Genomic DNA, 112,898 nt, shown 5'->3' on the forward strand with positions numbered 1-112,898 from the left:
ACGTCACCTCACGCGTACCCCCATGGCCTACAAACCCTCCCCCGCCCAGCCACCTTCCGCCCTGCTGCGCCAGGTGCGCCCGCTGCGCCTGCTGCTGAACCAGGCCGAGCGCCTGGAGCACTTGCAGCGCCTGCTGGAAAGCCAGTTGCAACCGGCTGCCCGCGAGCACTGCCATGTGGCGTCCTGGCGCGATGGTACTTTGTTGCTGGTGGTTACCGACGGCCATTGGGCAACCCGCCTGCGCTACCAGCAGAAGCGCTTGTTGGCGGCCCTGCAGGCCATGGAAGCATTCGGCAACCTCAGGCGCATCCTGTACAAGGTACAGCCGCCGCTGGTACCGGCCAAGCGTGGCGGGCATGCGGCCGAGCTTTCGAACAGCGCGGCCGAGAGCCTGCGCGACACCGCCGAGGGCATTACCGACCCCAAACTGCGCGCCGCACTGGAACGGTTGGCTGCCCACGCTCAGGGCAAGCCATAAAAAAGGCCACCCGAAGGTGGCCTTAATGAACTAGAGAGTGTTCGAACTTACACGGCCGCAACAGGGCGCATGTACGAGATCGGTGCCGTGCTGGCATCTTCGAAAGTGACCACTTCCCAGGCATCGGTTTCAGCAATCAGCTTGCGCAACAGCTGGTTGTTCAGCGCGTGGCCGGACTTGAAGCCCTTGAACTCGCCGATCAGGCTGTTGCCCAGCAGGTACAGATCGCCGATGGCGTCGAGGATCTTGTGCTTGACGAATTCGTCTTCGTAACGAAGGCCGTCTTCGTTGAGCACGCCGTCCTCATCGACCACGATGGCGTTCTCGACACTGCCACCCAACGCAAGGTTGTGCTTGCGCAGGTACTCGATGTCACGCATGAAGCCAAAAGTACGCGCGCGGCTGACTTCCTTCACGAACGACGTGCTGGAAAAGTCGACGCTGGCGCTCTGGGTCCGGTTGCGAAGCACCGGGTGATCGAAATCGATCTCGAAGCTCACCTTGAAACCTTCGAAAGGCAGGAACGTGGCGCGCTTGTCGCCCTCTTCCACGGTTACCTCACGCAGGATGCGGATGAACTTCTTGGCTGCGTCCTGTTCTTCCAGGCCGGCAGACTGAATCAGGAATACAAAAGGACCGGCGCTGCCATCCATGATCGGCACTTCCGAGGCGGAGAGCTCGACGTAGGCGTTATCGATGCCCAAGCCCGCCATGGCGGAGAGCAGGTGCTCGACCGTATCGACCTTGACGTCACCGTTGACCAACGTCGTCGACATGGTTGTCTCGCCGACGTTGGCCGCACGCGCAGGGATCTCGACCACAGGGTCGAGGTCGGCGCGGCGGAAGACGATGCCGGTGTCAACAGGTGCAGGCTTGAGGGTCAGGTAAACCTTCTCCCCGGAGTGCAGACCGACACCTGTGGCACGGATGGTATTCTTCAGGGTGCGTTGTTTAATCATGGCATTGGCCGCTTCAGCGCAAATTGCGAACAGGTATCAACAAAGGCTGGGGATGATAACAGACCCAACCTTTGATGAATACCAATCACCTTTATACCCCTGATAAATTCCATTAATCAGCCTGACGACGCAGGAATGCCGGGATATCGAGGTAGTCCAGGTCATCCTGAGGGTTCAGTTTAGCGGCTGCGGCAGCACCTGCATGCGCCTGGTTGCGCATGACGGTCGGGCGCTCCAGGTCACGGTAGTTGACCGCTGGCTGCTCCTGGCGCACCGGCGCAGGATTGGACGCTTCGTACGCCTGCTGGGCAGTCTGCAGGGTATTGTCGACCACCTTCACAGGCTTCTCGATGCGTGCGCCCAGACCAGTGGCCACCACGGTCACGTGCAGTTCGTCACGCATGTCCGGGTCAATCACGGTGCCGACCTTGACCATCGCGTGGTCGGAGGCGAAGGCTTCGATGATGCTACCCACGTCGGAGTACTCACCCAGCGACAGGTCCGGGCCTGCGGTGATGTTCACCAGGATACCGCGGGCGCCCTGCAGGTTGACGTCTTCCAGCAGCGGGTTACGGATAGCTGCCTCGGTGGCTTCACGTGCACGGTTCGGGCCGCTGGCGCAGCCAGTACCCATCATGGCCATGCCCATTTCACCCATCACGGTGCGCACGTCGGCGAAGTCGACGTTGATCATGCCTGGGCGCTTGATGATGTCGGAGATACCGCGTACGGCACCGGCCAGTACATCGTCAGCCTTGGCGAAGGCAGACAGCAGGCTGGCATCCTTGCCCAGGATGGTCAGCAGCTTCTCGTTGGGGATGGTGATCAACGAGTCGACGCTTTCAGCCAGCATGCGGATGCCTTCATCGGCGATCTGCATGCGCTTGCGGCCTTCGAACGGGAACGGACGGGTCACCACTGCAACGGTGAGGATACCCATTTCCTTGGCCACTTCGGCAATGATTGGCGCTGCACCGGTACCGGTACCGCCACCCATGCCGGTGGTGATGAACACCATGTTGGTGCCCTGCAGCACTTCAGCGATGCGCTCACGGTCTTCCAGCGCGGCCTGACGGCCGACTTCCGGATTGGCACCGGCACCCAGGCCCTTGGTCACACCCGTGCCCAATTGCAGGATGGTGCGCGCGCCAATGTTTTTCAGCGCCTGGGCATCGGTGTTGGCGCAGATGAATTCCACGCCTTCGATGCTGCTCTTGACCATGTGATTGACGGCGTTGCCGCCACCACCACCTACGCCGATCACTTTGATGACCGGACTTTGCGGGACGTTGTCTACGAGCTCGAACATTTTCCCTCTCCTTACAGTTCTCTAGTTGTTGCGCCTACCACTACTGCTTTGAAACTTAGAAGTTGCCCTGGACCCACTTCTTGAAGCGTTCAAGCACTGGGGCCTTCGGTTCATCGCCATAGCTGTTGCTGCTGCTGTTGCTGTTACCGGTCAGGGCCAAATCCTCGGACTGCTTCAGCAGACCGTAGGTGAGCAAGCCCACACCGGTGGAATAGATCGGGTTGCGCACCACGTCGCTCAGCCCCCGAACGCTGTGCGGCACGCCCAGGCGTACCGGCATGTGGAAGATTTCCTCGGCCAGTTCCACGGCGCCTTCCATCTTCGCGGTGCCGCCAGTGAGGACGATGCCGGCGGGCACCAGGTCTTCGTAGCCGCTGCGGCGCAGTTCGGCCTGGATCAGGGTAAAGAGCTCGTCGTAACGTGGCTCCACCACCTCGGCCAGGGCCTGGCGCGACAGCTCGCGCGGTGGGCGATCGCCCACGCTCGGCACCTTGATGGTCTCGCCAGCGCCAGCCAGTTTGGCCAAGGCACAGGCGTAGCGGATCTTGATTTCTTCGGCGTACTGGGTCGGGGTCCGCAGGGCCATGGCGATGTCGTTGGTCACTTGGTCGCCAGCAATCGGGATGACCGCCGTGTGGCGGATGGCGCCCTCGGTGAAGATGGCGATGTCGGTGGTGCCGCCACCGATGTCCACCAGGCACACGCCCAGTTCTTTTTCATCATCGGTCAGCACCGAGTAGGCCGAAGCCAGCTGTTCGAGGATGATGTCGTCGATTTCCAGGCCGCAGCGGCGCACACACTTCTCGATGTTCTGGGCGGCGTTGACGGCGCAAGTGACCACGTGAACCTTGGCTTCCAGACGCACGCCAGACATGCCCAGCGGCTCGCGCACGCCTTCCTGGTTGTCGATCACATAGTCCTGCGGCAAGGTGTGCAGCACGCGCTGGTCGGCCGGAATCGCCACGGCCTGGGCGGCGTCGAGTACGCGCTCCAGGTCGGCCAGGCTGACCTCGCGGTCACGGATGGCAACGATGCCGTGGGAGTTCAGGCTGCGGATGTGATTACCGGCCACACCGACGAACGCCGAGTGGATACGGCAGCCGGCCATCAGCTGCGCCTCTTCCACGGCGCGCTGGATCGACTGCACGGTGGACTCGATGTTCACCACCACGCCTTTTTTCAGGCCACGGGACGGATGGGTGCCGATCCCGACGATTTCCAGGGTGCCGTCTTCGCCCACTTCGCCCACCAGCGCCACCACCTTGGAGGTGCCAATGTCCAGCCCGACGATCATTTTGCCGCTATGCGCGTTTGCCATGGTCCTGCCTCTCTCTAATTCTTCGCAACGGCGGGTTGGGCCGTCGTCGGTGCAATCGGTTCCCGCCAACCAACGGCAAGTCCGTTGGAATAACGCAGATCAATGCGGGCGATAGTGGTGATCTGGTCTTTGAGTGTCTTGTCGTAAATGGCAATGAAACGGCGCATCTTCTCCACCAGATGATCGCGCCCCAGCAGCAACTCGATGCCTGGCCCGGCACTGCTCGCACCAGTGGTCAGGAACCAGCTGCCTCGCTCGCGCAGCTCCAGGCGAGCGATGGAAAAGCCCAAGGGGCGCAGCATCTGGCTCAATACCTGATACTGCTGCATGACTTGTTGCTGAGCACGCTGCGGCCCGGCCAGCTGCGGCAGGTGCTCATAGTTGGCCAGCTCGCGCGGGGTGAAAGCCTGACCCTGGTTGTTGAGCAGGGCTGCGTCCCCCCAGCGTGCCACCGGCAGCTGCTCTTCAAGGCGGATCACCACCTCGTCGGGCCACACCCGGCGCACTTCGGCGTGGGCGATCCACGGCATCTGCTCGAGCTCGGCCCGCATCGCTGGCAGGTCGACGCTGAAGAAGCTCGCCGCCACGTAGGGCGCGATACGCTGCTGCACCGACTGCTGACTGATGTAGCTGAGGTCGCCCTGCACATCGATCTTGGTGATCGGGCGGTCTGCGTACGGCATCAGGCGAATGGCGCCCTCGTAGGCACCAAAGCCGGCCGCCACCAGCAACACCGGCCACAGCAAGCGCTTGAGGCCGCCCAGGCTTGGCCGGGGCAGGCGCGCCGATACGGGCTCGTCGGCCACCAGCCGGCTGGCACCACGCGGCACCGGCTTGCTACGGCCGGTAACGGGTTGCTGCTGACGTATCATCGCGCCTTGCATGGTTATTAACCTCGCGTCGCCACGCTTTCGGCCAGGATTGCCAGCACCAGTTGCTGGAAGTCCAGGCCAGCCGCGCGGGCCGCCATGGGCACCAGGCTATGATCTGTCATGCCTGGTGCGGTGTTGACTTCGAGCAGCCAGAACTGGCCCTGCTCGTCCTGCATCACGTCCAACCGCCCCCAGCCTTCGATGCCAATGGCATCGCAGGCGCGCGCGGTCAGGTCGATCAGTTCCTGTTCCTTGACGCTATCCAGCCCGCACGGGATGCGGTACTGGGTATCGTTGGCGATGTACTTGGCGTCGTAGTCGTAGAACACGTGCGGCGTACCCAGGGCGATCGGCGGCAGCACCTGGCCGCGCAGTACCGCGATGGTGAACTCCGGACCGTGGATCCACTGCTCCACCAGTACCTGGGAATCGTATTTGGCGGCGTCCTGCCAGGCGGCGACCAGTTCCTGGGCGCTGTTCACCTTGGCCATGCCGATGCTAGAGCCTTCATGGGCGGGTTTGACGATAAGCGGGAAGCCCAGTTCCGTACTGGCCTGCAAACAATCGCTTTCGCTCGCCAGCACCGCGTGGCGTGGCGTGGGAATGCCCAGGCTCTGCCACACCTGCTTGGTGCGCAGCTTGTCCATCGCCAGCGCCGAAGCCAGGATGCCGCTGCCGGTGTAGGGGATGCCCAGGCACTCCAGCAAACCTTGCATGCTCCCGTCTTCACCGCCACGGCCGTGGAGGATGATGAAGGCGCGGTCAATCTTCTCGCTCTGCAGGCGTGCGAGCAGGTCGTCACCGACGTCGATGCCAACCACGTCGACGCCGGCAGTGCTCAGCGCATCGATCACTGCGGCGCCAGATTTCAGCGACACCTCACGCTCGGCGCTCTTGCCACCGTACAGCACGGCGACGCGGCCGAACGCCTTGACGTCCAGGGTCGACTGCAGCTTGTCGTAGGCGCTGGTCATTTCGACTTCTCCTGCTTGGCGCCTGCGAACAGCGGGCTTTTCATCAACTGCGGGGCCAGGCCGCCGACATCACCGGCACCCTGACAGATCAAAATGTCGCCAGCGCGCAGCAGTGGCTTGACCAGCGGTGCCAGCTCGACGCCGCGCTCGATGTAGATCGGGTCCAGCTTGCCGCGCTGGCGGATGCTGTGGCACAGCTGACGGCTGTCGGCACCGGGGATCGGCTCTTCGCCGGCCGGGTAGACCTCCATCAGCAGCAGCACGTTGGCATCGCCCAGCACCTGGACGAAATCGTCGTACAGGTCGCGGGTGCGGCTGTAGCGGTGCGGCTGGTAGACGATCACCAGGCGGCGGCTTGGCCAGCCACCGCGCACAGCCTTGATCACCGCCGCCACTTCGGTGGGGTGATGACCGTAGTCGTCGACCAGCATCACACTGCCGCCTTCGACCGGCAGCTCGCCGTATACCTGGAAGCGACGACCGACACCCTGGAAGCCGGACAGGCCCTGGACGATGGCCTCGTCAGTAATGCCTTCGTCAGTGGCGATGGCGATGGTCGCCAGGGCGTTGAGCACGTTGTGGTTGCCGGGCATGTTCACCGAAACCTCCAACGGCTCGCGATCACGGCGCAGCACGGTGAAGTGGGTCTGCATGCCCTGCTGACGCACATTGATGGCGCGGATGTCGGCCTCTTCGCTGAAGCCGTAGGTCACGGTAGGACGCTTGACCTGCGGCAGGATCTCGCGAACCACCGGGTCGTCCAGGCACATCACCGCCAGCCCATAGAACGGCAGGTTGTGCAGGAACTCGACGAAGGTTTTCTTCAGCTTGTTGAAGTCACCTTCGTAGGTCGCCATGTGGTCGGCGTCGATGTTGGTGACAACCGCGACCATCGGCTGCAGGTGCAGGAAGCTGGCATCGCTTTCGTCTGCTTCAGCGATCAGGTAGCGGCTGGTGCCCAGCTGCGCATTGGTCCCGGCAGCGGTAAGACGGCCACCGATAACGAAGGTTGGGTCCAGGCCACCGGCGGCGAACACTGAAGCCAGCAGGCTGGTCGTGGTGGTCTTGCCGTGAGTACCGGCAACGGCCACGCCATGGCGGTAACGCATCAGCTCGGCGAGCATCTCGGCACGCGGCACCACCGGAATGCGCCGCTCCAGTGCGGTGGCAACTTCCGGGTTGGCCGGGTTGATGGCGCTGGACACCACCAACACATCGGCGGTGGCAGCGTTCTCGGCGCGGTGGCCGACGAAGATCTCAGCGCCAAAGGACTCCAGGCGCTCGGTCACCGGCGAGGCTTTAAGGTCCGAACCGGACACTTCATAGCCCAGGTTCAGCAACACTTCGGCAATACCGCACATGCCCACGCCGCCGATGCCGACGAAGTGAATGCGGCGAATACGGCCCATCTTCGGCTGGGGCATGGCTTTCTGGCTCTCAACCATGGGCCACCTCCAGGCAGATATCGACCACGGTGCTGGTTGCAGCAGGTTTGGCCAGGCGCCGTGCGGTGCCAGCCATGACGTTGAGTTTCTCGGGTTGCATCAGCACCTCGTTCAGGCGTTCAGCGAGTTGCGCTGCGCCAGTTGTCGCTTGTGGCATCAGGAAGGCAGCGCCTTCGCGGGCCAGATATTGGGCGTTGTGGGTCTGGTGATCGTCGATCGCGTGGGGCAAAGGCACCAGCATCGAAGGCAGGCCTGCTGCCGCCAGTTCGCTGACAGTCAGGGCACCGGCCCGGCACACCACCAGGTCGGCCCAGCCATAAGCCTGGGCCATGTCGTTGATGAAGGGCTCTACCTGAGCCTCGACGCCCACCTCGTGATAACGCTCGGCGGTGATCGGTGCGTGCTGCTTGCCTGCCTGGTGGAACACCTCTGGCCGCAGCGCCGCGGGCACTTCAGACAGGGCCTTAGGCAACAATTTGTTCAATGGTTCCGCACCCAGGCTGCCACCGAGCACCAACAGGCGTGCGCGGCGCTCGCCCAAGGGCACGCGTTGCGCGTCCATGAAGAGTTCCGGGCGCACCGGGTTGCCGGTGGTGCGACGCTTGTCGCTGGCCTCGAAGGTGTTCGGGAAAGCTTCGCAGACCCGCGCCGAGAGTGGCACCAGCAACCGATTGGCGGTACCGGCCCTGGCGTTCTGCTCATGGATCACCAGTGGCACGCCGCACAGCCGCGCGGCCACGCCGCCGGGGCCGGTCACATAGCCGCCAAAGCCCAAGACACATACGGGCTTGAGCTGGCGAATGATGCGCCGTGCCTGCAGCACGGCCTTGACCAACGTGAAAGGCGCCTTGAGCAACGACAGCTTGCCCTTGCCGCGCAAGCCGCTGACCTGAATCAGATGCAATGGCAAACCCGCCTGTGGCACCAACTCGTTCTCGATGCCACGCGGGGTGCCCAACCAGTGCACGCTGTAACCGCGCTTCTGGAACTCACGGGCGCAGGCCAGCGCCGGGAATACGTGCCCCCCGGTGCCGCCGGCCATGATCAATACATTTTTGCCTTCAGCGGCCATGACTGGTCTCCTCGGCAAAATCGCTTTCGCTGAATTCGTGCTCCTCACTGCCCAGATGCGTGCGGCTCTCCCACTCGATGCGCAGCAACAGGCCTACGCAGGCGCAGCAGATCACCAGCGAGCTCCCCCCGTAACTGAGAAACGGCAGGGTCAGGCCCTTGGTCGGCAGCAGGCCGACGTTCACACCGATGTTGATCAGGAACTGGCCAATCCACAGGAAAGCCAAGCCGAACGCCATGTAGGCGGCAAAGAACTGTTTGGCCTTCTCGGCCCACAGGCCGATGTACAGGGCGCGCACGGTGACGAACACGAACAGCGCGACGGTCAGCAGCGAGCCGACCACGCCCAGTTCTTCCGCCAGGACCGAGAACACGAAGTCGGTGTGCGCTTCAGGCAGGTAGAACTGCTTCTGCACGCTGTTGCCCAGGCCAACGCCCAGCCACTCGCCACGGCCGAAGGCGATCAGTGCCTGGGTCAGCTGGTAGCCGGAGCCGAACTGATCGGCCCAGGGGTCGGTGAACGTAATAAGGCGCGCCATCCGGTAGGGCTGCGCCTGGACCAGGACAAATACCGCCAGCACCGCCAGCACCACCATCAGGCTGAAGCGGAACAGCCCCACCCCACCCAGAAACAACATGGCCGCCGCCGCGCCCATCATGACCACGGTGGCGCCAAAGTCCGGTTCCATCAGCAGCAAGGCGGCCATGGGCAGCAGTACGATGAACGGCTTGAAGAAGCCCATCCAGGTTTCGCGCACCTCGGTCTGTCGGCGTACCAGGTAGCCAGCCAGGTAGATGACCACGAACACCTTGGCGATTTCCGAAGGCTGCACGTTGAAGAAGCTGAAACCGATCCAGCGCATGGAGCCGTTAACCTCACGGCCGATACCCGGCACCAGGACCAGGACCAGCAGGCCGAAGGCGCCAAGCAGCATCATGAAGCCCATGCGCTGCCAGGTGGCGATCGGCACCAGCATGGTTGCACCGCAGGCCACCAGGCCGAGGAACACGTACACCAGGTGGCGGAACATGTGATACAGCGGGTTGCCGGACTGTACAGCAGCCACTTCCGAGGAGGCAGAAGTGATCATCACCAGGCCCAGGCCCAGCAAGGCCAGGCAACCGGCGAGCATCGGGAAGTCCAGGTCGACGCCACGGCCGCTGATCAGCGGCGACGGGTAGGGTTTGAAGATGCCGAAGATCATGCGAGACCTCCCGCTGCCTGGGCGAACAGACGCCCCCGTTCCTCGAAGTTCTTGAACATGTCGAGGCTGGCGCATGCTGGCGACAGCAGCACGGCATCGCCGGCCTGGGCCAGTTCGGCACACTGCTGTACGGCATCGTCAAGCGTCTTGACCCGAACCAGTGGCACGGCATCGCCCAAGGCCTCGGCCAGGCGCTCGGCATCACGGCCGAGCAATACCACGGCGCGGCAGAAACGCTTGACCGGCTCGCGCAGCGCAGTGAATTCAGCACCTTTGCCGTCACCACCGGCGATCAGCACCAACTTGCCTTCGATATCGGCGCCCAGGCCTTCGATGGCGGCCAGGGCAGCACCGACGTTGGTGGCCTTGGAATCGTCGTACCAGTTCACGCCATTACGCTCGCGTACCCACTGGCACCGGTGGGCCAGGCCACCGAACTCGCGCAGGGCCGCGAGCATGGGCTCGAACGGCAGGCCGGCAGCATGCCCCAGGGCCAGCGCCGCCAGGGCGTTGCTCTGGTTGTGAGCACCGCGAACCTTCAGTTCACGCGCCGGCATCAGCGTCTGGAACTCGAACGCGAGGTATTTTTCACCGTCCACTTCACGCAGGCCAAACGCTTTGAAGTCGGGCGAGTTGAGGCCGAAGGTCCAGCATGGTCGGCCTTCCACCGGCAGCGGCCGGCTCAGGGCGTCCTGGCGGTTGACCACCACCTGGCGGGCACCGCGGAAAATCCGGTGCTTGGCCAGGTGGTAGGCCGGAAGGCCGCTATAGCGGTCCATGTGGTCTTCGCTGATGTTCAGAACAGTCGCCACTTCGGCGTTGAGCTGGTCAGTGGTTTCCAGCTGGAAGCTGGAAAGCTCCAGCACGTACAGCTCGATGTCATCGGCCAGCAGGTCGAGCGCCGGGGTACCGAGGTTACCGCCCACGGCCACGCGTTTGCCGGCCTTGGCGGCCATTTCACCGACCAGCGTCGTGACGGTGCTCTTGGCGTTGGAACCGCTGATGGCAATGATCGGCGCCTTGGCATGGCGAGCAAACAGCTCTATGTCGCCAGACAGCTTCACGCCACGCGCGGCCGCCTGCTGCAAGGCCGGCGTGGCCAAGGCCAGACCGGGGCTCACGTACAACTCGTTGGCGCGGCACAGGAAGTCCACGTCCAGTTCACCACAGCGCACTTCCACCTGCGGGTAATCACGGCGCAGGGTTTCCAGTTCCGGCGGTTGCTCGCGGGTATCGGCGACCGCAAAGGCAATGCCCCGGCTCGCCAGGAAGCGAACCAGGGACATGCCGCTCTTGCCGAGGCCGACAACGATGCGGAATTGGTCGGAAGCGATCAAAGACACGCTCATCTACCTCAGTTTCAGGGTTGCAAGGCCAATCAGTACCAGGATCACGGTGATGATCCAGAATCGGACGATCACCCGGGGCTCTGGCCAGCCCTTGAGTTCAAAGTGGTGGTGGATCGGCGCCATGCGGAACACGCGCTTGCCGGTCAGCTTGAAGGAAGCGACCTGGATGACCACCGACAGGGTTTCCACCACGAAGATGCCGCCCATGATGAACAGCACGATTTCCTGGCGCACGATGACGGCGATGGTGCCCAGCGCGGCGCCCAGCGCCAGCGCGCCGACGTCACCCATGAACACTTGCGCCGGGTATGTGTTGAACCACAGGAAGCCCAGGCCGGCACCGATCAGCGCGCCGCAGAACACGATCAGCTCGCCCGAGCCCGGCACGTAGGGGATCAACAGGTACTCGGCAAACTTCACGTTACCCGACAGGTAGCAGAAGATGCCCAGCGCGCCGCCGACCATCACCGTCGGCATGATTGCCAGGCCGTCAAGGCCATCGGTGAGGTTGACCGCGTTGCTCGAGCCGACAATGACGAAGTAGGTCAGTACGACGAAGCCGACGCCCAGTGGAATGGTGACATCCTTGATGAACGGCAGGATCAGCGTGGTCTCGACGCTGGTTGGCGCCGTCTTGTACAGGAACACTGCCGCCGCCAGGCCGAACACCGACTGCCAGAAGTACTTCCAGCGGCTTGGAAGGCCACGGGAGTTCTTTTCGATCACCTTGCGGTAGTCATCGACCCAGCCAATGGCACCGAACGCCAGGGTGACGATCAGCACAACCCAAACATAGCGGTTGCTCAGGTCGGCCCACAGCAAGGTGCTGACGGCGATGGCCGACAGGATCAGCGCACCACCCATGGTCGGGGTGCCGGACTTGGACAGGTGCGATTGCGGGCCGTCGTTACGCACGGCCTGGCCGATCTGGCGAATTTGCAGGGTACGGATCATCCAGGGGCCCAGCCACAGCGCCAGGGACAATGCGGTCAGTACGCCAAGAATCCCGCGCAGGGACAGGTACTGAAAGACCGCAAAGCCTTTGTGGAACTGTTGCAGATACTCGGCCAACAGCAGCAGCATTAATGTTTCTCCCCGCTGGCACCGCACAATGCCGCTACGACGTTTTCCATCGCAGCGCTGCGCGAGCCCTTGATCAAGATAGTGGTGTCACTGGCATTCTCGGCGCTAACCGCATCGATCAGCTCAGCTTGAGTAGCGAAATGGCGGCCATTGGCGCCGAACGCCTTGACCGCATGTGTCATGTTGGAACCCACTGCGTACAGGGCGTCGACCTTGCCACGCGCGTAGTCACCCACCTGACGGTGGCCTTCTTCCGCCCATTGCCCCAATTCGCCGATATCCCCAAGCACCAGAACGGTGCGTCCGGAAAAGCCGGCGAGTATATCAATGGCTGCGCACATAGAGGTGGGATTTGCGTTGTAACTGTCGTCGATTACCCGTACCCCGTTCGGCGCGATCTGCGCCACGGTACGCCCCTTGACCGGTTGCACCGCAGCCAGGCCGGCGGCGATGCCGCTCAGGCTCAGACCAACGGCATGTGCAGCGGCGGCGGCGGCCAAGGCATTGCTGACGTTGTGCTCACCCAGCACATTGAGTTGCACGGCTACCGTTTCACCGGCGCCATGCAGGGTGAAGGACGGGCAGCCACGGGCATCGCGACCAATGTCTGAAGCGTGGAAATCGGCCTTCGGGTTGCTGCGTGCGAAACTGACAACCTTGTGCGCACCGGCACGCACCTTCCAGATATCAAAGGCTTTGTCGTCCAGGTTGAGAATGGCAATACCGCCTTCGCCCAGGCCTTCGAGAATCTCGCCCTTGGCTTCGACGATCTTGTCCGGGCCGCCGAATTCGCCAACGTGGGCAGTACCGGCATTGTTGATGATGACCACCTGCGGTTGCGTCAGGCCCACGGTGTAGCGGATTTCGCCAATGCGCGAGGCGCCCAGTTCGATCACTGCTGCGCTGTGCTCCGATGCGATCTCCAGCAGTGTCAGCGGTGCACCGAGGTCATTGTTCAAGTTGCCGCGGGTAGCGTGCACCAGGCCACGGGTACGCAGGATGCTGGCGAGCATTTCCTTGACCGTGGTCTTGCCGCTGGAACCGGTAATGGCCACTACAGGCTTGTCGAAAGCCGCGCGGTTCAGGGCGCCGAGCTGACCCAGTGCTACCCGGCAATCCTTGACCAGCAACTGCGGCAGGTCGACACCGACCACTTCACGCTCGACCAGGGCAGCCACTGCGCCTTTGGCTTTCACATCCGCCAGGTAGTCATGGCCATCGAAACGCGGGCCGGCCAGGGCGACGAACAGTTGCCCGGCGCTGACACTGCGGCTATCGATGCTGACGCCGGTGAACGTGGCGTCGCCACCGATGTGTTGACCCTTCAGTGCTGTGGTCAGCTGGCTGAGTGACAACGGCTTAAGCATGTGGAGCCTCCCAGGCTGCAAGTGCCTTTTCGGCTTCGGTCAAATCGGAGAAATCATGGCGCTCGCCATTGATCTCCTGGTAATCCTCGTGCCCCTTGCCGGCCAGCACGATCACATCGTTGGCAGCGGCGGTGGCAATCAGGTGCGCAATGGCTTCGCCACGCCCGGCGACGAACTCGACGTCGCCAGGCCTGGTGAAACCGGGGCGAATGTCATCGAAGATGCGCGACGGATCTTCAGTGCGCGGGTTGTCGTCGGTGACCAGTACGCGGTCGGCCAGGCGCTCGGCCACTTCGGCCATCAGCGGGCGCTTGCCGCGATCACGGTCACCGCCGCAGCCGAACAGGCACAACAGTTTGCCATGAGCGTGCGGGCGCAGGGCCTCGAGTACTTTTTCAAGTGCATCCGGCGTGTGCGCATAGTCGACCACCACCAGCGGCTTGTCGCCGCCACCCAGGCGCTGCATGCGGCCTACCGGCCCCTGCAGTTGCGGCGTGACCTTGAGGATCTCGTCCAGCGCATAGTCCAGCGCCAGCAGGGTCGCGACAGCGGCCAGCATGTTGCTCAGGTTGAAGCGACCCAGCAGTTGGCTGCGCAAGATACGCTCACCTTGGGCGGTGACGAGGGTGGCGCGCACGCCATCGTCACTGAATACGGCTTCGCGGCAGAACAGCGAGGCTTCAGGGTTTTCCAGGCTGTAGCTCAGCAGCCGGGTTTCGATATGGTCGACACTCGGGCGACGCGCAAAGTCGGCCGCCAGACGACGACCAAAGTCGTCATCCAGGTTGACCACCTGGCAACGCAGGCTCGGCCAGGCGAACAGCTTGGCCTTGGCGGACTCATAGGCTTCCATGCTGCCGTGATAGTCGAGGTGGTCGCGGGACAGGTTGGTCATCACCGCGATGTCGAATTCCAGTGCGGCAACCCGGCCTTGCTCCAGGGCATGGGAAGACACTTCCATGGCCACGGCCTTGGCGCCGCCTTTCTTGAGGTCGTTGAGGGTCGATTGCACGGCAATCGGGTCGGGCGTGGTCAGGCGGCCGCTCTGCAACTCGCCGTAGAAACCGGTCCCCAGGGTGCCAATCAGGCCGCAGCGCTGGCCAAGCAGGTCGAGCGCCTGGGCTACCAGTTGGGTCACGCTTGTCTTGCCGTTGGTGCCGGTCACGCCGACCAGATTCAACTGGCGACTCGGTTCACCGTAGAAGCGCCCGGCGATATCTGACAGCTGAGCGATCAGGCCTTTGACCGGAATCAGCGGCGCATCGGTCAGCGGCAGCACGTTGGCACCCTGCTCTTCGTAGGCCACGGCGGCAGCGCCACGGGCCAGGGCATCGGCGATATGCTCGCGGCCATCGACCTTGGCACCCGGCACCGCCAGGAACAAGTCACCCGGGCGCACATTACGGCTGTCCAGGGTCAGCTCACGAATCAATGGATCACGGCTGGCGTGGGCGAAAAGTTTGCTTAGTGGCATTGTCATCATCCACGCCCTCCCTTGGCGGCTGCTGCATTGACTTGCGATTGCACGGCGGGTGCAGGTGCAGGTGGCGGCAGGTTGTCTGGCGGCACGTTCATCAGGCGCAGGGTGCCGGACATGACCTTGCTGAATACAGGCGCCGATACCAGACCACCGAAGTAGCCGCCCTTGCCCGGCTCGTCGATGACCACAACGATGGCGTAGCGCGGGTCGCTCATTGGCCCGAAGCCGGCGAACAGCGAGCGGTAGGCGTTTTCGGTGTATCCCTTGGCACCCACGGTGGCCTTACGCGCGGTGCCGGACTTGCCGGCCACGTGATAGAACGGCACCTGGGCACGGAAGACGCCGCGCGGCGCTTCGATCACCTGCTGCAGCATGCCTTGAACGGTTTCGGCGACATCCTTCGGAATGGCCTGCACGGCTTCCGGCGCCTTGTCGACCTTGATGATCGACAGCGGCACCATCTTGCCGTCGTTGGCCAGCGCCGCGTAGGCATGCACCAGCTGCAGGGCAGTCACCGATACGCCGTAGCCATAGGACAGGGTTGCGGTCTCGGCCTTGCGCCACTCACGGTGGTTGGGCAGGTTGCCGACACGCTCACCCGGGAAGCCAAGACCGGTGTACTGGCCCAGGCCGACCTGGGACATGACGCGGTAGATGGCCTCGCCGCCGATGTCGAAGGCGATCTTGCTCATGCCAACGTTACTGGAGTTGATCAGGATGCCGGTCAAATCAAGAATCGGGCCCTCGCTGCGCGACACGTCCTTGATGGTGTAACGACCGATCTGCAGGCTGCCAGGGTACACCTCGACCTTGTCGGTAGTCTTCCAGCGGCCGCTCTGCAACGCCGCACTCATGGAGATCGGCTTGACCGTGGAGCCCGGCTCGAACACGTCGATGATCGCCCGGTTGCGCATGGCCGCCGGGAACATGCTACGGCGGTTGTTGGGGTTGTAGGTCGGCTGGTTGACCATGGCCAGGACCTCACCGGTCTTGACGTCCATGATCACCAGGCTGCCGGCCTTGGCGTCCTGTTCGGCAATGGCATTGCGCAGCTCGCGGGTAGCCAGGTACTGCAGGCGCAGGTCTATCGACAACGCCAAGGTCTTCCCGGCCTTGGCGTTCTTGGTTACCTGAATGTCCTTGATCAGCCGGCCGCGCCGGTCCTTGATCACCTGGCGCTTGCCGGGCACACCGGCCAGCCACTCGTCATAGGCCAGCTCCACCCCTTCACGACCGTGGTCGTCGAGGTCGGTAAAGCCAACCATGTGTGCAGTCACATCACCAGCCGGATAGAAGCGGCGGAATTCTTCCAGGCCGTACACACCAGGCACTTTAAGGTCGAGCACGTGCTGGCCCTGCTCGGGGGTCAGCCCCCGGACCAGGTAGATGAACTCTTTGTTGGCCTGCTGGGTCAGGCGCTCGATCAACTGCTGCGGGTTTTGCCCCAGCGCAGCGGCCAATTGCGGCCAGCGCTCCCTGGAGGCCTGCATCTCTTTGGGGTTGGCCCACAAGGTGGTGACCGGGGTACTCACGGCCAACGGCTCACCGTTGCGGTCGGTAATCAAGCCGCGGTGCGCCGGGATGGGGATGTGACGCAGGCTGCGTGCATCGCCCTGGCCCTTGAGGAAGTCACGGTCAACCACCTGGAGGTCGATGATGCGCCAGCAAATGGCGCCGACCATGATCGCCAGCAAGCCGATCACTACGCGGAAGCGCCACGGGTAGAGTGCGCCTTCGAGCTTCATCATGGCGCCACCATCCGGACTTCGTCAGCTGATGGCACGCGCATCTTCAACTGCTCGGAGGCCAGGCTCTCGATGCGGCTGGCAGCAGTCCAGGTACTCTGCTCAAGAATCAGCCGGCCCCACTCGGCCTGAGCCTTGTCGCGCTCGTTCAATTCACCGTACAGGGTGTTGAGCAGTTGACGGTTCCAGTGCGCACTGTAGGACACGGCAATGGCCGAAACCAGCACGCCGACAAACAGCAGAAGCATCAGGAAGCTTCCGCCTGGCAAGGGTTTGGCAAGTAGCCTGCTCACCGCAGCTTCTCCGCCACGCGCATCACGGCGCTACGCGACCGCGGGTTGGCCTTGAGCTCGGCCTCGGAGGCGAACTGAGCCTTGCCGATGAGTTTGATTTTCGGCTCGAAGACCTTGTGCTGAACCGGCAGGTTGCGCGGCAGGTTGTCGGCCTCACCCTTCACCAGCTTGCGCATGAACAGTTTGACGATACGATCTTCCAGCGAGTGGAAACTGATGACCGCCAGGCGACCACCGACTTCGAGCGCATCGAGCGCAGCCTCAAGGCCGGCCTCCAGGTCACCCAGCTCGTTGTTGACGTGAATGCGAAGGCCCTGGAAGGCACGGGTAGCCGGGTTCTTGCCCTTTTCCCATGCCGGGTTGGCCACTTTGAGCACCTCCGCCAGGTCGGCGGTACGGGTGAAGGGCTGTTTTTCACGGCGCTCGACCACGGCACGCGCCATGCGCCCGGCAAAACGTTCTTCGCCGTACTCCTTGAAGACGCGGGCGATTTCTTCCACGGGCGCAGTGGCGATGAACTCGGCGGCACTGATGCCCTGGTCCGGGTTCATGCGCATGTCCAGCGGGCCATCATTGAGGAAGCTGAAGCCACGCTCTGGGTCATCCAGCTGCGGCGAGGACACGCCCAGGTCCAGCAACACACCACTGACCTTGCCGTGCAGGCCGCGCGCTGCGACTTCCGCACCCAGCTCGGCAAAACTGCGCTGCACAATGACAAAGCGGCCGTCTTCGGCCGCCAGCGCTTGCCCCGTGGCAATCGCCTGTGGATCTTTGTCGAAGCCCAAGAGCCGCCCTTGCGGCCCGAGCTTGCTGAGAATCAGACGGCTGTGTCCGCCACGGCCGAAAGTGCCGTCCAGATAGCAACCGTCGGCGCGCAGGGCCAATGCCTCGACAGCTTCGTCGAGCAGGACGGTAATGTGGTTGAAGCCGCTATCTATGGTCACAGGATCAGGTCACGCAATTCGTCGGGCATGGCGCCCGGTTGTTGAATAGCTGCAAGGTCAGCTGCCGAAACCGCGTTCCAGGCATCTTCATCCCACAGCTGGAATTTGTTCAGTTGCCCCACCAGCATCGCCTTCTTGTCGAGCTTGGCGTACTCACGCAGGCGGGGCGGCACCAGGAAACGCCCGCTGCCATCGAGCTCCAGGTCAACCGCATTACCGATCAGCAAACGCTGCAGGCGGCGGTTTTCCTCACGCAACGATGGCAAGGCACGCAACTTGGCTTCTATCTGTTCCCACTCATCGAGGGGATAAACACACAAGCAGGGGTCTACGGCGTCAATGGTCACGATCAGTTGACCATTGCAACGTGAGTCGAGCTCGTCACGGTACCGGCTCGGCATGGCGAGACGGCCCTTTGCATCGAGGCTGACGGCGTTGGCTCCGCGGAACACGGCTGTGATTCCCCACAATGTTAGCTTTTTTGTGTCAGAAAACCCACTTCATCCCACTTTCTGCCACTTGCGCACACTATAGGAATCCGCCCGCAGCACCGTCAAGGCACGTTCATAAGGAAAAGCCTTACAGGACCGAGATTTAGCGCAACAACGGAATGTGGAAGGACTGCCAGAGAGAGAAAAACACGAGAAAAATCAAACCCACGCAAACGAATGGAGTTCGAAGTTAAAGTAATTTATTAAGAGTAAGATTTTTTCGGTATTACCAGAGAGGATCTGCTATCGATTCAAGCAGGGAAAGAAAGGTGGAGAGTCGATCTGTAAGCCGGGTTTTGTCGAGGACAGTCATTCCTCTACGACGGCCATCACTGGACGCCTCTAGCAACCTACCCGGTTCCGACGCGGGCCACGCCTGATGGAACCCTATTTGGTCTTGCTCCGAGTGGGGTTTACCTAGCCACGAACTGTTGCCAGCCGTGCGGTGCGCTCTTACCGCACCTTTTCACCCTTACCGGCACCGAAGTGCTTAGGCGGTTATTTTCTGTGGCACTTTCCGTAGGCTCACGCCTCCCAGGCGTTACCTGGCACTCTGCCCTATGGAGCCCGGACTTTCCTCCCCCTGCTGCTCACACAACAAAAAGTTGCGGAACAAAAACAGGCAGCGACTGTCCGATCGACTCTCCGCCGCCAAGGTTACCGGCACGCGCGCGCAAGAACAAGCGCCACCGACATTTATATCAAAATGCCACTACTCGGCTTTCTGCTTTTCCAGGGCAAGTTGATACAAGAGGTTCTTGCGCACCCCGGTAATTTCCGCTGCAAGCGCCGCCGCCCGCTTCAGTGGCAACTCAGCCAACAGCAGGTCGAGCACGCGCTGTGCTTCGGCACTGATGGCCTGCTCGCCCTCCGGCGCACTCCATCCGCCGACCAGCACCACGCACTCACCGCGCTGCTGATTGCTGTCGCCGGCTACGAACGCACGCAACTCAGCCAGCGGCAAACCCTTGAGGGTCTCGAAGGTCTTGGTCAGTTCGCGCGCCAGCAACGCCGGACGATCGCCACCAAATACCGCCTCCATGTCTTCAAGACACTCCAGGATGCGATGCGGGGCTTCATAGAAGATCAACGTGCGCGGTTCTTCCCTCACCTGCTCCAGGCGCGCCCGGCGCCCTGCCTGCTTGGCCGGCAGGAAGCCTTCGAAGATGAAGCGGTCCGATGGCAGGCCTGCCGCCGATAGCGCGGCGATCAAGGCACAGGCGCCCGGCACCGGCACCACGCTCACCCCCGCGGCCCGCGCCTGACGCACCAAGTGGTAGCCCGGGTCGGAAATCAGAGGCGTGCCGGCATCAGAGACGAGCGCCACATTTTCACCCGCCAGCAGCTTGGAGAGAAAACGCCCGCCCTCGTCACGCTCGTTGTGCTCATGACAAGCGGCCAACGGCGTATCAATGCCAAAGTGTTGCAGCAGGCGGATCGAATGACGGGTGTCTTCGGCGGCGATCAGCGCCACATCCGCCAGCACCTTCAGCGCCCGGGCGCTCATGTCGTCGAGGTTGCCGATGGGGGTTGCCACCACATACAGCGTCCCCACCGCGGATTTCGAAGCCCCTGCCACATCAGTCACTGCGCACACCTGTCATTCGGATCAAAGGCGCCATTGTAGCCCGAGCGCCTGCAACAGGGCGCAAAGAAACTCGCCGGCGATCAGGAACACGCCGCCTATAGTGAAGGATCGACACAGCAACATCGCGCCCCGGCCAGTGCTTGGGTACAATTGCCGGCCAACTTGATCGAGTAACAGGACCTTTACATGATCGCTTGCCTGCGGCTGCTCACAGCCCTCTGCCTCGCCGCCCTGCTGGCAGCCTGCGCCAGCTCGCCCTCATCCAGCCTGGGCGAACTGCCACGCACCCCGGATGCCAGCATCGAGCAACTGCTCGAAAAGGCCGCTTCCAGCAAGTCTGCAGAAGACGCCGCCCTGCTGCGCCTGAGCGCGGCCGACCTGGCCTACAAGCAGAAGGACTTCCCACGCGCCGCACGCATTCTCGAGCAGGTCCCGCTGGACACGCTCAAGCCGGCCCAGCAAGTGTTCGCCAGCACCCTCGCGGCGGAACTGGCCATGAGCCGCAACCAGCCCAAAGCAGCGCTGACCGCCCTGGCCCACCCCAGCCTGCAGCGCCTCGCAGAACTGCCGGCAGAACTGCAAGCGCGCACCTACAGTGTGCACGCCGCCGCGCTCGAAGCCGATGGCCAGGCCCTGGCTGCCGCACAGCAGCGCATTCTGCTGGCCCCGCTGCTTGGCGGCCAGGCCGCCAGCACCAACAATGACGCCATCTGGGCCTTGGTCGCCTCGCTGCCTGCAGAGCAACTGCAGCAGCCAACCAACGATCAGACCCTGGCTGGCTGGACCAGCCTGGCCTTCGCCGTGAAAAGCGCTGGCACCCTGGAGCAGCAGCAAGCGGCCATCGAAGCCTGGGTCAAACAGCACCCGGACCACCCTGCCGCCCAGCAACTGCCGCTGGCCCTGACCAAGCTCAAGGAGCTGGCCAGCCAGCCGCTGACCAAGATCGCCCTGCTGCTGCCTCAGGAAGGCCCGCTGGCCGGCGTAGCCCGCGCCCTGCGCGATGGCTTCATGGCCGCCCACTTCCAGGCCCAGCAAAGCGGCCAGCCAGCGCCTGCGGTGCAGGTGTTCGACAGCTCGCGTATCGGCTCGCTGGACGACTTCTATCGCCAGGCGCAAGCCGCCGGCGTGCAACTGGTCATCGGCCCGCTTGAAAAACCATTGGTCAAACAACTGGCCGCCAAACCACAGCTGCCGATCACCACGCTGGCCCTGAACTACGCCGACGCTGGCCAGAAGGCGCCGCCACAACTGTTCCAGTTCGGTCTGGCGGCCGAAGACGAAGCCCGTGAAGTGGCCCGCCGCGCCCGCGCCGATGGCATGGTCCGCGCCGTAGCCCTGGTGCCGAGCGGCGAATGGGGTGACCGTGTCCTGGCCGCCTTCCGCCAGGACTGGGAAGGCAATGGCGGAACCCTGCTCGCCGCCCAGCGCATCGCCCAGCCGGTCGCCCTGGCCCAGCAGATTGCCGACCTGTTCCAGCTGCGCCAGAGCGAAGGCCGCGCCAAGAGCCTGCAAAGCACGGTGGGCGGCAGCATCGCTGCACAACCTTCGCGCCGCCAGGACATCGACTTCATCTTCCTCGCCTCGACCCCACAACAGGCGCAGCAGATCAAGCCGACCCTGAACTTCCAGTACGCCGGTGATGTGCCGGTCTATGCCACCTCGAACCTGTACAGCGCCAGCGGTGACATCAACCAGTACAATGACATGAACGGCATCCGCTTCTGTGAAACACCGTGGCTGCTCGACACCAGCAACAGCCTGCGTCAACAGGTTGTACAGCAGTGGCCGCAAGCCGCTGGCAGCCTCGGTCGCCTGTATGCCATGGGCGTTGACGCCTACAGCCTGGCGCCGCGCCTGGGCCAACTGAAAGCGCTACCGGACAACCGCGTCCTTGGCCTTTCGGGCAGCCTGAGCATCAATGCCAACCAGCGCGTCGAACGCCAGCTGCCTTGGGCCGAGTTTAGCGGCGGCCAGGTCAAGCGCCTGCCTGATACCGCGCGCTGATGGCCGCAGCATCGCCTACCCGTGCCGGGCAAGCGGCAGAAACCCAAGCCCTTGAGTACCTTCAGGGGCAAGGGCTGCAGTTGCTGGCGCGCAACTGGCGATGCAAAGGCGGCGAGCTTGATCTGGTCATGCTCGACGCCGATACAGTAGTATTCGTCGAAGTCCGCTACCGGTTGCACGCGGGCTTCGGAGGCGCCCTCGACAGTATCGACGGGCGCAAGCAGAAACGGTTGGTGCTTGCCGCCAGCCTGTTCCTGCAGAAGGAGGCCCACTGGGGCAACCACCCCTGCCGCTTCGACGTAGTCGCCCTGCAGGGTAGCCACCATGCAGGCAGACCGCTTCAATGGCTGAAAAACGCCTTCGAATGCTGAACCCACTTCGTTTTTTTTGCTCTATGTATCGCGGGCTGGTCGTTGTTGCGCCTAGCAAAGGCCACCGCCCCATTTAAGGTCACCAGATGGACATGCAATCCCGAATTCGCCGGCTGTTCGAGGCCAGCATCGAAACCAAGCAACAGGCAATGGACATCCTGGCACCGCACATCGAGCAGGCCAGCCTGGTCATGGTCAATGCGTTGCTCAACGAGGGCAAGATGCTCGCCTGCGGCAACGGCGGCTCGGCCGGCGATGCCCAGCACTTTTCATCGGAGCTGCTCAACCGCTTCGAGCGCGAGCGTCCCAGCCTGCCAGCCATCGCGCTGACCACCGACAGCTCGACCCTGACCTCGATCGCCAACGACTACAGCTACAACGAAGTCTTTTCCAAGCAGATCCGCGCCCTGGGCCAGCCCGGTGACGTTCTGCTGGCGATCTCCACCAGCGGCAATTCGGCCAACGTAATCCAGGCAATCCAGGCCGCACATGACCGTGAAATGATTGTCGTAGCATTGACGGGTCGCGATGGCGGCGGCATGGCTTCGCTGCTGCTGCCCGAAGACGTGGAAATCCGCGTGCCTTCGACAGTTACCGCGCGTATCCAGGAAGTCCACCTGCTGGCGATCCACTGCCTGTGCGATCTGATCGACAGCCAACTGTTCGGGAGTGAAGAATGACCCCTATGCGCCTGGGCCTGATGGCCCTGACCCTGTGCCTGAGCGTCACTGGTTGCAGCTCGGTACTCACCTCTACCCGCAATTCGCCGATCGAGGACGATCGCGGCACGCGCACCATCGGTAGCAAGATCGACGACTCGCTGATCGAGACCAAGGCTGCCGTGAACATTTCCAAAGCCAACCCAGACCTGGACAAGGGCTCGCACATCGTTGTCAGCAGCTACAACGGTATCGTCCTGCTGGCCGGGCAGACCCCACGCGCCGAGCTCAAGAGCCTCGCGGAGCAAACGGCCAGCCAGGTCCAACGGGTCAAGAAAGTACACAATGAGCTGCAAGTGATGCAGCCCTCCTCCATTCTGGCGCGCAACAACGACGCCTGGCTGACCACCAAGATCAAGACCCAGATGCTGACCGACAACGCCGTGCCCAGCTCGCGCATCAAGGTGATTACCGAAAACGGCATCGTCTACCTGCTGGGTCTGGTCACCCGCCAAGAAGCCAACTCGGCCACTGCCGTGGTGCAGGGCGTGTCGGGCGTGCAGAAGATCGTCAAGCTGTTCGAGTACATCGATTGACTCAGTGATTGCCTGGACAGGCCAAACAAAAAAGGCGATCCATCTGGATCGCCTTTTTTGTTACTTGACCACTTTCAGGCTTGGCCGGCCAGTCGGACGCGGCGGCTGCCCTCCATCGTCTGGCGGGCCATCGTCATCCGGCTGCACATCATCGTCTTCCAGCTCGTCGCCATCCATCGAAGACGGCTCCAGCTCGAAGACCATACCCTGGCCATTTTCGCGGGCGTAGATACCCAGGATTGCACCAACCGGCACGAACAGCGAGTGAGCCACACCACTGAAGCGGCCCTCGAAGCTGACTGCGTCATTGTCCATGTGCAGGCTACGCACGGCACTTGGCGAGATATTCAAGACGATCTGGCCATCACTGGCGAAACCATCCGGCACCTGAACTTTCGGGAATTCGGCATTGACCAGCATATGGGGCGTGCAATCGTTGTCGACGATCCACTCGTACAGTGCTCGAACCAGATAGGGGCGACTGGAGTTCATCAACGGCTCCTTAAAGCTTGCGCATTTCACGTTCTACGGAGGACAGGCTCGCCTGAAAAGGCTCGCGGGCGAACTGGCGCTCCATGTAATCCAGCAGCGGCTTGGCTTGCCGCGGCAATTCGATACCCAACACCGGCAAACGCCAGAGTATGGGCAATAGACAGCAATCGACCAGGCTTTGCTCATCACTCATGAAGCAGGCGAACTCGCCAAACAACGGCGAGACCCCGGTCAGGCTTTCGCGCAAGGCCTTGCGCGCTTCGGTTCGGGCAGCTTCACTGCTACGCGGGTCAAGCACGGTATCGGCCAAGGCACACCAGTCGCGCTGGATGCGGTGCATCAGCAGACGGCTGTTGCCACGCGCAACCGGGTATACCGGCATCAGCGGCGGGTGCGGGTAACGCTCCTCGAGGTATTCCATCACCACGGTCGATTCATACAACGCCAGGTCACGGTCGACCAAGGTCGGCACGCTGCCATAAGGGTTGACCTCGGCCAGCTTCGGCGGCAGGCGGGCGGGATCGACATCGATCAACTGCACGCTGACGCCCTTCTCGGCCAGAACCAGGCGCACCCGATGAGAATAGTGATCAGCGGGATCGGAATAGCAGGCTAACCTGTTGGTTGCGCCCATGTAGCGGCTCCTCGCACGGATGCTTGTGCAACTTTAAATGAAAACGCGCCCGGGGTGGCCTGGCAATACTGCTAGGCCACCCCGGGCGCGTTCAACAACCAGAAACTACTGCGTGATCAGTGCACGTCCTTCCAGTATTCACGCTTGAGCAAGTAGGCGAATACGAAGAAGAAAGCCAGGTACAGCAACACATAGGTGCCGATGCGCTGGCTTTCCAGTTTGACTGGGTTGGCCGAATAGGCCAGGAAGGTCACAAGGTTCTTGACCTTCTCGTCGAACTGCTCGGTCGTCAGGGTACCGGAATTCGGCGTAATGGTCAGCTGATCGCAAGCTTCATGGGTCAACGGGCTGCCGGTCAACGGGTCGAATTGCTTCTTGCCCTCGACCACCGTCTGCACCTGCTTGCAACCCACCACCTGGTTACCTTGCAGACCCACCAGCACGTTAGGCATGCCGACGTTCGGGAACACCTTGTTGTTCACCCCGTAAGGGCGCGATGGGTCCTCATAGAAGCTGCGCAGGTAGGTGTAAAGCCAATCGGTACCGCGCACGCGGGCGACCAAGGTCAGGTCGGGCGGCGCGGCACCAAACCAGGTCTTGGCGTCGCTGGGCTTCATGCCGATCTGCATGTGGTCACCAATCTTGGCGCCCGTGAACACCAGCTTCTCGAGCATCAATTCATGCGGGATACCCAGGTCATCAGCCACCCGCTCGTAACGCTGGAACTTGGCACTGTGACACCCCATGCAATAGTTGGCGAAGGTACGCGCACCGTCCTGCATGGCGGCCTTGTCAGTCAGATCGATATCGACCTTGTCCAGCTCCAGGCCAGTTTCGGCAGCGAAGGAAAAGGCAGGCATCACTGCCAGCAAAAATACTGCAATCAACTTTTTCATCAGCCAGTCACCCTTTCCGGAACCGGTTTGGTCTTCTCAAGCCTTGTGTAGAACGGCATCAGCAGGAAGTAGGCGAAGTACAGCACCGTGCATACCTGCGACAACAAGGTACGCCCAGGTGTCGGTGCCAGTACGCCCAGCACGCCGAGGATGACGAAGGCCACGCAGAACACCAGCAGGAAGACCTTGCTGATCCAGCCCTTGTAACGCATGGAACGCACTGGGCTGCGGTCGAGCCAGGGCAGTACGAACAGCACGGCGATGGCCGCCCCCATGGCAATGACGCCCATCAGCTTGTCAGGCACCGCACGCAGGATTGCGTAGAACGGTGTGAAGTACCACACCGGCGCGATGTGCTCTGGGGTCTTGAAGGCGTTGGCCTGCTCGAAGTTAGGTTTCTCGAGGAAGTAACCGCCCATTTCAGGGAAGAAGAACACCACAGCGCAGAACACGAACAGGAACACCACCACGCCGACAATGTCTTTGACGGTGTAGTACGGGTGGAACGGAATACCATCCAGCGGAATACCGTTTTCGTCCTTTTTCTTCTTGATGTCGACGCCATCAGGGTTGTTCGAACCCACTTCGTGCAAGGCGAGGATGTGCAGTACCACCAGGCCAAGAATCACGATTGGCAGGGCAACCACATGCAGGGCGAAGAAGCGGTTCAGGGTGATGCCCGAGATCAGGTAGTCACCACGGATCCACTGGGTAAGGTCATCACCGATCACCGGGATGGCACCGAACAGCGAGATGATCACCTGGGCGCCCCAGTACGACATCTGCCCCCATGGCAGCAGGTAGCCCATGAACGCTTCAGCCATCAGCGCCAGATAGATCAGCATGCCGAACAGCCAGACCAGCTCGCGTGGCTTCTGATAGGAGCCATAGAGCAGGCCGCGGAACATGTGCAGGTAGACCACGATGAAGAACGCTGACGCCCCCGTGGAGTGCAGGTAGCGCAGAATCCAGCCGTATTCCACGTCGCGCATGATGTACTCGACCGAGGCAAACGCCTCTTCCGCCGAGGGCGTGAAGCTCATGGTCAGCCACACGCCGGTCACGATCTGGTTGACCAGCACCAGCAATGCCAGGGAGCCGAAGAAGTACAGGAAGTTGAAGTTCTTGGGTGCGTAATACTTGCTGAGGTGGTCTTCCCACATCTTGGTGGCGGGGAAGCGAGCATCAATCCAGTCCATGAACTTGCTCATCATGCGTTCTCCTGGTCGACGCCAATGACGATGATCTCGTCCGACTCATAAGAGTGCGGTGGCACGGGCAGGTTGAGAGGCGCTGGCTGGGACTTGTAGACACGGCCAGCCAGGTCATAGTGAGAGCCGTGGCATGGGCAGAAGTAACCACCTACCCACTTCGGCCCAAGGTCGGCGGGCGCCACCTCTGGTCGGAAGGTGGGCGAGCAGCCCAGGTGCGTGCACAGGCCGACGAGAATAAGAATTTCCGGCTTGATCGAGCGAACCTCAGGGTCGACGTACGCTGGCTGTACCGAGGCCTTGGACTCGGGGTCGGACAGGTCACCCGTGATTTTTTTCAGATTGCCAAGGATTTCCTCCGTTCGCCGCACAATGAATACGGGCTGGCCACGCCACTCGGCCACCATCTGCTGCCCCGCCTCGACCTTGGCGATGTTGACCTTCACCGGTGCACCCGCGGCTTTCGCCTTGGCACTGGGAAACCATGACCCCACGAACGGTACCGCAGCCCCCACTGCCCCCGCCGCCCCGACCACGGATGTCGCGGCTACGAGGAAGCGGCGCCGGCCTGCGTTGACGCCGTCATTGCTCATTCAGTCCTCTCCCATCAGCTTGCTTGGCCAGTTGGACCTGGCCTGTACTTAGGTTGTGTCAATGGCACTAAAAATTGGCCGCCATGGTAAGAAACAAATCCACACACTGACAAGGTGATTACCCCGGCAAGGGCGACAACCCACGCTTTGCTTGATCTACGTCTATGCGACAAGCGGCCACTGACTGCTGACAGGTTAGTTCAAGGCTAAAAAAAAAGCCCGGTTCCAAGGAACCGGGCTTTTTTCGACTGCCGAAGCGGTATTAACGCTTGGAGTACTGAGGACGCTTACGCGCTTTACGCAGACCCACTTTCTTACGCTCAACTTCACGAGCGTCGCGGGTGACGTAGCCAGCACGACGCAGAGCGCCACGCAGGGTTTCGTCGTATTCCATCAGAGCGCGGGTGATACCGTGACGGATCGCACCGGCCTGACCGCTGACACCACCACCGGAAACGGTGACGTAGATGTCGAATTTCTCAACGGATTCAGTCAGCTCGAGCGGCTGGCGAACAACCATGCGAGCGGTTTCGCGACCGAAGAACACGTCCAGAGAACGGTTGTTGATGGAAATGTTACCAGTACCCGGACGCAGGAATACGCGAGCGGTTGCGGTCTTGCGACGGCCAGTGCCGTAATTTTGAGTCGCCGACATAATGAACTATCCCGTTAGATCTTCAGTTCTTGAGGCTGCTGAGCAGTGTGTGGGTGAGCAGCACCCGCGTACACTTTCAGCTTGCGGTACATGTCGCGACCCAGCGGGTTCTTAGGCAGCATGCCTTTGACCGCAGTTTCGATAACACGCTCAGGGGCCTTGGCGATCAACTTCTCGAAGTTGATTTCCTTGATACCGCCTGGGAAACCGGAGTGGGAGTAGTACATTTTGTCGGAAGACTTGGCACCAGTCACACGAACCTGCTCGGCGTTGATAACGACGATGTAGTCGCCGGTGTCAACGTGAGGGGTGTATTCTGGTTTGTGTTTGCCACGCAGACGGGTAGCGATTTCGGTAGCCAGACGACCCAGGGTCTGGCCAGCGGCGTCGACTACGAACCACTCGCGCTTTACTGTTTCCGGTTTAGCAGTAAAAGTTTTCATTCTCTAAAGCCTCAGAGGCCGCCCAGCGAAAAATAGACGGCGAATCTTACTGGATAGTGCACAGCTTGCCAAGGGCAAGCGCGCAGCCGAACACAGACGCTTTTGGGGGCTCGGGTCGGGCACGCCAATGTTCGACGGGGTTCTTCCTGCGTGATGGTGCATCACTTCCGCCACGCGGAGAGGGGCTGAATTATCCAGATTGCGCGAAAAATTTCAACCTGCTTTGATTGGCTTCTATTGCCAAGGAGTGACTAACCGATGGAATACCGCCAGCTTGGCCGTACCGACCTCAACGTCAGCGCCCTGTGCCTGGGCACCATGACCTGGGGCGAGCAGAACATCCAGGCCGAGGCCTACGAACAGATTGCCCGGGCCAAGGCCGCCGGGGTCAACTTCATCGACACCGCCGAGATGTACCCGGTCCCTCCCCGCCCGGAGACCTACGCTGCCACCGAGCGCATCATCGGCAACTGGTTCCGTGACCATGGCGACCGCGACGCGTGGATCCTGGCCAGCAAGGTTGCAGGCCCGGGCAACGGCATCAGCCATATCCGCGACGGGCAGCTCAAGCACAACCGTCAGCACATCGTCGCGGCACTGGACGAAAGCCTCAAGCGCCTGCAGACCGACCGCATCGACCTGTACCAGTTGCACTGGCCAGAGCGCAGCACCAACTTCTTCGGCAAGCTGGGCTACCAGCACCTGCCGCAGGATCACTTCACCCCACTGGAAGAAACCCTCGAAGTGCTCGACGAGCAGGTGCGTGCGGGCAAGATCCGCCACATCGGCCTGTCCAACGAAACGCCGTGGGGCACCATGAAGTTCCTGCAGCTGGCCGAGAGCCGGGGCTGGCCACGGGCGGTATCGATTCAGAACCCGTACAACCTGCTCAACCGCAGCTTCGAGGTGGGCCTGGCAGAAGTGGCCATACGCGAGCAGTGTGGCCTGCTGGCCTATTCGCCGCTTGCCTTCGGCATGCTCTCGGGCAAGTACGAGAACGGCGCACGGCCGGACAATGCACGCCTGACCCTGTTCAGCCGCTTTGCCCGTTACTCCAACCCACAGACCGTGGCGGCCTGCAGCCGCTACGTGCAGCTGGCCCGCGAGCACGGCCTGGACCCGGCGCAAATGGCCCTGGCGTTCGTCACCCGACAGCCGTTCGTGACCAGCAACATCATAGGTGCCACCAGCCTGCAGCAGCTGGACAGCAACCTGGCCAGCCTTGAACTGAACCTGAGCGCCGATCTGCTGACAGCGATCGAAGCCATTCATCAGGAGCAGCCCAACCCGGCGCCTTGAGCCAAACACTGCGCCCCGCTTCGCGCCGCTGTTACATGGGGTAGACACAATCGCCAAAAAATAAGACGATCCAGCCGGTGATTGACCACTCTACCCTATAAGAACAATGACAATGATGTTTACCCAACCCTCAGCGTCGCTGCGGCGCGTCAGCATCCTGGCCATTGACAAGGTGTTCGCTTCGACCTTGATGCAGGCCAAGGACTTCTTCCACCTCGCCAGCCTGCGCTATAGCAAGCAGCTGGGCCTGGGCTTGCAGCCCATGTTCGACATCCGCCTGGTGAGCCCCGACAGCCAGCCCGTGGACAGCTTCAGCAATGTGCAGTTACCGGTTGACGGCGGCCTGGACGATGCCGATGTGATCATCCTCCCGGCCTACTGGGATGATTTCGACAACTTGCTGCAGCGTTACCCACAGGTGCTGCCGTGGCTGCGTGAACAGCACGCGCGTGGCGCGGTGCTGTGCGCCGAGGCCAGTGGTGTGTTCTGGCTGGCCGAATCCGGCCTGCTCGATGGCAAGGAAGCGACCACCTACTGGCGCTTCTTCAACAGCTTTGCCGAACGCTTCCCGAAGATTCGCCTGAACCAGGACAAGCACCTGACCGATGCCGACAATATCTATTGCGCCGGCGGTGCAACCTCAGCCTGCGACCTGTACATCTACCTGATCGAACGCTTCTGCGGTGCCAACGTGGCCCGTGCAGTGTCCCGCGATATCCTCTACGAAGTGCAACGCAACTACACCCCGGGGCGCATGGGCTTTGGCGGGCAGAAACTGCACCAGGACCTGATCATCCTGCAGATCCAGCACTGGCTGGAGGAACACTTCGCCGACAAGTTCCGCTTCGAGGATGTGGCCCGCAACCACGGCATGAGCATCCGCAACTTCATGCGTCGCTTCCAGGGCGCAACGGGTGACAAGCCGCTGCATTACCTGCAACGGTTACGCATCGAGACAGCCAAGGGGTTGTTGTCGAGTACGCGCAAGAGCATCAAGACCATCAGTTACGAGGTGGGGTATGACGATGCCAGTTTCTTTGCGCGGCTGTTCCGCCAACACACCGAGTTGTCGCCGAACCAGTATCGGCAGCAGTTCATGCAGGAAGCCTGAAAGGCTTCCAGAGCGGCAGGTTTCGAGCTTGAAGCGACAAGGAAAAACCAGAGCGGATCGCGCATTGCCCTGAACTTTCCTTGTCGCCTGACGCTTGCCGCTGCCGTCAGGGCTTGTGTGCGCGCGCCAGGAATTCGTGCGATTGCATCTCCAGCAACCGGCTCAGGGTACGCTGGAACTCGAAGCTCAGACGCCCACCGGTATACAGGTCCTTCAACTCCACCTCGGCCGAGATGATCAGCTTGACGTTGCGATCGTAGAACTCGTCCACCATGTTGATGAAACGACGGGCGATGTCGTCGGTGGTGACGCCCATCTGCTCCACGTTGCTCAGCAATACGGCGTGGAAGATCTTGCCCAGCTCAATGTAGTCGTTCTGGCTACGCGGCCCGTCGCACAGGGCGCGGAAGTCAAACCAGGCGACGTCGTCGCAAGTACGCAGGGCATTGATCGGGCGGTTCTCGATCATCAGCACGTCGTTTTCGATCGCCTGGGTGCACTCAGGGGTGAGCGCCTTGAAGCTGGCGCGCATGCTCTGGTGCGCCGCGTCATCGAGTGGGAAGTGGAACAGTTCAGCCTGCTCCAGGTGACGCAGACGGTAGTCGACCCCGCTATCGACGTTCACCACGTCGGTGTACTGCTTGATCATGGCGATAGCCGGCAGGAAGCGTGCACGCTGCAGGCCGTCCTTGTAGAGGCCGTCCGGCACGATGTTGGAGGTGGCCACCAGCGACACGCCATTCTTGAACAGCTCTTCCATCAAGGTGCCGAGGATCATGGCGTCGGTAATGTCCGACACGAAGAATTCGTCGAAGCAGATCACCTTGGCTTCTTCGCTGAAGCGCTTGGCAATGAGGGTCAGCGGGTTCTTCTCGCCCTTGAGGGTTTTCATCTCCTCGTGCACACGCTTCATGAAGCGGTGGAAGTGCGTACGCATCTTCTGCTTGAACGGCAGCGCTTCGTAGAAGGTATCAACCAGGTAGGTCTTGCCTCGCCCCACCCCACCCCAGAAGTACAGGCCCTTGACCGGGGTCTGCTCCTTCTTGCCGAACAGCTTGCCGAACACGCCCGGCTTGTTGTTCTGCGCGTGCACCAGGTCGTCGTACAGGCGCTGGAGGTGACGCACCGCAGTTTCCTGCGCCGCGTCATGGAAGAAGTCGGGACGTTTCAGATCTGCTTGATAGCGTTCTAAGGGAGTCATGATTCGTTAGCGAGGCAACAAAAAACGGGCCGTCACTGTAGCGACAGGCCCGCTTAATGGCAATCAGACTTGCGTCAATATGCCTCATCCAGCATAGCTTATGCGCTGGATGGCACCGGCCTTGCCGGTGTTCGCGAGTAAACTCGCTCCTACAATGGCTGAAGCGCTACACGCAGACCTTCGATGGCAGCATCACGGGCTTCGGCGCTGTCGAACTGCGGCCCGTCGGCAACCTGCTCGCCATTGAGCCACAGGCCGAAGCTCAGGCCTTCGATGCGGACATCGGCCTCGCCACCCTGCTGCAACTGCTTGCTCACGGCGCCCGCACTCTTGCCGTCGGCGAAGCTGCGCGACAGCAGCAGTTGCTCACCGTCGGCGGCCAGCAGGCGGAAACGGAAGCTGCCGTCTTCGTCACGGAAGCTGACGAAGCGTGCGCTCTTGGCAGCCTTCTTCTTCACCTCGGTGCTGGCCTGCACGCTGCTGCGGAACGAACGCAGGCCAACGGCCTCGCGCAGCTGCTCGAGGAACGGCGTGGCGATCTTGCGGGCCTTGGCAGCGCCGGCCAGCAGGATGTCTTCCAGGTCCGCCGGCCGGGCGATCAGCTGGTGATAGTACTCGCGCTTCTCGGCCAGTTGGCCGTCCAGCAGCTGGAACAGGCGCTGTTTGGCATCGCCCCAGCCCAGGCCCTGCAGCAGCTCTTCGCGGAAACCGGCGCACTGCTCAGGCGTCGAGAAGGCCTGGTACAGGGTGAACAGGTGCGCGTTGTCCGGGTCTTTCGCCTCACCCGGCGCGCGCGAATCGGTGACGATGCGCGAGATGGCGTCTTTCATGTCCTTGGCGCTGGTGAACAACGGGATGGTGTTGTCATAGCTCTTGGACATCTTGCGCCCGTCCAGGCCCGGCAGGGTCGCCACGCTTTCTTCGATCACAGCCTCCGGCAAGGCGAAGAAGTCCTTGCCTTGACCGAACAGATGGTTGAAGCGCTGACCGATATCGCGGGCCATTTCCACGTGCTGGATCTGGTCACGACCGACCGGCACCTTGTTGGCGTTGAACATCAGGATATCGGCAGCCATCAGCACCGGGTAGCTGAACAGGCCCATGGTCACGCCGGCGTCCGGGTCTTCGCCGTTCTCGACGTTCTTGTCCACCGAGGCCTTGTAGGCATGCGCACGGTTCAGCAGGCCTTTGGCAGCAACGCAGGTCAGCAGCCAGGTCAGCTCGGGGATTTCCGGGATGTCGGACTGGCGATAGAAGGTCACCTTGTCCGGGTCCAGGCCACCGGCCAGCCAGGTGGCGGCGATTTCCAGGCGCGAGCGCTGGATGCGCAGCGGGTCGTCGCACTTGATCAGGGCGTGGTAGTCGGCCAGGAAGTAGAACGAGTCGACACCGGGCTGCTGGCTGGCACGGATCGCCGGGCGGATGGCGCCGGCGTAGTTGCCCAGGTGCGGAGTGCCGGTGGTGGTGATACCGGTAAGAATGCGCGTGGTCATGGGTGTTCGCTTATTCAGGCTTGGCTCAGTTCGAAAGGCGCGGCAGCAGCAGATCCTTCAGATCGGTCAGCTTGCCATGGAAGAAGTGTCCGCATTCTGCCACTTTCAGCAGCTCATGGGGACGCGACAGGCTGTCGGACCATTCGTAAACCAGCTGCGGCGCGACGACTTCATCGGCGTCCGGCTGCACCACGGTGAGCGGACAGCGCTGCGGCAGCGGGAATTCGGCGGTCAGGCGCATGACCGCCGGGGCGATCATGAACAGGTGCTGCAACTCGACGCCTGCCGTTTCAAGGCGCCCGGCCAGGCTGGTGGCAACGAAACCACCGAACGAAAAGCCCATCAGCACCAGCGGTAGCCCGGGGTGCCTGGCACGCAGCCATGCTGCAGCGGCCTCGGCATCGGCCACTTCGCCAGCGCCCATGTCGTGGCTGCCGGCGCTCTGGCCGACGCCACGGTAGTTGAAACGCAGGGTCACATAACCGGCATCACGTGCAGTGCGCTGCAGGGTCGAGACCACCTTGTTGAGCATGGTGCCGCCCTGGACCGGGTTAGGGTGGCAGATCAGCACCGCGCCACGGGCTTGCGCCACGTCCAGGTACAACGCTTCCAGCTGGCCGCTGGGGCCATCGATGAACAAGGGGGTTTCGCGGACAAGCAAGGCACTACTCCGTGACCTCGAGAAGGGTCGATTCGTCTAGGTGTGAAATTCTGTTCTGATTTGCGATCGCTCGCGGTATACAGCGCAGGTCTGAGCCGTTAACGTAAAGCAAAGCCGTTTATAGAGGAAGGACTCGTGGAACTCTCGCTCCTTGTTTGGTTGTTGCCAACCCTGGCCCTGGTCATCGGTGTGGCAGTCGGTTTCATTGTTGCCCGCCTGCTGCCCAATGCGGCCCCGAGCAACACCCAGCGTCAACTGGATGACATCCAGAAGCGCTTCGACAGCTACCAGAACGAAGTGGTCACCCACTTCAACAGCACCGCCATGCTGGTCAAGAAACTGACCCAGAGCTATCAGGACGTACAGGATCACCTGGCTGAAGGCGCCAACAGCCTGGCCCTCGATGACGTCACCCGCCAACGCCTGCTGGCTGCGCTGCACTCCGATGCACCGCAAGGCCCGCGTGACCGCCTGACCCCACCTAAAGACACCGCCGAGGTGCCGCGCGACTATGCGCCGAAAGTGCCTAACTCGCCGGGCATGCTGGATGAGAGCTACGGGCTCAAGCGTTGATCTGCTGAACATGCAAAAGGCCTCGCAAGAGGCCTTTTTTGTGGATGCTGCCTATGCCGGCCTCTTCGCGGGTGAACCCGCGCCTACAGGGGCCGCGCGGGCTTCAGAGCGTGCGCTGAACCTGTGCGGGCGTGCCCGCGAAGGGGCCAGTGCAGGCAACCTAACAGCAGGCCTGCAATGCCTGTTCGACATCTGCCAGCAGGTCCTCCACATCCTCCAGCCCCACCGACAGACGCACCAACCCCTCCGATATCCCGTGATGCGCCCGCTCCTGCGGCGTATAGCTGGAATGCGTCATGCTCGCCGGATGCTGCGCCAGCGACTCGGCATCCCCCAGGCTCACCGCCCGGGCAAAGAGCTGCAGCGCATTCATGAAGCGCCGCCCCGCCTCAATGCCACCCTTGAGCTCAAACGCAATCATCCCCCCAGGCAAACGCATCTGTCGCTGGGCCAACGCGTACTGGGCAAAAGACGGTAGCCCCGGGTAATGAATCAATTCCACCTGCGGCTGCCGAGCGAGAAACTCGGCCACCTGCTGGGCATTGGCGCAATGCCGGTCCATGCGCAGGGCCAGGGTCTTGATACCGCGCATCAGCAACGCCGCGTCATGCGGTGACAGCACCGCGCCGGTCATATCCTTCAGCCCTTCCAGGCGGATACGGTCTACCAACGCCTTGCACCCCACCACCAACCCGGCAGTGATATCGCCATGCCCACTGAGGTACTTGGTTGCCGAGTGCACCACCAGGTCCGCCCCCAGCTCCAGTGGCCGCTGCAGGTACGGCGTACAGTAGGTGTTATCGACCACCACATGCACATCATACCCCCGCACTGCCTCCACAACCGCCGCAATATCCACAAGCTGCATGTTGGGGTTGGCCGGTGTTTCGAAGTAGATCATCCGTGTTTTGCTGCTGATCGCCGCTTTCAGGGCCTTGGCATCGTTGAGATCGACATGGCGAACTTTCACCCCGAACTCACCAATACCGTGGTGCAGAAAAGCGAAGGTACAGCCATACAAGGTGCGTCCGACAATCAGCTCATCCCCAGGCCTTAGCAGGGTCCAGAGGGTTGAGGTAATGGCGCCCATCCCCGAGGCCAACGCCAACCCCGCTTCACCGCCCTCCAGCGAAGCCATGCGCTGCTCCAGCAAGGCCAGCGTGGGGTTGGAAATGCGGCTGTAGAAATGCCCAGGCTCCTCCCCGGCGAAGCAGGCAGCACCGTACTCGACAGTGGGAAAGGCATAGGTAGCCGTCTGGTACACCGGTGGCACCAGGGCGCCACCATGGGAAAGCGGGTCATAGCCATGATGAATGGCCCGCGTGGAAAAACCGGTGTTGTGGTGGGAGTCGCGCATGGCAACAGCCTCTTGTGGTTTGCTATAAGCTTATGCCACCGAGCTGCCCGATTTTTTCCAAAATAGCCTACGCATACACGTGCTTGCTGGAACAAAAACAATAATCAACGGACCAGGAGGGCAAAAAATGCCTTCAAGCCTCGACCGCACCGACCGCGCCCTGCTCGCCGCCTTGCAGGACAATGCCCGTCTCACCGTTGCCGAACTCGCCGACCAGGTGGCACTGACCACCTCGCCCTGCTGGCGACGGGTCAAGTTACTGGAGGAAAACGGCTACATCACCGGCTACCAGGCCATCCTCTCGCCCAAGTCGCTGGGGTTTGGCGTGACCGCGTTCGTCAGCATCATGATGGACTCGCACACCAAGGACATGGCGCTGGCGTTCGAACAGCGCCTGATGGAAATCCCCGAGATCGTCGCCTGCCACAACATCTCCGGCCGCTATGACTTTCTGCTGGAGATCCTGGCACGGGACCTGGAGTCGTTTGGCGAATTTACCCGGGAAGTGCTGCAGCGGTTGCCGGGGGTGAAGGAGATCTATTCGAGCTTTTCGTACAAAGCGGTGAAGGAAAGACGGGTGATACCGGTGTCGGAGAAACATATCTGAGACGGATCTTTCCGAGTATTGAGAAGGATCCTGAACGCGAGACAAAAAACCCCGCCGAAGCGGGGTTTTCCTTGCAGGCTAGCGCTTAGATCGCGCCACGCTGACGCAGCACGTCCAGCACCTGTTTCACGCCCTCGTCCACGCTGGTGGCCTGGGTGTCGATCACAAGATCAGCATCCAATGGCACATCGAACGGGAAGCTCTCACCCGGGATGTTGTCGCCACCGGCAGCGTACAGGCCTTGCGGGTCACGCTCGCGGCAAACCAGCGGCGAGGCCTGGACGTAAACGGTCACCAGGCGTTCCTTGCCGATCAGCGCCTTGGCCTGTTCGCGGCCTTCGGCATCCGGGGCCACAAACGCAGCCAGGGTGAGCATGCCGGCCTCGTTGAACTGGCGCGCCACGTGGGCGGCGCGGCGCCAGTTCTCGGTACGACCAGCGCGGTCCTGTGGCAGGCCCTTGTTCAGGTCGTGACGCAGGTTCTGGCCATCGAGCACGTACACCGCACGGCCCATGTCGAACAGCTTGCGCTCCACGGCATAGGCCAAGGTGCTCTTGCCAGCACCCGACAGGCCGCTGAACAGCACGGTGGCTGGCTGCTGGCCGAAGCGAAGGGCGCGCTCTTCGGTGGACACGTGGGCCTGCTTGCCATGATGGCCGGTGCTGCCGTGTGGCAACACGGGCGGGGCGATGATCATGCCGGCGCCAACGGTGCCGTTGGTCAGGCGGTCGATGACGATGAACGCACCGGTGGTGCGGTTGCTGTCGTAACCGTCGAGGGCGATCGAGGTGTCCAGGGCTACCTTGACGCGGCCGATCTCGTTCAGCTGCAGCGCGCTGGCAGCGCCCTGCTCCAGGGTGTTCACATCGACCTTGTGGGTGATGCTGGCAATCGAACCTGGCACGTAGCTGGTGGCACGCTTGATGTCGTATTTCTTGCCCGGGAGCATCGGCTCCTCGGCCATCCACACCAGCATGGCGTCGAACTGGTCGGTGACCGGCGGGACGTTGTCGGCATGTACCAGCAGGTCACCACGGGAGATGTCGATCTCGTCTTCCATGGTCAGGGTCACGGCCTGGCCTGGGCCAGCGTTTTCCAGTTCACCTTCGTAGGTGACGATGGACTTGACCCGGCTGCTCTTGCCCGACGGCAGCACGACAATCTCGTCACCTTTGTGCACCACGCCACTGGCGATGGTGCCCGCGAAGCCGCGGAAGTTCAGGTTGGGACGGTTGACGTACTGCACCGGGAAACGCAGGTCGGTGAAGTTGCGGTCGGCCGAAACCTCGACGGTTTCGAGGATTTCCATCAGCGTCGGGCCGGCGTACCACGGCGATTGCTCGCTGTGGTTGACCACGTTGTCACCCTTGAGCGCCGACATCGGCACGAAGTGCAGGCTGCTCGGGGTCAGGTTGATGGCTTCGGCAAACTTCAGGTAGTCGGCCTTGATCGACTCGAAGACGCCTTCATCGAAGCCCTTCAGGTCCATCTTGTTGACCGCGACCACGATGTGCTTGATACCCAGCAACGACGCGATGTAGCTGTGGCGGCGGGTCTGGGTCTGCACGCCGTAGCGGGCATCGACCAGGATGATCGCCAGGTCGCAGGTGGACGCACCGGTGGCCATGTTGCGGGTGTACTGCTCATGGCCCGGGGTGTCGGCGATGATGAACTTGCGCTTGGCGGTGGAGAAGTAGCGGTAGGCGACATCGATGGTGATGCCCTGCTCGCGCTCGGCCTGCAGGCCATCTACCAGCAGCGCCAGGTCGACTTCTTCGCCGGTGGTGCCGACTTTCTTCGAATCACGGGTGATGGCCTCGAGGTGGTCCTCGTAGATCATCTTGGAGTCGTGCAGCAGGCGCCCGATCAGGGTGCTCTTGCCGTCATCCACGTTGCCGCAGGTGAGGAAACGCAGCAGTTCTTTACGCTCGTGCTGAGCCAGATAAGCGAGGATATCTTCGCTGATCAAATCGGATTGGTGCGACATGGAGTAACCCTGAAAATTAGAAGTAGCCCTGACGTTTTTTGTCTTCCATGGAACCGGCGCCATCGTGGTCGATGACCCGGCCCTGGCGCTCGGAAGTGCGCGTCAGGAGCATTTCCTGAATGATGTCGGTGAGCGTCTCGGCTTCCGACTCGACAGCGCCCGTCAGCGGGTAGCAGCCGAGGGTACGGAAACGCACCTTCTTCTTGACGATGCGGGCTTTCTCTTCCTCGGAGAGGTGCTCGAGGATGCGCTCGTCGTCGATCATGATCAGGGTGCCGTTCTTCTCGATGACTTCACGCTCGGCGGCGAAGTACAGCGGCACGATCGGGATGCCTTCAAGGTAGATGTACTGCCAGATGTCCAGTTCGGTCCAGTTCGACAGCGGGAAGACGCGGATCGACTCGCCCTTGTTGACCTTGCCGTTGTACACGTTCCACAGCTCGGGGCGCTGGTTCTTCGGGTCCCAGCGGTGCTTGCTGTCACGGAACGAGTACACACGTTCCTTGGCCCGCGACTTCTCTTCGTCGCGGCGCGCACCACCGAAGGCAGCGTCGAAACCATGCTTGTCCAGCGCCTGCTTCAGGCCCTGGGTCTTCATGATGTCGGTGTGCTTGGAACTGCCATGGGTGAACGGGTTGATGCCTTGCGCCACACCCTCAGGGTTGACGTGGGTGATCAGCTCCAGGCCCATTTCCTCGACCATCTTGTCGCGGAAGCTGTACATCTCCTGGAATTTCCACTGGGTGTCGACGTGCATCACCGGGAACGGCAGCTTGCCCGGGAAGAAGGCCTTGCGCGCCAGGTGCAGCATCACGGCGGAGTCCTTGCCGATCGAGTACAGCATCACCGGGTTGTCGAACTCGGCGGCCACCTCGCGGATGATGTGGATGCTCTCCGCCTCCAGCTGTTTCAAGTGCGTCAGTTTGTCGACCATGGCTACTCACGAAAAACGATCTTATGGACGGCCTGCGGGCCGTGTTCGAGCGAGCCACTTTATCACAGCGGCTGCTTCTATTTAGGAGGCTGGCTAGATCGAAAAAGTCTAACGATATGACTGGGGGTTTGGGCTGGCAGGACCGGCCTCTTCGCAGGTGAACCCGCTCCTACGAGACCCGCGCGTAAGAGCGGGTTCACCCGCGAAGAGGCCGACACCGCCTTCAGATGGGATTCGGGCAATCGATGAACAAGTGCTCCACGGCAAACCGTCGTGCCAGGTAATCGCCCAACGCCTGCACCCCGTAGCGTTCAGTGGCATGGTGCCCGGCCGCAATGAAGCTGACGCCATTCTCGCGAGCACTGTGGTAGGTCTGCTCGGACGCCTCGCCAGTCAGGTACAGGTCGACCCCGGCGGCAATCGCCGTGTCGATATAGCCCTGCCCGCCGCCGGTGCACCAGCCCACCCGGCGGATCACTTCGTTGCCTTCGACCAGCAACGGCTCACGCCCCAGCACCTCTTGCACCCTCCGGGCAAAATCGCGCGCAGTCATGGATTCGGCCAGCGAACCGACCAAGCCGACCACCTTGGGGTTTTCTGGATCAAGCGGCCCTTCGACAGTGATCTCCAGTTGCCGCGCCAGCTGCACGTTGTTGCCCACTTCCGGGTGCACGTCCAAGGGCAGGTGGAACGCCAACAGGCTGATGTCGTTATTCAGCAGGGTCTTCAGGCGACGCTGGCGAATGCCTGTGATGCACGGGTTCTCGCCCTTCCAGAAATAACCATGGTGCACCAGCACCAGATCGGCCTCGGCCTCGACCGCGGCATCCAGCAATTCCTGGCTGGCGGTAACACCACTGACAATACGGCTGACCTGCGGCCGGCCTTCGACCTGCAGGCCATTTGGGCAATAATCCTGGATCTTCGCGCTGCCCAGGTAACGCTCGGCTTCCTCGACCAGGGTGGTTAGAGCGACGGCCATGAAAATCTCCTCGAAAACTGCGCTTTTCTCGGGCGCAACGCCTGATGAACGCCCGTATAATGCCGGCCATTATGGGCCGTCGCTGTCACTGGGGGAACCGGTGTATGATCGCGCGCGCTCATGCCCTACTGCCAGGCCGCTGGCCCCTGCTCTTTTCAGGATTCGTTCATGTTCAAGGCTTTGCGTTACTTCGGCTGGCCCCTGCTTACCGGCATATTGATCGCCATGCTGATCATCCAGCGTTTTCCGCAATGGGTCGGGCTGCCCAGCCAGGACGTCAACCTGCAGCAAGCGCCACAGACCACGCGGATCATGCAAGGCCCGGTGTCGTACGCCGACGCCGTGACCCTGGCCGCCCCGGCGGTGGCCAACCTGTACACCACCAAGGTGGTGAACAAAAGCGCCCACCCGCTGTTCGAAGACCCGCAGTTCCGCCGCTTCTTCGGCGATAACCTGCCCAAACAGCGCCGCTGGGAATCAAGCCTGGGTTCGGCGGTAATCATGAGCCCAGAGGGCTACCTGCTGACCAACAACCATGTCACCAGCGGCGCCGACCAGATCGTCGTAGCCCTGAAGGATGGCCGCGAAACCCTGGCCCGCGTGATCGGCAGCGACCCGGAAACCGACCTGGCGGTGCTGAAGATCGACTTGAAGAACCTGCCGGCGATCACCATCGGCCGTTCCGACACCATTCACATCGGCGACGTGTCGCTGGCCATCGGCAACCCGTTCGGCGTCGGCCAGACGGTGACCATGGGCATCATCAGCGCCACTGGCCGCAACCAGCTGGGGCTGAACAACTACGAAGACTTCATCCAGACCGACGCGGCGATCAACCCGGGCAACTCCGGTGGCGCGCTGGTGGATGCCAATGGCAACCTGATCGGCATCAATACCGCGATCTTCTCCAAGTCCGGTGGCTCGCAGGGCATCGGCTTCGCCATCCCGGTAAAACTGGCACTGGAGGTGATGAAGTCGATCGTCGAACACGGCCAGGTGATCCGTGGATGGCTGGGTATCGAAGTACAGCCACTGAGCCAGGAGCTGGCAGAGTCGTTCGGCATGAAGGACCGCCCAGGCATCGTGGTGGCGGGTATCTTCCGCGAAGGGCCAGCGGCCAAGGCCGGGCTGCAACTGGGTGACGTGATCCTGAGCATCAATGGCGAGCCGGCCGGCGACGGGCGCAAGTCGATGAACCAGGTAGCGCGGATCAAGCCCAACGAGAAGATCACCATCGAGGTGATGCGCAACGGTCAGCAATTGAAGCTGATCGCCGAGGTGGGGCTGCGGCCGCCGCCGGCGCCGGCTGTAACGCAAGAAGAAAAGTAAGGTGAGGCCTTAAGCCGTTCCGCAACCCTGTGGGAGCGGCCTTGCGTCGCGATGGGCCGCCTAGCGGCCCCAAAATTTCAGCTTCGCAGGGCATATGCCCGGGGCCGCTTTGCGGCCCATCGCGACACAAGGCCGCTCCACAGTTGGCCGAGTCTGCTGCCGCTACTGCATCAATGCAGGATCTGGCTGAGGAACAACTTGGTCCGGTCACTGCGCGGCCGGTCGAAGAAGTCATCCGGCGCGGCCTGCTCCACAATCTCGCCCTTGTCCATGAAGATAACCCGGTTCGCCACGGTACGGGCAAAGCCCATTTCGTGGGTCACGCAGAGCATGGTCATGCCATCCTCGGCCAGGCCCACCATGGTATCGAGCACTTCCTTGACCATTTCCGGGTCCAGTGCCGAGGTCGGTTCGTCGAACAGCATGATCTTGGGCTTCATGCACAACGCGCGGGCAATGGCCACACGCTGCTGCTGGCCGCCAGACAACTGACCAGGGTACTTGTGTGCCTGCTCCGGAATCCGCACACGCTCCAGGTAGTGCATGGCAATTTCCTCGGCCTTGCGCCGTGGCATCTTGCGCACCCACATCGGCGCCAGGGTGCAGTTCTCCAGGATGCTCAGGTGCGGGAACAGGTTGAAGTGCTGGAACACCATGCCCACCTCGCGACGGATGGCCTCGATCTGCTTGAGGTCGTTGGTCAGCTCCACGCCATCGACCACGATGCGCCCTTGTTGATGCTCTTCCAGGCGGTTAAGGCAGCGGATGGTGGTGGACTTGCCCGAGCCGGACGGCCCGCACAGCACGATACGCTCGCCCTGGCGCACGTTCAGGTTGATGTCCTTGAGCACATGAAACTGGCCGTACCACTTGTTCACACCCTGCATCTGGATGATGCCTTCGGGGCCAGCAGGCTGCTTGATCGCTTCACTCATTTCGAAACTCCTAACGCTTGTGGCCAGTGTCCAGCTTGCGCTCCAGATGCATGGAGTAGCGGGACATACCGAAACAGAAAATCCAGAACACCAGGGCGGCGAACACGTAGCCCTCGGTGGCCATGCCCAACCAGGCGGGGTCTGCGGCTGCTTGCTTGACGCTGTTGAGCAGGTCGAACAGGCCGATGATGATCACCAGGCTGGTGTCCTTGAACAGGGCAATGAAGGTGTTGACGATGCCGGGGATCACAAGCTTCAGCGCCTGCGGCAAGATCACCAGCCCCATCGAGCGCCAGTAGCCAAGGCCCATGGCCGCGGCGGCTTCGTACTGGCCCTTGGGGATGGCCTGCAGGCCGCCGCGCACCACCTCGGCGATGTACGCCGACTGGAACAGGATCACACCAATCATCGCCCGCAGCAGCTTGTCGAAGCTCATGCCTTCTGGCAGGAACAACGGCAGCATCACCGACGACATGAACAGCACGGTGATCAGCGGTACGCCCCGCCAGAACTCGATGAAGGTCACGCACACCACCTTCACGGCCGGCATCCTCGAACGCCGGCCCAGTGCCAGCAGGATGCCCAGCGGCAAGGCGCCGACGATGCCCACGGTGGCGATCACCAGGGTCAGCATCAACCCGCCCCACTGGCTGGTCGGTACGCTTTCCAGGCCCAGGTACCCACCGTGCAGCAGGGTATAGGCCAGTACCGGGTACAGCACCAGGAAGCCCAGGCCATAGAAGGCTTTGCGCGGGAAACGCTTGATGAACAACGGCGCGGCGCCGAGCACGGCAAGCCACACGGTCAGGTCCACACGCCAGCGCAGCTCAGTCGGGTAATAGCCGTACATGAACTGGCCAAAGCGCTGCTGCACGAACACCCAGCAGGCGCCGTCCTTGGTGCAATCGGCGCGCGTGGTGCCGACCCAGTTGGCATCGATCAACGCCCACTGCAGCAACGGCGGTACGATCAGCCACACCAGGTAGAGGGCGAACAGGGTCAACAGCGTGTTGAGCCAGCTGGAGAACAGATTGGCACGCATCCATGCGAGCACGCCGACGGTTTTCACCGGTGGCGGCATATCGGGTTTGAAAACATGGGCATTCACGGGCGTATCCTCACCGCTCGATCAGCGCAATGCGCTTGTTGTACCAGTTCATCAGCAGCGAAATGCTGATGCTGATGGCGAGATAGACACTCATGGTGATGGCGATCACCTCGATGGCCTGGCCGGTCTGATTGAGCACGGTGCCGGCGAACAGCGAGACCATCTCCGGGTAGCCGATACCGGCCGCCAGCGAAGAGTTCTTCGCCAGGTTGAGGTATTGGCTGGTCAGCGGCGGAATGATCACCCGCAGTGCCTGGGGAATGATCACCTTGCGCAGGGTCGGGCCCTCGCGCAGGCCCAGCGAGCGCGCCGCTTCGGTCTGGCCATGGCTGACCGAACGGATACCGGAGCGCACGATCTCGGCGATGAAGGCTGCCGTATAGATAGTCAGCGCCAGGGTCAGCGCCAGCAACTCGGGGATCAGCACCCAGCCACCGACAAAGTTGAAGCCTTTGAGCTGCGGCACTTCCCAGCTGACCGGGCTGCCGAACAGCAACACGCTCAGCCCTGGGATGGCGATGAACAGCGCCAGGCCCACCCAGAATTTGTGGAACGGCACGCCGGTCTCGTCGAAGCGCTTGTTGGCAAAGCGCACCATCAGCACGATCGCGACAATCGCTACTGCCAGGGCCACCACGAATGGCCAGAAACCGTCGGCCATCGACGCACCCGGCATGTTCAGGCCGCGGTTGCTGATGAAGAACATGTCGTCGATGTTGATGCTGCCCCGCGGTCCCGGCAGGGTCAGGAACACGGCGAAGTACCAGAACAGAATCTGCAGCAACGGCGGAATGTTGCGGAAGGTTTCCACATACACGGTTGCCAGTTTGCTGATCATCCAGTTCGGTGACAGGCGCGCTACACCGATGATGAAGCCCAGTATCGTCGCCAGGATGACGCCGATGAAGGTCACCAACAGGGTATTGAGCAGGCCGATGACGAACACCCGCGCATAACTGTCGGATTCCACATAGGGGATCAGGTGCTGGGCGATACCGAAGCCGGCACTGCGGTCGAGGAAGTCGAAGCCCGAGGTGATGCCCCGGTGTTGCAGGTTGGTTTGCGTGTTGTGGAACAGGTACCAGCCCAGGCCGACCACGAAGACGATCGTGAGGATCTGGAACAGCCACGCGCGCACACGCGGATCGTTAAGGGACAAGCCCTTGGGTGCGCCGATTTGATTTTGCATGAAGTGCCCCGGACAGTAGGGATTCGAACAGCCTGCGGCGGCGGAATGCCGCCGCAGGGTGCAGCCATCAGCGCACTGGAGGCGCGTACTGGATGCCGCCGTTGTTCCACAGGGCGTTCATGCCACGGTCGATCTTCAAGTCAGTGCTCTGGCCCAGGTTCTTCTCGAACACTTCGCCATAGTTACCCACTTGCTTGACGATCTGCACTACCCAGTCTTTGGGCAGCTTGAGGTCCTTGCCATACTCGCCATCCGCACCCAGCAGTCGGGCGACATCCGGGTTCTTGGTGGCCTTGGCCTCGGCCTCGACGTTCTTGGAAGTGATGCCCGCTTCTTCGGCATTGAGCATGGCGAACAGGGTCCACTTGACGATGCTGAACCACTCCTCGTCGCCTTTACGCACTACCGGGCCCAGTGGCTCCTTGGAGATGGTTTCTGGCAACACCACGTAGTCGGTCGGCGCAGCCAGCTTGGAGCGCTGGGCGAACAGCTGCGATTTGTCCGAAGTCAGCACGTCGCAACGGCCAGACTCCAGCGATTTGGCGCTCTCGTCAGAGGTGTCGAAGGTAATCGGGGTGTACTTCAGGCCATTGGCACGGAAGAAGTCCGACACGTTCAGCTCGGTGGTGGTACCGGCCTGGATGCAGATGGTCGCGCCATCGAGCTCTTTGGCGCTGGAAACGCCAAGCTTCTTGTTGACCAGGAAGCCGACGCCGTCATAGTAGGTGACACCCGCGAACACCAGGCCCATGCCGGCATCGCGCGAGCTGGTCCAGGTGGTGTTACGCGACAGTACGTCGACCTCGCCCGACTGCAGGGCAGTGAAGCGTTCCTTGGCGTTGAGCTGGCTGAACTTGACCTTGGTGGCATCACCGAACACGGCGGCGGCCACGGCGCGGCAGACATCGGCATCGATGCCGACGATCTTGCCCTGCGCATCAGGTACCGAGAAGCCTGGAAGACCGTCGCTCACGCCACACTGGACGAAGCCCTTCTTCTTGACCGCATCATAGGTGGCGCCGGCCTGGGCAGTGCTCACTGCGCCCAGCGCGGCGGCAGCGGTCAGGACTGCCAGGGTGGTTTTCAACATCTTCATTCACAACCTCCAAATCGCTCTTGTTGTATCGAGCCGGAATTGCACCGCACCCTTTTGAGGCGTATCCGACCCGTATTGGCTTGTTATTGGGTCAATTGGCGCAATGGACTGTTCTGTGACAGCCTTCGCGTGCAGAGGGTGTTACCGTCACGGCCTGCCCTTTGCATCACAGGTTGAGTTGCAAACCGCGTACCAAATTTTCTGGCTGTAGCGTTTAAGCGCTCGTCAAGTAGGAAAAGTTGTATCGTTGCGACATTCTTTTTCCGACAATCATTTCCGGTGCTTTCTTTTCACGCACGCCATAACAAGACCCGCACACTTTCGGAGCAGTCATGACCAACCCGCTGATTCTCGAACCACAGAAAACCGCTGACGCCTGTGTGATCTGGTTGCACGGTCTGGGGGCCGACCGTTACGACTTCCTACCTGTGGCCGAATTCATGCAGGAGCGCTTGCTCAGCACTCGCTTCATCATGCCCCAGGCACCGACCCGCCCCGTGACCATCAACGGCGGCTATGCCATGCCCAGCTGGTATGACATCAAGGCCATGACCCCGGCCCGTGCCATCGACGAAGCGCAGCTGGAAGCGTCTGCCGAGCAGGTGGTTGCGCTGATCAAGGCCGAGCAGGCCAAAGGCATCAACCTGTCGCGGATCTTCCTGGCCGGCTTCTCCCAGGGCGGCGCGGTGGTGCTGCACACTGCCTATATAAAGTGGCAGGAAGCACTGGGCGGGGTGATCGCCCTGTCCACCTATGCCCCCACCTTCAATGACCAGCACCAGTTGAGTGCCTGCCAGCAACGCACCCCGGCCCTGTGCCTGCATGGCGTGCATGACTCGGTGGTCATCCCGTCCATGGGCCGTACCGCCTTCGAGTACCTGAACACCTGGGGCGTCGCTGCCCGCTGGTACGAATACCCGATGGAACACGAAGTGGTGGTCGAAGAACTGAACGATATCCACGACTGGCTGAGCAAGCAGCTGCAATAGGCAGCCTCACTTGTAGTTGTGGGCGTATTCCGCTACGCCGCGCCCGGATCTTGCATTACACTGCCCGGCGTACATTCCTTAATCAGTTGATGAGACGACCGTGCTCAAAGCACTCAGAAAAATATTCGGCAAGGGAGAGGCCGCGCCACAAGCCGCCGCTCCTGCTGCCAGCGTGACGCCGGAAGCCCGGCCCGCGGCAAAACCGGCCGCACCCCATGCCAACCCCGCCCCCAAGGCTGAGCAACCTGCCGCCGCGACGCCACCTGCCGAACAACCGGCCAAGGAAAAACCGCGCCGCGAACGCAAGCCCAAGCCGCAGGCCAGCCTGTGGAAGCCCGAAGACTTCGTGGTCGAGCCGCAGGAAGGCAAAACCCGCTTCCACGACTTCAAGCTGTCCAACGAGCTGATGCACGCCATCCACGACCTGGGCTTCCCGTACTGCACGCCAATCCAGGCGCAGGTCCTGGGTTACACCCTGCGTGGCCAGGACGCTATCGGCCGGGCCCAGACGGGCACCGGCAAGACGGCCGCCTTCCTGATCTCGATCATTTCCCAGTTGCAGCAGACGCCACCGCCTAAAGAGCGCTACATGGGCGAGCCGCGCGCGCTGATCATCGCCCCCACCCGCGAGCTGGTGGTGCAGATCGCCAAGGACGCCGCTGCCCTGACCAAGTACACCGGCCTGAACGTGATGAGCTTCGTCGGTGGCATGGACTTCGACAAGCAGCTCAAAGCCCTGGAAGCGCGCCACTGCGATATCTTGGTGGCCACCCCGGGCCGCCTGCTGGACTTCAACCAGCGTGGCGAAGTGCACCTGGACATGGTCGAGGTGATGGTGCTTGACGAAGCCGACCGCATGCTCGACATGGGCTTCATCCCCCAGGTCCGCCAAATCATTCGTCAGACACCGCCGAAAAGCGAGCGCCAGACCCTGCTGTTCTCCGCCACCTTCACCGACGATGTGATGAACCTGGCCAAGCAGTGGACCACCAACCCGGCCATTGTCGAGATCGAGCCGGAGAACGTGGCCAGCGAAACGGTGGAGCAGCACGTGTATGCGGTGGCCGGCAGCGACAAGTACAAGCTGCTGTACAACCTGGTAACCCAGAACAAGTGGGAACGGGTGATGGTGTTCGCCAACCGCAAGGACGAAGTGCGGCGCATCGAGGAAAAGCTGGTACGCGACGGTATCAATGCCGCCCAGCTGTCGGGCGACGTGCCGCAGCACAAGCGCATCCGAACCCTGGAGAGCTTCCGCGAAGGGCGCATCACCGTGCTGGTGGCCACCGACGTGGCCGGGCGCGGGATCCATATCGATGGCATCAGCCACGTGATCAACTTCACCCTGCCGGAAGACCCTGACGACTACGTGCACCGCATTGGCCGTACCGGCCGTGCCGGCACCAGTGGTGTGTCGATCAGCTTTGCCGGTGAGGATGACTCGTATCAGCTGCCGGCGATCGAAGCGCTGCTGGGGCGCAAGATCAAGTGCGAGATGCCGCCGGATGAACTGCTCAAGCCGGTGCCGCGCAAGCATCACTGACCTTCAGCGGGCTACACGCGCCCTGTGGGAGCGGCCTTGTGTCGCGATTGGGCCGCACAGCGGCCCCGGGATTTCGGCTTTGATGCGGAGATTGTCGGGGGCCGCTCCGCGGCCCTTTCGCGACACAGGGTGCCCCCTGTAGGAGCGGGTTTACCCGCGAATACGGTAGTGGCGGCAACGGTGAACGGCGGGTGGAGATTGGCCAGCAGGGCCGGCCCTTTCGCGGGTAAACCCGCTCCTACAGGCGACCGGCGGCGCCTTGATTACCAGCGCCCCGCCGCATCCTGGTCACTCTGCTTCCCCTCCACCCACTTTGGCCCTTCCTGGGTATTCTCCTTCTTCCAGAACGGCGCCCGGGTCTTCAGGTAGTCCATGATGAAGTTGCAGGCATCGAACGCCGCCTGCCGATGGGCACTGGCCACCCCCACGAACACAATCGGTTCGCCCGGTTCCAGCGCACCGATGCGGTGCAGCACCTCCACTTTCAAGAGCGGCCAACGCTGCTCGGCCTCGACCACGATCTTGGCCAGGGCCTTTTCGGTCATGCCCGGATAGTGTTCGAGGAACATCCCCGCCACTTCGCGGCCATCGTTGAAATCCCGCACATAGCCGACAAAACCGACCACCGCGCCCACGCCCACATTGGCTGCATGCATGGCATTGGTCTCAGCCCCCGGGTCGAACGCGCCTTCCTGCACTCGTACAGCCATGTTCAGCCTCCGGTCACCGGTGGGAAGAACGCCACTTCATCGCCCTCTTCCAGCGGTTCATCGAGCTTGCACAGCTCTTCGTTGCGCGCGCACATCAGGTTCTGCTCGGCCAGCACTTCATACTGCCCGCCCTTGGCAACCAAGGCCTGGCGCACATCATCGAGCACCTTGAACGCACCCTCCACCCGCTCGGCATCCACGCCCAACAGTTCGCGGTAACGGGCGAAGTACATCACCTTGACCTTCATCACGCCTCCACCTTGTAATGGCCACTCTTGCCACCGAGTTTTTCCAGCAGGCGCACCTGCTCGATGACCATACCTTTATCCACAGCCTTGCACATGTCATAGATCGTCAGCGCGGCCACGCTAGCGGCGGTCAGCGCCTCCATCTCCACACCGGTCTGCCCGGCCAGCTTGCAGCGGGCGACGATGCGCACGGCATCCTGCCCCTCGGCGCTGAGCTCGACCTTGACGCTGGTGAGCATCAGCGGGTGGCACAACGGGATCAGGTCGCTGGTTTTTTTCGCCGCCTGTATCCCGGCAATACGCGCCACGGCGAACACGTCACCCTTGGGGTGTTCACCGTCGACGATCATCTGCAAGGTCTGCGGCAACATGCGCACCCGCGCCTCGGCGGTAGCCTCGCGCTCGGTCACGGCCTTTTCAGTGACGTCGACCATGTTGGCCCGCCCCTGGGAATCAAGATGTGTCAGCACTGCTCTGCTCCTGTGAAGGGATTTCGCAGTGTAAACCTGTGGGTCAGGTTTGAGCAGAGGTATGTGTCGGCAGGTTTGGCCTCTTCGCGGGCACGCCCGCTCCCACAGGAGCTCCATGGCCTCGAATCAAGTGGAGATCCTGTGAACGGGCGTGTCCACGAAGAGGCCGGGCAGTAATCTGCCCGGCTACAGGCTTTACAAATGAGACTCGGCGTACTCGGCCAGCACCGAGCGAGGCACGCCCTGCAGGGTGATGTGCACGCCGTGGGGGAAGTCCTTGAAGCGCTCGGTCAGGTAGGTCAGGCCCGAGCTGGTCGCGGACAGGTAGGGGGTGTCGATCTGCGCCAGGTTACCCAGGCAGACCACCTTGGACCCGGAGCCGGCACGGGTGATGATGGTTTTCATCTGGTGCGGCGTCAGGTTCTGGCACTCGTCAATCAGGATCAGGCTCTGCTGGAAGCTGCGGCCACGGATGTAGTTCAGCGACTTGAACTGCAGCGGCACGCGCTCAAGGATGTATTCGACGCTGCCATGGGTGCTTTCGTCATCCATGTGCAAAGCTTCGAGGTTGTCAGTGATGGCGCCCAGCCACGGCTCCATCTTCTCTGCTTCGGTACCCGGCAGGAAGCCAATCTCCTGGTCCAGCCCCTGCACGCTGCGGGTGGCGATGATGCGCCGGTAGCGCTTGCTGACCATGGTTTGCTCGATGGCCGCAGCCAGCGCCAGGATGGTTTTACCGGAGCCGGCGGCGCCGGTCAGGTTCACCAGGTGGATATCCGGGTCCAGCAGGGCAAACAGCGCCAGGCTTTGGTGAATGTCGCGTGGTTTCAGGCCCCAGGCTTCTTGGTGCAGCAACGGCTCCTGGTGCAGGTCGAGCAGCAGCAGTTCGTCGTCACGAATGCCCTTGATCCACCCGACGAAGCCCTGCTCATCGATGATGAACTCATTGACGTGCACAGCTGGCAGGTTGTCGATCATCTGCACCCGATGCCAGGTGCGGCCGCGCTCCTGGCGGGTATCGACCTTGCTCACGCGGTCCCAGAACGAGCCGGTGACCGAATGGTAGCCCTTGGACAGCAACGACACGTCATCGACCAGTTGGTCGGTGCTGTAGTCCTCAGCCGCTATACCGCAAGCGCGCGCCTTCAGGCGCATGTTGATGTCTTTGGTGACCAGCACGACGTCCAGGTCGGTGCGCCGGGCCCGGACTTCGAGCAACTGATTGATGATGATGTTGTCGTTGAGGTTTTCCGGCAGCAGCTTGTTCGGCTCGTTGCGCGGGGTCATCAGGATGGACAGGAACCCCTTGGGGCCGCTCTTGTTGCGCTGGATCGGTACGCCCTGCTCGACATCGCTGGGCGAAGCGTCACCGAGGGTCTGGTCTATCAGGCGGATGGCTTGGCGGCATTCGGCGGCGATGCTTTGTTTGCCGGTCTTGAGCTTGTCGAGTTCCTCCAGCACCGTCATCGGGATGGCGACATGGTGCTCCTCGAAGTTCAGTAACGCGTTAGGGTCGTGAATCAGGACGTTGGTATCGAGCACATACAGGATTGGCTTGCTGGAGGAAGGGTTGCGTCCTTGGTCATCCATACTCGGTCACCTTATGTCGAAGCCACACGGCGTGGTCTGTTACGCCGCAGAGTGACTGCCGCTGTTCCCGTATCCGCGTTGTTACGGGCGGGAAGCGAACCTGGCTAGGTGGGCCTGGATGACGCCACCTGTGCTGCAGGAATCGGCTGTCTGGTTTCTTCATACCGCAAAAACCATGACCGAAAAAAGCATTTTTACGCATTTTTGAAGTTTATTTTTCCGATTGACGAAGAGGCCTTGGCGCCAGCGTCAGAGGGGACTACGCTCAAAAGTCATACCCTCTATTCGCGGTATCCATATTCCCGGCAATCCTCCCAGCCGATGCCGCTTTGCGCGGTATTGCGCAGCAACCATTCCACCGCCGGCTGCGCCTTGGGAAGGCTGTCATGAAACTGGATCACGCCCTTGCGCCACAACAGCATCAGGGTCAATACGCGCTGTGCGGACGCCTCTGCGCTCAATGCACCGTCATCCTGGGCATCGATGTCCCACAACGATACCCGCAACTGCTGGCGGGCCATGAACGCTTCGCCGTCAGCCCGGCGCTGGCCATAAGGAGGGCGGAACAGCGGCACATACTGCTCGGGCAGATCAGCCTGCACCCGCGCCTGGCTGCGCCGCAGCGAATCCTGCCAGCCGGTCCACTGCGCATGGGAGCGGTATTCCCACCCCTGGATACCCACGCACTGCCCGCCATAGAGCTGGCGCAAGGCATTTGCCGCCGCGCCATCACGGCGTTGCTGCAAACGGTTACCGAGCGTGAAAAACGTGCCTTCGAGCTTTTGCCGGCGCAGGTAATCGGTGAGTAGATCCGTACTGCCCCCCTCGGGCCCAGGCCCGCCGACAAAGGTCAGCAGGAACATGCGGTCGTTCAGTTCGTCACCCTTGCGCTCACGCGAAGACAACCGCTCGATTTCGCTGCTGGTCTGCGGCAGCAACGCCGCCTTGCGCAGTTGCTCGTCCAGGTAGCGGACATGGAACTGGTGGCTCGGTTCGATCCAGCCGGTATAGAACGCACCGACATCGGCAGCGAACGTCGCCGCTTGTGTACGCAACTCCGCCATGGACGTAACCGGGTAGCAGAATGATGCATCCTGCTCACAACTGCGCTGCGCCTGTTGATAACCCTCCCACAACCGCTGCCACATGCGCGCCCGAACCTGGCGCACCTTCTGCAGGTTGATCTGCCGCAGCCCCAGCCGGGCCGCCAGGCTTGCGTCATCCAGCAACTCGCTTTCGTGCAGCACTTGGGCGAACGATAGGATTTCTGCCCGAGAAGCCACATCGAACAGCGCCGGGCTGTCCAGCTGTTCGGGCCACAGGCTGCGGTCCAGGCTGACCTGAGGTGAAGGGGCGGCTTGCACGGCCAGGCTCAGCAGGCCGGCCAGCAAGGCAGAAGCAATGCGCACAGTGGAAGGCTCCGCAACGGCAAAACGCGAACTATAGCGCCTGCACCGACCATGGGCTGTGACTATCGTCGCCATAGTTTGGACTTGTACCGCCCACCCCGTAGAATCCTCGGCCAACGATGCCAGGAGCCGACCCGATGCTGACGGTGATTTCCCCCGCCAAGACCCTCGACTACGACACCCCGCCAGTGACCGAGCGTTTCACCCTGCCCCAGTACCTGGATGAATCCCAGGCCCTGATCCAGCAACTGCGCGAACTGTCGCCGGCGCAGATCAGCGAGCTGATGCACCTGTCCGACAAGCTCGCCGGCCTGAATGCGGCGCGCTTTGGCAGCTGGACCCCAGACTTCACCCCGGCCAATGCCAAGCAGGCGTTGCTGGCGTTCAAGGGTGACGTGTACACCGGCCTCAATGCCGAGAGCCTGAGTGACGACGACTTCAGCTACGCTCAGGACCACCTGCGCATGCTCTCGGGCCTATATGGCCTGCTGCGCCCGCTCGACCTGATGCAGCCCTACCGCCTGGAGATGGGCACCAAGCTGGCCAACGCCCGCGGCAAGGACCTGTACGCCTTCTGGGGCACGCGCATCAGCGAATGGCTGAACCAGGCCCTGGCCGACCAAGGCGATGACGTGCTGTTGAACCTGGCCAGTAACGAGTATTTCAGTGCAGTGAAACGCAGTGCACTGAAGGCCCGGGTGATCAACGTCGACTTCAAGGACCAGAAAAACGGCCAGTACAAGATCATCAGCTTCTACGCCAAGAAAGCCCGCGGCATGATGAGCCGCTTCGTCATCCAGCAGCGCATCAGCACCCCGGAACAGCTCAAGCAGTTCGATGCTCAGGGGTACTACTACAGTGCCGAGCAGTCCAAGCCGGACCATTTGGTGTTCCTGCGCGATCACCCCTCGGAGTGACCCTGTAACGCCCCTTCACGGCCAAACCCGCTCTTACAGGTAATGCGCTACCCGTAGGAGCGGGTTCACCCGCGAAGGGGCCAGCAGCCCACACCCCCTCTCCGCCCTGCAACAGGGCACGCTGCAAACCGCCATAACGCCATTAATCCGACGCCAAAAATCCAGCACACCCACCTTTATCGCCAAACGACATAAGACCGTTCATACCTTTTTTGACGAATTCTGAAAAAATTTTTCAGATGCTGGCATAAAAATATCTCGCAACAGTTACGTCCTTCATACACGGGGGTGAAACACCCACGTGCTATCAATTTGAAACTGTCCGCAACTGAATAAATATTTAGAAATCTTTCATTCGAGCGAAACCGGCTCCGGAACTTCTACCAAAGGCAATCGCTCATAGTGCCGTAACGATTGTCCTGCCTACGGGCTGTGAGAGATGACTTACAGATGACAGCGGCGGGTATCCACTGCCCGCCATAAGAAATTCGACAGGTATCACGGAACCCCCCGAAGACCTTGTCCATGCAGGAGAGACGCGTCCCTTACAAATCGTCCTAGTGGTTGATTTCAAAGGATTTATTCACTTGAAAAAACAAGCACAGCAACGCGCCAAGTAGCGCATTGCAATAAAGACGGCTGCATTTCAGGGCACGTTTTTTAATGAATGGCTATTGAGTGCCAACTTTGAGCGCATAACTTTTTGCGTTCCGGATTTATTTTGCCTGCGCTCGGCGAAGTGTGCATTCGCCATGGATCCGTGCGCCCGAAAACTGTTGTTAATCAACCCAGCCCGGCTCTCTGCGGAGGCGTCGGCGTGATAAACACATGAGGTGATAGCGATGCGTATCAGCATCTTTGGTTTGGGTTATGTGGGTGCAGTCTGTGCAGGCTGCCTGACGGCGCGTGGCCATGAAGTGATCGGTGTGGACGTGTCCAGCACCAAGATCGACCTGATCAACCAGGGCAAGTCGCCCATCGTCGAACCTGGCCTGGAAGCACTGCTGCAACAGGGCATCGCCAATGGCCGCCTGCGCGGCACTACCGACTTCGCCGAAGCCATCCGTGCCAGCGATGTGTCGATGATCTGCGTGGGCACCCCCAGCAAGAAAAACGGCGACCTGGGCCTGGAGTACATCGAGTCCGTGTGCCGCGAAATCGGCTACGTGCTGCGTGACACCACCCGCCGTCACACCATCGTGGTGCGCAGCACCGTGCTGCCTGGCACCGTCAAGAACGTGGTCATCCCGATCCTGGAAGATTGCTCGGGCAAGAAGGCCGGTGTCGACTTCGGTGTGGCGGTCAACCCGGAATTCCTGCGTGAAAGCACCGCCATCAAGGACTACGACCAGCCACCGATGACGGTCATCGGCGAACTGGACAGCGCCAGCGGTGACATCCTCCAGGCCCTGTACGAAGAACTCGACGCCCCGGTCATCCGCAAGCCGATCGAAGTGGCCGAGATGATCAAGTACACCTGCAACGTATGGCACGCCACCAAGGTCACCTTCGCCAACGAAATCGGCAACATCGCCAAGGCGGTGGGCGTCGATGGCCGCGAGGTGATGGACGTGGTCTGCCAGGACAAGGTCCTCAACCTGTCCCAGTACTACATGCGCCCGGGCTTCGCCTTCGGCGGCTCTTGCCTGCCCAAGGACGTACGCGCCCTCACCTACCGTGCCGCCAGCCTCGACGTGCGGGCACCGCTGCTCGACTCGCTGATGCGCAGCAACGAATCGCAGGTGCAGAACGCCTTCGAGCTGATCGAAGCCCACGACAAGCGCAAGGTCGCCCTGCTGGGCCTGAGCTTCAAGGCCGGCACCGACGACCTGCGCGAAAGCCCGCTGGTGGAACTGGCCGAGCGCCTAATCGGCAAGGGCTACCAGCTGGACATCTACGACGAGAACGTCCAGTACGCCCGTGTTCACGGCGCCAACAAGGACTACATCGAGTCGAAGATCCCGCACGTGTCGTCGCTGCTCAACGCCAACTTGCAGCAGGTGATCGACAACGCCGACATCATCGTCCTCGGCAACCGTGACGAGCAGTTCCGTGCGCTGGCCCTGCAAGCGCCAGCCGGCAAGCAGGTGATCGACCTGGTCGGTTTCATGAACAAACCGACCAGCACTACCGCCCGTACCGAAGGCATCTGCTGGTAAGTGCCCGGCCGGGCAGCGATGAGGCACTCGACAAGAGCCGCCTCCTCGCTGCCCACCCTTTCCCGAATTCTCGACGGATGCTGAACATGCAAAGGCTCCAGACAGTGCTGTTGCAGTGCGCCGGGTGGCTGCTCTACATGAGCCTGCTCATGCTGATCGCCCTGGCCCTGCCAGCTGATATCTTCGACTCGCAGTCGAAGCACTTCATCTTCCTGGTCGGCGCAGTCGGCATCTGGCGCTACTCCATGGGCGCCACCCATTTCATCCGCGGCATGATCTTCCTCTACGGCGTGTACCCGTACCTGCGCCGCAAGGTGCAGAAAATGGGTAACGCCACCGACCCGTCGCATGTCTACCTGATGGTCACCAGCTTCCGTATCGAAGCGCTGACCACCGCCCAGGTATACAGCTCGGTGATCCGCGAGGCGATCAACTGCGGCTTCCCCACCACCGTGGTCTGCTCGCTGGTGGAAATGTCCGATGAACTGCTGGTGAAGAGCCTGTGGGCCAAGTACAACCCGCCGGCCCACGTGAAGCTGGACATCGTGCGTATCGCCGGTACCGGCAAGCGCGATGGCCTGGCCTACGGCTTCCGCGCCATCTCGCGCATGCTGCCGGACGAGAACGCCGTGGTGGCGGTAATCGACGGTGACACCGTGCTGGCCGACGGCGTGGTGCGCAAGACCGTGCCGTGGTTCAAGCTGTTCTCCAATGTGGGCGGCCTGACCACCAATGAATTCTGCGAAGTGCGTGGCGGCTACATCATGAGCGAGTGGCACAAGCTGCGCTTCGCCCAGCGCCACATCAACATGTGCTCGATGGCCCTGTCCAAGCGCGTGCTTACCATGACCGGGCGCATGTCGATGTTCCGCGCCAGTGTGGTGACCAACCCCGAGTTCATCGCCGACGTCGAAAGCGACTCGCTGATGCACTGGCGTCTGGGCCGCTTCAAGTTCCTTACCGGGGACGACAAGTCCAGCTGGTTCAGCCTGATGCGCCTGGGCTACGACACCTTCTACGTGCCGGACGCCGCCATCAACACGGTCGAGCATCCGCCGGAAAAAAGCTTCCTCAAGGCCAGCCGCAAGCTGATGTACCGCTGGTACGGCAACAACCTGCGGCAAAACTCACGGGCACTGGGCCTTGGCCTGCGCCGCCTGGGGCTGTTCACCAGCATCGTGTTGTTCGACCAGCGCGTGTCGATGTGGACCAGCCTGCTGGGCCTGACCGTGGCGGTGATCGCCAGCCTCAAGTTCGGCATGGCCTTCTTGCTGGTGTACCTGCTGTGGATCGGCATCACGCGCCTGATCCTCACCATCATGCTGCTGTGCTCCGGCCACAACGTAGGCCCGGCCTACCCGCTGATTCTCTATTACAACCAGATCATCGGCGCGCTGATGAAGATCTACGTGTTCTTCCGCCTCGACAAGCAGTCGTGGACGCGTCAGCCCACTGCCCTCAAGCGTGACCTCGCCAGCTTTCAACAATGGTTCAACACCTGGTCCTCGCGGACCATGACCTTCTCGGCTGCCAGCATCTTCGTTGCTGTGCTGTTCATGGTCGTGTGAGCCCAACCCGGATCGGATCTAACAGGAACAAACCACCATGAATACCGCCGTGAACGTCAATGTCGTGCATGAGTCCGAAGCCCAGCGCCAACACGCCCGGGTGCGCATTCCCGCCAAGCTGCGGTTCCTGGACGCCCAGCGCCAGGTCCACGAAGTCAAGGTCGAAGACCTTTCTGCCGGCGGCCTGAGCTTCCACGCCAAGCAACCGCAGTCGGTGGGCGATGTGCTGCGCGGGCGCCTGCAGTTCGTGGTCGACAACCTGGGCCTGTCGATCGACATCGAGTTCCAGGTGCGCTCGTACAACCCGGACAATGGCCGTATCGGTGCGCAGTTCCAGAACCTTGAACCTCGCGACATCGCCACGTTGCGGCACATCATCACCAGCCACCTGTCGGGTGAGCTGATCAGCATCGGCGACGTCCTCAGCACCCTGCAGCGTGACAACTTCACCAAGGCGCGCAAGCAGAAGGACGGTGGGTCGGGCCTGAGCGCCTTCGGCCGCTTCAAGGCAGTCACCGTCACACTGGGCGTGTTCGTGGTCGGCGTTGCGGCCTTCGGCTTCGTCGCCAAATCGTTGTATGGCATGTATTTCGTCAGCCACGCCGAAGCCGGTGTGGTCGCAGTGCCAACCACCAACGTCACCATGCCGCGCGACGGTACCGTAAGCAGCCTGGTCGAAAGCGGTGGGCAGATCGCCAAGGGCGCGCCACTGGCCAGCTTCACCACCAGCATGCTGGACATGCTCAAGGGCAACCTTGAAGACGCACAGCTGGAGCCGGCGAAGATCGAGGAGCTGTTCGGCAAGCAGCTGTCCGGCACCCTCACCAGCCCCTGCGATTGCGTGGTCGCGCGCCAGTTGGTGGACGACGGCCAGTACGCCGCCAAGGGCCAGCCAATCTTCCAGCTGATCCCACGCACCACCAACCCGATGGTCGAGGCGCGCTTCAGCTACCGCCAGTTCGACGAGGTCAAGCCGGGTACCCGGGTCAACTTCCAGGTGGCCGGCGAAGACGAAGTGCGCACCGGCCAGATCGTCAGCAGCGCCAGCCTCAACAGCGAAGACCTGTCCTCCGACATCCGCGTGCAGATCAAGCCAGACAGCGGCCTGCCCGCCGAACTGGCCGGCCGCCCGGCCTCGGTCAACAGCGACCGTGGCCCCTCGCTGAACTGGCTGATCGACAAAGCCGTGGCCCGTGGCCTGTGAGGGACGGACAATGATCTCTGATACCTACAAGGTCCGCGTGAACCTGGGATTGTGTGCACTCGCCGCCGCCATCACCCTGGCCGGCTGTGCCGGCCTGCCCGACCAGCGTCTGGCCAACGAGGCCATGAAGCGCGGTGACACGGCATTGGCCGAGCGCAACTACAAGGCGCTGGCCGACCTGGGCTACAGCGAAGCGCAAGTTGGCCTTGCGGACATCAAGGTGGCCACCCGCGACCCCTCGCAAATCAAGGAAGCCGAAGCCACCTATCGCGCTGCAGCCGCCACGTCGCCACGCGCCCAGGCGCGCCTTGGCCGCCTGCTGGTGGCCAAGCCGGACAGCACCCAGGCCGAGCGCGAAGAAGCAGAGACCCTGCTCAAGCAAGCGGCCAGTCAAGGCGAAAGCAACACCCTGATCCCACTGGCGATGCTCTACCTCAGCTACCCGCAGAGCTTCCCCAAGGTCAACGCGCAGCAGCAGATCGACCAGTGGCGCGCCGCCGGCAACCCGGAAGCGGGCCTGGCCCAGGTGCTGCTGTACCGCACCCAGGGCACCTATGACCAGCACCTGGGCGAAGTGGAAAAGATCTGCAAGGCGGCGCTCAACAGCACCGACATCTGCTACGTCGAACTGGCCACCGTGTACCAGAAACGCGGCCAGGCCGACCAGCAAGCCGCCCTGCTCGGCCAGCTGAAGGCCGCCTACGCCCGTGGCGCAGTGCCGGCCACCCGTGTTGACAGCGTGGCCCGCGTGCTGGCCGACCGTAGCCTTGGCCAGACCGACGAAAAAACCGCCAAGGACCTGCTCGAGCAAGTAGCCCCGGCCAACCCGGCGTCCTGGGTCAGCCTGGCACAGCTGGTATACGACTTCCCCGAACTAGGCGACACCGACCAGTTGATGGCCTACATCGACAAAGGCCGCGAAGCTGAACAGCCACGCGCCGAACTGCTGCTGGGCCGCCTGTACTACGAAGGCAAAACCCTGCCAGCCGACGCTCAAAAAGCCGAGCAGCACCTGCAAGCCGCTGCCGAAGCCGGTGAGATCAGCGCCCATTACTACCTGGGCCAGCTTTACCGCCGCGGCTACCTGGGCAATGTCGAGCCGCAGAAAGCCGTCGACCACCTGCTGGCCGCCGCCCGTGGCGGGCAGAACAGCGCCGACTATGCCCTGGCTCAGCTGTTCAGCGAGGGCCACGGCATCCGCCCGCAACCGGGCAACGCCTGGGTGTTCGCCCAGCTGTCGCAGGCCAACCCGACGCCGCAATCAGCCGAACTGCTGCAGCAGCTCGACCAGCAACTGACACCTGACCAGCGCAACCAGGCCCAGCAACTGCTGGACCAGGAAAAGCGTGCACGCGGCAGCCTGGCGCAGGGCGCGAATAGCACCCTGGCCCTCGAAGCCCTGCAAGACGACGAAAAAGAAGTAGACGGTGAGGACTCGCTATGACGCTCAATCCCTTCGTGAAAGCCGGCATCGGCCTGAGCTTCGCCCTGCTGTGGTCCTGCCCGACCCTGGCGGAAATGACCGCTGAAAAAAACTTCGGCCTGGACGTGAAAATCACCAGCCAGTCGGAAGACGACCGTGACCTGGGCACCCGCTCTGGCGGCGATGTCAACGGCCTGGGCCTGGATCTGCGCCCGTGGGTGTACGGCGAGCGCGGTAACTGGAGTGCCTACGCCATGGGCCAGGCGGTCGCTGCGACCGACACCATCGAAACCGACACCTTGCGCCAGAACGACGATGGCACCAGCACCGACACCGGCGACGACAGCCGTCAACCAGACAAAAGCTACCTGGCCATGCGCGAGTTCTGGGTCGGCTACAGCGGCCTTACCGCCTACCCAGGCGAGCAACTGCGCTTCGGTCGCCAGCGCCTGCGCAGCGACGATGGCATGTGGCGCGATACCAACATCGAAGCGCTGAACTGGACCTTCGATACCACCTTGCTCAAGGCCGACCTGGGCGTCGCCCAGCGTTTCAGCGAATACCGCACCGACCTCACCGAACTGGCGCCGGAAGACAAGGACCGCACCCACATCTACGGCAACGTCGCCACACAGTGGACCCCTGGCCACTGGGTTGGCCTGCGCGCTCACCACACACATGACAGCGGCAGCCTGAAGAACCCCGGCGAAACGGTCGACGCGCTGGACAAGACCCGCACTGGCGACCTTACCTGGCTGGGTCTGGAGGCCAACAGCGACGCCTACAACTGGCGCAACGACCACACCGTGAATTACTGGGGCAGCGTCACCTGGCTGACCGGTGACCGCGACAAGCTGAGCACCCAGCAGGTGGGTGACGATCAGGTCGCCACCGGCAAGCAGAGCGGTGACGTCAACGCCTGGGCAACCGACCTCGGTATCCGCCTGCGTCTGGACCCGCAATGGCAGGTCGGCGCTGCGTACGCCCGCGGTAGCGGCGGCGGCGGCGATGACGGCTCGAACAACTTCGAGCAGACCGGCCTGGAGAGCAACCGCTCCAACTTCACCGGCACCCGCTCGCGTGTGCACCGCTTCGGCGAAGCGTTCCGCGGCGAACTGGGCAACCTGCAGGCCGCCACCCTGTTCGCTTCGTGGCAGCTGCGTGACGACTACGACGCGAGCCTGATCTACCACAAATTCTGGCGGGTCGATGGCAACCAGAACATCGGTTCCAGTGGCATCAACGCGGTGGTCAACGACAACGGCGTGAATCGCCCGCTGGTCGATGGCGAAAAAGACCTCGGCCAGGAAATGGACGTGGTCGTGACCAAGTACTTCAAGCAAGGCCTGCTGCCGGCTTCGATGAGCCAGGCCATCGACGAGCCGTCAGCCCTGGTGCGCCTGCGTGCCGGAGTATTCAAGCCGGGCGACGCCTACGGCAAGGAAGCGGACTCGTACATGCACCGCGCCTTCGTCGACGTCATCTGGCGCTTCTGAGGCTGGTAGGGGACTGACCGTGATGAACCTTCACCCGCACTTACGCCACAGCCTGTTGGCCAGTGCCTTGCTGCTGGCAAGCGGCCTGGCCACTGCCGCAGAGCCCCAGGTGATCGCCAAGGAGCTGCAGCAGGCCAAGACCTATACGGTGGCCAGCGCACCGATCGAGCCGCTGCAGATGGACCCGCCAAAGCTGCCCGACCTGACCGGTTTCACGGCCGAGGCGGTGCAGAAGAAAATCGACCGCCGCCACAAGGGCAAGGTCAGCCTGCGCCGTATGTTCCAGGAGGACACCCTCAAGGAGTTCGTCGGCGGCGACAACAAGGCCGCCGAGTGGGTGCAGCGCCAGCACGGCATCCCGCAGGCGATCTTCGTCGATGACGGCCATGTCGACCTGACCGAGTTGAGCAAGAAGGTACCCAAACAGTACTTCAGCGAAGTCGAGCCTGGGGTTTACCTGGCCCGCCTGCCGATCGTGGTCGGGCAAAAGGGCATCCTCGAGATCGACGGCAAGGTCAAACAGCTGCGCCTGTCCCAGGAGGGCGGCGCATTTCTGGTCAATGACGGCAAGCTGTTCGTAACCGATACCCAGGTGACCGGCTGGCGGGAAAAGGACAACGGCCCGGCGACCTTCCGCTCGCCCAAGGAATTCCGCCCGTTCCTGCTGTCGTGGGGCGGTACCGAGACCTATATCGTCAATACGAAGATGGCCAGCTTCGGCTACGCCAAGTCCAAGTCGTATGGCGTGAGCATCTCGCAGTACACGCCGAACATGGCCAAGCGCATGGGCCGCCCGGAGCCCACCGGCTGGATCATCGGTTCGGAGTTCAGCGACATGTGGTACGGCTTCTACTGCTACGAAACCCAGGACTTCGTGATCAAGGACAGCACCTACCGCGACAACATCGTCTACGGCATCGACCCGCACGACCGTTCGCATCGCCTGATCATCGCCGGCAACACGGTGTACGGCACCAAGAAGAAGCACGGCATCATCGTTTCGCGTGAGGTCAACGACAGCTGGATCATCAACAACAAGAGCTACGACAACAAGCTCTCGGGCGTGGTGATCGACCGTAACAGCGTCAACAACCTGGTGGCCTACAACGAGATCTACCGCAACCACACCGACGGCATCACCCTGTACGAAAGCGGCGACAACCTGATCTGGGGCAACAAGCTGGTCAACAACCGCCGCCACGGCATCCGCGTGCGTAACAGCGTGAACATCCGCCTGTACGAAAACGTCGCCATGGCCAACGGCCTGGTCGGCGTATACGGCCACATCAAGGACCTGTCCGACACCGACCGCGACATCGCCCTCGACCCGTTCGACACCAAGGTGTCGCTGATCGTGGTGGGTGGCGAGCTGTCGGCCAACGGCTCCGGCCCGCTGTCGATCGACTCGCCGCTGTCGGTCGAGCTGTACAAGGTGTCCATGCTCGCCCCACGCAAGGCCAGCGGCATCAGCCTCAATGGCGTGCTGGGCGAGCGCCAGGACGAAATCCTCGACCTGCTGGTACGCCAGCAGAAGGCTGTGCTGATCGACCCGGTCGAACGCCAGACCGAAATGATCGATTAAGGAAGCCCAGACCATGACTCCACACCTGATGAAACTGCTGGGCCTGTCCGCCGCCCTTCTGGCAATCAGCCAGGGCGTGCGCGCCGAAGACGTCAAGGCCCCGACCTTCAACGCCGAGCCCTGCTGCCAGTTGTGCCCTGAAGCGCACGATGCCAGCCGCTACACCACCCGCTATCAGCAAAACTTCACCACGCTGGTGCAGGCCCAGGGCGACTGGCTGTTCCGCACCCGTGAAGACCTGCGCACCGAGTTCAACACCACCCCGGCCGGCTACAAACGCCTGCAGCAAGTGCACGACGCGTTCAAGAAACGTGGCGTGGAACTGGTGGTGGTGTACCAGCCGACCCGCGGCCTGGTGAACCGCAACATGCTCAACCCGGCCGAAAAAGCCGCGTTCGACTACCAGAAGGCCCTGGGCAACTACCAGGCCATGCTCAAGCGCTTCGCCAGCATGGGCTACAACGTGCCCGACCTGTCACCGCTGACCAACGAGCAACTGGCCGCCGCTGACCAGGGCAAGGACTTCTACTTCCGTGGCGACCAGCACTGGACGCCGTACGGTGCCGAGCGCGCGGCGAAGATCGTGGCCGACACCGTGCACAAGATGCCGGCCTTCGAAGGCATCCCGCGCAAGGCATTCGAGACGAAGAAATCCGGGCGCATGGGCAAGACCGGCACCCTGCACAACGTTGCCGGCCAACTGTGCGGCACCAGCTACGCCGTCCAGTACATGGACCAGTTCGCCACCGAGCCGAAAGGCTCGAGCGGTGGCGACGACCTGTTCGGTGACAGCGGCAATGCGCAGATCACCCTGGTCGGTACCAGCCACAGCGGCAAAAACTACAACTTCTCGGGCTTCCTCGAGCAATACATCGGCGCCGACGTGCTCAACGTCGCCTTCCCAGGCGGCGGCCTGGAAGGGTCGATGATCCAGTACCTGGGCAGCGAGGAATTCCAGAAGAACCCGCCGAAGATCCTGATCTGGGAATTCTCCCCGCTGTACCGCCTGGACCAGGAAACCATCTGGCGGCAAATCCTTGGCCTGCTCGATGACGGCTGCGATGACCGCCCAGCCCTGATGAGCGCCAGCGCCACCCTCAAGCCTGGCAAGAACGAGCTGATGGTCAACGGCAAGGGCGGCGTGATCAAAGACCTGATCAACCGCAACCTGCAGATGGACGTCAAGTTCGAAGACCCCTCGGTGAAGGTGTTGCAGGCCACCCTCTGGTACCTCAACGGCCGCCATGAGGACATCAAGCTGGAAAAACCGGAAACCTCCGACACCGACGGCCGCTTCGTCTTCCAGATGCGCGAAGACGAGGACTGGGCCAGCCAGAGCCTGCTGGCGTTCGAGGTACAAGGGCCGGAAAGCGGCACCCAGAAGGTCGAAGCCAAGCTCTGCAAACGCAACAACTTCGCCGTGCCTGCGCAGACCGCGCAGGCTGGCCAGTGAGGCGACCCATGACCATTTTCAAGCGAATTTCCAGCCCCGCCCTGCTCGCGTTGGCCTTGTTTGGCGGTGCCGCGCACGCCGCGCTGGTACCGCCGCAGGGTTACTACCAGGGGATCGAAAAGCTCAAGACCGGTGAGGGTAACTTCCGCTGCGAAGCGGCGCCCAAGCCATACACCGGCCCGCTGCAGTTTCGCAGCAAGTACGAAGGCTCGGACAAGGCACGGGCAACGCTCAACGCTGCCTCGGAAAAGGCCTTCCGTAAGTCGACCGAAGACATCACCACGCTTGAAAAAGGCGTGAGCAAGATGGTCGGCCAGTACATGCGCGACGGCCGCCCGGCGCAACTCGACTGCACCCTGACCTGGCTGGGTACCTGGGCACGCGCCGGTGCATTGCTGTCCACCGACTACAACCATACCGGCAAGTCGATGCGCAAATGGGCGCTGGGCAGCATGAGCGGTTCATGGTTGCGGCTGAAATTCTCCAACTCGCAGCCGCTGGCGGCACACCAGGCCGAGGCCGACCTGATCGAAAAATGGCTCAACCGCCTGGCCGAGCAGACTGTGCGTGACTGGAGCGACCTGCCGCTGGAAAAGATCAACAACCACAGCTACTGGGCGGCCTGGTCGGTCATGGCTACCGCCGTCGCCACCGACCGTCGCGACCTGTTCGACTGGGCCGTGAAGGAATACAAGGTGGGCGCCAACCAGGTGGATGACCAAGGCTTCCTGCCCAACGAAATCAAGCGCAAGCAGCGCGCGCTGGCCTATCACAACTACGCCTTGCCGCCGCTGGCGATGATTGCCAGCTTCGCCCAGGCCAATGGCGTCGACCTGCGCGCCGAGAACAACTTCGCCTTGCAGCGCCTGGGTGAAGGCGTGCTGGCCGGCGCCCGCGATCCCAGCCACTTCAAGGCGCGCGCGGGCAAGAAACAGGACATGACCGACCTCAAGGTCGACAGCAAGTACTCCTGGCTCGAGCCCTGGTGTGCGCTGTACCACTGCGTCGGCGACACGCTTGAGCGCAAGCACGACATGCAGCCGTTCAACAGCTTCCGGCTGGGGGGCGATGTGACCCGGGTCTATGACCCGAGTGCAGAGCGTAAAAAGTAACACCATCCCTGTAGGCGCGGGTTTACCCGCGAAGAGGCCGGGCCTGCCATCTGCGGTGCCTTGTGCCGGCCTCATTCGCGGGTAAACCCGCTCCTACGGGGGACTAGGTATCTCCCACCATTTCGTGGGGGGTTTGGGGGGCGCTTTGCCCTGGATGCTGTGAACAAATTAGGAGAACCGGGATGGTCTTCTCGTCCAACGTGTTCCTGTTCCTGTTCTTGCCGATCTTCCTCGGCCTGTACTACTTGAGCGGGCAACGTTATCGCAACCTGCTGCTGCTGGTCGCCAGCTACATCTTCTACGCCTGGTGGCGGGTGGACTTCCTGGCACTGTTCGCCGGCGTCACCCTGTGGAACTACTGGATCGGCCTGAAAGTCGGTGCCGCCGGTGTGCGCACCAAGCCGGCGCAGCGCTGGCTGCTGCTCGGCGTGGGTGTCGACCTGGCGATCCTCGGCTACTTCAAGTACGCCAACTTCGGCGTCGACAGCCTGAACGCGATCATGACGTCGTTTGGCCTGGAACCATTCATTCTGACCCACGTGCTGCTGCCGATCGGTATCTCGTTCTACATCTTCGAGTCGATCAGCTACATCATCGACGTATACCGCGGTGACACCCCAGCTACCCGCAACCTGATCGACTTCGCAGCGTTCGTGGCGATTTTCCCGCACCTGATCGCAGGCCCTGTGCTGCGCTTCAAGGACCTGGTCGACCAGTTCAACAACCGCACCCACACGCTGGACAAGTTCTCCGAAGGCTGCACCCGCTTCATGCAGGGCTTCATCAAGAAAGTGTTCATCGCCGACACCCTGGCCGTGGTCGCCGACCACTGCTTCGCCCTGCAAAACCCCACCACGGGCGATGCCTGGCTCGGCGCCCTGGCCTACACCGCACAGCTGTACTTCGACTTCAGCGGCTACAGCGACATGGCCATCGGCCTGGGCCTGATGATGGGCTTCCGCTTCATGGAAAACTTCAAGCAGCCCTATATCAGCCAGTCGATCACCGAGTTCTGGCGGCGCTGGCATATCAGCCTGTCGACCTGGCTGCGCGACTACCTGTACATCACCTTGGGCGGTAACCGTAAAGGCACCTTCAATACCTACCGCAACCTGTTCCTGACCATGCTGCTGGGCGGCCTGTGGCACGGTGCAAACTTCACCTACATCATCTGGGGCGCCTGGCACGGCATGTGGCTGGCCATCGAGCGCGCGCTGGGCCTCGACACCAACCCGCAGCGTTTCAACCCGGTGAAGTGGGCCTTCACCTTCCTGCTGGTGGTAGTCGGCTGGGTGATCTTCCGCGCCGAAAACCTGCAGGTGGCCGCCCGTATGTACGGCGCCATGTTCAGCTTCGGCGACTGGCAGCTGTCGGAGCTCAACCGCGCCCAGCTCACCGGTCTGCAGGTGGCCACCCTGGTTATCGCCTACCTCACCCTGGCGTTCTTCGGCTTGCGCGACTTCTACCGCAATGCCAGGCCGACGCCCAAGGCGACCCCGGTGCAGGTCAACGCTGACGGCTCGATCGGCCTGGACTGGACCCGGGTGATGACCCGCGCACTGATCCTGCTGCTGTTCGTCGCCTCGATCCTCAAGCTTTCGGCGCAAAGCTACTCGCCGTTCCTTTACTTCCAGTTCTGAGGTTGATGACCATGACCCGGACATTACGCATCACCTATTCCCTGTCGTTCCTCGGCCTGCTGGTCGGCATGGGCGCCTGGTCCACCGGTGGCCTGCAGAGTTTCCAGCGCACCGAGCAGATGACCCTGCTCAACGGCAAGCTGGCCAAGGCCGCCGAGACCCACTACGACGCCGAGTTCCCGATCAAGCGCCTGGGCACCAACCTGTGGGCGGCCATGGACTTCAAGCTGTTCAACGAAGGCCGCCCTGGTGTGGTACTGGGCCGCGACCAGTGGTTGTTCAGCGACGAAGAATTCAAGCCCACCGCCGGTGCCGAGCAATTGATGCAGGAAAACCTGGCACTGATCCGTGGCGTACGCGACACCCTGCAGCAACACGGTAGCCAGCTGGTAATGGCGATCGTGCCGGCCAAGGCACGGGTCTACGCCGAGTACCTGGGTAAAGAGCGGCCTGCCAGCCTGCATGACGACCTGTACAACCAGTTCCATGCCCAGGCACGCCAGGCCAACGTGTTTGCACCGGACCTGATGGCACCGATGGAGCAGGCCAAGGCCCGCGGCCAGGTATTCCTGCGTACCGATACCCACTGGACGCCTATGGGGGCCGAAGTGGCGGCGCAGGCGCTGGCCGAAGCGGTCAGCCGCCAGAGCCTGCTCAATGGCGACCCACAAGCCTTCATCACCGAAGCGGGCAACACCGCCCCCTACAAGGGCGACCTGACCAACTTCCTGCCACTGGACCCCTTGTTCAGCAACCTGCTGCCGGCCCCGGACAACCTGCAGAAACGCACCACCCGGCCGGTCGATGCCGAGGGTGACGCCGGCGACGCGTTGTTCGCCGACAAGCAGATCCCGGTTGCACTGGTAGGCACCAGCTACAGCGCCAACCCGCACTGGAACTTCCTCGGCGCGCTGCAGCAGGCCCTGCGCAGTGACGTCGCCAACTACGCCGAAGACGGCCATGGCCCGCTACTGCCGATGCTCAAGTACCTGCAAAGCGATGCCTTTAAAAACGCCGCACCACAAGTGGTGGTGTGGGAATTCCCAGAACGTTATCTGCCAATGAAAAACGACCTCAGCAGCTTCGATCCGCAGTGGATCGCGCAGCTGAAAAACGCCCGTAAATCCGAAGAAAACCTGGCCTTGTCGTCCACCCGGACAGACCACTGACTGATAGAGAGGAAACGCACATGACTACCAAGACTTCCATTGCCAAAGCCCTCACCCTCGCGGCCGGCCTTTCCCTTGCTTCGATGCAGGCCTTCGCCGGTGCCGACGCCGCACTGTATGGCCCAAGTGCGCCGAAAGGCTCGACCTTCGTACGCCTGTACAACGCGACCAGCGCACCCGCCGCCGCGTCGGTCGGCAACACCCAGATCAAACAGGTTGGCGCACAGGCCAGCAGCGATTTCAGCTTCCTGCCAGGCGGCGACTACACCGCCCAGGTCGGCGGCAAGAGCGTGCCGGTCAAGCTGGCCTCGGACAAGTACTACACCCTGGTCAACAGCAACAGCGGCAGCCCGAAGCTGATCGAAGAACCACCGTTCAAGAACAAGCAGAAAGCCCTGGTGCGCGTGCAGAACCTGAGCGACCAGCAACTGACCCTGAAAACCGCCGACGGCAAGACCGAAGTGGTCAAGCCGGTGGCCGCCAACGGCCGTGGCGAACGCGAAATCAACCCGGTCAAGGTCAACCTGGCGCTGTACCAAGGAGACAAGAAAGTGGGTGACGTGAAACCCGTCGCCCTGGAGCGCGGCGAAGCCGCAGTGCTGTACGTAACGGGTTCCGGCAACGCCTTGTCGCCGGTGTGGGTAACTCGCCCCGTGGCTAGCAACTGATTCCCCTGCCTCTCAACGACTATTGGAGAAACATGATGATCCCGGTAATTCTTTCTGGTGGTAGCGGTTCCCGTCTGTGGCCTCTGTCGCGCAAGCAGTTCCCCAAACAGTTCCTGGCCCTGACCGGTGAGCACACGCTGTTCCAGCAAACCATCGAGCGCCTTGTATTCGAGGGCATGGACACCCCGATCGTGGTCTGTAACAAGGACCACAAGTTCATCGTCCAGGAGCAACTGGCCGCACTGAAGCTGGAAACCCAAGGCATCCTCATGGAACCGTTCGGCCGCAACACCGCGCCGGCCGTGGCCATGGCTGCCATGAAGCTGGTCAACGAAGGCCGCGACGAGCTGATGCTGGTGCTGCCTGCCGATCATGTGATCGATGACCAGAAAGCCCTGCAACGTGCCTTGGCCTTGGCCACCGTGGCCGCCGAGCGTGGCGAGATGGTGCTGTTCGGCGTGCCGGCGACCAAGCCGGAAACCGGCTACGGCTACATCCGTTCCAGCCAGGATGCGCTGCTGCCCGAAGGCGTGGCGCGGGTTGCGCAGTTCGTCGAGAAGCCCGACGAAAAACGCGCGGCCGAGTTCGTCCAGGCCGGTGGTTACTTCTGGAACAGCGGTATGTTCCTGTTCCGCGCCAGCCGCTTCCTCGAAGAGCTGAAAAAGCACGACGGCGACATCTACGATACCTGCGTACTGGCCCTGGAGCGCAGCCAGGAAGACGGCGATGTGCTGAGCATCGACGAAGCCACCTTCGCCTGCTGCCCGGACAACTCCATTGACTATGCGGTGATGGAGAAAACCCAGCGTGCCTGCGTGGTGCCGATGTCGGCCGGCTGGAGCGATGTAGGCTGCTGGTCGTCGCTGTGGGAAGTGCACGAGAAAGACGACAACGGCAACGTCACCAAGGGCGACGTGGTGGTTCAAGACAGCCGCAACTGCATGATCCACGGCAACGGCAAACTGGTGTCGGTGATCGGCCTGGAGAACATCGTGGTGGTCGAGACCAAGGATGCCATGATGATTGCCCACAAGGACAAGGTCCAGGGCGTCAAGCAGATGGTTAAGACCCTCGACGAACAGGGCCGCACGGAAACCCAGAACCACCTGGAAGTGTATCGCCCGTGGGGCTCGTACGACTCGGTGGACATGGGCGGCCGCTTCCAGGTCAAGCACATCACCGTCAAGCCGGGCGCCAGCCTGTCGCTGCAGATGCACCATCACCGCGCCGAGCACTGGATCGTGGTATCCGGTACCGCCGAGGTGACCTGCGACGAGAACGTGTTCCTGCTGACCGAAAACCAGTCGACCTATATCCCCATCGCTTCGGTGCACCGTTTGCGCAACCCGGGCAAGATCCCGCTGGAGATCATCGAAGTGCAGTCCGGCAGCTACCTGGGCGAGGATGACATCGAGCGCTTCGAGGATGTGTATGGGCGCACGTCCACCCCCATCGAGCGCGGCGTTTCGGTGAAGACCATCGCGCAGTAAATGCTGACTCGCCCCTGGGCTGACCAGGGGCGAGCCTGCTCATTCAACGCTCGGGGCTATGACGTAGATGTCGAATGGGCCACCCACCACCTTGAAAGGTCGCTGCAAATCATCCTCCCCTTCAAATTCGAAGGATTCAGCCCTGATGCTTGTGGCAGTCATTTCGAGTTTCCGGATACGCCCGGATTTCGCATAGCCGCCATAGGTTGTGCCGCGCTTGTGAACAAGCGCCCGGTTCGCCTCCCCCCCGATAACGACATCCCGCACGCCCGCCTGTAACTGCAGGTCGAAGTCAATGTAGACGTCCGCATCATCGGCCTGCCCCTTGTACGCATACAACCACGCGTTTTGTTCAGTGGTCCCGAAATCCACGCCCTGCGAAACGAAATCCTCTCTTTGACCCGCAAGGCTGATGACAGCCGTAACAGTGCCCTTGGCAGGCGCTTTTTTCATTTCTTGTACAGGTTTTTGCTCAACCGATGTGTCACTCATGGCCATGCTCCTTTTGATTAGGCATGGCGGAATCTAGAATGGATGTACCCTTTCCACTACTCGCAGTATTGCCAGGTCTGGCCTCTGGCATAGTTGCTCACCGGTTACCTGACCGCTGGGTTTTAGATAGGCTGTAGCCATCCCTGCGCGCGAATGAGGCGATTACGCGATGCTGATCGGTGCCCTGCTGATCCTCACCTGGCTGGTGTTGTTGTTGCGTTACCCAGCCAAGGCTCTTCCCATCTCCCTGGCGGCCGTGTTTGGCCTGGGTCTGGTGGCCTTGTTCGTGGTCTGGCAAGACAGCCGCGAAAGCAGTCGACTGGCACGCCTGGACCTGCGCCTGACCTACGCCCCCGAACACTGTCCCGCCGACCGTGCCCTGCAGGTACGCATGAAGAACGGCAACGACGTGCCGCTGACCGAACTGCGCTGGCGCGTGGCAGCGTACGCACCGGGCGATACCGTGAACCTGGCCGAGAACACCTACAATGCACCGCGATACCGAGGGCCAGGTGAATTGCAGCCGGGGGCCGAGTGGCAAGACTGCCTGCCATTGCCGCCGCTGCGTTCCGGCTATCGGCCGCAGACCCTGGAATTCCGGGTAGAGCACCTGCAAGGTACATTTGCCAATTGATGTGTTGCCTATGCCGGCTTCTTTGCGGGTCAACCCGCTCCTGCAGGGTGTAGGGGCGGGTTGACCCGCAAAGAGGCCGGCACAGGCAACAACCAATCCTCCATGACAACAGGCCCCTACCATGCCCACCGTCCTGATCACCGGTTGTTCCAGCGGCATCGGCCGCGCCCTGGCCGACGCCTTCCGCGATGCGGGCCACCATGTCTGGGCCACCGCCCGCAAGCCTGAGGATGTCGAGCAACTGAGTGCCGCCGGCTACACGGCCCGGCAGCTGGATGTAAACGACGGCGAGGCACTGGCCCGCCTGGCAGAGGAACTGCAAACCCTCGATATCCTGATCAACAACGCGGGTTACGGTGCCATGGGCCCACTGCTCGATGGTGGCGTCGACGCCCTGCGCCAGCAGTTCGAAACCAACGTCTTCGCCGTGGTCGGCGTTACCCGGGCGCTGTTCCCGCTGCTACGCCGCTCACGCGGTCTGGTGGTGAATATCGGCAGTGTATCGGGCGTGCTGGTCACGCCATTCGCCGGCGCGTACTGCGCCTCGAAGGCGGCTGTGCATGCCCTGAGCGATGCCTTGCGCCTGGAGTTGGCGCCGTTCGGTGTGCAGGTGATGGAAGTACAGCCGGGTGCAATTGCCTCGCAGTTCGCCAGCAATGCCCAGCGCCAGGCTGAGCAGGTGCTGGCGGTCGACTCGGCGTGGTGGCCTTTGCGTGAGCATGTGCAGGCGCGGGCGCGGGCATCGCAGGACAAGCCAACGTCGGCGGCGGTATTTGCCCAAGGCGTGCTGGCAGCAGTCGGCAAGTCGCCGGCGCCCGCAGTGGTACGTTTGGGGAATGGCAGTACAGCCTTGCCGCTGATGGCACGGTTGCTGCCGCGGCGGTTGCTGGACTGGGCGCTGCGCAAGCGCTTTGGCCTGCTGCGCCCGCTCTGAGTGATCGCCTGCCTGTACCCGCGAAAGGGCCGGGCCTGCAGGCCAATTTTCACCCGCCGTTCACCGTTGACGCTGCTACCGTATTCGCGGGTAAACCCGCTCCTACACAGATTGGTGGTGGACACACATCGGTGGTTGGACACAGACCGCCGTGTAGGAGCGGGTTCACCCGCGAAGAGGCCGGCCCTGCTGGCCAATCTCCACCCGCCGTTCACCGTTGCTGCCGCCACCGTATTCGCGGGTAAACCCGCTCCTACACAGATCGGTGGTGGACACACATCGGTGGTTGGACACAGACCGCCGTGTAGGAGCGGGTTCACCCGCGAAGAGGCCAGTACAGGCTGTAAAGCATCATGCCATGGACCGCGGTACCCCACCCTCCAGATGCTGCGCGTCCTCCCTAGCTGTGAGCATTCGGCAGCTGCTCGTCAAACGCCTGCCAGCCACCGCCCAGCGCCTTGTACAGCCCCACCAGCGCCTGCGACACCGCCGCCGAGCTGTCGATCCATTGCTCCTCGCTGGCCAGCAGCGCGCCTTGTACCGTCAGCACATTGAGAAAGTCCACCGCCCCTTCCACATACTGGCGCTGGGCGGTTTCCAGGGCGATACGGTTTTGCCGCACGGCCTCGGCAAGGTGATCACGGCGCAACTGACTGGCGTTGTACAGGCGTAGCACATCGTCAATTTCATGCCAGGCCCCCAGCACCACCTTGCGATAGTTCAGCGCGGCTTCCTGCTGTTGCGCCTCGCGCAGCTCCAAGGTGCCCTTGAGCCGGCCGCCCTCGAAAATTGGCAGCGACATCTGTGGACCGAAGGCGAACCGGCGCGAATCCCAGCCACCAAAATCCGACAGCTGCATCGCCTGGAAGCCGACACTGCCCGACAGGCGGATACTCGGGTAGAAATCCGCCTTGGCCACGCCAATGCTGGCAGTAGCGGCATGCAGGCGGGCCTCGGCCTGGCGGATGTCCGGGCGGCGCTCGGCCAGTTCGGACGGCAAGCCGATGGCAAACTTCTGCTGCGGCGCAGGCAGCTCGCCGCCTGGCAGCAATTCGGCCTGGAGGCTGCGCGGCGGCTCGGCAGCGAGCAGGCTGAGGGCATTGATCAGGTCATCACGCCGTGCTTCCAGGCTTGGCAGGCGCGCTTCGATAGAAGCGACCTGGGCGCTGGCCTGGGCCACATCCAGGCGCGTGGCAACGCCTTCGGCCTGGCGGTCCTGGGACAGCTTCAGGCTGTGCCGGGCGACCCTGAGGTTATCCTGCGTCACATCGAGGGTGTGCTGCACGGCACGCAGCTGGATGTAATTGCCGGCGGTTTCCGAAAGCAGTGCCAACAGCACACCGCGGCGGTCATTCTCGGCCACTTCGACCGTGGCATCGGCAGCCTCGACCTGACGCCGCACACGGCCCCACAGGTCCAGTTCCCAACCAGCCACCAGGTCGCCCTGCCAAAGGTTGAAGGCTTCTTTCCCGGCTTTGCCGGACGGATCGCTCAAGCCATCGGCGCTGTTACGAGCGCGGCTGTAACCGGCGTTCACGTCCACCGACGGTACTTCGTCGGCAGCCAAGGTACTGCGCAGGGCACGGCTTTGCAGCAGTCGCGCGCTGGCCATCTGCAGGTCGAGGTTGCGTTCGGCAACGCGCTGGATCAAAGCGCTCAGGCGGGCATCGTGGAACGTTTCCCACCAGCGCAGTTCAAGCGGTTCGGCCTGCGGCTGGCTGGCCGCTGCCTCGCCTTGCAGCGGCGCCCACTGCTGCGGGGCCTGGCTATCTGGGCGCAGGAAATCCGGGCCCAGGGTGCAACCGGTCAGCAGCACAGCCAGCAGCAAAGGGCTCAAGCGTAATCCCGGTTTCATCGCGCGCTTACCTCTTTGCCGTCCAGCTTGTCGCCACGCGTGTCGATGGTGGCTTCGACCGACATGCCCACACGCAGGCGGGTGAGCAGTGGCTGGCCATCATCGAGAACGATCTTGACCGGAATGCGCTGCACCACCTTGGTGAAGTTGCCGGTGGCGTTGTCTGGCTTGACTGCGGCGAAGGTTACGCCGGTAGCCGGGGCAATGCTTTGCACATGGCCTTGCAGGGTTTCGCCGGAGAAGGTGTCGACGCTGATGCGCACCGGCTGGCCCGGCTGTACGTGGGTCAGCTGGGTTTCCTGGAAGTTGCCGACCACATAGGCCTGCTGCAACGGCACCACCGACAGCAGGCGAGCGCCCGGGTTGACGTAGGCCCCCACGCGCAGGGCGCGTTCGCCGACCATACCGTCCACCGGCGCTGTGATGCGGGTGTAGGACAGATCGAGCTGGGCCTTTTCCAGGCCTGCTTCGGCACGCTTGAGCTGGCCATCGGCGCTGGCCACTTGAGCCGTGAGGATGTCTACCTGCTTGCGCGCCGCCACCCGCGCAGCTTGAGCGTTGGCCAGGCGAGCACGGGCTTGATCGACCGCGCTGCGCGCCTGCTGGGCGTTCTGCACGGTACCCGCGCCCTGCTCGGCAAGGCGGCTGTAGCGGTTGACTTCATGGTCGGCGAACGCCGCTTCAGCCTGGGCCGCCTTCACTGCCGCTTCGGCCTGGGCAATCAGCGCGTCCTGGCGTTCAAGCGTGGCGCGGGCATCGGCGCTTTGTGCCTGGGCTACCAGCAACTGCGCCTGCGCAGCATCCAGCGCGGCCTGGTAGTCACGCGCGTCGATGGTCGCCAGCAACTGGCCAGCCGTGACCTGCTGATTGTCTTCCACCAGCACTTGCTTGATGAAACCGGCGACTTTGGGCGCGACCACGGTGTAGTCGGCGGTCACATAGGCGTCATTGGTGCTCTGGCGGTGATCGCTGCCAAACATCCAGGGGCCGACGATGCCGGCCAGGACGGCCACGGCCAGCACCGAGCCGATGAAAAGGGTTTTGCGGTTGTTGGTCATTTCAATGGTTCTCGAAATCATCCAGGGCTCAAGCCACCGCACGCGGTGGATAGACCCGGGTAGGCACGAAAGGAATCAGGCAGATCAGGGCCACGGCGATACAGGCCAGCACCAGATAGAGGTCAGCCGAGGTCAATACCTGCGCCTGGTCGTGAATGCGCTTGGCCAGGCCAGCGGCGTTGCCGTCGACCAGCGGGGCGTTGCCCAGGCTGTCCACCAGGTGATTGGAATGGAAATGCCGGCGCAGGGTGCCAAGAACATCCAGCAGGCCACCGGCGATGACGGCGGCCAGGCCCTTGACGGTGTTGAACCAGCTGGAGGCGAACGGGCCCTCCTGCGGGGTCATGCCATTGGTGGACAGCATCAGCAATGGCAGCACTGCCATCGGCTGGCCGAACACCTGCAGCAGGTAGAACGGGTAGAAGTCGCCTCGGATCCACTCGCTGGTCAGCAGGCTGCTGCCAACACAGGACACCGCCAGCATCGCCAGGCCAATGCCCAGCACCCAGCGGCAGTCCACTGCGCGGATGTTGCACAGTGCCGCCGTCAGCGGCAGGGCGATCAGTTGCGGCATGGCCACCAGCATCATCAACGGGCTGGTCTGCGCTGGGCGGTAGCCCTGGATCTGCGCAAGGTAGGCCGACGGGATGCTGCCCACACCCGAGAGCACGATCAGCACACCGGCCAGGGTCACCAAGGCGAAACTCAAGTTGCGCCGCTGCAACAAGCGCAACTGGAAAAACGGCAACGGCTCGGACCACTCGTTGTACATGAACAACACCAGCAACAGCAGGCCACCGCCCAGCAGCCAGCAGATCAGCGGCGAGTCGAACCAACCCCAGCGGTCGCCGAGCGACAGGCCCAGCACAGTGCAACTGATGGCGGGCAGGCCCAGCAGTACGCCCCGCCAGTCGAACTGTTTGAAACGCTCCAGGCGCAGCGGGTCCTGCGGCAGCCCCCAGCCTACGCAGACCATGGCCAGCAGCGAGGGCAGGATGATCTGCCAGAACGCCCATTGCCAACCGACGTATTCGGTCCACAGCCCCGCCAGTGGCGTGCCGAGGTTGGGGCCAAAGGTGGCGGTCAGGGCGTAGCAGGCCAAGCCATAGACCTTGATACCTGGCGGCAAAAAGCGCAGGGCCACGCTCATCAACATCGGCGGCAACGCGCCAGCGGCAAAGCCCTGCAGTACACGCAGCAACATCAGGCTGTGCAGGTTGGGGGCGAACGGTTGCAGCAGGCCAAGCACGGCGAACAGACCAATAGCGCTCATGGTGAAGCGGCGCAGCGAGAAGGTCGTCGCCAGCCACGGCGCAAAGGCCATGGCCGAGACCGAAGCGGCGCTGTACACCGCCAGCAACCAGGCACCTTCGTCGGCACCGATGCCCAGGGCGCCGCGGATATCGGCCAGGGAAATCTTGGTTACCGACTCGTTGAGGCCGGCGCACAGCACAGCCAGCAATACACCGAACAACCCGACCACTACCTGCAAGCCGAACGCCGCCTGCACGGGCGCAGCCGGCGCGGGGGCGGCGGCAATGGCGGCAGACGGGGCGGACAGGGAACTCATGGGCAGACATCTCCGGCAACAAATTTGCGACTGGAGCAAGTCTAAAAAGGTCGAATGCTTACGAAAACTGACTTGTTGGCAGTTTTATATTGCGTCAAACGCAATCGGGCAACAGATGCGCACGTGCCGCCCGCCTCAAGGGTCCATCCTGCCGCACGCCTTCAACGTCTGCCGCAGCCAGCGATGGGCCGGGTCGTTATCGAACCGCGGGTGCCATGCCTGCATGACATTGACCTTTTCCAGTGGCACGGGGATCTCGAAGGACCTCAATGGCAGTTTCAGCCTGTTCACACTGTTCAGGATATTGGCGGGTATCGGCAAGATCAGGTCCGAGTCCGGCAGCGAAAACATCGCGGAGTGAAAACTCGTCGTGATCAGCGCTACCCGGCGCTCCACCTTGTAATTGGCCAGTGCCACGTCGATAGGCCCATTGGCACGGCCACGGCGTGACACGCTGATGTGCGGGTAGGCGGCGAAGCGTTCAGGGGTGATCTCGTCATCGAAAACCGGGTGCCCTTCACGCGCCAAGCCCACGAAGTAGGTGTTGAACAGGCTCTGAACCTTGATTTCGGGGCCCAGTTCAATGGCTGAACTGATGATCAAGTCGATTTGCCCATTGCGCAGCACCGCATCATCGTCGCCGCTGCCCTCCGGCACGAAACGCAGCACCGTATGCGGTGCCTGGGCCAGCATCATGCGCAACAGCTGAGCGCCATACAGGGCGATGAACAGGTCATTGGTGCGGATGTTGAAGGCACGATCCAGGTTCACCAGGTCGACATCGTCGCGACTGCGAAATACCTGCCCGGCCTGCTCCACCAGGCCATGCACCTGCTCGCGCAAGGCCAGCGCACGCGGCGTCGGCACCAGGCCACGGCCGGCCCGCACCAGGATCGGGTCACCCAGCGCTTCGCGGATACGCCCCAGGGTCCGGCTCATGGCGGCCGGGCTCAGGTTCATGCGTTGCGCCGCGCCAACCACGCTGCCCTCGTCGAGCAAGGCATCGAGGGCGACAAGCAGGTTCATGTCCGGAAGTTGCATGGCCGTTTTCCGTTACAGCTGTGGGAAATGTGATGGTATCAGGTTGATGGATTGCACCGGACGCAATGCGCTTGTGCGTGGTGGGCCATTTATTCAGGGAAAGGATTGGGTCAAGAATGATGCATGGCAGGTTCGGCCCTTTCGCGGGTAAATCCGCGCCTGCGTTGGTCTACGCGAAGAGGCCGCCCCAGCCCCCCCAAATACATCAAGGATCCCGCATGCCCAGCCCCGTCCTGATCGCCATCGACGCCTCCCCCGCATCTGCCGCCCTGCTTGCCCTCGCCCGCCGCTACTGCCGCCCGGGCGAGCACGAACTGCACGTGCTGCTGGCCATCGATTCGACCTTCGCGGTGCACGCGCAACCCGCGCCCTACACCGCCGAGGAACGGGAAGAATACCCCGCCGCCTGCGAGGAACAGCAGCATGCCGACCACGCCGTAGCCGAGGCCGTGCGCGAACTGCAGCAAGCCGGCTTCGCCAGCCAGGGCTGCATGGTGGCTGGGCTGCCAGTTGAAGCGATTGTCGCCAAGGCGCAGGAGCTGCGTTGCGAGCTGATCATCATGGGCCACCGTCACCTGTCGCGGCTGGGGCGGTTGCTCGACCCGTCGATCAGCGCGAAGGTGATTGATCGGGTCGAAGTGCCGGTGTTGGTGGGGGCAGCGAGTGCCTGAGTTGCGCGAGGTGTCGCCAAGCGGATCGGCCAGCGCGCGGGGTGCGCTCGATCGGCCTGGCGACGTATACCTCAAGGCGAACTCGGCTTCACCACCACCGTACAGGTCGTCCCCGCCGCCAGCAAAAACCCTTCCGGCACTTCATCGATGTGAATGCGCACCGGCACCCGCTGTGCCAGCCGCACCCAGTTGAAGGTCGGATTCACGTCGGCGATCAGCTCGCGGCTCTGTGGGTTGTCACGGTCGTAGATGCCGCGGGCAATGCTCTCCACATGCCCCTTGAGGCGCTCGCCGCTCATCATCTGCAATTCGGCCTGGTCCCCCACCTTCACATGCGGCAGCTTGGTCTCCTCGAAGAACCCGTAAACCCAGAACGAATTCTCGTCGACCACCGCCATCACTGCTTCGCCGGTACGCGCATAGTCGCCCTTGTGGATATTCAGGTTGGTCACGTAGCCGTCCACCGTGGCCACGATGTGGGTGCGCTTGAGGTTCAGTTCGGCAGCAGCCAGTTCGGCCAGGGCCTGCTGGTAGTCAGCCTGGGCGGAATTGGCGATGTTGCTGGCGTCGTCGCGGTTTTCCTTGGAGATCACCAGGTTGTCCATGTCGGCACGGCGCTTGGCATTGACCTTGCGCATTTCCCAGGTGGCCTTGCGCGAGGCGACCAGTGCCTTGGCCTGGTCGACGGCCAACTGGTAGTGCTCAGGGTCGATCTGGATCAGCAGGTCGCCCTTCTTCACCCGCTGGTTGTCCTTGACCGGTACATCCACCACGTAGCCGGGCACGTCGGCAGCGACGTTGATGATGTCGGCACGCACACGGCCATCACGGGTCCATGGCGTGGTCATGTAGTGCAGCCACAACTGGCGACCGATGGCCACGGCAGCGACCAGCACCAGCAGGGTGGCGATCAGGCTGAAGAACTTTTTCATCGAAGGATTCTCACCAGTAGACAGACAGCGCCATGGCGCCGAACAAGCAGACGAACAGGCTCAGGCGCAGCAGCGCCGGGTGCCAGAAGAAGCGGTAGCCATCATGGCTGGCAATGAACCGGTCCAGGCCCCAGGCCAGGCCCAGGGCAAACAGGAACATCAAGGTCATGGTGGGCATGTACACGCCATGGAAGGCGATCTCACGGGGCATGGTGCAGTCCTTTCGCCGGTGCCAGTGGCGACTGTGGGTCCAGCAGGGAAGTACGGATGAAGTGCAGGTAGCTTTGCACGCGGCGCAGCACCGAGGTGTCGAAGTGCCGGGCGAATGGCTCGTCGGTGGCCTGCACGCGGGCGATGGCGTGGTCCACTGCCACCAGTGCGCGCTCGTGGTTGCTGGCGCTGGGCTGCAGGAACAGCCGGGTCAGCGCACGGCCCATGACACGGATTGCCTGGCGCCAGGGCTGCGACTCGGCATAGGCCGGGTGCACCGGGGCGCGGGCTTGCTCCTTGCGCAGCTCGATGACGGCGTGGCCGATCTCCAGCACGGTGAACATCCAGCCCATCAGCTGGCTTTGCACCTGCGGCTTGCCGGCCGCCAGGCCATAGGCCTGGTGCAGCAGGTCGCGGGTGCGGCTTTCGAAGGCCGAGCCCAGGCCGCGCAGGCGGCCGCTGATGGCGAACAGCACCTGCTCGCGCAACGCCTGCTCCAGGCGGCTCCACAACCAGCGGCTGTTGGGCGGCAGGATGATCGCCCCGGCGGCGGCACAGACGAACATGCCGATCACCATGCCGATGTAGTCGTTGATGAAGGTGTACGGGTCATAAACGGTGAGGTTGTTCGGCACCGAGCCAATCGCGAAGAACACCAGCAGGCCGATGCCATAACCGGCGTAGGCAGGGCGCGACGAAAGAAACGCGCCCAGCACGAACACAGGCGCCAGCACCATGCACAGCAGCGGAAAACCGTCGATCCAGGGGAACACGAAGAAGGTTTCGAAGAAGCCGACAAAAGCGCCGATGGCCGTGCCGCAAGCCATCTGGAACGACATGCGCTTGGGGTTGGGTGACGCTGCCGAAAGGCATACGGTGACCGTGGCGATCAGGGTCATCATGGCGCCACTGGGCCAATCGCTGAGCAGCCAGTAACTGCCCAGCAGCAACAGCACTGCCGAGGCGCGCACACCGGCCGCCAGCGATACCAACCAGCTGGTCTGCGCCACGTAGGGCTCGTCCCACTGCTCGCGCTCGTGCTTGTGCGCGGCCAGCGAGGCATGGGTTTCGGCGTAGCTCAACATCTCGTCGACGAAGCGGTACAGCAGCTCGAACGCGGTGTGGAAATCGAGCAGGTCGGATTCGCTGGGGTCCGTTGCCAGGTACTCAGCCCGCAGCCCCCGCACCTGGGCCTGCAGGCCTTCCTTGTAGGCGGCCAGCTCCAGGGTCAGGCGCAGCGCATCGGCGTCAGTCAACGCCCGGCCCACATAGGGCTGCAGCAACTCCACCAGGGTGTTCAGGCCCGGTTCGATGGCACTTACGATCTGCAGCGGGCCACGGGCACGCAGGCGCTCCAGCAAGCGGTGCAAGGCATTGAAGCGCGTGGTGATGGCCATGAACTCGCTGTTCATGCGCACCAGCCGGCCACTGCGACGGCGCATGTGCGGGTCTTCGAAAGCGGTGACGTTGCGCAGGCTCTCGAGGCCCACGGCCTCTGCCACGAAGCGCACGTTGCTGCTCTCGAAGCGGTCCTTTTGACTGTCGCCACGCAGGGCCTCGACCACCACCCCGGCAAACACGCCAAAGCGCTGGTACAGGGCGTTGCGCATTGCGGCACTGGCCGACTGCGGCAGGATCGCGGCACTGACGAAGGTCGACACCAGAATACCCAGGGCGATTTCCAGCGCCCGCCATACCGCTGCCATGAACGCCTGGTCGGGGTGTTGCAGCACCGGCAGGCCGATCATCGCTGCGGTGTAGCCAGCCAGCACGAAACCATAGGCGCGGAAGGTGCGGTAGCGCATGGCACCGGCTGAGCACAGGCCCACCCACAGGGCCAGGCTGGGCAGAAACAGCTCGGTGTTCTGCGGGAAGATGGCGATCAGCGCCACCATCATCGCCGAGCCGGCCAGGGTGCCTAGCACCCGGTAGAAGCTCTTGGCGAACACATGCCCGCTTTGCGGCTGCATGACGATGAACACGGTGATCATGGCCGTGCGCGGTTGCGGCAGCTCCAGGCGCATGGCCAACCACAAGGTAATGAACGCGGCGGCCAGCACCTTGAAGATGTACACCCAGGTCACGCCGTCGGTGCGCGCCCAGGCAAAGAAGCCCCGGCGCCATTCCAGGCTTTGCAGCCAGCGCACGGGCAAACTGGAAGTGCTCATTCGGCGTTATCCGGCTTCTTGTCGAAAATGGCCAGGGTGGCCGGGGTCTTCGGCGCTGCCTGGCGTTCCTCTTTCGGCGCATCCTGACCGGCCTGCAGGCCACCACCCAGGGCGGTGACCAGCTCGGCATGGGCAATCAGGCGGGCGGCCTGCACCTGCTGCTGCACCTGCTGCTGGCGGAACAGCAAGGTCTGCGCGTTGAGTACGTTCAGGTAGTCGGTAAGGCCGCGCTGGAACGCGACCATGGCGATGTCGTAGGTTTTCTGCGCGGCAGCAACCGATTCGGCGGCGAAGTGCGACTGTTCTTTCATCGACTCGCGGCGGATCAACTGGTCGGAGATGTTCTTCAGTGCACCAACCACGGTCTGGTTGTAGCGGGCCACCGCCACGTCATACCCCGCCGAGGCCACGCCCAGTTCTGAGCGCAGGCGCCCACCGTCAAAGATCGGCAAGCTGATGGCCGGGCCGACGTTGTAGTTGAACTTGCGCCCGGTCAGGAATTCCAGCGGGCCACCGCCGGTGGCCATGAAGCCCAGGCTGCCGACCAGGTCGACGTTGGGGAAGAAGCCGGCGTGAGCGACGTCGATGCCACGCGCCTGGGCAGCCACCTGCCAGCGGCTGGCAACCACATCAGGCCGCTGGCCAACCAGTTCGGCGGGCAGGTTCGAAGGCAGTTTCAGCGGCGCGGCCAAGGCCAGGGCCGGGCGCTGCAACTGCGCGCCTTCCCCCGGGCCCTTGCCGGCCAGTGCGGCCAGCTGGTTGCGGGTCAGGGCAATTTCTTCGTCGAGGCTGTCGAGCTGACGGTGGGTTTCCGGCAGCGGCGCTTCGGCCTGGCTGACTTCGAAATGGGTGCCGATACCGGCATCCAGGCGACGCTTGGCCAGGGCCAGGATCTGCTCCTGCTGTTCCAGTTCGGCCTTGACGATATCGCGCTGGGCAAAATGCAGGCTCAGCTGGATGTAGGCACGCACCACATTGTTCTGCAGTTCCAGCTGCGCCTGACGGGCTTCGGCCACGCTCATGTGCGCCTGGTCCACGGCCTGCTCGCTGGCATTGCGCTCGCGCCCCCAGAGGTCAAGGGCGTAGCTGAAACCGATGGCGGCGTTGTTGTCCCAGGTGTTGGCACCCGACAACGCGCCGGGGCCATAAAACTGGTCTTCAGGCCAGTTGTGGCGCTTGAGCGTTGCCTGGCCGTTGGCCTGGAGCTTTTCCGCCGACTCGACCACACCGGCCATGGCCTTGGCTTCGCGAACCCGCGCCGCAGCCATGGCCAGGCTCGGGCTACCGGCCACGGCCAGGGCAATCCAGCGGTCCAGCTGCGGGTCGCCATAGGCGTGCCACCACTGCTGGTCGGGCCAGTGAGCGTCGGTCGCGGCTTCGCGAATGGCCGCATCGGTGGTCAAGGTATTGGCTTGCAGCGTCTTGCTTTGCGGGGCAATGCCCCAGGTTCCGATACAGCCGCTCAAGGTGAGGGCAAGGGCACAGGCACTGAACGCCTTGAGCGTTCTGATGATGCGACGCGGCACAGCTGCGATTTCCCGAGGAAGAGGTGAAGGGGCCGGGCAATTCTAGGGGGCAGCAGCACTGGCGATAAGCACAGATTCCTGCGAATCTTTGTTACCAAAACAGCGATAATCCGCCTTTGGTCGAAGGCAACTTTTTCTCTTTTCTAAGTTACTTCGTGACACAATTTTGTCCTCTACCTCGAGAGTGACCCATGGACACCCTGCAAAACATGCGTGCTTTCAGTTGCGTAGCCCAACTCGGCAGCTTCACTGCCGCTGCGGCGCAACTGGATACGACCACCGCGAACGTGTCGCGGGCGGTCTCCAATCTGGAAGCCCATCTGCAAACAAGGCTGCTCAACCGTACCACCCGCCGCATTGCGCTGACCGAAGCCGGCAAGCGCTACCTGATGCGTTGCGAACAGATTCTTACCTACGTCGAAGAAGCCGAGGCCGAAGCCAGCGACGCCCATGCGCGCCCGGCCGGGCAGTTGAAGGTGCATTCGATGACTGGGGTCGGCCAGCACTTCGTGGTCGATGCCATCGCCCGCTACCGCGAAACGCACCCGGACGTGACCTTCGATTTGACCATGGCCAACCGCGTGCCCGACCTGCTCGACGAGGGTTATGACGTCTCCATCGTGCTGGCCACCGAACTGCCCGACTCGGGGTTCGTTTCGCAGCGCCTGGGCATCACCTACAGCATTGTCTGTGCCTCGCCCGCTTACATCGCCCAGCATGGCGTGGCGCACAAGCCTGCCGACCTGCTCAAGCACGCCTGCCTGCGCATGGTCAGCCCGGTCATACCGCTGGAGAAATGGCTGTTCGATGGCCCGGAAGGCCAAGAGATGGTCAACATCACCAGTTCGCCGTTCATGGTGAACACCGCCGATGCCATGAAGACTGCGATCCGCAGTGGCATGGGCGTAGGCGTGCTGCCGATCTATTCGGCTATCGAGGGCCTGCGGGACGGTAGCCTGGTTCGCGTGCTGCCCGAGTATCGCCTGCAGGAGCTGAACCTGTATGCCATCTATCCATCGCGGCAGTATCTGGATGCCAAGATCAAGACCTGGGTCGAGTACCTGCGCAACTCGCTGCCAGAGATTCTTGCCGCGCATGAGGCAGACCTGAAAACCCATCAGGTGCTGATCGCCAACTAAAAAGCTGCTGCATTGCGGGGGCGGACAATGGTAGGTTGCTAACCATTGATTTCGCCTGTTCCGGCCCCTTCGCGGGCAAGCCCGCTCCTACAAGGCACCGCGCCCCCCGTAGGAGCGGGCTTGCCCGCGAAAAAGCCAGCACAGCCCCCACCCCGCCTAGCAGAGAAGTTGCCCGATGAAAAAGACCGTCCTGGCCTTCAGCCGTATCACCCCGGCCATGGCCGAGCGCCTGCAGCAAGACTTCAACGTGATTCTGCCCAACCCCAAGCTCGGCGACATCAACGCCCAGTTCAACGAAGCCCTGCCTGAAGCCCATGGTCTGATCGGCGTTGGCCGCAAGCTCGGCCGGGCGCAGCTTGAAGGCGCGGCCAGGCTGGAGGTGGTGTCCAGCGTGTCGGTCGGCTATGACAACTACGACCTCGACTACTTCAACGAGCGCGGCATCGCCCTGACCAACACCCCCGACGTGCTGACCGAAAGCACCGCCGACCTGGGCTTTTCACTGATCATGGGCTGCGCCCGGCGCACCGCCGAGCTGGATGCCTGGACCAAGGCCGGCAACTGGCAGGCTACCGTGGGCCCGGCCCACTTCGGCAGCGATGTACATGGCAAGACCCTGGGTATTGTCGGCATGGGCAACATTGGTGCAGCAGTGGCACGCCGTGGCCGCTTCGGCTTCAACATGCCGATCCTGTACAGCGGCAACAGCCGCAAGACTGCGCTGGAGCAGGAGCTGGGCGCACAGTTCCGCAGCCTGGATCAGTTGCTTGCCGAAGCCGACTTCGTGGTGATCGTGGTGCCGCTGTCTGATGCCACCCGCAAGCTGATTAGCAGCCGCGAGCTGAAGCTGATGAAGCCGAGTGCGTTCCTGATCAACATTGCCCGTGGGCCGGTGGTGGATGAGGCGGCGCTGATCGAGGCGCTGCAGAACGGCACCCTTCGCGGCGCAGGCCTGGATGTGTACGAGAAAGAACCGCTGAGCGACTCGCCGCTGTTCAAGCTGCCCAATGCGCTGACCTTGCCGCACATTGGCTCGGCCACTGCCGAAACCCGTGAGGCCATGGCCAACCGGGCGATCGACAACCTGCGTGCGGCGCTGCTGGGCGAGCGGCCGCGGGACCTGGTGAACCCGCAGGTGTGGAAGGGTTGACCGTTCTGGAGTGCCTGGGCCGGCCTCTTCGCGGGTAAACCCGCGCCTACAATTTGGAATGCCTGTGCTGGCCTCTTCGCGGGTAAACCCGCGCCTACAAAGGGTGTGCACAGCCCTGTAGGAGCGGGTTTACCCGCGAAAGGGCCGGCCCAGGCAACCCATCACCTATTTGGCTACCACAACACCCCCAGCCACCCTGGGCCGGGGCTTGCGAAACACCAGCACATTCCCCGCCATCACCGCCACCAAGCCGAGCAAGGCCGGCGCCGTCCATTGGTAACCCTCAGCCACCGCCGACACATTCAACGCCACCAACGGGAACAGCACCGTGCAGTAAGCAGCCCGCTCCGGGCCCAGGCGCCCGACCAACGTCAGGTAGGCAGTGAAGGCAATCACCGACCCCGGCACCACCAGGTACAGCAGCGAACCGATATAGCGCGCATTCCACTCCATGCTGAACGGCACGCCGCTGACCACACAGAACACCGCCAGCATCACCGCCCCATAGACCATGCCCCAGGCATTGGTGGTCATCGGCTTGAGGCCGGCCTTCTGCTGCATGCTCGACAGCAGGTTGCCGGCCGAGAAGCACAGCGTGCCGAACAGGGCTAAACCAAGGCCGTACAGGGTTTCGCGGCTGGCTGCGTGATGCGACAGCTCCGGCCAGAACAGCAGGCCCAGGCCAAGCAAGCCCAAGGCACCACCGCCAAGCACATTGCTGGCGATTTTCTGGCCGAAGAAAATACGAGCGTTAAGCGCGTTCCACAGTGTCGCGGTGGAGAACACCACCGCGATCAGGCCGCTGGCGATCCACTGGCTGGCGCTGAGGAAGCAGATGAAGTTGACGCAGAACAGGCACAGGCCCTGGGCCAGGCAAATCTGGTGGCCACGGCGGTTCATGGGTTGCAGCCGGCGCGTAAGCAACAGGAAAGCAAACAGGATCAGCCCGGCCAGGGCGAAGCGGTAGACGATCGACACTGGGATCGCGACCACACCCAACTGGAGTTTCAGGGCGATCCAGGTGGTGCCCCAGATCAGGACGGTGAGCAGGTAGAGTGACAGGTTCATGGTGGCGGTTCCTTGGGCCTTTGGAAATCGGTGCCCGGCGCTTCGCGGGTAAACCCGCTCCTACAGGGATCACCAGTGTTCTTTCGATCAGCCTCTGTCTGCTTGCACGAACTTGCGCTTTTCTTGCGCCGGTAGCTGTCACTCGGTCCAGGGCGCAGTAGGATGGCAGGCAAGAGGAACCGCCAATGACGCCACTCACCCAGTTGCAAGTGTTCAACGCCATGCATGCCTCGCCCAACGCCAGGCTGGAGCTGAGCGCGCACCTGGGCGACGGACTGGCGGCAGCGTTGTGGAGCAACCGTGACGATGCGCGCGACTACCAGGCGCCTAGCCATCACACCCTGTCGTGCTACATCGCCGACGGCACCGGCACCTTCCGCCGCCAGCGCCCGGCCGACAAAGGTGCGCCCGACAAGCTGTGCGTGATGCCGGCCGGGCAGGAATCGAACTGGGTCGTCAATGGCGCGATCCGCCTGGCACACCTGTATATCAGCGAGGCGCAGTTCGCCCTGGGCTGTGTACGCCTGCTCGACCGGGAACCGCGCGAGCTGCAACTGCAGGAAGCGACCTTTCTGGACGACCCGCAGCAGGCTGCCCGCTTCCGTCAATTGATCCAGCTGGACTGGGACGAGCCCGGCGAGCGCCTGCTGGCCAGCAGCCTGGCGCACGAGATCGTTGACCATGCGCTGCTCAGCCAGGTCGGGTTGCGCCAAGGCCTGCGCCTGAAAGGCGGGCTGGCGCCAAACCTGCGCCGACAGCTGGTCGACTACCTCGAGGCACACCTGGATCAGCCCATCACCCTGGAAGAGCTGGCGCTGCGCTGCAATCTGTCCGCATACCACTTTGCGCGCATGTTCCGCGCCAGTTTCGGGCTCCCGCCGCACCAATATCTGCTGGCCCGGCGGCTGCACCGGGCGTGCCAGTTGTTGCGGCTGGGTGTAATGCCGCTGGGGGAGATTGCCTTGTTGTGCGGGTTTGCCAGTGCCAGCCATTTCAGCAACCGGTTTCGCCAAGCCCTGGGGGCCACACCTGGCGAATACCGCAAGGCCTTTTTCATCTGAAACCGGGCCGCTCTGCGGCCCCATTTGCCTAGAACTCGAAGGTGCTCGACAAACTGACCTGCCGCGCATCGCCAATCGCCACAAAGTACTGGTTCACCGCCGAGCTGTAATACACCTTGTCGAACAGGTTCTTCACGTTCAGTTGCAGGCGCACGTTGTGTTCGTCGAGTTTGGTTTCATAAGTGGCAAACGCATCGGCAACGGTATAGCTCGGCAGGTCGAAGGTATTGGTCGCGTTACCCGAACGCTCGCCCACATAACGGGCGCCGGCACCGAAGCGCAGCCGGTCACCCCCGAACAGGCTGCCAAAGTCATACACCGCCGACAGCGAGCCGCTGTGGCGGGCCACGTTCTGCAGGCGGTTGCCCTCAAGATCAGGGTCCTTGGTGACCTTGGCATCGGTCAGTGCATAGCTGCCGATCAGGCTCCAGCGCTCGCTGAGCTGGCCGGTCACGTCGAGTTCTACACCGCGTGAACTGACCTCACCCGCATTGCTGTAGACCGTCTCGCTTGTGACGGCGTCAAAGTTCGAGACCAGTACATTGCGCTTGGTGATATCGAACAACGCCAGGGTGCCCGTGATGCGGCCTGGCATGTCGAGCTTGGCGCCCAGCTCCCACGCCTTGCCCTCCTCAGGTGCTACCGAGGAATCGAGCACGACATTGCCGGTCAGCGGCGCGATGGTCGAGTTGGGCTTGAACGACTCGCTGTAGCTGCCATAGAACGAGAGCTGGTCGTCGACTTTGTAAACGATACCGGCGTGGGGCACCCAAGCCTGGCCACTGATGTCGGTATTGGCCTTGAACGGGCGACCGCGGCCAGCGTACTGGTCGTACTGCTGGAAACGCGCACCTGCAACAAGGATCCAGTGCTCATCGAGGTGCAGCGCGTCCTGCACGAACAGCGCATCGGTGCGCAGCTTGTCGGTCTGGTCGCTGTCGCTGGCTCGTACGTTGGTGCCCTCCACTTCCTGCCCGTAGACCGGGTCCAGATAACTGAACGTGGACTGTGGTGTCTGGCGAATCAGGTCACCGCGAAAGATCTTGCGGTCTTCATGGTCGATGCCGAACAGCAGGTCATGCTGCATCCCCGCCAGCTCGACATTGCCATTGAAGCTCAGGGTCACGAACTGGTCACGGCTCATGGCGTTGTGGGTGCCGTCGATGCTGCGTGTCAGCGTGCCTTGGGTTTCGTTGACGCCGGTCACGCGAACCTGGCTGGCATCGTAGGTCTCACGATTGAAGCTGTAGCCAAAGTGCAGCTTCCAGTCATCGGCCAGCTGATGGTCGACTTCCAGGCGATACAGGTCGGAGCGCCCTTCCATGTCGTTGAACGGCTCGTCCAGGCGGCGCGTGGTAGGGATGTTCAGCGGGTGGCCGTTGTTGCCGAACGCGGTGCCACGGTCAAAGGGATAGAGAAACTCACGGTGCTCGTAGGCCAGCACCACCTGGGTGTCTTCGCCCAGCCAGGCCAGCGACGGCGCCACCAGCGATTCGCGGTGCACGCCGTAGTTGCGCCAGTAGTCCTCGTCTTCGTGGTCGACGACCAGGCGGTAGGCGAAGTTGCTGTCACCCAGTGCGCCCGTGCTGTCGAGCCCGCCACCGCTGCCGTTCTTGCCGCTGCCATAGGTCGAGCCGCGCACCGTCAGGGCGTTGTACTGCTGCAACTGCGGACGCTTGCTGACCACGTTGATGACCCCACCCGGGTCCTGGATACCGTACAGCAGCGAGGCAGGGCCCTTGAGCACTTCGACCCGCTCGGTGCTGGCGTTGAGGTTGCGACCCTGCACCACGGGCATGCCATCGCGCATGATCGAGCCGTCGCGGTTGTCGCCAAAGCCACGTTTCATCACCGTGTCGGATGTGCCGCCGAAGTTGTTGCCCTGGGTAATGCCGCTGACGTTGGCCAGGGCGTCATCGAGGTTGCGCGGGGCCTGGTCGCGGATAACCTGGGCCGGTACCACGTTGATTGCCTGAGGGATGTCCTGGTTCGGGCCCTGCCCGCGCATGATCGAAGCGCTGGCCGGGGGCTGGTAGCTGTAGTCGTCCAGTTGCGAGGTCACGGTGGTGGCCTGCAGGTTGAGGGCACCGGAGGTGTCTGCAGGTTCGAGGGTCAGGGTACGTGCGTCGACGCGGCGCCAGGCCAGCCCAGCGTTGCCCAGCAGTTGTTGCAGCGCCTGCTCGGCGCTGAACCGACCCTTCAGCGCTGGCGCTTGCACGCCCGGCAGCTCGAGGGTGTAGACCACGCTCTGGCCAGTGGTGCGGCTGAAGGCGTTCAGGGCCTGGGCCAGGGGTTGGGCCGGCTGGGCGAAGGCATAGGCCTGCAGCTGCTCGGCCGCGGTTGCCAGGGGGGCGACAGCGAAGGCCGGGAGCGCAGCAAGGCCGAACCAGAGAGGGACGCAACGCGGGGAGAACTTCATGGACGCTGACCTGTGAGGGGGTGATTATTGCGAATCAATCGCACTTTCACTCAATACACGGATGCCACGTGCTGTTACCTCACCTGTGCCTGGAAATATTTTTGTTGTGGCGACCTCTTCGCGGGTAAACCCGCTCCTACGGGGGGGTTACCCGTGAAGAGGCTGGCACAGGCAACTACCGAATCAGGGTCAAACGCCCCAACACGGTCTGCCGTGAAAAACCCATCACCTTGCCCAGCGAATCCAGCGCCAGCAGCGGCTCGGCCACCGGGAAGCTGCCGCTGACCTTGCGCTGCCCCAGGTCACCATCGAGCAACAGGATACGCCCCGGGTAATATCGCCCAAGGTCTTCGATCACCTGCGCCAGCGGCACCTGGTAATAGTTCAGCCACCCCTGGCGCCAGGCCAGGCGGTTGTCACTGTCCACCGCCAGGGTGTCGCCTACCCTGCCTGCGCGGTAGGTTAGCTGCTGGTTGGCAGTCAGTTCTCGCGCCACAGTGCCCTGCGCGGGGCTGACGCCCACACGCCCACTGCGCACCGTCACCTGGGCACCCTCGCCTTGCTCACGCACCTCGAACTGGGTGCCGAGCACCCGCACTTCGCCGCCGGCAGCTTCCACCAGGAACGGCTCACCGGTATGGGTAACCTCGAAGAACGCCGCGCCATGCAGCAACCGCACACGGCGCTCACCCTGGGCGAAATCGACCGCAATGGCGCTACCGGCATCAAGCGTCACCTGTGACTGGTCGGCCAAGGTCACCTGGCGAATCTGCCCGGCACTGCGGTAGTCCGCCTGCAGGTCCTGCAACCAGTACCCCGGGTGCCAGCCACCAGCGACGCCCACGGCCAGCACCAGGCAGGCAGCCAACGCCAGCCCTGCCACCCGCCGCCACCCGCCACCCGCCGGCGGTCTGGCCATGGCATCGAGGTAGCGCTGCAGTGCGTCCTGTTCTTCGTCCGCCAGCCGCGCCGCCGGGGCGGCGCTTTTCTGCCACAGCACCTGGGCCTGTTCGTAGGCTGCGCGGTGTGCGGGGTCGGCCAGCAACCAGCGCTTGAATGCCGCCCCTTCGGCTTGCCCGGGTTGCTCGTTGATCCGGTTGAACCATTGCAGGGCAGCCTGAAACTGCGCTTCGGTGATCGGCGGTAAACGGCTCATCGACGGGCGCTCCCTGACCGGCGTGGGGTGGACGCGGGCTCGGCAACACTCGCCTTGCACGCTTCAAGGGCGCGCATCATATGCTTTTCCACGGCGCTCTGTGACAGCTGCATGGCTTTGGCGATCTCGCTGTACTTGCAGCCGTGAATGCGGTTGAGCAGGAAGATCTGCCGGGTGCGCTCGGGCAAGGCACGCAAGGTGGCCTCGATACGCTGCAAGTCGTGGTCGACCTCCACGGCCTGCTCAGGGGCCTGGGCCAGGCTCGCCTCGCTCACCGGCACAGCGGCTTCGGCCACGCGTTCGCGGCTACTCTCGCTGCGCAGGTGGTCTATGGCCAGGTTGCCCGCGCAACGCAGCAGGTAAGTGTCCAGCGCCTCGACCTTGACCTCGGGGCGACGCCAGAAACGCAGGAACAACTCCTGGACCAGGTCCGAAGCGGTGGCGCGGCAGCCGACCCGACGGCTTACCAACGCCTCCATACGCGCACGCTGGGCCTGGAACACCTGGACGAAACGTGCACGTGCGCCTGCGCTGTCAGCGTCAGGTTCGATGATATCCCTCGGCTCGCTCACAGGGATCACGCAGCAGATACGGCCAGCATGGGGCCCAGCACCACGCTGACGGCAGCCAGGCCCAGCAGCAGACGAGGCTGGTACGGCAGGCCGAACACCCACAGTGTTACCCCGGCCATCATCACTGCGGTCCACTCCACCAGGCCGAGGGCCCAGCCACGCAGGTACACGCTGAGCACCAGCGACAGCATCAGCAGCAGCCAACCTGCAACACGTAACAGGAGCAAGTGCCTGGGGCTTGGCTTGCGCCCGAGCAAGTCGCTGAAGTGCTTTTCCATCGCCAGGCACAGGGCAACGAAGCCCGCAAAGGCAATCAGTGCGTTACCCAGCATCAGCTCACCTCCACCGTTTCAATGCTCGACTTTTTTGTCGCACGCGCCGCGCGCTTGGCTACGGGGGTTGGGCTGGCCAGCATCTTGTGGGCCAGCCAGGCCAGAAACAGGCCAGTCCCCAAGGCTGTCAGATCGAAGCCGGCCATGGCCCAGTCACCCTCCAGTACCGAATGGTTCAAGCCCCGGTCAGTCGTCAGGCCATTGAGCAACGGCAGCAGGGAGAAGGCCAGCGCGCCCAGCACCAGTTGCTCGCCCCAGGCCTTGCGCCCGCTACGCAGCACGGCGTGCACCAGCGACAGGCCCCAGGCGATGAAGAAAGCATTGACCTCCCAGTCGGCCCGGCCTTCGACAGCCATGGGCACCAGGCGGTTGGCCCAGAAGAAGCTCGCCACCGCCAGCAACAAGCCACTCATGCTGGCCATATTGAGCACTTCGACCAGGCGCAGCTCCCCTGGCACAGCTCCGCTCTTGGCGTGCTTGAGCTGGCGCTTGCCCAACCACATCACCAACCCGGTACCAATCACCGCCGTACCGGCCACACCAAAGAAGAAATACAGCCAGCGCAGCCAAGGCCCGGCAAAGTTACCCATGTGCAGGCCGGCGAAACTGAAGGCGGTCATCATTAAACCGCTCTCCGGCTTGCCCTGGCTCAACAGCGCACCACTGGCCCCATCGAATGTCCAGTTGGCGCTACGCCGATAAGCCACGTGGTCGGCTGCCGATTGGGTGAAGGTGACGCGGGCATTGCTGTCGCCCGGGTTTTGCACCTGGATGCTGCCAACACGCGCCCCCGGCTGCAGCGCCTGCACCTTGGCGTACAGGCTCGGCAACGCTACCAGCGGCGTGGCCACTTGGGCCGCCTTGGGCGCATCGTTGCGGCCAAACAGGTCATTGAAGTACTTGTCGGTGTCATTGCCGTAGCTGGCCATGATGCCCGCCGGCATCACCATGTACATGAACAGCACCAGGCTGCTGTAGCTGATCATCAAGTGGAACGGCAGCACCAGCACGCCGATGGCATTGTGCCCGTCCAGCCAGGAACGCTGCCCCTTGCCAGGGCGGAAGGTGAAAAACTCCTTGAAGATCTTCTTGTGGGTAATGATGCCGGTGACCAACCCCAGCAGCATGATGAAAGCGCAGAACGTCGAGAGCCAACGGCCAACCGGGTAAGGCATCTGAAGCTGGAAGTGGAAGCGGTAGAAGAACTCACCACCGCGGCTGTCACGTGCGTCCACCGGCTGGCCGGTCTGGGTATCGAGGGTTTTCCTGACAAAGCCACGCGGGCCGCCACTGGGGTCGCGGTAGCCCACACTCAAGGCGGCCTCCCGTTCGTTCGGCATGCGAATGAACCAGGTACTCGAATGCCCTGCATTGTCCTGCAGGTAACGTTGAGCTACCGCCAGGCTATTGATCGGGTCCAGGGCATGGCTGCGCACTTCAGGCTGCGACCAATGAGTGATTTCTTCCTTGAAGTACGAAAGCGTGCCGGTAAGGAAGATGGCGAACAACAGCCAGCCGAAGATCAGGCCGGTCCAGGTGTGCAGCCAGGCCATGGCCTGGCGGAAGCCTTCTTTCATGCGTTTTTCATCCAGTAGGCAACGCCGCTGATCACGCCCAGCAGCAGGCTTGGCGCCAATACGCCCAACCAGGCACGCCAGGCGCTGCGGCAGGCGAAACACCAGATGAACGCCAGCAGGTAGAAGACGAACGACAGCAGCAGGCCGGTGAGCGTGGCATCGACCTTGGGCAGTGGCGCCAGCAAGGCAATACAGACGCTCGCGAGGGACGCCAGCAGATAGCCGCCCAGCAGCGCGGCCAGGCTACGGGATGTCACGGCCAGGCGATAGCTGAGCGGGAGGCCGGCGGTTTTGCGCGTCATGGCGAGGTCCGGGCGTTCTTGGGGCTGCAATAATAATGATTTCAATTCTCATAAGCAAAGCCCAGCCCCCGCTACCCATTTGGCCGTACGAGCCACGCGTCACGGTAAGCCCATTTGCAACAAGAAATTTATTTTCAAAAAGGGCTTGAATTCATTCCGCAGTTGCCTGACCTTAGAGTCAAGAGGCGCAGAAATTCCAAGGGTCTCAAGGGCCTAGGCGCGTCTCCATGCGAGCAAGCTGAATAAGGATTGAATCATGCAAATCCAGGTCAACAGCAGCAACGATTTCGACGGTAACGCCCGGCTCGACCAGTGGGTCCGCAGCACACTGCAGAACTCGCTGGAACGTTACGAAGAAGACCTCACCCGCATCGAGGTTCACCTGCGCGACGAGAACGGCGTCAAGCCCGGACCGCATGACAAACGCTGCCAGATGGAGGCTCGCCCGAAAGGCCACCAACCGATTTCCGTGACCCACACCGCCAGTTCGCTGGACCAGGCAGTCGACGGTGCCGCCACCAAGCTCAATCACGCGCTGGAGCACTTCTACGGCAAGCTGCGCAGCAAGCGCGGCGTCTTGGAACTGAGTGACCCGGACGCCTGATCGGCAATGCAAAACGCCCGGCCTTGAGCCGGGCGTTTTCGTTTGTGCCGATCAATGGCGCTGAACCAACGTGCGAACGTCCCGGTCAACCTCTGCATTCACTCAACGCAGAAGCAAGACCATGAACAACCCATTCGAACGAATCAGTGCTGCATTCGCCCCCGAATACCGGGTGAACCTGAGCATTGCAAACCTCGACGGCAGTATCATGCTGACCCTGTCCGACGACGCCGGCGTGGTCGCCAAGCGCCTCATCACCCCGGCCCAACGCAACGACCCGGTGCGCCTGCAACGGGTGATCGACAGCATCCGCCTGGGCCTTGCGATCGAACTCAGCCAGAACCCCCTGCAAGTGCTGGCCGCGCTGACCCGTGACGCCCGCCACGAGCCGCGCCATTTCATTGCCAACTGAGGGCTACTTGCCCTCCTCCACTGCCTTGCCGTTGGCGTCCAGCACCTTGGTCGAGGGGTAGCGGTACGAAGCGTAGCGCACCACCAGGATCGAGAACGCCAGCAGCAGGATGCCGCCGCACAGGTACAACAGCCCTTCATCGGGTGCCTTGTGGTGCGAAACATCGCCGATCAGCAGGCGAGTGAGCGCAGTAATTGCCACGTACAGCAGGAAGCGGATCGGCATGTGGTTGGTCTTGAAGTAGATCCCCACCATCGCCCCCAGCTCCAGGTAGATGAACAACAGCAGGATGTCATCGACACTGATCCCGCCCTTGCCCAGCATGTCCAGGAACGTCACCACCGCCGCGTAGGCGGTGATCGCGCCAATGCCGAACAGCGCCAGGTAATGGAACGCCTCGACGCACAGGTTGCCCAGCGAGTCGGCCGAGCCGTGCAGGCCCTTGCGCAGTTTTTCTGCCCATTTGATGTTCACGATGTTCCATTCCCCGATACGTCTTTAAGGATGATGCGTCGCTGATGTGACGCTTGTGCCATGCAGTTAAAGGGCCAAGCCCCTGTCTTGGAAGGCGACCGATTGCCGCAAGACACCTTGAGGCGTGGCGCATTGCAAAAAAGCACGCCGTGCTTGGGGAAAAATCAGATTTAACCCCTTCCTTGTAGGGCATTTCCCAAAGATACTCCCTGCCATTGTGGCGTTCGGGCATGCGCACTAGTCTGGGGTCGTCGCTGCCAATCAGCGACCGGCTTTGACAGGCCGCCCTGAACTAACCACATGGCTTTGCCTTTATGGCAGCTGTCATGGGGCACCTCGTGTGCGCCGGCTTTTGGTTCTGTTCACCGGTCTGTCAACCCATGTACAGCTGCCGCCTCATTGTTTGACAGCAGGAGGTGGTGGCCCCAACTTTGAACAGGCCTTCACCATGCTGAAAGTAGTTCCCGATCCACCCCATAACCCCCATTCCCTCGAAGACACCCTGATCCAGGCCACCGACTACGCGTTGTGCGCAGCCACCGTGGTGCATCAGGCGTTGCTGCTTCAGCCCAAGTCACCGGTTTCGATCCTGATGATGACCTCGATGCATGAGCTGGAGGCGCTGCGGGCTCTGCTTGAGTCGGCACTGGTTCAGGTGCAGATGCACGCTGAGCCCAGGACTTCGCACTAAGGCTGGTTAATGTGCCGGGAGGGCCGGCCTCTTCGCGGGCTCGCCCGTGAAACGGGCGGCCAGGCACTCGAGAAACTTCAGGGGATTGAACAATGACAACAGAAGACACCCAATTCACCGTCGGCAAGACCACTTTCTATCAAGGCGAAAACAGCACCCATCCACTGTTCCGCATCGAGCCCGGCATCCCCTGCAGGGACGCCCGCGAGCAGTCGTCGGAATTGATGGGCTATGTGCGTGAATTGACCATCACTGGCCTGATGGAGGAGAAGCCCATGATGATATGGGCCGCCCATTATCTGAGTGCCATGGCCAAGGCGCTGATGGATGATGCCGAGTTGGGCATGAAGCAATGAGGATTTCGCTTCAGGTTGGATGAAGGCCTCTATGTGTTTGCCGCAGCAGTTTCAGCGCCTGTGAGATCGAGCCCCGCCCGCGCGGCGCACCATTGTAGGAGCGGGTTTACCCGCGAATAGGCCGGACCTGCCGGCCAATATCTCCCGGTCATTCACCGTCGCAGCCGCCACCGCATTCGCGGGCAAGCCCGCTCCTACATCTGTTTCGAACCAATTGTTCCTGGCAAAGGCGCACCCGCAGCGCTCGGTCTGTGCCACGCTACAATTTCTGCTTGCGAACCAACCAGCATTGCCATTACTGTATATAGATACAGTAAACCGCAACACAACCAGCAAAAAGGCATAGAGGTGATGAATGGCCGTCGAAGTGGTGTACCGCAGCAGCCGCGACCCGGAGCGCTTGTTCATGGATAAGGCCGAAGCAGACCGTCACGACAAAATGCTCGAACTGGCCGAGCGCCTGGCCGAAGTGCTGCACAAGGCGGTGCCGTCGCTGACCGAGCAGCAGGTCGAGGAAGCCGGTATCTACATGGCGAAGAACCGCGATGTGTTCGCCCGGGCGTTCAAAAGCCAGCCGGATGCGTTGGCCGAATTGCTTGAGGGTACTGCTGCCGAGTGATATCGCCCGAGGTGTGCGGGTTTACCGGCGAAGTGGGCAACAACGCCATCAGCAACCTTCAGCCATACAACAACCGCTCCGCCAACATCTGCGCCACCCTTGCCGGCGAACGCTTCTCCGCCTGCGCATGGCCAAACACTTCGGTCAGCCGTGAAGGAATCCGCGCCAGGTGCGCAGTAATGGTGCCTTGGTCTTCGCCACGGTGGGTGAGTGCCACATAGATCAGCCCACCGGCATTGATCACGTAGTCAGGTGCATACAATATGCCGCGCGACTCCAGCTGGTCTGCCACCTGCAAGGTCGTCAGCTGGTTGTTGGCCGCCCCTGCCACTGCCGCACAACGCAGTTGCATCACGCTCTGCCCGTTCAGTACCGGGCCCACGCCGCAGGGTGCAAAGATATCGCAAGGGGTACTGATCAAAGCATCGTTGGTCACCGGTTTGGCATCGAACTGCTCCATCGCCAGCCGCACCCGCCCCGGGTCCAGGTCGCTGACCAGCAGCTCCGCGCCCACCGCATGCAATTGCTCCGCCAGTGCATAACCGACATTGCCCAACCCCTGCACCGCTACCCGCAAGCCTCTCAGGTCATCGCTGCCCAGCCGAAACGAGGTTGTGGCACGTATGCCCGCGAACACTCCCATCGCCGCATGTGGCGATGGGTCGCCCGACGCAGTGGTGCTGGTCACGTAGGGCGTGCTGTGGGCAATGCAGTCCATGTCCAAGGTCGAGGTGCCACTGTCCACGGCGATGATAAAGCGCCCATGCAAGGTATCGATGAAGCGGCCAAAGGCCTCGAACAGCGCGGCGCGGTTTTCCACATGCGGGTTGCGCATGATCACCGCTTTGCCACCCCCCATCGGTAAGCCGGCCAGTGCTGCCTTGTAGCTCATGCCCTGGGCCAGGCGAATCGCGTCGGTCATGGCGCTTTCGTCATCGGCGTAAGGCAGGTAGCGGCACCCCCCCATGGCCGGGCCCAAATGCTCACTGTGGATTGCCACAACGGCTTTCAGGCCCGTAGGCGGGTCATTGAACAGGTGCAGTGACTGGGTACGGGTGCTTTGCATCAGCGCGAACATCGACCGGCTCCCCTACGAGGTGCTCCTTCCAGTATAGGCACGGCCTCAGCCTTGACGCCGCCGCCGGACCACTGGACGAAACCACGCGCCACGGCTAATACTCAAACGTGTGTGGAGATGCCCCATGAAGCCACGTCAAGCCTGCCTGGCCTGCCTGGAACGCGAGCCTGTCGACCTGCTGGAAGCCGCATTGTGGATTGCTGCCGAGCACGACCCGGGTGTCGAGCCCGCGGCCAGCCTTGCTGCGCTGCACGACCTGCAGCGCGAGATAAGCGCCAACCTGCCGATGCTTCCACTATGCGAACTGGCCCAGCCACTGCTGCGCCAGCTCAATGCGCTGGGCTTTCAGCAGGATGAATATCACCCCTTGCGCCCCCATGCGGCGATGATGGACAAGGTACTGCAGCGCCGCCGCGGCCAACCACTGACCCTGGCCATCCTCGCGTTGGAACTGGCCAGGCGCCTGTCCATACCGCTGGAGGGTGTGGGCTTCCCTGGCCATTTCCTGCTGCGCGTGCCGGGTGCCGACCACCTGCTCGATCCCTGCGGCGGCCGGCGCCTGTACCCCAGCGACTGCCGCGAATTGCTGGCGCGCCAGTTCGGCCCGCACCTGGCGCTGACCGCCGAGCACCTGCGCAGCGCCAGCCCGCTGCAGATGCTGCAACGCCTGTCACGCAACCTGCGCCAACTGCACATCAGTAACGACAACCACCTGGCGGCGTTGATCGACGCAGAGCGCATCATGCAGTTGGGCCCGGTGCAGGTGAGCGACTACATGACCCGCGCCTCGCTCTACCATCATCTGGATTGCCCACAGGCCGAGCGCTTCGACCTGGAGCATGCGTTACTGCTGACGGAAGACCCGGTCCAGCGCCTGAAGCTGTCCGAGCGAATCGGCAAGCTTCCGGCGACGAACCGTTCACTTCACTGAGCCGGGCTGTCCGGCTGCTGGGCGGGGTGGGCCTTGGCGAACGCCGGGTGCGCGGCCGCCAGTGCGGCAACCCGCAGGATGCGCGGGAAGCTGTCGAGGTCGATGTTGAAGCGTTCGGCCGCGTACAACTGCGGGATCAGGTACACATCCGCCAGCCCTGGCGTGTCGCCAAAGCAGAAACCGTGATCGCCAATCAGTTGCTCCACTGCCGCGAGCCCTTGGCTGATCCAGTGGCCGATCCACTGGTTGACCTGCCCCTCATCCTGACCGGCCTGGCGCAGCCGGTTGAGCACACTGACGTTGTGCAGCGGATGAATGTCGCAACCAATGATGGCCGCCACCCCACGTACCTTGGCCCGTGCCTCGGCGGTGGCCGGCAGCAACGCAGGCTGTGGATAAACCTCTTCCAGGTACTCGATGATCGCCGGCGACTGCACCAGCACCTCACCACCGTCGGTGCGCAAGGCCGGTACGCGGCCCTGCGGGTTGACGGCTACATAGCCCTCGCCGCGCTGCTCACCCTGCAGCAGGTTGACCGGCAGGGACTGGTAAGCCAGCCCCTTCAGTGCCAGGGCAATGCGCACCCGGTAGGACGAGGTGGAACGGTAATAGGTGTACAGCTCCATACCCCTGCCTCCTCAGTTGGCTGCGATGACCGTGCCGCGGCATTCACCGAAACCGATGCTGGCTACGCCGTCACGTGTGCAGCGGGCACGCAGGATGATTTCGTCGCCGTCTTCGAGGAATTTGCGCACCTCGCCGCTGGCCAGCTCGACCGGCAGTTTGCCGCCTTCGGTGATCTCCAGCAGGCTACCGAACGATCCCGGCGTGGCGCCCGACAGCGTGCCCGAACCGAACAGGTCACCCGGCTGCAGCTGGCAGCCGTTGACGCTGTGATGCGCCACCAGTTGCGCCACGGTCCAGTACATGCTGCGGGTGTTGCTCAGGGTCAGGCGGTGCGGGGCAATGCCCTGCTCACGCATGCGCTCAGTCAGCAACAGCACTTCGAGTTCGATATCAAATGCACCACTGGCCTGGTCGCGCTTGTCCAGCAGGTACGACAGCGGCTGCGGGTCACCTTCGGGGCGTGCCGGCTGAGCACAGCGGAACGGCTCCAACGCTTCGGCGGTGACCACCCAAGGCGAAATGGTGGTGATGAAGCTCTTGGACAGGAACGGCCCCAGTGGCTGGTATTCCCAAGCCTGGATATCGCGCGCCGACCAATCGTTGAGCAGGCACAGGCCGGCTACGTGCTCGGCGGCATCGCCTACCGGAATTGCCTGGCCCATGTCATTGCCCTGGCCAATCCAGATACCCAGTTCCAGTTCGTAGTCCAGACGAGCGCAAGGGCCGAAGCTCGGCTCGGTGTGCCCGGCCGGCAGGGTTTGGCCCTTGGGCCGGCGCACGTCGGTGCCGGACGGCCGGATGGTGGAGGCGCGGCCGTGATAACCGATCGGCACGTACTTGTAGTTGGGCAGCAGTGGGTTGTCGGGGCGGAACAGTTTGCCCACATTCTTCGCATGCTCGATGCCTACGTAGAAATCGGTGTAGTCACCGATCTGCGCCGGCACGTGCAGCTGGCAGTCACTGGCCGGGAACAACGCCGGCTTCAAGGCCGCCTGGTGTTCGCTGTGCTCATCGAGCAGCACCTGCAAACGCTCGCGCAGGGCTACGCGGGCATTGCGGCCCAAAGCGAAGAAGGCGTTCAAAGCCCCGCCGCGGGTGGCTTCAACGGCGGCCTTGGCCGCCCCGTCGAACAGGCCGGCGGCCAGCACCGCCTCCAGGTCGAGGATCGCGTCGCCGATCGCCACGCCACAGCGCCTGGCTTCACCCGGCCGGCTGAAGATGCCCAAGGGCAGGTTCTGCAGCGGGAAGTCGCTGTGCCCGTTGGCGTGCTCGACCCAACTACGGGCATTGGCAGTGTGGTTCATGGGTTATCTCCGGTTCGGGTTGAAGGTGCTCGGCAAGGTCGCCCAGCAACTATCGTAGTCGGCCTGCAATTGCGGGCATTCAAGGGCTTGCAGGCTCGGGCGCAACACCTGGCTAGTCTCGAACATGAAGGCCATGGTGTTGTCGATCTTGTGCGGTGCCAGGTCAGCGGCAATGGCCTTTTCACAGGTTTCAGCGTCGGGGCCATGGGCACTCATCACCCCGTGCAACGAGGCACCACCCGGCAGGAAGCCCTCGGCCTTGGCGTCGTAGGCGCCATTGATCAGGCCCATGAACTCGTTCATCAGGTTGCGGTGGAACCATGGCGGACGGAAGGTGTTCTCGGCCACCATCCAGCGTGGCGGGAAAATCACGAAGTCCATGTTGGCCATGCCATGCACGCTGGTTGGCGAGGTGAGCACGGTGAAAATCGAGGGGTCCGGGTGGTCGAAGCTGACGGTGCCGATGGTGTTGAAGCGGCGCAGGTCATACTTGTACGGCACGTTGCTGCCATGCCAGGCCACAACGTCCAGTGGCGAGTGCTGCAGCTCGCAAGCCCAGTGTTCACCCAGGAACTTCTGTACCAGTTGCACCGGGCCTTCGGCTTCTTCGTAGTGGGCCACGGGCGTGAGGAAGTCACGGGGGTTGGCCAGGCCGTTGCTGCCGATCGGGCCCAGGTCCGGCAGGCGCAGCGGCGCACCGTGGTTTTCCGCGATATAGCCACGGGCTTGGCCGTCGAGCAGTTCGACGCGGAACTTCATGCCACGTGGGATCACCGCAATTTCCAGCGGTTCGACCTCCATCACGCCCAGTTCGGTGGCGATGCGCAGGCGGCCCTGTTCCGGCACCAGCAGTAGCTCACCGTCCGCGTTGAAGAACACCCGTTCCATGGACCGGTTGGCGCAGTAGATGTAGATGCTCACGCCAGCCGGTTTTTCCGCTGCGGCGTTGGCAGCCATGGGCAGCCAACCTTCGATGAAATCGGTCGGTTCAGCAGGAATCGGCTGCGGGCTCCAGCGCAGGCGGTTGGGGTTGATGCCACCCAGTGGCCCGCCGAGCGGCTGGCGCGCCAGGCGCTCGAAGCGTGGGTGCAAGGCAGAAGGGCGAATGCGGTACAGCCAGGTACGGCGCAGCTCGCTGCGGGCCATGGTGAACGCCGTGCCCGACAGCAGCTCGGCATACAGGCCATACGGGGCCTTCTGCGGGGAGTTCTGCCCGACAGGCAGCGCCCCGGGCAATGCTTCGCTGGCGAATTCGTTGCCGAAGCCGCTCAGGTAGTGAAGGTCGGGCGACGTGTCGCGGTTCATCGATGCCTCCGGATTTTGTTTTTATCGTAATCAGATTACGAATAACGTAATTTGCTCCGCTCAAGGCGTCAAGCTATAAAGGCGACACGATAAACCCGGAACCTCCCCTCCCATGGCCAAAGCCAGCTCCCCCACCGACACCGGCAAGCAGAAGGTCCGCTCGGCGGAAGTCGGCACCGACATCCTCAAGGCCCTCGCCGAACTCTCACCCTCGACTTCACTATCACGCCTGGCCGAGCACGTGCAGATGCCTGCAAGCAAAGTGCATCGCTACCTGCAGGCGCTGATTGCGAGTGGTTTTGCCGAACAGGATGCGGCCACCAACCATTACGGGCTGGGGCGCGAGGCATTGCGGGTGGGGCTGGCGGCGCTGGGCAGCATCGATGTGCTGAAGGTGGCGGCAATGCCGTTGTCGCAGTTGCGAGATGAGCTCAACGAAAGCTGCTTCATCGCTGTGTGGGGCAACCAGGGGGCCACGGTGGTAAGCATCGAACCTGCCGTGCGCGCAGTCACCGTGGTGACCCAGATCGGTTCGGTGCTGCCGTTGCTCAGCTCGTCCACCGGGCTGGTATTCGCCGCCTACCTGCCCGAGCGAGAAACCCAGGAGCTGCGCGACAGGGAACTGGCCGCTTTGCAACAAACCGCCAGTGACTACGACACACTGCTGGCCGGCATCCGCGAACAGGGCCTGCACCATGTGCATGGCCTGCTGATGCCGGGGGTGGATGCGCTGTCGGCGCCAGTATTCAACGCCCTGGGGCAGATTGCGGCGGTGATGACTGTGGTCGGGCCGACGTCGATCTTCCATGCCGATGAACATGGGCCGGCGGCGCAGCGCCTGCTCACGGCCGCACGAACCGTGAGCTGGCGCATGGGTTACGCGGGCAACCCACACTGCGCTTCGACGTCTTGTGTTTCCTCCTCGACGAGCCAGAGCAGTTCCTGAGAGAAGCCGTCATAAAGGGCGGGTGCCACCTCGCTCACCAAATCGCCGTAGTCATCGCATAGCCGCCCGATCACACGCGAGAAGGCCGTGGGCTGCGACACCTCTGCACGAGAAAGTACGGTGATGTATTTCTGCGCGGCACCGAACAGCCGCGCCAAAACCCCCGTGGAAGCCACCGTTCCTGCAACCCCCGCCGCGAACGACAGCAAGGCGGCGGAACGGTCGCCATCGCTCCACGCGATGGCCCCGGTGACAAAGGACCTGGCCGCACAGAACAGCCCGACGGCCATAGCCGCCGGCGGAAACGGCACGGTGAGGATGCCGGCCAGTACGATCCCCCACTCCACCACCACGGCCGAAATACGCTCGGCAGCGTCGGCGCTGTCTTCAGCGGCTTCGTTGATCATCCGCCTGATACGTTTCTCCAGGTCCTGGACAGGATCCCCGATACGCCCGGTCTCCCCTATCGGCGGCCGCACGCCCCTGCCTCGGGCAACGGCGTCCAGCACCAGCTCAATGCCATCCCCGGCGCGCAGTTGCTCTTCGATCCATGCGTTCAAGCGCGACTGGTTCGATAACGGCACGCGGTCTTGGCAATAACCTGCCAAGTCGTGCTCACGCCAAGTCCTTGCCAGCTCGCTGAGGGTCCGCAGCGTGGGGCCTTGCTCGATTTCTGGCAGATAGACCAAGGGCTCAAGCTCGCGGTCACGAGCATGCTTCAGCAGGTAGGCACCTTGAACAGGGCAATCGTCCATCCACAACGGATAAAGGTTGCACGCCGCGTCGATCGAGGTTCCCGAAAAAGTGTCGATCACCGATTCCAGCCACTGCGCATGGCGGCCCGACAAGCTTCCCTGAAGTTTCTCGCTGAGCACGGCACGCCTGATCTTCAAAGCAAAGAGCGTGCGATAACACTGCCTGAGCCTTTCATATTCCGGCCTGGAGCGGTCGAGTAACTGCGCTTTCACTTCTTCGATGTACTTGTTGCCCAGGTCGGCAGCACGAATGTAGCTCCCCAGCAGCGCCGGGCTCAGGTGCGAGATATCCTGGCCGGTAGCCGAGGTGATGCGGGCAAAGTCGGAGAAATTGTAATACGTGGGATAACCTTTGATGACAGTCTGTGTCAGTGTGCGAATGGCATCCTCTTCCAGCGTTATCAATACCTGATCCGGGTTGATTGGGCCGCCGCGATTGCCCGGGTATGAGTTGATCTTTTCCGTCACCTGTCGATGGGCGAAGGTGCGAAAGCTCGGCATCTTCATCAGCGACTGATACCTGGCCTGCGCCAGCTTGAGCAGTTGATCGATATCAACCAGTGCCTGCTGCTCGGCACGACTGGCGTTGATGAACCAGCTTGGCGTGGTGGCCTGTTGATCCTCGATCAGGGCAATGATCTTGCGCCTGGCCAGAGCTTTGAGCACAGCCGGCCACTGCTGCGACTTGATCGGCGCGAGCGTCACGCTGTGCATGGTCCAGTCGGTGGGTAGCATCTCGACCTTGCGCAAATGGCGCTTGAGCGAATCATGCTGGGCCCGCGAGCATTGCCCCAGCAGGTACTCACTGCCTACCGGCCACAAGGTCCAGCTACCGATTTCGAGCGCCATTTCCTGGAGTGAATCGAAAAGATGAAAATCGCCTCCGGGTGCTCCAGGGGCGTAGAGCAAGTACTGATCGCCCTGCACCAGACACAGCAGATCCTTCAAGGGCGTTTGCGCACCATTGAGGTAAACCAGGCCGGCGCTGATGGCATTGGCCTGCATGTTCCCCTGGCGTGCGTGGTGCAGCAGATCGAACCCAGCCGGGTGAAACCCTTGATGACGAGCGGCCTGATTGGCCAGCGCCAGCCGCGCATCAAGCACCTCGCACAGTGCGGCCATGGTCAAAGCGTCGTCATAGAGCGTACGGATCTGTTTGACGTAGTTCACGCGCAAATCCAGTTTTTCGATCACGCTCTGGATAGAGGTGCTTCCCAACAATGAACGGTGCCGCTCCCCCAGGATTTCGACCTTGAGCTGGCCCCCGCTGTAGCCACCACTCAACGCCCAATCGAGCAGGGTGTGTTTCATCGCCTGCTCAGGGTCATCGACGTGACTGACACACACGCGTACCTGCTCGGGGTCGATATCCAGGCCAAGGGCTTGCTTGACCTGTTTCTTGGCGAAGCTGCGCAGGTCGCGCCATTGCGCCAGACGCTCGGTGCAACGCTGCTCCTTCACCTGCAGGTCATCTTCCAGTTGTCGATAGGCTTGCAGTTCCTCGCCCTGCATGAATCGCCGCCATTCGGGCAGCAGGCTGGTGCGGTACGCTCGCACATGCCGCGTCGCACGTTTCTGCAGCGCAGCCACCAGAGGCTCAAGCCGAGCCGCACTGTCGAGCTGGGCCAGACGCCGCGCGTCATCGACCTTGATCCGCAGGCTGCGCTGGGTGGCCTTAAGCTGGATAGCCCGCAGATCACGGATGAAATACCTGTGAAGTGGTACTTGCAGCGGCACGAAATCGAGTGTCAAACCCTCTGTAGACAACGCCGCCCGCTCTTGCGAAGACAACAGCCAACGCAACGGGCTGCCTTCAGCAAAGGCTGGGGCGAGTGCGCTGGCTGCGCGCGCGCGTTCAGTGTCGAACCAGCAACCGCTGGCCAAGCTGTAAATCAGAAAATCCGCAGGTGCGTCCGGGTTCTGTTCGAGGTCATGACGGCTGGCAACGACGCCCGGCAAACGAAAACGCAAATCTCCGGCAACCAGGTACACCTCATGCTTGTTTACGTCCCCGTCCTGCTCAAGGGCCTCGATACCGGCTTCCCAGGCCTTGAACCTAAGGGCCTTGAGACGCGTTTCAGCAAACATCAGCTGGATCAAATGGGACGCCAGGGTAAGTGGTTTCGAACTTAATCTGGAGTGTTGCTCCCACCACTGGTCAAGAACCGCCTGCCTTTGCGGCACAAGCGACTCGACAACCGCCAACGGCAAACGCTTCTGCTCGGTGAACTGTTGTCGATGCGCCTCCGGTATCAGGCTGCCCAATTGCGCAACCGCAGCCATCAGCTGTTGCAGCTCCTGGGCGTGGGCCATCATGGCCTTCACCTGTTCTTTCACAGAGCGTGCACCTGGGCACCCTTCACCGAAATCGGGGCTGCCGAGATTGAAATCGAAAGACATGAACTGCGCTCCAAAATACAAGGAGGCAGCAGAGTGAACGGATGATAAAGGCAGTAGCGCAGGGAAGCTTACCCCGCACTTGGCACTGTTGCCTGAAACGTAAAGGTGAATGTCGACAGACGCTATTTTTCCTAACGGATCAAGCGCTTATTCTTGACTCACTGGCCGGCTTGAAGGGCTCTCCCCCCGCCTTTCAAGCCTGCGAGGTTCACCGACGTAGATTTTGAAGCTCCTTGATCTGACGTCTCGATTGGCCGCTGCGGCTTGCAGCGGCCTTTTTTTTGAAATCTGAAAATGCATCCTGGCGGTCAGGTGACCGTCAAGACTTTCAGCGCCGTTGAGATCGGGCGCCGCCCGGATGGCGCCCGACCTCATCGGCGCTGAAACCTCGTCATGACCACGCCACTTTCGGCGGGTAGAAGCTCAGCGGCTGCTCACGAAAGGCCAGGTAGTGGCGCAGCACCTGCACTGGCGCTTCGGTATGCGGGTAATGGCCAATGCCCAGTAACTGCACGGTGTCCGGCTCCGGTATCAGTTGCCGGTAGCGCTCAAGCATGTGCGCGCCGGAAAGCGGGTCGACCACGCCATTGATCAAGCGCAGCGGCACGCCTTTACGTTGCATCGCCCCGACCCAGCGTTCGCGGTGCAACCTGCGCTCCGGCATGTAGCCCACCAGCTTGTGCAGGATGCGCGTGCCCCGGTTGGCAGCGATCAGGCTCCAGAAATCATCCAGCGCGCTTTCACTGGGATGGGTGCAGGGGCCGTAGACCTGAATCACGTTACGCACCAGATCGTCACGCCCGAACGAGCGCCCGACCAGCCAGCCAAACCGGCTGAGCAGCAGCTTCTGGATCAGTAGCATGCGGCAGCTTTCGGGGAACAGCCCGCTGTTGAGGAACACGCAACTGGCAATGTCGGCACGCTGCTCATGGTGTCGCGCCAGCAGTTCCTGAGCCACGCTGCCGCCGTAGTCGTGGGCCAACAGGTGCACGGGCTGCGCGACCTGCAGATGGGCAAGCAATGCCTGCTGCAGGTCTGCTTGCTCCATCAGGCTGTAAGTGTGATCGACGGGCTTGTCCGAATCACCAAAGCCAAGCATGTCGCAAGCGATCACCCGGAAACGTTGGCTCAGAGGGCCCCACAGGTAGTGCCAGTCCCAACTGGCGGTGGGGAAACCGTGTAACAGAAGCAGAGGCTCTCCTTGCCCTGCGGTCCAGTAGCGGATGCTCTGGCCCCGGAACATGAAACGCTGTGACCGGGTACGCCAGACGCACAATGGAATCTCGGCCATAGGCATCAGATGGGTCCCGGTGTAGTGGTGTTGGCGGAATAGGGCAAGGCTGCGTTCATTGCATGTCACCTCGGCACTTACATGTGCTCTCTATGTCGAGGCAAAGTCTAGCCAGCAGCCCATTGGCTGGAACTTGCGTTGCCAGCCAGCTTGATGACTGAGCGAGTCAGTGGCACGAACGGTCAGAGCAGCAAGGCCAACAACGGCGCCGCGAACAGGTTGAGCAGCCCGGTCAGGACCATCACCAGGCCGGCCACCGAGCCTTCCTCACGGCCCACTTCCTGCGCCCGGCTGACCCCGGCACCATGCGCGCCAACACCGAACAGGGCCCCCCGTGCCAACGGCGTGCGCAGCGGCAACCAACGCAACAGCACACCGCCGAACATGGCACCGAGCACGCCGGTGAACATCACGAACACCGCTGTCAGTTCTGGCACCCCACCCAAGTCATGGGCCAGCGGCATGGCAAAGGGCGTGGTGATCGAGCGCGGCACCAGCGACAGGCTGGTTGCGCTGTCCAGCGCAAACAGGTGCGCCAGCCCCCAGGAGCTGGCGATCGAGGCACTGCTGCCGGCTACCATGCCCACCATCAGGGCCAGCCAATGGCGCGCCAGCATGGCCCGCTGCTGCCAGATCGGCACTGCGAAGGCTACGGTCACCGGGCCGAGCACGCCCATCAACCAGTGGGTGTTGCGCGCATACTCGGCATAGGCCGTATGCAGCGGCACGGCCACAGCCAGCAGCAACACCGGTACCAGGATCAACGGCGACAGCAGGTAGCGCTTGCTACGCCGGTACAACCAACGGCTACCCAGGTAAGCCAGCAAGGTCAAGGCCAACCAGAACAGCGGCATGGGTTCAAGGCTCACGGCGCAGCCTCCAGCGGCACACCATCTCCACGGTCATGGCGGTCACTACCATCACCATCAGCGTGCTCACGGCAATCACCAGCAAGATGCGCCAGCCCTCTTCACGGATCAATGCGCCATAGTCGAGCAGGCTCATCAGCGCCGGGATGAAGAACAACAGCATCTCAGCCATCAACCAGCCGGCCCCCAATTGCAGCGTGGCCGGTTTGAGCACACCCGAAGCGAACAGTATCAACAGCAGTGCCAGGCCCATCACACCGCCGGGGATCGGCCAGCCCAGCCAACTGGCAATCTGGCCACCGAGCAGGAACAGGGTACAGAGAACCGCCAGCTCGACGAGCAGGCGCAGGGCTTTTTTCAATGATGCAGGTTTCATGGCGGGGTTCCTCGACAGGCCCTTATTTTAAGATTTGGCTGCCTAGGCCAGAAGCGAATTGTTAGACTGCCTGCCATTCCAGAATGGAATCGAAGCAATGGAATTCAAACAACTGCGCAGCTTTATCGAAGTGGTCCACCGCGGCGGTTTTACCCAGGCGGCACAGACCCTGCACATCAGCCAGTCGGCCGTGAGCAAGCAGGTGGCCCAGCTTGAGCAAGATGTGGGCCAGCCGCTGCTGGAGCGCCAGGCGTCGCACCTGCACCTGACCGCTGCCGGGCGCATCGTGCTGGAGCGTGGCGAAGCCCTGCTGCGCCAGCGCCAGGCGCTGCTCAACGAGCTGGACGACCTCAGCCAGATGGAGCGTGGCGAACTACGCCTGGGCTTGCCGATGCTTGGCAGCGACACGTTGTTCGCCGGCTTGTTCGCCGAGTACCGGCGGCGCCATCCGAACATCGCCATCCAGCTGCTTGAAGGCGGCAGCCGCAACGTCGAACAGGCCGTCAGAAGTGGCGAACTGGAACTGGGCGGCTGCTTGACGCCCACCGACGAGGCATTCGACTACCAGCCCTTCTGCAACGAACCGCTGGATGCCTTGCTGCCGGCTGGCCATGCCCTGGCGGGCCTGGACGCCGTGGGCCTGAGGCAACTGGCCGATACACCGTTCCTGCTCTACCAGCGCAGTTTCGTGCTCAACGACCGGCTGCTGAAGGCGTGCCAGCAGCAGGGCTTCACCCCCAAGGAAGGCGGGCGCAGCGGCCAGGCGGATTTTTTGGCGGCGCTGGTGGCAGCGGGCCAGGGCGTGGTGATGCTGCCCCGGGTGGTGGCAAAAGCGCTGGAGCGCCCCGGGGTGGTGCGTGTGCCGTTGAATGCGCAGGAGGATTTGCGTTGGGATATCGCGTTTATCTGGCGACGCGGCGCCTACCTGTCACGGGCGGCGCAGGGGTGGTTGGCCTTGTTGCGCGAGCCCCATGGCTAACACGCCTGCGCAGATGCCAGGTCAGGCGTTCAGTGCGCTCGCCAACTCAGCCAGCCAAGGCTCGGCATCCGCCTCCGGGGTCACGGTCTCGCTCGCATCCAGGCGCAGCATTGGCTGCACCTCGCGCACGCCCAGCTCGGCGAACAGCTCACGCATCTGCTCGCCACCCCCGCAATAGGTATCGCCATAACTGGAGTCGCCCAGCGCGATCACCGCACCAGGCAGGCCGCGCCAGGCCGCGGGCAGTGTGTCACGAAGTGTGCTGTACAGCGGCATGAGGTTGTCCGGCAACTCACCCATACCGGTGGTCGAGGTCACGGCCAACAAGGCGTCGGGGGCAAAACCCTGAAGATCCTGAAGGGTGGCACGCGCAGCATGCCAGGCCTCGAAACCCGCCGCCTTGAGTAGCGATTCAGCGTGACGGGCGACTTCTTCGGCGGTGCCATAGACCGAGCCGGAAATAATGGCGACTTTCATCGGGTAGAGGATTCCGAAACTGAGTGAAAACGTAGGATACTAGCATTCAACGCTGGCAAAAGGCCGCCGTTACCAAAGTCGCCATCTTCCGTTTTCCTTCACCTATGGCCCGGACATGATCAACGCGCAATTGCTGCAATCGATGGTCGATGCGTCCAATGACGGCATCGTGGTTGCCGAAAAGGAAGGCGACGACACTATCCTGATCTACGTGAACGCCGCTTTCGAATGCCTCACTGGCTACAGCCGTGACGAGATTCTCTATCAGGATTGCCGGTTCCTGCAGGCTGACGACCGTGACCAGCTCGGCCGCGCACGCATCCGCAAGGCCATGGCCGAAGGCCGCCCCTGCCGCGAAGTGCTGCGCAACTATCGCAAGGATGGCAGCGCCTTCTGGAACGAGCTGTCGATCACGCCGGTGAAGAGCGACTTCGACCAGCGCACCTACTTCATCGGCATCCAGAAGGACGTCAGCCGCCAGGTCGAACTGGAACGGGAGCTGGCGGAACTGCGCGCTCGTCCGAAACCCGACGAACGCGCCTGAACCAAGTCCGCCACGCACGGTCAATTCCGTTGAAGAAATCGCCACCACCGAGTTCGATCATGCAAGCAGACGCGCTCCTGACCCAGGACGAGCTGGATTTCATACAGAACATGCAGCATTCGCCACAACTGAACCTGGCTGACACCATGTCGAGCCTGCTGGTCAATGGCGACCGCCGCATTCAAAGCTTGCTTACGCGGTTGGTGGCTAACGAGCAGGTGACCTTGCAGGCCCAGTTCAACAACCAGCAGATCAGTTTCCCGCTGCAGCTGGTAGAGGACGAGTTCCACGCCCTGCACCTGCAGCTGGGTTCACCGGAAATCTACGAAGACGGCCCCATGCTGCGCCCATGGCGCTTGTCGCTGGACCAGCCGAGCGCTCTGCTCGACGCCCATGACAAGGCAAGCGGCCTGTGGGTGCGGGAGATTTCCTTCAAAGGCGTGCTGCTGGAAGTCCGTGATTTGCCAACAGCACCCGCCCGCTTCGAGCTGCGCTTCGCCCCGGGCGGCATCACCCCGATCGAACTGCATGGTGTGTTGGGCCGGCGCATCGGCACGGACCTGGCTGCCTACGACCTCGGCCAAAGCCCAGCCGAAGAAATCGAACGCCTGCGCGACTACATCCTCCAGGCCCACCGCCACGCCCACCCCGAGCTGCACACTCAAGTATCGAGCTGACGGGCCAGAAACTGCCGCAAGCGCTGGCGCATCACACTGCCCTGCGCGCCCAGGCAGGCTACAGGGCTGCCAGCCAGGCTGTCCTGTAC

At 62.4% G+C, this 112,898-nt stretch carries 107 protein-coding genes, 1 other RNA gene and 1 pseudogene (1 of these 109 running past the window's edge); 41 read left to right on the plus strand and 68 right to left on the minus strand.

Features of this window, described 5'->3' with window-relative positions; genetic code table 11:
* Window positions 1-22: 22 nt before the first annotated feature.
* Window positions 23-478, plus strand: a complete 456-nt coding sequence (locus BJQ17_RS03605; RefSeq protein ID WP_003251875.1) for a DUF721 domain-containing protein — start codon at window positions 23-25, stop codon at window positions 476-478.
* A 47-nt stretch (window positions 479-525) separates the two neighbouring features.
* Here BJQ17_RS03605 and lpxC read toward each other — a convergent pair whose 3' ends face one another.
* From lpxC to rsmI, 18 genes are all read right to left on the minus strand, one after another.
* On the minus strand, window positions 526-1,437 hold the full coding sequence (gene lpxC, locus BJQ17_RS03610; RefSeq protein ID WP_003251873.1) for a UDP-3-O-acyl-N-acetylglucosamine deacetylase: 912 nt from the start codon (window positions 1,435-1,437) through the stop codon (window positions 526-528).
* Window positions 1,438-1,549: 112 nt separating this feature from the next.
* On the minus strand, window positions 1,550-2,746 hold the full coding sequence (ftsZ, locus tag BJQ17_RS03615; RefSeq protein WP_003251871.1) for a cell division protein FtsZ: 1,197 nt from the start codon (window positions 2,744-2,746) through the stop codon (window positions 1,550-1,552).
* Between the two features lie 55 nt (window positions 2,747-2,801).
* Window positions 2,802-4,064, minus strand: a complete 1,263-nt coding sequence (gene ftsA / locus BJQ17_RS03620; RefSeq protein ID WP_003251867.1) for a cell division protein FtsA — start codon at window positions 4,062-4,064, stop codon at window positions 2,802-2,804.
* Window positions 4,065-4,078: 14 nt separating this feature from the next.
* Window positions 4,079-4,948: a cell division protein FtsQ/DivIB gene (locus tag BJQ17_RS03625; protein ID WP_003251865.1), complete on the minus strand. Its 870-nt coding sequence runs from the start codon at window positions 4,946-4,948 to the stop codon at window positions 4,079-4,081.
* A 5-nt stretch (window positions 4,949-4,953) separates the two neighbouring features.
* Entirely contained in the window at window positions 4,954-5,910 is a 957-nt protein-coding gene (locus BJQ17_RS03630) for a D-alanine--D-alanine ligase (protein ID WP_003251863.1), read from the minus strand.
* A complete protein-coding gene (murC, locus tag BJQ17_RS03635; RefSeq protein ID WP_003251860.1) occupies window positions 5,907-7,355 on the minus strand; it encodes a UDP-N-acetylmuramate--L-alanine ligase in 1,449 nt (482 codons plus the stop codon). Before murC ends, BJQ17_RS03630 begins: the two co-directional genes overlap by 4 nt.
* The gene (gene murG / locus BJQ17_RS03640) at window positions 7,348-8,427 is read right to left on the minus strand and encodes an undecaprenyldiphospho-muramoylpentapeptide beta-N-acetylglucosaminyltransferase (RefSeq protein ID WP_003251858.1); all 1,080 of its coding nucleotides are present in this window, start codon (window positions 8,425-8,427) and stop codon (window positions 7,348-7,350) included. Before murG ends, murC begins: the two co-directional genes overlap by 8 nt.
* A complete protein-coding gene (gene ftsW / locus BJQ17_RS03645; RefSeq protein WP_003251856.1) occupies window positions 8,417-9,631 on the minus strand; it encodes a putative lipid II flippase FtsW in 1,215 nt (404 codons plus the stop codon). The genes murG and ftsW overlap by 11 nt, the downstream gene beginning before the upstream one ends.
* On the minus strand, window positions 9,628-10,974 hold the full coding sequence (gene murD / locus BJQ17_RS03650; RefSeq protein ID WP_003251854.1) for a UDP-N-acetylmuramoyl-L-alanine--D-glutamate ligase: 1,347 nt from the start codon (window positions 10,972-10,974) through the stop codon (window positions 9,628-9,630). The genes ftsW and murD overlap by 4 nt, the downstream gene beginning before the upstream one ends.
* Before the next feature lie 6 nt (window positions 10,975-10,980).
* Window positions 10,981-12,063, minus strand: coding sequence for a phospho-N-acetylmuramoyl-pentapeptide-transferase (gene mraY, locus BJQ17_RS03655; RefSeq protein WP_003251852.1), 1,083 nt, complete (start codon window positions 12,061-12,063; stop codon window positions 10,981-10,983).
* Entirely contained in the window at window positions 12,063-13,430 is a 1,368-nt protein-coding gene (murF, locus tag BJQ17_RS03660; protein ID WP_054888615.1) for a UDP-N-acetylmuramoyl-tripeptide--D-alanyl-D-alanine ligase, read from the minus strand. Before murF ends, mraY begins: the two co-directional genes overlap by 1 nt.
* Complete coding sequence (locus BJQ17_RS03665) at window positions 13,423-14,913, minus strand: UDP-N-acetylmuramoyl-L-alanyl-D-glutamate--2,6-diaminopimelate ligase (RefSeq protein ID WP_175442708.1); 1,491 nt, start codon at window positions 14,911-14,913, stop codon at window positions 13,423-13,425. Before BJQ17_RS03665 ends, murF begins: the two co-directional genes overlap by 8 nt.
* A complete protein-coding gene (locus tag BJQ17_RS03670; RefSeq protein ID WP_167398619.1) occupies window positions 14,910-16,655 on the minus strand; it encodes a penicillin-binding protein 2 in 1,746 nt (581 codons plus the stop codon). Before BJQ17_RS03670 ends, BJQ17_RS03665 begins: the two co-directional genes overlap by 4 nt.
* Window positions 16,655-16,948: a cell division protein FtsL gene (ftsL, locus tag BJQ17_RS03675; protein WP_003251845.1), complete on the minus strand. Its 294-nt coding sequence runs from the start codon at window positions 16,946-16,948 to the stop codon at window positions 16,655-16,657. The genes BJQ17_RS03670 and ftsL overlap by 1 nt, the downstream gene beginning before the upstream one ends.
* Window positions 16,945-17,892, minus strand: a complete 948-nt coding sequence (gene rsmH / locus BJQ17_RS03680) for a 16S rRNA (cytosine(1402)-N(4))-methyltransferase RsmH (protein WP_003251843.1) — start codon at window positions 17,890-17,892, stop codon at window positions 16,945-16,947. Before rsmH ends, ftsL begins: the two co-directional genes overlap by 4 nt.
* The gene (gene mraZ / locus BJQ17_RS03685) at window positions 17,889-18,344 is read right to left on the minus strand and encodes a division/cell wall cluster transcriptional repressor MraZ (RefSeq protein WP_004575120.1); all 456 of its coding nucleotides are present in this window, start codon (window positions 18,342-18,344) and stop codon (window positions 17,889-17,891) included. Before mraZ ends, rsmH begins: the two co-directional genes overlap by 4 nt.
* Before the next feature lie 308 nt (window positions 18,345-18,652).
* An RNA gene (rnpB, locus tag BJQ17_RS03690) (RNase P RNA component class A) lies at window positions 18,653-19,028 on the minus strand.
* A gap of 67 nt (window positions 19,029-19,095) precedes the next feature.
* Complete coding sequence (rsmI, locus tag BJQ17_RS03695; protein ID WP_003251840.1) at window positions 19,096-19,971, minus strand: 16S rRNA (cytidine(1402)-2'-O)-methyltransferase; 876 nt, start codon at window positions 19,969-19,971, stop codon at window positions 19,096-19,098.
* A 186-nt stretch (window positions 19,972-20,157) separates the two neighbouring features.
* Between rsmI and BJQ17_RS03700 the strand changes: the two genes are divergently transcribed.
* From BJQ17_RS03700 to BJQ17_RS03715, 4 genes are all read left to right on the plus strand, one after another.
* Window positions 20,158-21,975: a penicillin-binding protein activator gene (locus BJQ17_RS03700; RefSeq protein ID WP_070095543.1), complete on the plus strand. Its 1,818-nt coding sequence runs from the start codon at window positions 20,158-20,160 to the stop codon at window positions 21,973-21,975.
* Window positions 21,975-22,346, plus strand: coding sequence for a YraN family protein (locus tag BJQ17_RS03705; protein WP_012053656.1), 372 nt, complete (start codon window positions 21,975-21,977; stop codon window positions 22,344-22,346). Before BJQ17_RS03700 ends, BJQ17_RS03705 begins: the two co-directional genes overlap by 1 nt.
* Window positions 22,347-22,432: 86 nt before the next feature.
* The gene (locus tag BJQ17_RS03710) at window positions 22,433-23,026 is read left to right on the plus strand and encodes a phosphoheptose isomerase (RefSeq protein ID WP_012053657.1); all 594 of its coding nucleotides are present in this window, start codon (window positions 22,433-22,435) and stop codon (window positions 23,024-23,026) included.
* Window positions 23,023-23,601, plus strand: a complete 579-nt coding sequence (locus BJQ17_RS03715; protein WP_004575118.1) for a BON domain-containing protein — start codon at window positions 23,023-23,025, stop codon at window positions 23,599-23,601. Before BJQ17_RS03710 ends, BJQ17_RS03715 begins: the two co-directional genes overlap by 4 nt.
* Window positions 23,602-23,661: 60 nt before the next feature.
* Here BJQ17_RS03715 and BJQ17_RS03720 read toward each other — a convergent pair whose 3' ends face one another.
* From BJQ17_RS03720 to rplM, 7 genes are all read right to left on the minus strand, one after another.
* Window positions 23,662-24,093 (minus strand): ClpXP protease specificity-enhancing factor, encoded by a 432-nt coding sequence (locus BJQ17_RS03720; protein WP_003251830.1) that lies wholly within the window; start codon window positions 24,091-24,093, stop codon window positions 23,662-23,664.
* A 10-nt stretch (window positions 24,094-24,103) separates the two neighbouring features.
* Window positions 24,104-24,727 (minus strand): glutathione S-transferase N-terminal domain-containing protein, encoded by a 624-nt coding sequence (locus tag BJQ17_RS03725; RefSeq protein WP_003251828.1) that lies wholly within the window; start codon window positions 24,725-24,727, stop codon window positions 24,104-24,106.
* Window positions 24,728-24,843: 116 nt separating this feature from the next.
* Window positions 24,844-25,623, minus strand: coding sequence for a cytochrome c1 (locus BJQ17_RS03730; protein WP_003251826.1), 780 nt, complete (start codon window positions 25,621-25,623; stop codon window positions 24,844-24,846).
* Window positions 25,623-26,834 (minus strand): cytochrome bc complex cytochrome b subunit, encoded by a 1,212-nt coding sequence (locus tag BJQ17_RS03735; RefSeq protein WP_003251825.1) that lies wholly within the window; start codon window positions 26,832-26,834, stop codon window positions 25,623-25,625. The genes BJQ17_RS03730 and BJQ17_RS03735 overlap by 1 nt, the downstream gene beginning before the upstream one ends.
* Window positions 26,834-27,427, minus strand: a complete 594-nt coding sequence (petA, locus tag BJQ17_RS03740) for a ubiquinol-cytochrome c reductase iron-sulfur subunit (protein ID WP_003251823.1) — start codon at window positions 27,425-27,427, stop codon at window positions 26,834-26,836. Before petA ends, BJQ17_RS03735 begins: the two co-directional genes overlap by 1 nt.
* A gap of 262 nt (window positions 27,428-27,689) precedes the next feature.
* Window positions 27,690-28,082 carry a 30S ribosomal protein S9 gene (gene rpsI / locus BJQ17_RS03745; RefSeq protein WP_003251821.1) on the minus strand — a complete coding sequence of 131 codons (393 nt, stop codon included), beginning with the start codon at window positions 28,080-28,082 and terminating at the stop codon, window positions 27,690-27,692.
* A 14-nt stretch (window positions 28,083-28,096) separates the two neighbouring features.
* Window positions 28,097-28,525 (minus strand): 50S ribosomal protein L13, encoded by a 429-nt coding sequence (gene rplM, locus BJQ17_RS03750; protein ID WP_003251819.1) that lies wholly within the window; start codon window positions 28,523-28,525, stop codon window positions 28,097-28,099.
* Between the two features lie 258 nt (window positions 28,526-28,783).
* Here rplM and BJQ17_RS03755 point away from each other — a divergent pair, with 258 nt between their 5' ends.
* Window positions 28,784-29,824 (plus strand): NADP(H)-dependent aldo-keto reductase, encoded by a 1,041-nt coding sequence (locus BJQ17_RS03755; protein ID WP_003251817.1) that lies wholly within the window; start codon window positions 28,784-28,786, stop codon window positions 29,822-29,824.
* 190 nt (window positions 29,825-30,014) lie between these two features.
* Complete coding sequence (locus BJQ17_RS03760) at window positions 30,015-30,935, plus strand: GlxA family transcriptional regulator (protein ID WP_173881439.1); 921 nt, start codon at window positions 30,015-30,017, stop codon at window positions 30,933-30,935.
* A gap of 106 nt (window positions 30,936-31,041) precedes the next feature.
* On the opposite strand, the gene zapE is transcribed toward BJQ17_RS03760, so the two are convergent.
* From zapE to BJQ17_RS03775, 3 genes are all read right to left on the minus strand, one after another.
* On the minus strand, window positions 31,042-32,136 hold the full coding sequence (gene zapE / locus BJQ17_RS03765; protein WP_003251813.1) for a cell division protein ZapE: 1,095 nt from the start codon (window positions 32,134-32,136) through the stop codon (window positions 31,042-31,044).
* Between the two features lie 149 nt (window positions 32,137-32,285).
* The gene (locus tag BJQ17_RS03770) at window positions 32,286-33,629 is read right to left on the minus strand and encodes a tryptophan--tRNA ligase (RefSeq protein WP_004575117.1); all 1,344 of its coding nucleotides are present in this window, start codon (window positions 33,627-33,629) and stop codon (window positions 32,286-32,288) included.
* A 25-nt stretch (window positions 33,630-33,654) separates the two neighbouring features.
* Complete coding sequence (locus BJQ17_RS03775) at window positions 33,655-34,290, minus strand: alpha/beta hydrolase (RefSeq protein WP_004575116.1); 636 nt, start codon at window positions 34,288-34,290, stop codon at window positions 33,655-33,657.
* Between the two features lie 135 nt (window positions 34,291-34,425).
* On the opposite strand from BJQ17_RS03775, the gene BJQ17_RS03780 reads away from it, so the two are divergent.
* On the plus strand, window positions 34,426-34,863 hold the full coding sequence (locus BJQ17_RS03780; protein WP_003251807.1) for a YhcB family protein: 438 nt from the start codon (window positions 34,426-34,428) through the stop codon (window positions 34,861-34,863).
* A 160-nt stretch (window positions 34,864-35,023) separates the two neighbouring features.
* Here the strand turns inward: BJQ17_RS03780 and BJQ17_RS03785 are convergent, their stop codons facing one another.
* Window positions 35,024-36,220 carry a methionine gamma-lyase gene (locus tag BJQ17_RS03785; RefSeq protein ID WP_070095544.1) on the minus strand — a complete coding sequence of 399 codons (1,197 nt, stop codon included), beginning with the start codon at window positions 36,218-36,220 and terminating at the stop codon, window positions 35,024-35,026.
* Between the two features lie 127 nt (window positions 36,221-36,347).
* Here BJQ17_RS03785 and BJQ17_RS03790 point away from each other — a divergent pair, with 127 nt between their 5' ends.
* A complete protein-coding gene (locus BJQ17_RS03790; RefSeq protein ID WP_003251803.1) occupies window positions 36,348-36,827 on the plus strand; it encodes an Lrp/AsnC family transcriptional regulator in 480 nt (159 codons plus the stop codon).
* Between the two features lie 85 nt (window positions 36,828-36,912).
* Here BJQ17_RS03790 and cysN read toward each other — a convergent pair whose 3' ends face one another.
* From cysN to BJQ17_RS03805, 3 genes are all read right to left on the minus strand, one after another.
* The gene (gene cysN / locus BJQ17_RS03795; RefSeq protein WP_003251801.1) at window positions 36,913-38,814 is read right to left on the minus strand and encodes a sulfate adenylyltransferase subunit CysN; all 1,902 of its coding nucleotides are present in this window, start codon (window positions 38,812-38,814) and stop codon (window positions 36,913-36,915) included.
* Between the two features lie 16 nt (window positions 38,815-38,830).
* Entirely contained in the window at window positions 38,831-39,748 is a 918-nt protein-coding gene (cysD, locus tag BJQ17_RS03800; protein ID WP_003251799.1) for a sulfate adenylyltransferase subunit CysD, read from the minus strand.
* Between the two features lie 223 nt (window positions 39,749-39,971).
* Window positions 39,972-40,730: a Nif3-like dinuclear metal center hexameric protein gene (locus tag BJQ17_RS03805; RefSeq protein WP_070095545.1), complete on the minus strand. Its 759-nt coding sequence runs from the start codon at window positions 40,728-40,730 to the stop codon at window positions 39,972-39,974.
* A 168-nt stretch (window positions 40,731-40,898) separates the two neighbouring features.
* On the opposite strand from BJQ17_RS03805, the gene algW reads away from it, so the two are divergent.
* Window positions 40,899-42,059, plus strand: coding sequence for a Do family serine endopeptidase AlgW (algW, locus tag BJQ17_RS03810; protein ID WP_003251794.1), 1,161 nt, complete (start codon window positions 40,899-40,901; stop codon window positions 42,057-42,059).
* 170 nt (window positions 42,060-42,229) lie between these two features.
* Here algW and BJQ17_RS03815 read toward each other — a convergent pair whose 3' ends face one another.
* From BJQ17_RS03815 to BJQ17_RS03830, 4 genes are all read right to left on the minus strand, one after another.
* A complete protein-coding gene (locus BJQ17_RS03815; RefSeq protein WP_003251792.1) occupies window positions 42,230-42,994 on the minus strand; it encodes an amino acid ABC transporter ATP-binding protein in 765 nt (254 codons plus the stop codon).
* A 10-nt stretch (window positions 42,995-43,004) separates the two neighbouring features.
* Complete coding sequence (locus BJQ17_RS03820) at window positions 43,005-44,102, minus strand: amino acid ABC transporter permease (protein ID WP_003251789.1); 1,098 nt, start codon at window positions 44,100-44,102, stop codon at window positions 43,005-43,007.
* 10 nt (window positions 44,103-44,112) lie between these two features.
* A complete protein-coding gene (locus BJQ17_RS03825; RefSeq protein ID WP_003251788.1) occupies window positions 44,113-45,291 on the minus strand; it encodes an amino acid ABC transporter permease in 1,179 nt (392 codons plus the stop codon).
* Window positions 45,292-45,358: 67 nt separating this feature from the next.
* On the minus strand, window positions 45,359-46,387 hold the full coding sequence (locus tag BJQ17_RS03830; protein WP_014859324.1) for an amino acid ABC transporter substrate-binding protein: 1,029 nt from the start codon (window positions 46,385-46,387) through the stop codon (window positions 45,359-45,361).
* Window positions 46,388-46,719: 332 nt separating this feature from the next.
* Between BJQ17_RS03830 and BJQ17_RS03835 the strand changes: the two genes are divergently transcribed.
* Together BJQ17_RS03835 and rhlB are read left to right on the plus strand one after the other, a co-directional pair.
* Window positions 46,720-47,376 (plus strand): alpha/beta hydrolase, encoded by a 657-nt coding sequence (locus BJQ17_RS03835; RefSeq protein WP_014754396.1) that lies wholly within the window; start codon window positions 46,720-46,722, stop codon window positions 47,374-47,376.
* Window positions 47,377-47,476: 100 nt separating this feature from the next.
* Window positions 47,477-48,919, plus strand: a complete 1,443-nt coding sequence (rhlB, locus tag BJQ17_RS03840; RefSeq protein ID WP_004575111.1) for an ATP-dependent RNA helicase RhlB — start codon at window positions 47,477-47,479, stop codon at window positions 48,917-48,919.
* A 263-nt stretch (window positions 48,920-49,182) separates the two neighbouring features.
* On the opposite strand, the gene moaE is transcribed toward rhlB, so the two are convergent.
* The 5 genes from moaE to BJQ17_RS03865 form a co-directional block, all read right to left on the minus strand.
* On the minus strand, window positions 49,183-49,629 hold the full coding sequence (gene moaE, locus BJQ17_RS03845; protein WP_003251778.1) for a molybdopterin synthase catalytic subunit MoaE: 447 nt from the start codon (window positions 49,627-49,629) through the stop codon (window positions 49,183-49,185).
* A 2-nt stretch (window positions 49,630-49,631) separates the two neighbouring features.
* Window positions 49,632-49,877 carry a molybdopterin converting factor subunit 1 gene (gene moaD / locus BJQ17_RS03850; protein WP_003251777.1) on the minus strand — a complete coding sequence of 82 codons (246 nt, stop codon included), beginning with the start codon at window positions 49,875-49,877 and terminating at the stop codon, window positions 49,632-49,634.
* A complete protein-coding gene (gene moaC, locus BJQ17_RS03855; RefSeq protein WP_003251775.1) occupies window positions 49,877-50,347 on the minus strand; it encodes a cyclic pyranopterin monophosphate synthase MoaC in 471 nt (156 codons plus the stop codon). Before moaC ends, moaD begins: the two co-directional genes overlap by 1 nt.
* A gap of 195 nt (window positions 50,348-50,542) precedes the next feature.
* Window positions 50,543-51,937 (minus strand): PhoH family protein, encoded by a 1,395-nt coding sequence (locus tag BJQ17_RS03860; RefSeq protein WP_003251772.1) that lies wholly within the window; start codon window positions 51,935-51,937, stop codon window positions 50,543-50,545.
* A gap of 281 nt (window positions 51,938-52,218) precedes the next feature.
* Complete coding sequence (locus BJQ17_RS03865; RefSeq protein WP_070095546.1) at window positions 52,219-53,346, minus strand: polysaccharide deacetylase family protein; 1,128 nt, start codon at window positions 53,344-53,346, stop codon at window positions 52,219-52,221.
* Between the two features lie 137 nt (window positions 53,347-53,483).
* On the opposite strand from BJQ17_RS03865, the gene yaaA reads away from it, so the two are divergent.
* The 13 genes from yaaA (at window position 53,484) to BJQ17_RS03930 (ending at window position 71,227) form a co-directional block, all read left to right on the plus strand.
* Window positions 53,484-54,263 (plus strand): peroxide stress protein YaaA, encoded by a 780-nt coding sequence (yaaA, locus tag BJQ17_RS03870; protein ID WP_070095547.1) that lies wholly within the window; start codon window positions 53,484-53,486, stop codon window positions 54,261-54,263.
* An 842-nt stretch (window positions 54,264-55,105) separates the two neighbouring features.
* Window positions 55,106-56,422 carry a nucleotide sugar dehydrogenase gene (locus BJQ17_RS03875; protein ID WP_004577139.1) on the plus strand — a complete coding sequence of 439 codons (1,317 nt, stop codon included), beginning with the start codon at window positions 55,106-55,108 and terminating at the stop codon, window positions 56,420-56,422.
* Window positions 56,423-56,508: 86 nt separating this feature from the next.
* Entirely contained in the window at window positions 56,509-57,990 is a 1,482-nt protein-coding gene (locus tag BJQ17_RS03880) for a glycosyltransferase family 2 protein (protein WP_070095548.1), read from the plus strand.
* Between the two features lie 37 nt (window positions 57,991-58,027).
* Window positions 58,028-59,194, plus strand: a complete 1,167-nt coding sequence (locus BJQ17_RS03885; RefSeq protein ID WP_047604392.1) for a PilZ domain-containing protein — start codon at window positions 58,028-58,030, stop codon at window positions 59,192-59,194.
* A 10-nt stretch (window positions 59,195-59,204) separates the two neighbouring features.
* The gene (gene algK / locus BJQ17_RS03890) at window positions 59,205-60,638 is read left to right on the plus strand and encodes an alginate biosynthesis TPR repeat lipoprotein AlgK (protein ID WP_003251758.1); all 1,434 of its coding nucleotides are present in this window, start codon (window positions 59,205-59,207) and stop codon (window positions 60,636-60,638) included.
* Window positions 60,635-62,113 carry an alginate export family protein gene (locus BJQ17_RS03895; RefSeq protein ID WP_070095549.1) on the plus strand — a complete coding sequence of 493 codons (1,479 nt, stop codon included), beginning with the start codon at window positions 60,635-60,637 and terminating at the stop codon, window positions 62,111-62,113. The genes algK and BJQ17_RS03895 overlap by 4 nt, the downstream gene beginning before the upstream one ends.
* Before the next feature lie 22 nt (window positions 62,114-62,135).
* Window positions 62,136-63,695: a mannuronan 5-epimerase AlgG gene (gene algG / locus BJQ17_RS03900; RefSeq protein ID WP_003251754.1), complete on the plus strand. Its 1,560-nt coding sequence runs from the start codon at window positions 62,136-62,138 to the stop codon at window positions 63,693-63,695.
* A gap of 13 nt (window positions 63,696-63,708) precedes the next feature.
* Window positions 63,709-65,148: an alginate O-acetyltransferase gene (locus BJQ17_RS03905; protein WP_003251752.1), complete on the plus strand. Its 1,440-nt coding sequence runs from the start codon at window positions 63,709-63,711 to the stop codon at window positions 65,146-65,148.
* A gap of 8 nt (window positions 65,149-65,156) precedes the next feature.
* Window positions 65,157-66,260, plus strand: a complete 1,104-nt coding sequence (locus BJQ17_RS03910) for a mannuronate-specific alginate lyase (RefSeq protein WP_054889253.1) — start codon at window positions 65,157-65,159, stop codon at window positions 66,258-66,260.
* 182 nt (window positions 66,261-66,442) lie between these two features.
* Entirely contained in the window at window positions 66,443-67,900 is a 1,458-nt protein-coding gene (locus BJQ17_RS03915; RefSeq protein ID WP_014592311.1) for an MBOAT family protein, read from the plus strand.
* 11 nt (window positions 67,901-67,911) lie between these two features.
* A complete protein-coding gene (locus BJQ17_RS03920; protein ID WP_070095550.1) occupies window positions 67,912-69,069 on the plus strand; it encodes an alginate O-acetyltransferase in 1,158 nt (385 codons plus the stop codon).
* Window positions 69,070-69,089: 20 nt separating this feature from the next.
* Entirely contained in the window at window positions 69,090-69,737 is a 648-nt protein-coding gene (locus BJQ17_RS03925; RefSeq protein ID WP_003251744.1) for an alginate O-acetyltransferase AlgF, read from the plus strand.
* Between the two features lie 35 nt (window positions 69,738-69,772).
* Window positions 69,773-71,227 carry a mannose-1-phosphate guanylyltransferase/mannose-6-phosphate isomerase gene (locus tag BJQ17_RS03930; protein WP_003251742.1) on the plus strand — a complete coding sequence of 485 codons (1,455 nt, stop codon included), beginning with the start codon at window positions 69,773-69,775 and terminating at the stop codon, window positions 71,225-71,227.
* A 39-nt stretch (window positions 71,228-71,266) separates the two neighbouring features.
* Here BJQ17_RS03930 and BJQ17_RS03935 read toward each other — a convergent pair whose 3' ends face one another.
* The gene (locus BJQ17_RS03935; RefSeq protein WP_003251740.1) at window positions 71,267-71,719 is read right to left on the minus strand and encodes a hypothetical protein; all 453 of its coding nucleotides are present in this window, start codon (window positions 71,717-71,719) and stop codon (window positions 71,267-71,269) included.
* A gap of 169 nt (window positions 71,720-71,888) precedes the next feature.
* Between BJQ17_RS03935 and BJQ17_RS03940 the strand changes: the two genes are divergently transcribed.
* Both BJQ17_RS03940 and BJQ17_RS03945 read left to right on the plus strand, forming a co-directional pair.
* Window positions 71,889-72,353 carry a hypothetical protein gene (locus BJQ17_RS03940; RefSeq protein WP_003251738.1) on the plus strand — a complete coding sequence of 155 codons (465 nt, stop codon included), beginning with the start codon at window positions 71,889-71,891 and terminating at the stop codon, window positions 72,351-72,353.
* A 121-nt stretch (window positions 72,354-72,474) separates the two neighbouring features.
* The gene (locus tag BJQ17_RS03945; protein ID WP_003251736.1) at window positions 72,475-73,287 is read left to right on the plus strand and encodes an SDR family oxidoreductase; all 813 of its coding nucleotides are present in this window, start codon (window positions 72,475-72,477) and stop codon (window positions 73,285-73,287) included.
* A 400-nt stretch (window positions 73,288-73,687) separates the two neighbouring features.
* Here BJQ17_RS03945 and BJQ17_RS03950 read toward each other — a convergent pair whose 3' ends face one another.
* From BJQ17_RS03950 to BJQ17_RS03965, 4 genes are all read right to left on the minus strand, one after another.
* Window positions 73,688-75,142, minus strand: a complete 1,455-nt coding sequence (locus BJQ17_RS03950; RefSeq protein ID WP_003251734.1) for an efflux transporter outer membrane subunit — start codon at window positions 75,140-75,142, stop codon at window positions 73,688-73,690.
* Entirely contained in the window at window positions 75,139-76,200 is a 1,062-nt protein-coding gene (locus BJQ17_RS03955) for an HlyD family secretion protein (RefSeq protein ID WP_003251732.1), read from the minus strand. Before BJQ17_RS03955 ends, BJQ17_RS03950 begins: the two co-directional genes overlap by 4 nt.
* Before the next feature lie 28 nt (window positions 76,201-76,228).
* Window positions 76,229-77,770: an MFS transporter gene (locus tag BJQ17_RS03960; RefSeq protein ID WP_003251730.1), complete on the minus strand. Its 1,542-nt coding sequence runs from the start codon at window positions 77,768-77,770 to the stop codon at window positions 76,229-76,231.
* A gap of 135 nt (window positions 77,771-77,905) precedes the next feature.
* Complete coding sequence (locus BJQ17_RS03965) at window positions 77,906-78,811, minus strand: LysR family transcriptional regulator (protein ID WP_003251728.1); 906 nt, start codon at window positions 78,809-78,811, stop codon at window positions 77,906-77,908.
* 218 nt (window positions 78,812-79,029) lie between these two features.
* On the opposite strand from BJQ17_RS03965, the gene BJQ17_RS03970 reads away from it, so the two are divergent.
* Window positions 79,030-79,482 carry a universal stress protein gene (locus BJQ17_RS03970; RefSeq protein WP_003251722.1) on the plus strand — a complete coding sequence of 151 codons (453 nt, stop codon included), beginning with the start codon at window positions 79,030-79,032 and terminating at the stop codon, window positions 79,480-79,482.
* 71 nt (window positions 79,483-79,553) lie between these two features.
* Here the strand turns inward: BJQ17_RS03970 and BJQ17_RS03975 are convergent, their stop codons facing one another.
* Genes BJQ17_RS03975 through BJQ17_RS03990 form a run of 4 tightly spaced genes read right to left on the minus strand, consistent with a single transcriptional unit; the run spans window position 79,554 to window position 84,318 of the window.
* Window positions 79,554-80,414 (minus strand): HlyD family secretion protein, encoded by an 861-nt coding sequence (locus tag BJQ17_RS03975; RefSeq protein ID WP_012053682.1) that lies wholly within the window; start codon window positions 80,412-80,414, stop codon window positions 79,554-79,556.
* Between the two features lie 10 nt (window positions 80,415-80,424).
* Window positions 80,425-80,625: a DUF1656 domain-containing protein gene (locus BJQ17_RS03980; protein WP_003251718.1), complete on the minus strand. Its 201-nt coding sequence runs from the start codon at window positions 80,623-80,625 to the stop codon at window positions 80,425-80,427.
* The gene (locus BJQ17_RS03985; RefSeq protein WP_003251716.1) at window positions 80,615-82,792 is read right to left on the minus strand and encodes an FUSC family protein; all 2,178 of its coding nucleotides are present in this window, start codon (window positions 82,790-82,792) and stop codon (window positions 80,615-80,617) included. The genes BJQ17_RS03980 and BJQ17_RS03985 overlap by 11 nt, the downstream gene beginning before the upstream one ends.
* Window positions 82,789-84,318, minus strand: coding sequence for an efflux transporter outer membrane subunit (locus BJQ17_RS03990; RefSeq protein WP_054889257.1), 1,530 nt, complete (start codon window positions 84,316-84,318; stop codon window positions 82,789-82,791). Before BJQ17_RS03990 ends, BJQ17_RS03985 begins: the two co-directional genes overlap by 4 nt.
* Window positions 84,319-84,509: 191 nt before the next feature.
* On the opposite strand from BJQ17_RS03990, the gene BJQ17_RS03995 reads away from it, so the two are divergent.
* Both BJQ17_RS03995 and BJQ17_RS04000 read left to right on the plus strand, forming a co-directional pair.
* Window positions 84,510-85,457, plus strand: a complete 948-nt coding sequence (locus tag BJQ17_RS03995; RefSeq protein WP_003251712.1) for a LysR family transcriptional regulator — start codon at window positions 84,510-84,512, stop codon at window positions 85,455-85,457.
* A 175-nt stretch (window positions 85,458-85,632) separates the two neighbouring features.
* Window positions 85,633-86,607, plus strand: coding sequence for a D-glycerate dehydrogenase (locus BJQ17_RS04000; protein ID WP_004575357.1), 975 nt, complete (start codon window positions 85,633-85,635; stop codon window positions 86,605-86,607).
* 165 nt (window positions 86,608-86,772) lie between these two features.
* Here BJQ17_RS04000 and BJQ17_RS04005 read toward each other — a convergent pair whose 3' ends face one another.
* Window positions 86,773-87,675 (minus strand): DMT family transporter, encoded by a 903-nt coding sequence (locus BJQ17_RS04005; RefSeq protein WP_004575358.1) that lies wholly within the window; start codon window positions 87,673-87,675, stop codon window positions 86,773-86,775.
* A 185-nt stretch (window positions 87,676-87,860) separates the two neighbouring features.
* On the opposite strand from BJQ17_RS04005, the gene BJQ17_RS04010 reads away from it, so the two are divergent.
* Complete coding sequence (locus BJQ17_RS04010) at window positions 87,861-88,736, plus strand: helix-turn-helix domain-containing protein (protein WP_004575359.1); 876 nt, start codon at window positions 87,861-87,863, stop codon at window positions 88,734-88,736.
* A 28-nt stretch (window positions 88,737-88,764) separates the two neighbouring features.
* Here BJQ17_RS04010 and BJQ17_RS04015 read toward each other — a convergent pair whose 3' ends face one another.
* The 6 genes from BJQ17_RS04015 to BJQ17_RS04040 all read right to left on the minus strand — a co-directional run bounded on the left by BJQ17_RS04015 (window position 88,765) and on the right by BJQ17_RS04040 (window position 95,094).
* Window positions 88,765-91,155, minus strand: a complete 2,391-nt coding sequence (locus tag BJQ17_RS04015; RefSeq protein WP_070095551.1) for a TonB-dependent siderophore receptor — start codon at window positions 91,153-91,155, stop codon at window positions 88,765-88,767.
* 175 nt (window positions 91,156-91,330) lie between these two features.
* The gene (locus tag BJQ17_RS04020; RefSeq protein ID WP_003251699.1) at window positions 91,331-92,311 is read right to left on the minus strand and encodes a FecR domain-containing protein; all 981 of its coding nucleotides are present in this window, start codon (window positions 92,309-92,311) and stop codon (window positions 91,331-91,333) included.
* Window positions 92,308-92,883 carry an RNA polymerase sigma factor gene (locus BJQ17_RS04025; protein WP_070095567.1) on the minus strand — a complete coding sequence of 192 codons (576 nt, stop codon included), beginning with the start codon at window positions 92,881-92,883 and terminating at the stop codon, window positions 92,308-92,310. Before BJQ17_RS04025 ends, BJQ17_RS04020 begins: the two co-directional genes overlap by 4 nt.
* Before the next feature lie 5 nt (window positions 92,884-92,888).
* On the minus strand, window positions 92,889-93,215 hold the full coding sequence (locus BJQ17_RS04030; protein ID WP_004575362.1) for a DUF3325 domain-containing protein: 327 nt from the start codon (window positions 93,213-93,215) through the stop codon (window positions 92,889-92,891).
* On the minus strand, window positions 93,215-94,792 hold the full coding sequence (locus tag BJQ17_RS04035) for a PepSY domain-containing protein (protein WP_070095552.1): 1,578 nt from the start codon (window positions 94,790-94,792) through the stop codon (window positions 93,215-93,217). The genes BJQ17_RS04030 and BJQ17_RS04035 overlap by 1 nt, the downstream gene beginning before the upstream one ends.
* Complete coding sequence (locus BJQ17_RS04040) at window positions 94,789-95,094, minus strand: DUF3649 domain-containing protein (RefSeq protein WP_003251691.1); 306 nt, start codon at window positions 95,092-95,094, stop codon at window positions 94,789-94,791. The genes BJQ17_RS04035 and BJQ17_RS04040 overlap by 4 nt, the downstream gene beginning before the upstream one ends.
* Before the next feature lie 256 nt (window positions 95,095-95,350).
* Between BJQ17_RS04040 and BJQ17_RS04045 the strand changes: the two genes are divergently transcribed.
* Together BJQ17_RS04045 and BJQ17_RS04050 are read left to right on the plus strand one after the other, a co-directional pair.
* Window positions 95,351-95,698 carry an HPF/RaiA family ribosome-associated protein gene (locus tag BJQ17_RS04045; RefSeq protein WP_003251689.1) on the plus strand — a complete coding sequence of 116 codons (348 nt, stop codon included), beginning with the start codon at window positions 95,351-95,353 and terminating at the stop codon, window positions 95,696-95,698.
* A 121-nt stretch (window positions 95,699-95,819) separates the two neighbouring features.
* A complete protein-coding gene (locus tag BJQ17_RS04050) occupies window positions 95,820-96,110 on the plus strand; it encodes a DUF3509 domain-containing protein (RefSeq protein ID WP_003251688.1) in 291 nt (96 codons plus the stop codon).
* A 3-nt stretch (window positions 96,111-96,113) separates the two neighbouring features.
* Here BJQ17_RS04050 and BJQ17_RS04055 read toward each other — a convergent pair whose 3' ends face one another.
* Window positions 96,114-96,584: a phosphate-starvation-inducible protein PsiE gene (locus BJQ17_RS04055; protein WP_003251685.1), complete on the minus strand. Its 471-nt coding sequence runs from the start codon at window positions 96,582-96,584 to the stop codon at window positions 96,114-96,116.
* A 448-nt stretch (window positions 96,585-97,032) separates the two neighbouring features.
* Here BJQ17_RS04055 and BJQ17_RS04060 point away from each other — a divergent pair, with 448 nt between their 5' ends.
* The 3 genes from BJQ17_RS04060 (at window position 97,033) to BJQ17_RS04070 (ending at window position 98,250) form a co-directional block, all read left to right on the plus strand.
* Window positions 97,033-97,275, plus strand: a complete 243-nt coding sequence (locus BJQ17_RS04060; protein ID WP_003251683.1) for a hypothetical protein — start codon at window positions 97,033-97,035, stop codon at window positions 97,273-97,275.
* 92 nt (window positions 97,276-97,367) lie between these two features.
* Complete coding sequence (locus tag BJQ17_RS04065) at window positions 97,368-97,631, plus strand: DUF3077 domain-containing protein (RefSeq protein ID WP_003251681.1); 264 nt, start codon at window positions 97,368-97,370, stop codon at window positions 97,629-97,631.
* 355 nt (window positions 97,632-97,986) lie between these two features.
* Window positions 97,987-98,250: a YebG family protein gene (locus BJQ17_RS04070; protein ID WP_003251679.1), complete on the plus strand. Its 264-nt coding sequence runs from the start codon at window positions 97,987-97,989 to the stop codon at window positions 98,248-98,250.
* A gap of 58 nt (window positions 98,251-98,308) precedes the next feature.
* Here BJQ17_RS04070 and BJQ17_RS04075 read toward each other — a convergent pair whose 3' ends face one another.
* Window positions 98,309-99,328, minus strand: a complete 1,020-nt coding sequence (locus BJQ17_RS04075) for a Glu/Leu/Phe/Val dehydrogenase dimerization domain-containing protein (protein ID WP_003251677.1) — start codon at window positions 99,326-99,328, stop codon at window positions 98,309-98,311.
* Between the two features lie 124 nt (window positions 99,329-99,452).
* Here BJQ17_RS04075 and BJQ17_RS04080 point away from each other — a divergent pair, with 124 nt between their 5' ends.
* Complete coding sequence (locus BJQ17_RS04080) at window positions 99,453-100,259, plus strand: SirB1 family protein (protein WP_004575364.1); 807 nt, start codon at window positions 99,453-99,455, stop codon at window positions 100,257-100,259.
* Here the strand turns inward: BJQ17_RS04080 and maiA are convergent.
* The 3 genes from maiA to hmgA are packed head-to-tail and all read right to left on the minus strand — an operon-like array spanning window position 100,253 to window position 103,495.
* Window positions 100,253-100,885, minus strand: a complete 633-nt coding sequence (maiA, locus tag BJQ17_RS04085) for a maleylacetoacetate isomerase (RefSeq protein WP_003251674.1) — start codon at window positions 100,883-100,885, stop codon at window positions 100,253-100,255. The genes BJQ17_RS04080 and maiA overlap by 7 nt on opposite strands.
* 12 nt (window positions 100,886-100,897) lie before the next feature.
* Window positions 100,898-102,190: a fumarylacetoacetase gene (gene fahA / locus BJQ17_RS04090; protein ID WP_003251672.1), complete on the minus strand. Its 1,293-nt coding sequence runs from the start codon at window positions 102,188-102,190 to the stop codon at window positions 100,898-100,900.
* Between the two features lie 3 nt (window positions 102,191-102,193).
* Complete coding sequence (hmgA, locus tag BJQ17_RS04095) at window positions 102,194-103,495, minus strand: homogentisate 1,2-dioxygenase (protein ID WP_003251670.1); 1,302 nt, start codon at window positions 103,493-103,495, stop codon at window positions 102,194-102,196.
* 112 nt (window positions 103,496-103,607) lie between these two features.
* On the opposite strand from hmgA, the gene BJQ17_RS04100 reads away from it, so the two are divergent.
* Window positions 103,608-104,441, plus strand: a complete 834-nt coding sequence (locus BJQ17_RS04100) for an IclR family transcriptional regulator (protein WP_003251668.1) — start codon at window positions 103,608-103,610, stop codon at window positions 104,439-104,441.
* Here BJQ17_RS04100 and BJQ17_RS04105 read toward each other — a convergent pair.
* The 4 genes from BJQ17_RS04105 to BJQ17_RS04120 form a co-directional block, all read right to left on the minus strand.
* The gene (locus BJQ17_RS04105) at window positions 104,372-107,596 is read right to left on the minus strand and encodes a DUF6543 domain-containing protein (RefSeq protein WP_070095553.1); all 3,225 of its coding nucleotides are present in this window, start codon (window positions 107,594-107,596) and stop codon (window positions 104,372-104,374) included. The genes BJQ17_RS04100 and BJQ17_RS04105 overlap by 70 nt on opposite strands.
* Window positions 107,597-107,987: 391 nt before the next feature.
* A complete protein-coding gene (locus BJQ17_RS04110; RefSeq protein ID WP_070095554.1) occupies window positions 107,988-108,893 on the minus strand; it encodes an alpha/beta fold hydrolase in 906 nt (301 codons plus the stop codon).
* Between the two features lie 176 nt (window positions 108,894-109,069).
* Window positions 109,070-109,756 (minus strand): LrgB family protein, encoded by a 687-nt coding sequence (locus BJQ17_RS04115; RefSeq protein ID WP_070095555.1) that lies wholly within the window; start codon window positions 109,754-109,756, stop codon window positions 109,070-109,072.
* Window positions 109,746-110,132: a CidA/LrgA family protein gene (locus tag BJQ17_RS04120; RefSeq protein WP_070095556.1), complete on the minus strand. Its 387-nt coding sequence runs from the start codon at window positions 110,130-110,132 to the stop codon at window positions 109,746-109,748. The genes BJQ17_RS04115 and BJQ17_RS04120 overlap by 11 nt, the downstream gene beginning before the upstream one ends.
* A gap of 97 nt (window positions 110,133-110,229) precedes the next feature.
* Between BJQ17_RS04120 and BJQ17_RS04125 the strand changes: the two genes are divergently transcribed.
* The gene (locus tag BJQ17_RS04125) at window positions 110,230-111,111 is read left to right on the plus strand and encodes a LysR family transcriptional regulator (protein WP_070095557.1); all 882 of its coding nucleotides are present in this window, start codon (window positions 110,230-110,232) and stop codon (window positions 111,109-111,111) included.
* Between the two features lie 21 nt (window positions 111,112-111,132).
* Here the strand turns inward: BJQ17_RS04125 and BJQ17_RS04130 are convergent, their stop codons facing one another.
* Window positions 111,133-111,588 (minus strand): flavodoxin, encoded by a 456-nt coding sequence (locus BJQ17_RS04130; RefSeq protein ID WP_003251656.1) that lies wholly within the window; start codon window positions 111,586-111,588, stop codon window positions 111,133-111,135.
* 115 nt (window positions 111,589-111,703) lie between these two features.
* Here BJQ17_RS04130 and BJQ17_RS04135 point away from each other — a divergent pair, with 115 nt between their 5' ends.
* On the plus strand, window positions 111,704-112,132 hold the full coding sequence (locus tag BJQ17_RS04135; RefSeq protein ID WP_003251655.1) for a PAS sensor domain-containing protein: 429 nt from the start codon (window positions 111,704-111,706) through the stop codon (window positions 112,130-112,132).
* Window positions 112,133-112,191: 59 nt separating this feature from the next.
* Window positions 112,192-112,809, plus strand: a complete 618-nt coding sequence (locus BJQ17_RS04140; RefSeq protein WP_003251653.1) for a hypothetical protein — start codon at window positions 112,192-112,194, stop codon at window positions 112,807-112,809.
* Here the strand turns inward: BJQ17_RS04140 and BJQ17_RS04145 are convergent.
* Window positions 112,794-112,898, minus strand: a pseudogene (locus BJQ17_RS04145) (MerR family transcriptional regulator); it runs 812 nt beyond the window's last position. The gene BJQ17_RS04140 and the pseudogene BJQ17_RS04145 overlap by 16 nt on opposite strands.

Source organism: Pseudomonas sp. NBRC 111139, assembly GCF_001753955.1.
Taxonomy (GTDB): Bacteria; Pseudomonadota; Gammaproteobacteria; order Pseudomonadales; family Pseudomonadaceae; genus Aquipseudomonas; species Aquipseudomonas alloputida.

Coding starts and splice junctions, on each gene's coding strand:
- BJQ17_RS03605 (WP_003251875.1), top strand. CDS start 23: ATGGCCTACAAACCCTCCCCCGCCCAGCCACCTTCCGCCCTGCTGCGC.
- lpxC (WP_003251873.1), bottom strand. CDS start 1,437: ATGATTAAACAACGCACCCTGAAGAATACCATCCGTGCCACAGGTGTC.
- ftsZ (WP_003251871.1), bottom strand. CDS start 2,746: ATGTTCGAGCTCGTAGACAACGTCCCGCAAAGTCCGGTCATCAAAGTG.
- ftsA (WP_003251867.1), bottom strand. CDS start 4,064: ATGGCAAACGCGCATAGCGGCAAAATGATCGTCGGGCTGGACATTGGC.
- BJQ17_RS03625 (WP_003251865.1), bottom strand. CDS start 4,948: ATGCAAGGCGCGATGATACGTCAGCAGCAACCCGTTACCGGCCGTAGC.
- BJQ17_RS03630 (WP_003251863.1), bottom strand. CDS start 5,910: ATGACCAGCGCCTACGACAAGCTGCAGTCGACCCTGGACGTCAAGGCG.
- murC (WP_003251860.1), bottom strand. CDS start 7,355: ATGGTTGAGAGCCAGAAAGCCATGCCCCAGCCGAAGATGGGCCGTATT.
- murG (WP_003251858.1), bottom strand. CDS start 8,427: ATGGCCGCTGAAGGCAAAAATGTATTGATCATGGCCGGCGGCACCGGG.
- ftsW (WP_003251856.1), bottom strand. CDS start 9,631: ATGATCTTCGGCATCTTCAAACCCTACCCGTCGCCGCTGATCAGCGGC.
- mraY (WP_003251852.1), bottom strand. CDS start 12,063: ATGCTGCTGCTGTTGGCCGAGTATCTGCAACAGTTCCACAAAGGCTTT.
- murF (WP_054888615.1), bottom strand. CDS start 13,430: ATGCTTAAGCCGTTGTCACTCAGCCAGCTGACCACAGCACTGAAGGGT.
- BJQ17_RS03665 (WP_175442708.1), bottom strand. CDS start 14,913: ATGATGACAATGCCACTAAGCAAACTTTTCGCCCACGCCAGCCGTGAT.
- BJQ17_RS03670 (WP_167398619.1), bottom strand. CDS start 16,655: ATGAAGCTCGAAGGCGCACTCTACCCGTGGCGCTTCCGCGTAGTGATC.
- BJQ17_RS03700 (WP_070095543.1), top strand. CDS start 20,158: ATGATCGCTTGCCTGCGGCTGCTCACAGCCCTCTGCCTCGCCGCCCTG.
- BJQ17_RS03705 (WP_012053656.1), top strand. CDS start 21,975: ATGGCCGCAGCATCGCCTACCCGTGCCGGGCAAGCGGCAGAAACCCAA.
- BJQ17_RS03710 (WP_012053657.1), top strand. CDS start 22,433: ATGGACATGCAATCCCGAATTCGCCGGCTGTTCGAGGCCAGCATCGAA.
- BJQ17_RS03715 (WP_004575118.1), top strand. CDS start 23,023: ATGACCCCTATGCGCCTGGGCCTGATGGCCCTGACCCTGTGCCTGAGC.
- BJQ17_RS03720 (WP_003251830.1), bottom strand. CDS start 24,093: ATGAACTCCAGTCGCCCCTATCTGGTTCGAGCACTGTACGAGTGGATC.
- BJQ17_RS03725 (WP_003251828.1), bottom strand. CDS start 24,727: ATGGGCGCAACCAACAGGTTAGCCTGCTATTCCGATCCCGCTGATCAC.
- BJQ17_RS03730 (WP_003251826.1), bottom strand. CDS start 25,623: ATGAAAAAGTTGATTGCAGTATTTTTGCTGGCAGTGATGCCTGCCTTT.
- BJQ17_RS03735 (WP_003251825.1), bottom strand. CDS start 26,834: ATGAGCAAGTTCATGGACTGGATTGATGCTCGCTTCCCCGCCACCAAG.
- petA (WP_003251823.1), bottom strand. CDS start 27,427: ATGAGCAATGACGGCGTCAACGCAGGCCGGCGCCGCTTCCTCGTAGCC.
- rpsI (WP_003251821.1), bottom strand. CDS start 28,082: ATGTCGGCGACTCAAAATTACGGCACTGGCCGTCGCAAGACCGCAACC.
- rplM (WP_003251819.1), bottom strand. CDS start 28,525: ATGAAAACTTTTACTGCTAAACCGGAAACAGTAAAGCGCGAGTGGTTC.
- BJQ17_RS03755 (WP_003251817.1), top strand. CDS start 28,784: ATGGAATACCGCCAGCTTGGCCGTACCGACCTCAACGTCAGCGCCCTG.
- BJQ17_RS03760 (WP_173881439.1), top strand. CDS start 30,015: ATGCAGGCCAAGGACTTCTTCCACCTCGCCAGCCTGCGCTATAGCAAG.
- zapE (WP_003251813.1), bottom strand. CDS start 32,136: ATGACTCCCTTAGAACGCTATCAAGCAGATCTGAAACGTCCCGACTTC.
- BJQ17_RS03770 (WP_004575117.1), bottom strand. CDS start 33,629: ATGACCACGCGCATTCTTACCGGTATCACCACCACCGGCACTCCGCAC.
- BJQ17_RS03785 (WP_070095544.1), bottom strand. CDS start 36,220: ATGCGCGACTCCCACCACAACACCGGTTTTTCCACGCGGGCCATTCAT.
- BJQ17_RS03790 (WP_003251803.1), top strand. CDS start 36,348: ATGCCTTCAAGCCTCGACCGCACCGACCGCGCCCTGCTCGCCGCCTTG.
- cysN (WP_003251801.1), bottom strand. CDS start 38,814: ATGTCGCACCAATCCGATTTGATCAGCGAAGATATCCTCGCTTATCTG.
- cysD (WP_003251799.1), bottom strand. CDS start 39,748: ATGGTCGACAAACTGACGCACTTGAAACAGCTGGAGGCGGAGAGCATC.
- BJQ17_RS03805 (WP_070095545.1), bottom strand. CDS start 40,730: ATGGCCGTCGCTCTAACCACCCTGGTCGAGGAAGCCGAGCGTTACCTG.
- algW (WP_003251794.1), top strand. CDS start 40,899: ATGTTCAAGGCTTTGCGTTACTTCGGCTGGCCCCTGCTTACCGGCATA.
- BJQ17_RS03815 (WP_003251792.1), bottom strand. CDS start 42,994: ATGAGTGAAGCGATCAAGCAGCCTGCTGGCCCCGAAGGCATCATCCAG.
- BJQ17_RS03825 (WP_003251788.1), bottom strand. CDS start 45,291: ATGCAAAATCAAATCGGCGCACCCAAGGGCTTGTCCCTTAACGATCCG.
- BJQ17_RS03830 (WP_014859324.1), bottom strand. CDS start 46,387: ATGAAGATGTTGAAAACCACCCTGGCAGTCCTGACCGCTGCCGCCGCG.
- BJQ17_RS03835 (WP_014754396.1), top strand. CDS start 46,720: ATGACCAACCCGCTGATTCTCGAACCACAGAAAACCGCTGACGCCTGT.
- moaE (WP_003251778.1), bottom strand. CDS start 49,629: ATGGCTGTACGAGTGCAGGAAGGCGCGTTCGACCCGGGGGCTGAGACC.
- moaD (WP_003251777.1), bottom strand. CDS start 49,877: ATGAAGGTCAAGGTGATGTACTTCGCCCGTTACCGCGAACTGTTGGGC.
- BJQ17_RS03860 (WP_003251772.1), bottom strand. CDS start 51,937: ATGGATGACCAAGGACGCAACCCTTCCTCCAGCAAGCCAATCCTGTAT.
- yaaA (WP_070095547.1), top strand. CDS start 53,484: ATGCTGACGGTGATTTCCCCCGCCAAGACCCTCGACTACGACACCCCG.
- BJQ17_RS03875 (WP_004577139.1), top strand. CDS start 55,106: ATGCGTATCAGCATCTTTGGTTTGGGTTATGTGGGTGCAGTCTGTGCA.
- BJQ17_RS03880 (WP_070095548.1), top strand. CDS start 56,509: ATGCAAAGGCTCCAGACAGTGCTGTTGCAGTGCGCCGGGTGGCTGCTC.
- BJQ17_RS03885 (WP_047604392.1), top strand. CDS start 58,028: ATGAATACCGCCGTGAACGTCAATGTCGTGCATGAGTCCGAAGCCCAG.
- algK (WP_003251758.1), top strand. CDS start 59,205: ATGATCTCTGATACCTACAAGGTCCGCGTGAACCTGGGATTGTGTGCA.
- BJQ17_RS03895 (WP_070095549.1), top strand. CDS start 60,635: ATGACGCTCAATCCCTTCGTGAAAGCCGGCATCGGCCTGAGCTTCGCC.
- algG (WP_003251754.1), top strand. CDS start 62,136: ATGAACCTTCACCCGCACTTACGCCACAGCCTGTTGGCCAGTGCCTTG.
- BJQ17_RS03905 (WP_003251752.1), top strand. CDS start 63,709: ATGACTCCACACCTGATGAAACTGCTGGGCCTGTCCGCCGCCCTTCTG.
- BJQ17_RS03910 (WP_054889253.1), top strand. CDS start 65,157: ATGACCATTTTCAAGCGAATTTCCAGCCCCGCCCTGCTCGCGTTGGCC.
- BJQ17_RS03915 (WP_014592311.1), top strand. CDS start 66,443: ATGGTCTTCTCGTCCAACGTGTTCCTGTTCCTGTTCTTGCCGATCTTC.
- BJQ17_RS03920 (WP_070095550.1), top strand. CDS start 67,912: ATGACCCGGACATTACGCATCACCTATTCCCTGTCGTTCCTCGGCCTG.
- BJQ17_RS03925 (WP_003251744.1), top strand. CDS start 69,090: ATGACTACCAAGACTTCCATTGCCAAAGCCCTCACCCTCGCGGCCGGC.
- BJQ17_RS03930 (WP_003251742.1), top strand. CDS start 69,773: ATGATCCCGGTAATTCTTTCTGGTGGTAGCGGTTCCCGTCTGTGGCCT.
- BJQ17_RS03935 (WP_003251740.1), bottom strand. CDS start 71,719: ATGAGTGACACATCGGTTGAGCAAAAACCTGTACAAGAAATGAAAAAA.
- BJQ17_RS03940 (WP_003251738.1), top strand. CDS start 71,889: ATGCTGATCGGTGCCCTGCTGATCCTCACCTGGCTGGTGTTGTTGTTG.
- BJQ17_RS03945 (WP_003251736.1), top strand. CDS start 72,475: ATGCCCACCGTCCTGATCACCGGTTGTTCCAGCGGCATCGGCCGCGCC.
- BJQ17_RS03950 (WP_003251734.1), bottom strand. CDS start 75,142: ATGAAACCGGGATTACGCTTGAGCCCTTTGCTGCTGGCTGTGCTGCTG.
- BJQ17_RS03955 (WP_003251732.1), bottom strand. CDS start 76,200: ATGACCAACAACCGCAAAACCCTTTTCATCGGCTCGGTGCTGGCCGTG.
- BJQ17_RS03960 (WP_003251730.1), bottom strand. CDS start 77,770: ATGAGTTCCCTGTCCGCCCCGTCTGCCGCCATTGCCGCCGCCCCCGCG.
- BJQ17_RS03965 (WP_003251728.1), bottom strand. CDS start 78,811: ATGCAACTTCCGGACATGAACCTGCTTGTCGCCCTCGATGCCTTGCTC.
- BJQ17_RS03970 (WP_003251722.1), top strand. CDS start 79,030: ATGCCCAGCCCCGTCCTGATCGCCATCGACGCCTCCCCCGCATCTGCC.
- BJQ17_RS03975 (WP_012053682.1), bottom strand. CDS start 80,414: ATGAAAAAGTTCTTCAGCCTGATCGCCACCCTGCTGGTGCTGGTCGCT.
- BJQ17_RS03980 (WP_003251718.1), bottom strand. CDS start 80,625: ATGCCCCGTGAGATCGCCTTCCATGGCGTGTACATGCCCACCATGACC.
- BJQ17_RS03985 (WP_003251716.1), bottom strand. CDS start 82,792: ATGAGCACTTCCAGTTTGCCCGTGCGCTGGCTGCAAAGCCTGGAATGG.
- BJQ17_RS03995 (WP_003251712.1), top strand. CDS start 84,510: ATGGACACCCTGCAAAACATGCGTGCTTTCAGTTGCGTAGCCCAACTC.
- BJQ17_RS04000 (WP_004575357.1), top strand. CDS start 85,633: ATGAAAAAGACCGTCCTGGCCTTCAGCCGTATCACCCCGGCCATGGCC.
- BJQ17_RS04005 (WP_004575358.1), bottom strand. CDS start 87,675: ATGAACCTGTCACTCTACCTGCTCACCGTCCTGATCTGGGGCACCACC.
- BJQ17_RS04010 (WP_004575359.1), top strand. CDS start 87,861: ATGACGCCACTCACCCAGTTGCAAGTGTTCAACGCCATGCATGCCTCG.
- BJQ17_RS04015 (WP_070095551.1), bottom strand. CDS start 91,155: ATGAAGTTCTCCCCGCGTTGCGTCCCTCTCTGGTTCGGCCTTGCTGCG.
- BJQ17_RS04020 (WP_003251699.1), bottom strand. CDS start 92,311: ATGAGCCGTTTACCGCCGATCACCGAAGCGCAGTTTCAGGCTGCCCTG.
- BJQ17_RS04030 (WP_004575362.1), bottom strand. CDS start 93,215: ATGCTGGGTAACGCACTGATTGCCTTTGCGGGCTTCGTTGCCCTGTGC.
- BJQ17_RS04035 (WP_070095552.1), bottom strand. CDS start 94,792: ATGAAAGAAGGCTTCCGCCAGGCCATGGCCTGGCTGCACACCTGGACC.
- BJQ17_RS04040 (WP_003251691.1), bottom strand. CDS start 95,094: ATGACGCGCAAAACCGCCGGCCTCCCGCTCAGCTATCGCCTGGCCGTG.
- BJQ17_RS04045 (WP_003251689.1), top strand. CDS start 95,351: ATGCAAATCCAGGTCAACAGCAGCAACGATTTCGACGGTAACGCCCGG.
- BJQ17_RS04050 (WP_003251688.1), top strand. CDS start 95,820: ATGAACAACCCATTCGAACGAATCAGTGCTGCATTCGCCCCCGAATAC.
- BJQ17_RS04060 (WP_003251683.1), top strand. CDS start 97,033: ATGCTGAAAGTAGTTCCCGATCCACCCCATAACCCCCATTCCCTCGAA.
- BJQ17_RS04065 (WP_003251681.1), top strand. CDS start 97,368: ATGACAACAGAAGACACCCAATTCACCGTCGGCAAGACCACTTTCTAT.
- BJQ17_RS04070 (WP_003251679.1), top strand. CDS start 97,987: ATGGCCGTCGAAGTGGTGTACCGCAGCAGCCGCGACCCGGAGCGCTTG.
- BJQ17_RS04075 (WP_003251677.1), bottom strand. CDS start 99,328: ATGTTCGCGCTGATGCAAAGCACCCGTACCCAGTCACTGCACCTGTTC.
- BJQ17_RS04080 (WP_004575364.1), top strand. CDS start 99,453: ATGAAGCCACGTCAAGCCTGCCTGGCCTGCCTGGAACGCGAGCCTGTC.
- maiA (WP_003251674.1), bottom strand. CDS start 100,885: ATGGAGCTGTACACCTATTACCGTTCCACCTCGTCCTACCGGGTGCGC.
- fahA (WP_003251672.1), bottom strand. CDS start 102,190: ATGAACCACACTGCCAATGCCCGTAGTTGGGTCGAGCACGCCAACGGG.
- hmgA (WP_003251670.1), bottom strand. CDS start 103,495: ATGAACCGCGACACGTCGCCCGACCTTCACTACCTGAGCGGCTTCGGC.
- BJQ17_RS04100 (WP_003251668.1), top strand. CDS start 103,608: ATGGCCAAAGCCAGCTCCCCCACCGACACCGGCAAGCAGAAGGTCCGC.
- BJQ17_RS04105 (WP_070095553.1), bottom strand. CDS start 107,596: ATGTCTTTCGATTTCAATCTCGGCAGCCCCGATTTCGGTGAAGGGTGC.
- BJQ17_RS04110 (WP_070095554.1), bottom strand. CDS start 108,893: ATGCCTATGGCCGAGATTCCATTGTGCGTCTGGCGTACCCGGTCACAG.
- BJQ17_RS04120 (WP_070095556.1), bottom strand. CDS start 110,132: ATGAAACCTGCATCATTGAAAAAAGCCCTGCGCCTGCTCGTCGAGCTG.
- BJQ17_RS04125 (WP_070095557.1), top strand. CDS start 110,230: ATGGAATTCAAACAACTGCGCAGCTTTATCGAAGTGGTCCACCGCGGC.
- BJQ17_RS04130 (WP_003251656.1), bottom strand. CDS start 111,588: ATGAAAGTCGCCATTATTTCCGGCTCGGTCTATGGCACCGCCGAAGAA.
- BJQ17_RS04135 (WP_003251655.1), top strand. CDS start 111,704: ATGATCAACGCGCAATTGCTGCAATCGATGGTCGATGCGTCCAATGAC.
- BJQ17_RS04140 (WP_003251653.1), top strand. CDS start 112,192: ATGCAAGCAGACGCGCTCCTGACCCAGGACGAGCTGGATTTCATACAG.